Raw genomic sequence first — 100,586 nt, 5'->3', positions numbered from 1 at the left:
TTTTTTAGCTACTCTTTGACCTAGTGGGTTTAGGATGTATTCTATGGTATTTGTTGGAGTTACTACTTTTGTAAGTGTACCTTGAGAATTATAAGAGTATGTAGTTATACCTTCATTTGTAATCTTTTGGTTTAGTTGTCCGTCTGTGTCGTAAGTATAAGTATTATCTCCGTAAGTATCAATTGCATCTTCTTGATCGTAAGTGGCTTGTGTAGTTACTCCGTTTATTGTTGCACTTATTCTGTTTGAGTTTTTATCGTAAGTGTAGCTTTCAACTATTTGGTTGTTTTTCTCTACAGTTATCAATCTTGAATTTTCATCGTAGGTGTAGTTGTAAGTGTTTATAGTACCACCAACTGTTTCAATTTTTTGGATGATATTTCCCTCTAGGTTACGTTGGAGTGTATAGCTTAATGTGTTGTCACTATGTTGAGTGAGTTCTGCGTAGTTATTGTACTCTTTATCTATACTCAAAGTTCCATCAGTTACATTTGTAACATATCCATTATCTGGATCTCTTGTAAGGGTAAAATCTCCACTTTGAGTGAGTAAACCATCATTATCGTAAGAGTAAGTAGTTGTAACTCCTGCATAGCTTGTACTTGTAACTGCAAAGTCATTGTTGTAAGTGTAGTTGATGCTTTGATCAAGGGTTCCATTTTGGGTAAGGGAGGTTAATAGATCTCCATCATAGCTATACTCTATACTCTCAGATCCCATTGAGATAGAGCTTAATTGATCTGCAAATAGATAGTTATAGTTTATAGTTCCTTCTGGTGTAACAGTTGAACTTAGTCTATCGTTTGTGTAGTTGTTTGTAATGGTAGCTCCACTTGGTCTTGTGATAGATGTCAATTTTCTGTTTTTATTGTAAGTGTATGAGGTTGTATAGTTTGATGGACTTATAAGTGATGTACGTTTATCTACACCGTTGTATGTAAATGTAAAATCTGTTGGGGTTGGTGTGCTAAGGCGTGTCATGTTGCCGTTTGCGTCGTAAGCGTAGAGTTCTGTATTTCCATTTGGATAGGTGATCTTAGTTACTTTATCCATTACATCGTACTCGTAGTTTGTTGTTTCGTTGTTTGGGGTTGTGATAGTGGCTATGTTGCCTCTTTGATCGTAAGTATACGATACTACTCTATCTCCTGTTGTTTCACTTACAACTCTTCCTTTAGTGTCATACTCATACGTTGTTGGTGTGAGTGTTCCACTTTGGATAGATGTCGTTAAACGGTTCTCTTTATTGTAAAGAGTTGTGAGTACTCTTGACTCTGGAGTTGTGAAAGTGATCTCTCCTGTTGTGTAGTCTGTTTTTGATATAGTTGTTTTACCATTGCTTGTGACTTTTTTTGTTTTTACATTTGTTTGGGTTGTGTTGCCATCATACTTAGTTACATACGTTGTAGTTTGAGACAATCCACTTGGTTGCGTTGTTGTGCTTGAAGATAGTATCTTATCTTGTGTGAAACTATCTGCTGTGTAGTTTACAGTTGTAGTTATACCATTGCTTTGTGTAGTTTGTGTTTTTTCATCGGCTGAAGTAGTGATGGTTAATGTATCTCCAGTTGGGAGTGTTCTTGTCGCTATGATCGAACCATCATCTTGTTTTTCATTTACCCCTGATGTTACACTACCCTCTGGTTTTGTCATGGAGTATACAGGTGCTTTTGGAGTACCTGATTTTGCAAACTGCCATGTTCCACCTGCTGCATCTGTCTCTTGTGTGATACGACCATTTTCATCGTAAATGTGAAGGATTTTGTTACCATTTCTGTCTGTCATAGTATCCATCAATGAACCATCAAAGTAAGTAAAGTTATACCCTGAGTTATCTTCATACCATACATCGATTAAGTCACCATTATCATCCACTTGGAGGTAAGCTTTTTGACCATTTGGTGCAGTTATCTCAGTAGGGTAACCGTTTGCATCTCTAGTGATGCTTAAAGTGTTTCCAAATTGGTCTGTTATGGTACTAAGATAACCATTGGAATCATAGGTATACTCTTTTAAAGTTTTTTCTGTTTCAAGATCAAATGTTTTTAAGTGTTTACCAGTAGAGTCATATATCTCTATAGTGTTATCTGGGTTTTTGTAGATGTATTTTGAGGTATCTAAGTTGTATTTTTGATGTATTTTTGATGGTATAAGTTTTCTAATGCGATCGTTAATAGTATCAGCTATAAAAAGTTCTCCTGCTTGATTTATGGCAATTCCTTGAGGAAAAAACAATGATGTATTTGTTGCATCTCCATTATCCCCTGAAAATCCTCGAGCACCATTTCCAGCTACTGTTGTTATGATGCCATTTGTATCTACTTTTCTTATACGATTATTATAAGTATCAGCTATAAAAAGTTCTCCTACTTGATTTATGGCAATTGCTCTAGGTTCTAACAATGATGCATTTGTTGCATCCCCTCCATCTCCTGAAAATCCTCGAGCACCATTTCCAGCTACTGTTGTTATAATCCCATTTGTATCTACTTTTCGTATACGACTATTAGAACTAGCTATAAAAAGTTCTCCTGCTTGATTTATGGCAATTCCATGAGGATAATATAATGATGCATTTGTTGCATCTCCACCATCTCCTGAAAATCCTTGAGTACCATTTCCTGCTACTGTAGTTATAATCCCATTTGTATCTACTTTTCTTATACGATTATTATCAGTATCAGCTATAAAAAGTTCTCCTGCTTGATTTACGGCAATTCCTTGAGGAAAAAACAATGCTGCATTTGTTGCATATCTATAATCACCTGAAAATCCTCGAGCACCATTTCCAGTTACTGTTGAGATAGTGTAAGTAAATTCTTTGTTTTTTAATTTATCTAATTGATAAAAATCATCAGAGAACATCCAACCATTTGCTAAATGACCACTATAACTATTTGTATTCTCTACATTTATAATAACTGTTTTTTTTGTTTGTAAGTCAATAGTAGAACGTCCACGAATAGCTGTTACTGTACTCCCTACTTTTGCCCAAGCTTGGCTAAAAGTAGTGTTAGAAGCATAATAAACAGGTTGATATTGATAAGCTATAGTTATTATAGCCTTCACATCTCCACTCATTTTATGTCCACTAACATCATACCCATCCCACTTAAACTTTAAAGTGTTTAGTTGGTTTAATGAAACCTGTTTTACAAATGTACGCCCACCAACTTTAAGCGTTGCTGTAGCACCTATAGCAGAGCTTGGAGCTGTTGTGGTATCTACAGATGCATCTATAACATATGTGTACCCATCTACGCTTTTAGAAGAGTAGTGCAGTGTTTCATTTGTTCCAGCTATTGGTATATCTTCATGAAAGATTCTTTTTTTCGGTTCTACATATGAGCTAAGTGAAACTTTACACGGATCATCTGGATTATCATCGTCTATATCTGGATCATCTGGCTTATCTGCATCATCAGGTGGACCATACGGCCAGTTATGATCCCAAGGTGTAAAGTGAGTGATCGCAGCTCTCCAGTATGTAAGCCCTGCTTGGTAGTTTGAATTGTCTTGAAGTCCAACTACTTCATCACTGTATAATCCATCTCCATCTAAGTCATTTGGTTGATCATCGCCTGTGCTATCTACGGCATCTACTTTACCATCGCCATCAGTATCAAGTAGTTTTACAACTGCTCCATTTTCTGAGCCTATCCACTTGCCTTTGTTTCTATCGTAGTATCCAACTGGAACTATCTCCCCTACATCAAACCCTAAAAAGTTCTCTACATACATGATAACTGGTGCATTAAAAGTTACATTTTCATCATCACTCACTCCATCTACAGTTAAATCTGAACAGTATGTATAAGCAGATGTAGATGGTAAATCTGATGGCATAGAAGTAGGTGTTTTAAACTCAGTTGCACGGACATCTATACTTTGTAGTTCTCTTGTAGTTCCATCTTTTGCAGTTATGATCGCTTGTGTTACTCCATTAAATACTAATGTAGTACTTCTTGTACCTCTGTCATCTGTTATAGGAGTAGATACATGCAATTGTGGTGTTAAAGACTCTAGGTTTATGGTTGTTACTTTGCTATCTATTGGAAGCATAGTAACTTCTGGAGCGATTCCCCATTCTTGTATGGGAGCCTCAACCTTTCTATCTATAGTTGTGTAACCATCTTTTTGGTAGCGCATAGTAAGTGTAACTCCACCCTTAGTAGCAAATACATAACTACCATTTGCATCTGTTACTTGTGAACCGTACTCTGGATGATTAAGAACGGTTACTTTTACCCCAGCTAACCCTGTGCCATCTTCTACAAGTATCTTTCCTGTGAGCATACAAAAAAGGTCTTCATCATACTTTGTAACTGTTGCATCTTTTGGGATGTATTGTAAGTATTGGCTTCCAAAGTATGTAGCATTGAAGTTTGTTGTATCGATCGGTTCTATCACAGAGATAGTTATGCTATTTGAACTTACTCCTGCATAATTTACACTTAAAGTTGTTGTACCTACATTTAGGGCTTCAAAGATGTTTTCATTCATAATGCCTATAGTTGTATCTGCAACATTATAGTTTACAGTTTGTGTTAAGTCTTTAGTAAAGCCATCTTCGTAAGTTCCACTTACACTAAGTGTTGAAGTATCTCCAATATGTAAAGTTGTTACTTCACTTGAAAGTGTTAAAGAGTTTAAAAGCGGGAGTACTTCTACACTTCTTGTTGCTGTTGCTTCATTTCCTGCACTATCTTTTGCGCTGTATATAACTTGGTATGTACCTGTTGTATTTGTATCTACATTATTTGTGATAGATACAGATAGATTTCCATCAACATCATCTGTTGCAGTTGCACCGTACTCTATGTATGACTGTTTACGATTGAGAGTTATGGTATCACTTCCATTTAAAGTGATAGTTGGTGGGGTTGTATCTTGTATAGCTGAGACACTAAAAGTATAACGGATAGGTTTATGACCTATACCATCTATAGAAACTTCATACTCCCCCTCTTGAAGTTCATGGTGAGGTAAAAAGATCAGAGCATTTTCAGCTCTGGAAAAATAACTTTGCCCTTTTATAGGTTTTATTTTTTTGTGTTTTGCTTTTTTATGATGTTTTTCTACATATTTTAAAACAATATGACTGTGCTTAAGAGTTTTTCTCTCAACTTTCTCATCAAAGATCACTTTTATCTTTGTGTCTGCTGCTACATTTGTAGCATTTGGTAGTGGAGAGAGTGTATAACCTATCTCTTTTTTATGATGAAACTCTTTGTGCTCACTTTTATGCTCTTTTGCGAATGCTAAGCTCCCTAAACTTAGCAATAACAATATAGCCAATATCTTTTTCATTATATCACCTTAATAAACAAAATTAATCGATGATAAAATAAAGTAGATTACAAAATCAGAACATTTTAGTTTTTTACTGTTAATTAAAAAGTTGTGTTACATTTTTTCACATATATGAACTAAAATTGAAAATTATAAAACCAACATCGCATCGCCATAAGAGTAAAAACGATATTTATCTCTAATTGCCTCTTCATAGAGTTCAAGGGTTTTTTCAAGTCCAACAAATGAAGCAACAAGCATGATAAGTGTTGATTTTGGTAAGTGAAAGTTTGTAAGAAGATGATTTACACGCAAAGGCTTGTTATTTGGGTGTAAAAAGAGATTTGCTTCTCCACTTGTTTGATCTTTATGACGAGCATAAAACTCTACAGTTCTTGTTGATGTCGTTCCAACACTTAGTATCTTTTGTTTTGAATCTAAAAGTGCTTTTGCTTTTGGGGAGATTTCATAAAACTCTGAATGCATTGGATGCTCGGTTATTACATCTGTTTCAACAGGTTTAAAAGTACCGCTACCAACATGAAGTGTAACATAGGCATGTTTATAGTTCTCACTTACTCGTTGGTGTTGCTCAGGTGTAAAATGCAGTGATGCAGTTGGTGCTGCGACTGCACCCTCGATTTTAGCAAAAACACTTTGGTACTCTTTTGCATCCTCTTCGTTATCTTCTCTTTGGATATAAGGAGGGAGTGGAATATGCCCAATGGTATCCAGAATAGGTAGCAGTTCTTCAAAACGTAAAAGATGGTTATCTTGAAAAAAGTTGACTACACGAGTGCCATCTTCGTAAAGTTCTTTTACGACTGCTTTTAAATTTTGTTCAAAAAATATCTCTTGATCTATTTTTACACGTCCACGGATATATACATGAACATCATTTGCATTTAAAGCTCTATTTATAAGCAGTTCAATTTTACCACCACTTTGTTTTTGCCCATACAAACGTGCTTTTATAACCTTTGTATCATTAAAAATAAGTGCACAATCTTTTGGAATAAACTTTTCTAAATCATAAAAATATGTATGTGTGATTGTATCTGTAGCTCTATCATATACAAGAAGTTTTGCATGATCTCGAGGAGAGGCAGGGTGCGTAGCTATGAGTTCATCTGGAAGATGAAAATCATAACTTGAGGTCAGGAGTTCCTTAGTTTGCACTAGCTTCCTCTGAGCCCTCTTCATCGTTATCTTCTTCAATCGCTTCAGCAGGATTTACAAGTTTCACTATAAGGATAGAAAATCCATAAAGAATTATAAGTGGACCAGCCATAAGAAGTTGTGTTAATACATCTGGTGGAGTCAGCAATGCTGCCACGATAAAGATGATAACGATGGCATATTTAAAAAATGAGGTCATTGCACGATCATCAACTAAACCTAAAAGTGCTAAAAAGTATGCAAAAACTGGGAGCTCAAAAGCAATACCAAAACCAAAGAGTATCTTTGTAAAAAAGCCTACATAATCTTCTATGTTTATAAGTGGTGTAAATTTAAACGATCCAAAGGTGATTAAAAAGTCAAATCCAAAAGGGGTGACAACATAGTAGGCAAAAAGAACCCCTATACCAAACATCACAGTTCCACCAACAATGAAAGGGATAAGCATTTTTTTCTCATTTGCGTATAAGCCAGGTGCTATAAACATCCAAATTTGTGCTAAAATTACTGGTAATGCCCCTAAAATTGCTGCAAAAAATGAAACTTTTAATGCTACAAAAAAAGCTCCACCGACTTGTTGTGTTGTTATTTTACCCTCTGCTGCATTGAGAGATACTTTTCCAACTTCTGTAAGTGCATCATTCAGTGGTGTCACCATCCAATCTAAAATTGCTTCATGAAAATAAAACATCGCGAAAAACATCACAATTAAACTTGCAACTGAAATAGCAAGTCTTTTTCTAAGCTCTATTAAATGGGGTCTAATCTCTTCAAACATCTATATTTTCTTCTTCTTGAGGTTTTGTTTTTTTCTTTTTCTTTAAAGTCACTTCTTCTGGTTGTGCTGCTGCTTTCTTTGTCTCAGGTTGTTCTTGTGTATCATCTAAAAGGTTGTCAATATGTGCATTTACATTTGTAGCATTTGAAATGCTGTTGGAAGCTTTTTCTAACTCGCGTTTATACGCAAGTGCTTCTTGTTTGATATCAGCTACATGCATCTCTTCTTCGATAGTGTCTTTCATAGTTCCAAGTGTAGTTTTCATACTTCTAAAAGCTTTTGCAATTTGAACCATTGTACTTGGAAGCTTATCTGGTCCTAAAAATAAAATAGCAATAACAGCAATAACAAGAATCTCGGTAAAACCCATTCCAAACATAACGTAAACGCCTTAAGAAAATTTATAATTTTGTGATTTTATCGAAAGATTGGTTAAATAATCTTCAATTATAAAAAATAATAAAAAAATGTGTAGATTTTAAGAGGTTATATAGAGTGTAATCTCATCACTTAAAAGGTAGTCGTGATTATAGTATCGCCCTTGTTGCAAAGTCAGTTTTTTCTCTTGTACAAGTGCATCTGCTTTTATCTTCTCTTCATTATTTAAAATTGTTTGTTCAAAACCTACAATCGATCGAAGACCTAAAAATATTTTTTCAATTTTTATATCATCACTTGAGAGTTTTTCAGTTGTAATCTTTAGAGGGTTTTGTATATATTTTTCTATCTCTGTATGTGGATAGTAGCGCTCGTTTTTTAGTTTGCCAACTGCTCCAGCACCAATGCCAATGTAATCTTTATATTGCCAGTAGCCTAAATTATGGACTGAATTATACAATCCAAAATTACTGATTTCATACTGTTTAAATCCATGTTCTTCGATTTTTTTAAAAAGCCATTTTGTATCTTCTAACTGCTCTTTTGACATTTGTGGTTTTGATGCAAATGCAGTTCCCTCTTCAATAGTAAGAGCATAAAGACTTAGATGATTAATTGGAAGTGAAAATGCGGTTTTTAAATCATTTTGTAAAAGCTCTTGAGTGTCGCCTAAAGTTGCATAAATCAGATCAAGTGAGATATTGTCAAAACCAATTTTATTTGCATTGTGTACAGCTTCAACAGCTTGGTTTGAATTATGAGCACGATTGAGAAGTTTAAGTTTGTTGTTATCAAAGCTTTGAACACCAAAACTTACTCTAGTTACACCTAGATTTTTCATCCCCTCTAGCCACTCATATGTTGCACTATTGGGATTTGCTTCGGTTGTAATTTCTACATTGTCTTGTAAGTAATGGGAGATGATTGTAAAAATGTTTTTATAAAGCGCTGGGGATACTGTAGAAGGTGTCCCACCACCTATAAAAACAGACTCTATACTTTTTTCTTGTACATCAAAATGTTTGAGCTCATAAAGAAGTTGTTGTTCAAGTGCGGACATATACTCACGTTTGAGATGAAATTTATCTACATAAGAGTTAAAAGCACAGTAAGAACATTTTGAATCGCAAAAAGGTATATGGATATAAAGTAACATTTTGGAAGTATAACGAAAAAGGGGGAAGAAGACTTAAAAAGTCTTCTTAAAAAGTTAGATGTTAGTTAGAACCAACATTTTTGGTTTTTTACATAAATTCTATCGAATTCTTCATCAGATTTTATTAGATAAAGGATAAACTCGATAAACGCAATAATACCGATAATCATACTAGGGATACCTAAAAGAATAATCCCTCCAAGAAAAACAACAAGCATGATAATTCCTGCTGTTGTACAACCTAAATAAAACTTATGGATACCAAATCCACCTAAGAAAAATGCTAGAAGTGCTGCAACAATCTTATTTTTTTCACTACTCATAAACTACCCTTTATTTTTGAATTACACTAAAAATTCTATATTTAAAAATATTAAATTACGATTAATATTGATAGCATGTCTGCAATTTTAACAATATAAGTGAAAATCAATTTTTGATTTAAACTATTTTAAATTACTCTTTTTGTATAATCACGATTATTTTATTAGGGTTCATATATGAGTTTAAGAGAGAGTTATCGTCCAAATGTTGCTATGATTATTGTATCGCATGAATATCCAAAGAAAAAGGATATTTTTATAGCACAAAGAAACGATTTAGCTGATATTTGGCAATTTCCCCAAGGTGGAATTGATGAGGGTGAAGAGGTTATCGATGCACTTTTCCGTGAAATGGAAGAGGAGATTGGAACAAATGCAGCCGAAATCATTGCTGAATATCCAGAGTGGATCTCTTATGACTTTCCTCCTAAAATAGCTAAAAGTATGAGGCCGTATAAAGGGCAGACACAAAGATACTTTTTAGTAAAGTTAGACAAAGGTGCAGATATCAATTTAGATACAAAACACCCAGAGTTTTCTGCGTACAAATATGCTTCAGTAGATGAGGTTTTAGAAATTACAGCTCATTTTAAAAAAAATGTATATGAAACTGTAATAAATTATTTTAAAGAAGAGGGACATCTTTAATGTTAATTGTTCAAAAGTTTGGTGGTACGAGTGTAGGCGATCTAGAGCGTATCCAAAATGTTGCGTCTCGTGTAGCAAAAACAAAAGATGCTGGTAATGATGTAGTGGTTGTCGTCTCAGCTATGAGTGGAGAGACAAACAAGTTGGTGGAGTATGCAGAGCATTTTTCAAAAAATCCTGCACGTGCAGAAATGGATATGCTATTGAGTTCTGGTGAGCGTGTAACAGCATCACTTCTTTCAATCGCTTTACAAGAGATGGGGTATGGGGCAACTGCTATGAGTGGTAGAAAAGCTGGAATCGTCACAGATAAAATTCATACAAAAGCACGTATTGAAGATATTGACCCATCTGCTATGCAAGAGTCGCTTAAAGAGGGAAAAATAGTCGTAGTTGCTGGTTTTCAAGGTGTAAACGAACATGGTGATGTAACTACACTTGGTCGTGGTGGAAGTGATTTAAGTGCTGTAGCTATTGCTGGTGCACTTAAAGCTGATCTTTGTGAGATATATACAGATGTAACAGGGATTTTTACAACTGATCCAAGAATCACATCAAAAGCTCGTAAATTAGGAAAAATCTCTTATGATGAGATGTTAGAACTTGCATCATTAGGGGCTAAAGTACTTCAAAACCGTTCAGTTGAGATGGCAAAAAAATTAAACGTAAATCTAGTAACACGCTCTAGTTTTTCAGACGAAGAGGGGACATTAATAACAAAAGAGGAAAACATTATGGAAAAACCATTAGTAAGTGGGATTGCATTAGATAAAAACCAAGCTCGTATATCACTTTTAGGTGTAAAAGACAGACCAGGGATCGCAAGTGAAATTTTCAACAAACTTGCAAGTGCTGAAGTAAACGTTGATATGATCGTACAAAATAAAGCGGCATCAGATACAACTAGCATTGACTTTACAGTTGCAAAGGGTGATCTTCATGATGCAAAAGCTGTAGTTGATGAGTTTGTAAAAAATGGTGAGATTGCAGATGATACTTACAACGAAGCAATCTGTAAAGTTTCCGTTGTTGGTGTTGGAATGAAATCACATGCTGGTGTAGCTGCAAAAGCATTTACTACGATGGCAGAAAATAAAATCAATATTAATATGATCTCAACATCAGAGATTAAAATCTCTATGGTTATAGATGAACAATATGCAGAATTGGCTGTAAGAAGTCTACATGATGCATACGAGTTAGAAAAATAAAGAGAAACGATGTCTGATTTTGCACAGTGGAGTCTTGATGCAATCCGCCAAGAGGGTGGGGCTCTTAGCTGGCTAGAAGAACAACGTTTTGAATGGTCAAAAACTACTGCTTTAGCACTAGAACAGATACTGAGTGGAAAAACTATAGTGCTTATAACAGATAAAAAAAGGAAGTGGTTAGAGCGTTATATTATTGATTCATTAAATAGTATCGGTTTTGAACGCCCACTTATCCCTATAGTGACAATCGATGCAGTATATCCTCACTTTAATAATATAAGTGGTGGTGAGATGATTGATATGGTTGATGACCTTGTCTCATTATCGTATAAAAACGAGCACTTTTACTGGTATATCGGTAAAGGTGATGATAAACGAAGCGATATTGCAAAAAGAAAAGATAATAGCTACTTTTGGATTTTCGATGAAGATTTTAATAATGCTTTTACCCTAAAGTCTTATGACACAATGTTGGATATGAAATTATTACAACTTTATAGACTCTTTGATGCTTCATTAAACGCAGCAATGTTTGGAGAGGTTGATGCAAGTTAATAGTGCGATAAAAGGTCATATAATCATCTCAAAAGAGTTAGAGCGAGAGATAGAAAGACTTGAAGCATTATTAGCTGGATTTAGAGTTGTTAAGTTTGTTGAAGAGACTTTTAAAATTGAACACGCGAAAGAGGTGACTGCACAAGCGTATATAAGTGAGTCCTCTACAAAATATATCATCTTAGCTGCAATAGATTTTACAGACGTAGCACAAAATTCTCTTTTAAAACTTTTAGAAGAACCTCCTACAAATATCGAGTTTATCATTTTAACACCAACAAAATCAACACTTTTACCAACAATTCGTTCACGACTCCCAATCTTAAAAGTAGATACTTCACACGAGATGAAAGAGCTTGATATTTCACTTGCACGGCTTGACTATTCGGCTATATTTGATTTTCTAAAAACATATGCAAGAGTTTCAAAAAATGAGGCGAAACAACTTGTTGAATCACTTTTTTATAAAGCAACAGTGTTAGAAAAGTTGATTCTCTCTGAAAAACAGCTTGAAAATTTCGATATGGCATACCGTTTGTTAGAGTTAAACTCTCGTCCGCAAAGTATATTTGCCCTTGTTCTAATGAGTTTTATACAGGAGCGATAATGCAGATCAAGAAGTTATCCAACGAAATAGATATTCAAAAATACCTTCTTGAACTAGGTGTTGATAGCGGAGGTTTGAAAATACTTTCCTCTAAAGCAAAAACACATCTCTTTTATATTCAAAATTTAAATGTTGGCGGAGCCAATATTTTAAAACAAGATGCACTTTCAATAGGGGCTGATCTTGCAGTTCCACGTGGTACTGTTCTAGCAAAAACTCCTTATGTAGATTGCATTTTAATCGCTACAACAAAACAGTTGCAAACACTCTCTAAAAAAGAGTTGGCACAACCTTTTGGACTTAAAGAATTAGCACTACAACTGCAACAATATCTTGCATTAAAGCCTATAGAAAAAGTTGAGATTATGGGTGTAATCAATGCTAATGATGACAGCTTTTTTAGTGGTTCACGATTTGTAAATGATAGTGCAGTAAAAAAAATCAAAGAGATGATCGAAGATGGTGCAGATATTATCGACCTTGGTGGTGTCTCTTCAAGACCAAATGCAACAGTTGTATCACCACAAGAAGAGATGCAAAGACTCAAACCCATTTTGGATGCAATTAAAGAGCATAAACTCTATGAAAAAGTAAAATTTAGTATAGATTCATACACTCCTGAAGTTGTGAAGTATGCACTTGAATGTGGTTTTACAATTATCAATGATATTACTGGATTTGAAAATGATGAGTTATGTAGCTTGTGTGCCGAGTTTAATGCTACAGCAGTTGTGATGCATATGCAAGGAACTCCACAAACAATGCAACAAAATCCCCATTATGACAATGTAGTTTTGGATATTTATAACTATTTAGAAAAACAAGTACAAAAATTAGAAAGTTTTGGGGTTAGAGATATTATTTTAGATGTTGGAATAGGATTTGGAAAATCGCTAGAAGATAATATAACACTCATTAAACATTTAGAACATTTTAGAGTATTAGGAAAAGAGTTACTTGTTGGTGCTTCAAGAAAATCTATGATTGATAAAATTACTTCATCAAGTATTGAACAACGATTGGCCGGGACATTAACACTTCATTTAGAAGCCATAAAAAATGGTGCATCAATTATTAGGGTACATGATGTCTATGAGCATAAACAAGCTTTAGAAGTGTATATAGCCTTACGAAAAGGATAATAATGAAATTTCCAAATGCTCAAGATATTGCAAGTACAAATGTTGTTTATACTTATATGCAAGATACAATAGAATATGCTATAGAAAAGATGCTTGAGGGTGAGCATCGTGATATTATTGTTATTGACGGTGAGAATTATTATGTCCTTACTGCCATGGAAGTTTTAAAACTGAAAGAGGATCATATAAAACTCTCTGATCAAATTTCACATTTGAATTTAAGAAAAATTCCTGCAGTTGTAAAAGAAACAAATGTTCTAAATCTTTTAAAATATCTTGATGAATTAAGTGAATATATCTGTGTAGTAAATGATGATAAAACAATTTACGGGATTATTACACATACAGATATTACAAGCAATATAGACCCAGAAGTTATTTTAGATAACTACACAATTGAAGATTTTTTAAAATTATCTCGCCGTGTACGATGGATCAACAAAGAGGTCAAAACTTTAGATGTTTTAACACATATGCATACAAGTGGAAATGATAGTGTGATTGTAGTTGAAGATCAAACTCCAATTGGAATATTGACTACTAAAGATGTAGTGCAACTTATCAAGCATCAATCAGACCTTACCTTACCAATCAAAGAGTATATGAACTCTCCTGTTGATGTAGTATACAAAAGAACAAGTGTGAGAGAAGCTTTAGAGTTTGTAAAAAAGAAACATTATAAACGTTTAATTGTAGTGGATGAACACGATAAACTTGTAGGGATTATTTCACAAAAAGAGCTTATTTTACTGACATATAATAGATGGTCACTAGTTATGAAAGAGCACCAAGCAGAACTTCAAGAGATTAATACTCTTTTAATAGAGCAAAATAGAGAGTATGAACTTATGGCATCACTAGATTCTTTAACGGGTTTGTACAATAGACATAAATTTAAACAACTTTATAACTCCTCTTTAGAGACTATGTTACAGCGTTTAGAAGTACTCTCATTAATCATTTTAGATATAGACCATTTTAAAAAAGTAAATGATACATATGGTCATATTGCAGGAGATGAAGTTTTAAAAACTGTTGCACAAATCTTACAAGATGAAACTAGAAGAATAGATATGATCTGTAGATGGGGTGGAGAAGAGTTTGTTGTTTTATTGCCAACGGTCTCTTTGGAACAAGCGGGGCAGATTGCTGAAAAGTTAAGAGTGAAAATTGCACAGACCTCTATAGAACAAGTTGGAGATATTAGTGCTAGTTTTGGTGTTTGTGAAGTAAAAGAGAGAAAAAGATTAGAAGAGGTTATCGCCAAAGCTGATGAACTCCTTTACAAAGCTAAGAAATCAGGTAGAAATCGTGTTGAGCTTTGTGAAGGAAGAGGATACTAAATCATAATACCTTTGATAGCATAAAAGAGAATTGCTGCTACAATAGCTGCTGCTGGAACAGTAATGATCCATGCTGCGATAATTTTCTTGACACTGTCACGTTTTACATACTGAACTTTTTCAATCTGTTTAATGTGTTTTTTTGTAGACTTTAAAAGTTCTTCCTCTTTAGCTATAAGTTTAAAGAGTTCAACTTCCCTCTCGTATTCACTTTTTGATTTATCATCTTTTGCTTCAAGTACTTTGAGTTGTGCTTTGTAAGCATTAAGCGTTGCTTGTTCATCTTCGATGATTTGTAGATCATTTTCCATTTTTTGAGCATCTTTTGAAACAACATGGAGATACTCTCTTAAAAAACCAACTCCAAATACACCACCAATTGCAATATGAGTTGAGCTTACAGGCAGCCCAAGTTGTGAAGCAATAATAACAGTAATAGCAGCAGCCATGGCAATAGAAAAAGCTCTGACTTGATTTAACTCTGTAATCTCAGCTCCAACAGTTTTAATCAGTTTTGGACCATAGAGCATAAGCCCTAAAGCAATACCTAATGCACCAACAGCCATAACCCATAAAGGGATAGAAGCTTTTGAAGAGACACCACCATTTACAACAGCGTCACTAATAGCAGCTAATGGTCCAACAGCGTTAGCAACATCGTTTGCACCGTGAGCAAAACTAAGTAGTGCTGCGGAGAAAATCAGTGGAATTGTAAAAAGTTTATTTACAGAATCAATATCTTCATCTAAATTTTTTGTAGCCATTCTTTTGACCATAAATAGATATACAAGAATTGCAGCAAGAGCACCAAAAATTAAAGCAGTTGTAAACGTTGGTTTATCTGTTATTTCTATAGTGATAAAAGGAAGTTTGTTTAAGAAACTAACAACACTAGGCCAGATATGTTTTAAGCCTTTTAAAGTAAGATAAGTTACAAAAGCCCAAGCCATAATAGCAACATAGATAGGGACATATTTTTTTGCTGATGCAACTTTTTTGCTTTTAAAGATAATCGTTTTTTTGATTGAGTATAAAAATGCTGCTGCTATTAATCCACCAAGTACAGGTGAGATTACCCATGAAGCAGCAATTTTTCCCATAGTTGGCCATGAAACGATGCTAAAACCAGCTGCTGCAATTCCAGCACCCATAACACCACCAACAATAGAATGCGTAGTGGAAACAGGAGCTTTTAATGCTGTTGCAAGGTTAAGCCACAGTGCAGCTGCTAGAAGGGCTGCCATCATTGCCCAGATAAAAGGATCGGCATTCCCACCAAAAGCAGAGATATCAATAATCCCTTTTTTAATAGTTTTGACAACATCACCACCAGCGATAAGTGCACCACTTGCTTCAAATATAGCTGCAATTATAATAGCCATTGTCATTGTCATTGCACGTGAACCAACCGCAGGACCTACGTTATTAGCTACATCGTTAGCACCTATGTTCATAGCCATATAAGCACCAATAAGTGCTGCAATTGCTAGAAACATATTGTTTGGAATACCACCATTTGAGAGAAAACTAAAAGTAAGTACACCAACTATAAAAAAGAGAGAAATTCCTAAACGATTAAAATCCATTCCACTTTTTTTGAGAGCTTTTTTCTCAAGCTTATTGAGTGTTTCTATATCCATGGTAGCCCTTTTATTTTATATATGCTTTTTTGATTGTTTGTGCTTCTATAGGTTTATCTCCACCATATCTGCCATTTGTTTTGACATTGCTCATCTTAAGTACTACATCCATCGAAGTTTTGTCTACTACTTTACCAAAGATTGTATATCCACCATTTAGCCAAGAGGTAGGGGAAACTGTGATAAAGAACTGACTGCCATTTGTATTTGGACCAGCATTTGCCATTGCTAAGATTCCAGCTTTATCGAAAACTACATTTGGAGCATATTCATTTTTAAACTCTTTACCCCAGATCGATTCTCCCCCACGACCAGTGCCAGTTGGATCACCACCTTGAATCATAAAGTTTTTGATGATTCTGTGAAAAGTGAGATTATTGTAGTAACCATTTTTTACATGTGTTGTAAAGTTTTCTACTGCAAGTGGAGCTACATCAGGAAAAAGTTCAAGTTCAATATTTCCTTGATTTGTTTCTAAAATTACATGTGGGTTTTGAGCACTGAGTATTGTAGAAAATACCAGTAGCAGTGATATGATTATATGGCGCATATTATTCCTCTTCTAAATTTAAACAAATTGAATTGATACAATATCTCATTCCAGTTGGTTCTGGACCATCCTCAAATAGATGTCCTAGGTGAGCATCGCATGAGGCACATCGTACTTCAATGCGGATCATCCCATGACTCATATCTTTATATTCAGTGATAGCATTTTCAATGGGTTCAAAGTAGCTTGGCCAACCAGTTCCAGAGTCAAATTTTGTAGTGGATTCAAAGAGTGGAGCATCGCAACAAACACATTTGTAAATACCATCATCTTTACAATCGTAATATTTTCCAGAAAAAGGGGCTTCTGTTCCATGTTGTCGGCAAACATAGAATTCATCAGGAGAGAGTTGCTCTTTCCACTCCTGTTCAGTTTTTGTTACTTTCATACTTTTCCTTCAATATATCGATCGTCTCACAAGAATGATCGTAAAGAACATACACACAGTTCGTTGCTAAATTGAAAGCGTATTCTATCTGATTTTCATTATAATCACATAAATCAAGTAATATAATATATTTTGCATAGAGTTCAAAAATATCATCATAAGTCGCAAGTTTTAAATCTTTTAAATTGTGTTCTAAAAGTGTTTTTGAAGCTTCAACCTCTGTTGTGTTTTCTGCAAGAAAATATTTTAGATCATCTTGTAATTTCTCTTTATTTTCTTTATTTGAAACTACTAAAATATCTTCAGGGGCATTCTCTTTTAAAAGTTTTTGTAACAGCTGCATTGTTTTTGCAAGAGGGATAGTTTCTAAAAACTCTACTGTTGAGTTTGTTGAATACTCTAAGGCGTATTGCGTATCTGAGAGATTTACAAAAAGTGATTTTTTACTTTTTTGGATATTTTGGATATATTGAATAAAGGACTCAGGGAGTAAATTTGCATCATCGCATATAATTAACTCTGCTACATCAAACGATTTTTTTAAAAGTTTTGGATCAAGTGATCTTATATCATGAATCATTGGTTTTTTAAGTTTTTGTAGATGCTTGTTTATAAGTTCTAAAGGAGTTAAGAGCTCTATAGCATTCATATCAAACTCTATAATTCCATGTTCAATAATATCTAAAAGTTTTTTATACGCTATATCTCTTGCAAGGATAGAGGGTTTAACAATAATAACTTTTTTTGAATCTTGTTTAAATACTTGGATAATCGCTTTAAGTAACAGAAGGGATGTTTTTGTGTCTTGAGCGTTGATTGAGAGGTGTGTTATAGTTTTGAGTGGAGAGTTTAAAAAATCAATCTCTTGATTGTTACAAAGTTCAAGTCTACCATCTTCTTGAATTTTGGTGTATTGTGTAAAGAGTGTTTCTAAACTATTTTTTGGTTTATTTATTCTTATTCTAGGCTCATCTTCTATTTTTTTGAAAATATCTGATGTTGAAGAGTTGCTAAAAATAATTTTCTTTTTTGGTAGAAGTTCTTTAAATGAATCATCTAAATGCTCATACTCATCAGCACTTAAATTTTCCATTAAAAGATAGTTGTATATCTTTGGACCATCTGTGTGTATAACTTCATTGAATTTTCTTTTTATAATCTCTTGAGTTCTGTCGTATGCAAGTGTATTATTGGAGTGCTCTTGATTTTGCGCTTTTTCGATAGTAGCATTTTTTAAATCATCAAAAGACCACTTTTTAATCTCAAATATATAGATACCGCGCATATCATCATAAAGCATAAGTTCAATATTGTAGCTTTGTTTGTGCAAATATACTTCAACATTAGAAAAGATTTCTAAGTTACTGTTTCTTGCTAGAGATTTGATACGTTTGACTAAGATACTGTCGGGGACAACAAGATCTGATTTTTCTTTTTGAAATATTGAGAAAGGATTAAAATTCATTTATTCACATAGTATATCGCCAAAAAAGGCGATATATTAGAGATTATTTACCAGCTGCAACGCGGTCTTTAAGACCTTTACCAGCTTTAAATTTAGGAACCATTTTATCTTGAGTAGTATAAGTTTTACTAGTACCTGGAACTGTACCACTTTTACCTTTTTGTAGTGCTGACGCAAAACTACCAAATCCTACAAGAGAAACATCTTCTTTTTTAACTAAAGCTTCAGTTACTGCTTCAGTGAAAGCTTTAATAGCTGCTTCTGCCTCTACTTTAGTTTTGTAGTTACCACACTCTTGTACTAATTCAACAAATTGTGCCTTATTCATAAATTTACCCTTGGATTAAAATTTTTCCGAATCTCTGCCTACCCTCGTAATAAAGGGAATAGACAAAACAATTCAGCTAAAAGTACTTTATAGTTTATTTCCTTAAAATTTTCTTCTTTTTCCCTTTTTTTAGGAAAAAGTATAGATTTTTTGTTTCAAATAGTTCATTTTCTGTAAAACCTCACTAAATACTCACTACCTGCTTAAACTTTTAATATAGAGTAAAAGTAGTCCTTTTTTAATTTTTTTGCTATAGGATTTTATAACTCTAGAAGTTTTATGTATGAGATTTTGTAGTAATGTTTGAAACTGTTCAAACCTACTTTTAGCATGGATAGAGATAAAGACATCCTCTAAAGCTTCTCTCTCTTTTTTTGTTAATGCTCCCATTAAGCATCCTTTAAATTGTTGATTTTTCTAACAGCACGGATAATCTCATCATCCTCTAACATACCTAACATCTTAATTACAGTAGCAGCAGCTTGAGGTTTTGCACGTCCAAGTTTCCAGTCTTGATATGTACGCATAGATAGCCCTAAAGATTTAGCCATATCTTTTAGAGATATCTTGCGACCATTTTTTTGTGATTCTACTGAGTTATGAAGTATGTTAAACAAGTCATCGATTTGCATGGAAAAGATTATACGGATTAAATACTTAAATATACATTTAATGATAGATAAAATAAATAAAAATGTATAATATATATTTTAATATGTATTTAATATTGTTTAAAAATTATAAAAAGATATATAAAAATTATAATAAATACGGAAATCCGTATAACATTTTCATAAAAAAAGCCTCTAAAGCTAAAATTGCTTTAGAGGCTTAAAAAATAAGTTTTTAGTTTAAAAGATCAGAGTAGTCGTATTTTGAAAGGTTTAGATAGATTTTTCCATTTTGTTTAATAACTCTTATATCACTTCCATAGGCATTGAGAAACCTTTTTTTGATCATTTTTCTGTGCCCCGATTCAATTTCAAGATTTCTAAGATATTCTTTTAATTCTATGATTTTATTTTCCTGTTTTGGCTGTTGCGTGATAGCCTCTACATCATGGATCAAAGCATTCTCTTTTTCAAGAGTGAGTTTAGTGTTTATAAGTTCAAGTATATTTTTTAGATGCTCATCTTTTTTGCTGTATACTTGTTCTATACGAGCCATCTCATCTCGAAGCATCTGCTCTTTATCATCTATAAGTTTATCAATCTTCTCTTCAAGTTGCATAATCTTTTGTTTGAGTTGAAGATTTTCTTTTTGATATAAAGATATTACCATTGAAACTGTAGTTTTTGGCTTTGCAGGAGCATTTATTGTTTGAGTTTTTGTCTTTTGTTGCACTTGCTGCTCTTTTTTCTCTTTATGAATCGTTTCCCTTTTTTCTGGCTCAAGGGAACTACGTGTTACTATGATATATGTAACTCCATTTTCGATTATATAGTTTAGTTTTTTAGCTCTAAGTTTAGAGTTGATCATCTCTTTAGACATTTTAAAATGTTTTGCATATTCATCTAAGGTGAGTCTCATGTTTTTCCTTTTTATTATAAAAAGTCGAATTTTGGAGGGTTAATTATACCTGATTTTCGAAGCCAAACTAAATAACCCCTTTTTTCATTTTGATGTTTATCATAAAATTTATATACTTTAGAACGTTTAAACTCTCTTTCAAACAAAATTTTCTCAAAATCTGGGTGATAACGCAAAAATTTTTTTAACTCTTTATAAGCTTCCTCTGAGATCATAACCGTGGAGATTGAAAAGTTTTTAAACTCTATAAATCTTGAACAATCATTTAATCCATCACCAATAAAATTGTCATTGCCTAATATATCTGTAAAACGAGAAATACAACCAGTATGCACCGCTACTTTAATACCTTGAAAGTAAGGGTATTTATGTGGTATTTGTTCTGAAAAGTGATTAAAACTAAGTCCTAAAAAAGTTCCATACCCTTTGAGTTTTGGATCGAGTATACAGTAAAATCCATCACCAGTCGATACAAAGCTGAGTATAAGTGTTGAAAGAGGCATTTTTGAACTCTCTAACATCCTCTCAATAACCTTTTTATAGCTTTTTGTTAAAAAAGTTATAATCTCTAGTTGTTGCTTAGATGTTAACTTAGAGAAGTTAATAATATCTACCAAAATAATGTCTGTTTTTATCTCTTGTTCCATAAAGATGATATTAACATAAAGTTGTTTTAAAAGTACAGTGTTATATAATTGCACAATTAAATTTTTGGGGATATTTATGAGTAAAGGTATTTTAGATTTGGTTCAACCTGGTGTGTTATTTGGTGAAGATGTAACAAAAGTTTACGCGCATGCAAAAGAGATAGGATTTGCAATTCCAGCAGTAAATGTTGTAAATACAGACTCGATTAATGGTGTTTTGGAAGCTGCAAAAAAAGCTTCTTCACCTATTATTATCCAATTTAGTAACGGTGGTGCATCGTATTTTGCAGGTAAAGGGCTTAGTAATGAGAACGAATCAGCTGCAATCGCAGGGGCAATCAGCGGAGCAATGCATGTACACATGATGGCAGAAGCTTATGGAGTACCTGTTATTTTACATACAGATCATGCTGCAAAAAAATTATTACCTTGGATTGATGCACTGTTAGGTGCTGGTGAAGTTCATTTTCAAGCATATGGGAAACCTTTGTTTTCATCTCATATGTTAGACCTTTCAGAAGAACCAATAGAAGAAAATATAGCTATTTCAAAAAAATACTTAGAAAAAATGGCAAAAATCGGTATGCATATTGAGATTGAACTCGGTGTGACTGGTGGTGAAGAGGATGGTGTAGATAACACAAATGTTGATAATGCACTTTTATACACACAACCAGAAGAAGTTGCTTATGCTTATGAAGAGTTAAGCAAAGTATCTCCAAACTTCACAATCGCAGCTTCATTTGGAAATGTACATGGTGTATATAAACCAGGCAATGTTGTACTTACTCCAAAAATTTTAGACAACTCTCAAAAATATATCCAAGAAAAATTTGCAACTGCTGAAAAACCAGTAAACTTTGTATTTCATGGTGGATCGGGTTCACTTCCAGAAGAGATCAGTGAGGCTATCTCTTATGGTGTTGTCAAAATGAACATTGATACAGATACACAGTGGGCTACATGGAATGGTGTAAGAGAATATGTTGCAAAACATCATGATTACCTTCAAGGACAGATTGGAAATCCTGATGGGGAAGATAAACCAAATAAAAATTACTACGATCCAAGAAAATGGCTTCGTGCAGGGCAAGAGGGCTTAGTTGATCGTGTGATCGAAGCGTTTAAAGATCTAAATGCTCTTAATAGAAACTAAAAAGATATGAACGATCAAGTATTTACAAAACCGATAAAAAAGCAGTTTGAATTCGATGAAGAGGTTGCTGCTGTTTTTGATGATATGCTTGAGCGCAGTGTCCCTTTTTATAAAGAATCACAAAAAATTACAAAGTTTTTTGCATTAAAAAATTTACAAGAAGATGGCATACTTTATGATTTAGGGTGTTCAACTGCAAGTTTACTTTTAAATATTCATAGAGACTTGGAAGTAAAAGCAGATTTAATTGGACTTGATAACTCTGAAGCAATGTTACAACGTGCAAAAAGAAAGATTGAAGCATATGGCGCTAATGTAACAGTCGAGTTCGCAGATATTTTAGAATATAACTATAATCAAGCTGATGTTTTTGTAAGTAACTATACCTTGCAATTTATAAGACCACTTGTACGTGAAAAACTGATTAAAAAAATAGCTGATTCACTTAAAAAAGAGGGTGTATTTATCTTTAGTGAAAAAGTTATCTCCCATCATTCAAAACTTAACAAAGACCTTATAGAGTGTTATTATGATTTTAAAAAAGAGCAAGGGTATAGCGAATACGAGATCATGCAAAAACGTGAAGCATTAGAGAATGTACTTGTCCCATATAGTGAAGCAGAAAATATAAAAATGGCTTTAGAGAATGGTTTTTCTCATTGTGAAGTAGTATTTCGCTGGGCTAATTTTGCTACATTTATAGCTATAAAATAATTTTACCAGACATTTCCTTGTGGAGCTTCCTCTTTTTTCTTGATTACATCTTTCATTTGTTCGTAGGTAACTAAGTCATCATCACCACACTCTTTGTGATAATACCCTTGTAGATCATAATACTCTTTACAATCACTGTAGTATTTGAGTGAGATACCATGTTTATTTACACAGCCAGAGAATGTTACTAATAAAAGGATAAATAATAGGCTAATTTTTTTCATGCTTGAAGATAAGCAAAGAGTATTCCCCATTATTTAGTTTATACTTTGAAAGTCTCTTTAGTTTTACAAAACTCAGTTAAAAAACACTCATCACACTTTGGATTTTTGGCTTTACAGATATATCTTCCAAAGAGTACCATCCCCTGATGTAAGGCATGAAGATCATTTTTGAATTTTTTAACAAGAGTAGCTTCTGTTGCAATCGGTGTTTTGTCATCACTCAAACCTAATCTATGAGATACACGAAAAACATGTGTATCAACTGCCATTAGATTTGCACCAGTATATTCAATCATTACAACATTTGCTGTTTTTTGTCCAACACCTGCTAATGTTTGTAACTCTTTTTCATTCATAGGAATTTCACCGTTATACACTTCTACTACACGTTTTGCCATCTCTATAATGTTTTTTGCTTTATTGTTAAAAAATGAACAAGTGTTAATAAGTGCTTTTACTTCTGTAATATCTGCAGTAGCCAACTCTTTTGGTGATGGATATTTTTCAAACAAAGCAGGAGTGATTACATTGACACGTTTATCTGTACATTGTGCTGAGAGAGCAACTGCAATGACTAGTTCATAAGCATTTTTATAAGCAAGTTCTGTAACTGCATCACTGTATCTTTCGACAAAACGTTTGTGAATCTCTGCGATCTCTTTTTTTGTTGCTTTTTTCATAAAACCTCACTAATCTTCTGTGGCATTGTATCTAACTTGTATTAATATTAATTTATATGGTATAATCGATCCCTTGCAAAAAAAATAGTTAAAAAAGGGGAATTTATGGGCTTTTTTTCTATGTTCTCATCAAATAAAAATAATGACGAACAAAAAGATGATGTAAAAAATACAAAAGAGGTAGTTCCAAGTGTTAATTTTCAAAATAATTTAGGAAGAGAATTTTTTCTAGAGTTAGCAGATGACAGTGAAGATATGTTACTTTATTTCTTACAAGGAAAAGGTTGGATAGGTGCGAATAAAACATTTTTAAAAACAATGAACTATCATGATATTGCTGATTTTAATAGAGAAAACGAGAGCATTCGAGATATTTTTTTAAATGAAAGTGAAGAAATTTTTACAGAATCAGATAGATCATGGTTAGATTATATTAGAAAATATAAAGAGGATGGGTATAGAGTTTCTCTTTTAGATAAAAATAGTTCAAAAGTTGTCACGATAGACGCTAGGGTTTCTCAATCGCATAATAATTCACAACTCTATATACTTTCGCTTAAAGATGTTACAAAACTTTATAAAGCTGAAGAAAAAACAAAAGAGATAGAAAAATTAAAAACAAAATTTTTAGCAAATATTGGGCATGAATTCCGCACACCTATGAATGGTATTCTTGGATTTTTAGACCTTTTAGAACATACACAACTTGATTCAAAACAGAGTGAATATGCAAGTATGATCCAAAGGTCATCGAAAAGTTTAATGACAAACATTGAAACACTTCTTGATTTAGCACAATTACAAGGTGGAAGGTTAGAGTTGTCACCTGAACCATTTAATCTACTTCCACTTGTGGAAAGTCTTGCAACAGGATTTTTTAAACAAGGGATGGAAAAAGGGGTAAAAGTGATGAGTTTCATCGACCCTAAACTTCCAAATGAGGTTAATGGTGATGCTAAGAAAATTATGCAAATTCTCAATGCATTGGCATCAAATGCAGTAAAGTTTACACCTCGTGGTGGAAAAGTTATTATAGAGGTAAAACTTTTAAAACGCCAACAAAATGGTGATTGTAGTATAGGTTTTAGTGTACGAGATACTGGACAAGGAATCTCTGAAGAGCAGATTGCACTTATCAATGAACCGTTTACTGCTGGAAATCACGCGGATGAAAGATTGGGTGTGGGACTTAGCTTATCTTCAGGACTTGTAAAACTTTTAGGTTCAGAGTTACGCATAACTAGTGATACACAAGGAACATATGTTAATTTTGTACTTAACTTTAAAAATTCTCAAGGGCAAAACTATAAAATGATGCCGAAGAAAAAAGTAAAAGTACTTCTACTTGATCAGAGTAAGATCGATGAAGCAAATTTCTTAACTATCTATCTTCGTGCATTTGCTTTAGATGTGATTAAATCAAATCAATTAGATGAACATGTATATGATGATATAGATGCTCTTTATATCATTGCAAATCAAAATGATTCTTCATGGATGCTTGAACTTGGAACGTACTTTAAAAAAGCTCCTGTAACTATCTTACTTGAAGAACATGAAAAACTACAAACAAAATTAACACATTTAGTAAATGAACAGCTAAGAAGACCACTTTTACCAAGTGGTGTAGCAAAACATCTAAACTCATTAAATAAAATTGAACTGCAAACAAAACCTAAAGAAGAGTTTTCAATTGAGGAAAAAGATCATGTTTGTGCATTGGTTGTAGAAGACAATATGATTAACCAAAGACTTATCAAAATTTTACTCCAAGAATACAATATTGAAGTACAAACAGCAACAAACGGTTTAGAAGCGATTCAGCAGTATAAACAAAAAAGTTTTGATATTGTTTTTATGGATATTGATATGCCGCAAATGAATGGTATTGTAGCAACAAAAGAGATCAAAGCTATTATGAATTTAGGGATGAAAAGAATACCTGTAATTGCGCTAACAGCACTCTCTATGGATGGGGATAAAGAGATGATTCTCTCAGAAGGATTAGATGATTATATTCCTAAACCTTTGACTCGTGATAAGTTAGAACATGTTTTAAATAAACATTTAAAAGTGAACGTATAGTTTGTTTAATATTTGTTATCTAATTAACATTAAACTTTCTCATATACAAATGTAATAAGGATACATAATGATGAACAAGGCAAAGATTTTACTTTCAGTAGCTCTTTTTACGGGGACATTGGCTTTTGCAGAAACTCTTGTGAGTGTAAATGGTAAGGCTATTTCACAAGAGGATGTAGATAGTGAGCTAATGAGAGCGACACAAGGTAGATTTAACCAAGTACCACCAGAGCGTCAAGCAGAATTTAGACAACAAGTTTTACAACAGCTTATCGGTAAAGAGTTAATCTATGAAGATGCAGTAAAAAAAGGTGTTTTAAAATCAAAAGAGTACAAAGAGGAATACGTTAAGCTTGAAGAGCGTATGAAAGAAGAACTTGCTATTCAAGTATGGCAAAAAAAACTGCTTGATGAGATTCAAATTTCTGATAAAGAATTAAAAGATTATTACAACCAAAACAAAGAGGAATTTAATCAACCTGAAAGTGTTCATGCACGTCATATCTTAGTAGAAAAAGAGGATGAGGCGAAAAAAATTATTGCTGGATTAAAATCTTTAAGCGGTGAAAAACTCAAAGAGAAATTTATCGAAGAAGCAAAATCAAAATCAACAGGACCTAGTGGACCAAAAGGTGGAGACCTTGGTTACTTTACGCAAGGGCAAATGGTTCCTGAATTTAATGATAAAGTATTTTCTATGAAAGAGGGTACTGTAACGCTAGAGCCTGTAAAAACACAATTTGGTTACCATGTAATCTATTTAGAAGATAAAAAATCAGCTACTACAAGAAAATTTGATGAAGTGAAAGGTTTTATAGAACAACGTCTTAAAATGGAAAAATTTAAAGATGCTATGAAAACTAAAATGGACGATCTTCAGAAAAAAGCAGTTATCAAGTAATTAGCTTATGCAAAACTCCTCTATCTCTTCCATCATTCTTGATGGGAGAGAGTTTTTAATAAAACGCGATGATCTTATAGATAGATATCTCGCTGGTAATAAATACAGAAAACTCTATACTCTCCTGCAAACTCCCTCGCAAAATTTTAAAAAGATTATCTCTTATGGTGGTACACAATCAAATGCAATGTTAGCTATTGCTGCAATGTGTAAACAAAAATCATGGGAGTTTATCTACTATACAAAACCATTAAGTGACACACAAAAAGAGCAAAAAAACGGAAATTTTTATGAAGCTTTATCTTTAGGAATGCAACACCAAGAGATAGCAGATGAGTTGTATAAAGATTTTATAGCATCACTGAGAGTAAACCTTGACGAAAAAACTTTTATCATTGATCAAGGTGGGGCTGTTGTAGAAGCAGAGATTGGTTTAAGAGTTTTGGCACGAGAGATACAAGAGCAAAAAGAGATTTTAAATCAACATAATATTACAGCACTTGCAACACCTTCTGGTACGGGGACTACAGCACTTTTTTTAGCACTATCTTTGCCAGAATATACAGTCTATACAACACCTTGTGTGGGAGATGTAGAGTATCTAAAAACACAAATGTTAGCACTAGTTGACGAGCTTCCTCAAAACTTAAAAATCTTAGCACCCAAAAAAAAGTACCATTTTGCAAAACCATATAAGGAGTTTTATGAGCTATACGAAAAAACAAAAGATGCAGGAATAGAGTTCGATCTGCTTTATGCACCACAAATGTGGCAAACATTATTAGAGCAAACAAAAGAGAATGTTTTGTATATTCATAGTGGTGGTGTGACTGGTAATAGTTCTATGTTGTCAAGATATGAAAAAAAGTTCAATGTTACTTAAGTAGCATATAGGTTTTTAAAAAGATAGTAAACTGTTACTCGATATAAATTAATAAGGATGACAGAGTAAATCCTAATCTGTTCCGGCTCAACATTTACAATGTTGGCTCGTCACAGGGATTTACACTACAAGAGGATTATAAAATGAGTAATAATATTTTTGAAAAACTAACACACAATATGACACAAGCTATAGAGAGTGCAGTATCACTTGCACTTCACAATAAAAACCAAGAGGTAGCAAGTGAGCATTTTTTATGGGCACTTTTGACAAATCATGATTCAGTACTCAATCAGATGTTCAATAAAATGGGGATCGATAAAGTTGCTCTTGAATTAGATGTAAAATCATTGGCAGAGAAATTGCCAAAATCATCATCTGTTTCAAAAGAGAACATTAAACTCTCACGCGCATTTGTTCAGACACTAGAAAACGGTGTTGGACTTATGACAAAAAATGGGGATAGTTACCTTGCAGTTGATACATACATATTAGCAAATTTAAAAACTGAACCTTATGGGAGCCTCTTTAAAAAATATATAGATGTTATGAGTTTAGAAAAAGAGCTAGAGGCTTCACGTGGTGGAGCAAAGATAGACTCACAAAGTGCAGATGAAAACTTAGAATCACTTTCAAAATATGGAGTTGATCTAACAAAAGAAGCAGCAGAAGGAAAACTCTCTCCTGTGATTGGACGTGATGAAGAGATCACACGTATGATGCAGATTTTAATTCGTAAAACGAAAAATAATCCTATGCTTTTAGGTGAGCCTGGGGTTGGTAAAACTGCTCTTGTGGAAGGTTTAGCACAAAGAATTTATAACAATGAAGTGCCAACATCTCTGCAAAACAAACGTGTAATAGCTCTTGATATGAGTTCACTCGTTGCGGGTGCAAAATACCGTGGGGAGTTTGAGGATCGATTAAAAGCGGTTATAGATGAGGTAAAAAGCTCTGGAAATATCATCCTTTTCATTGATGAGATTCACACTATTGTTGGTGCAGGTGCTAGTGAAGGAAGTATGGATGCGGCAAACATCTTAAAACCTGCTCTTGCTCGTGGTGAGTTACACACAATTGGTGCGACAACACTCAAAGAGTATAGAAAATACTTTGAAAAAGATGCAGCATTACAACGCCGTTTCTTACCGATTCAACTTGATGAGCCAACTGTAAATCAGTCACTTCAAATTTTACGTGGGATTAAAGAACGCTTAGAAGCACACCACAATGTAAGTATCACAGATAGTGCACTTGTAGCTGCTGCGCGTCTGAGTGATCGTTATATCGCAGATAGATTTTTACCAGATAAAGCGATCGATTTGATCGATGAAGCAGCAGCTGAGCTAAAAATGCAGATTGAGTCTGAACCAACAGAGCTGAGTATCGCAAAACGTAAAGTTAGTGAGCTTATGGTTGAAAAAGAAGCGTTAAAGATGGAGAAAACTCCATCAAATGAAAAACGTTTGGGTGAGATCGAAAAAGAGTTAGCTGATCTAAAAGAGGAGCTTCGTAAATTAGAGTCTCAGTTTGAAAGTGAAAAACAAGTATTTGAGAGAATTTCACAAATTAAAGGTGATATTGAATCAAAACGTCGTGAAGCAGATCATGCAAAAGCACAAAGTGATTTTAACAAAGCTGCCGAGATTGAGTATGGGACAATTCCAAAGCTGATTGAAGAGGAAAAAGCGTTAAATGCACAATGGGATCAGATGCAAGAATCGGGAACATTACTTAAAAATTCAGTTGATGAAGAATCGATCGCTTCAGTAGTTTCACGCTGGACACATATACCAGTTACTAAAATGCTTCAAGGGGAACAAGAGAAAATCTTACATGTTGAAGATGAGTTAAATAAAGATGTTGTAGGACAAAGTAAAGCAACTCACGCAGTAGCTCGTGCGATCAAGAGAAATAAAGCAGGTCTTTCTTCTGCAAACTCTCCAATTGGTAGTTTTTTATTTTTAGGACCAACGGGTGTAGGGAAAACACAAACTGCTAAAACATTAGCGAAGTTTTTATTTGACTCACAAGAAGCGATGATACGTATAGATATGAGTGAATATATGGAGAAACATGCAGTATCTCGTTTAGTAGGAGCTGCACCTGGATATGTTGGGTATGAGGAGGGTGGACAGCTTACAGAAGCAGTGCGTCGTAAACCATACTCAGTAGTACTTTTTGATGAGGTCGAAAAAGCGCATCCAGATGTATTTAACGTACTGCTTCAAGTACTCGATGATGGTCGTTTAACTGATAACAAAGGTGTAACGGTTGATTTTAGTAATACAATCATTATCCTTACATCAAATATTGCATCGGATAAGATTATAAACAATCCAAATTCACCAGAACTAAATGAGATGGTAATGGGCGAACTCCGACAGGCTTTTAAACCAGAGTTTTTAAATCGTCTTGATGATGTTGTTATTTTTAACGCTCTTGGAAGTGAACAAATTCGTGGTATTGTTGATCTATTCTTTGCTGAAATCCAAGCAAAAGTAAAAGATAGAGATATAGAGTTAAGTTTAAGTGATGAAGCTAAAGCGTATATAGCTGAGGCTGGATTTGACCCAGTATATGGAGCACGTCCACTTAAACGTGCACTTTATGAGATAGTTGAAGATAAACTAGCTGATCTTATCTTAGAGGGTAAAGTAAAAGAGGGTAGTAAAGTAGAGTTTATAGTAGAAGATCAAAATATAAATGTAGTTTTAAAATGATCTTCTATAGGTAAAGGCTTTCCAATGTGAAAGCCCTGCACATAGTCTACTCGAAGTGATTTAACCATCTCTAAAATATCTTCGGAAGAGACAAACTCAGCAATCGTTTCAATATTGAGTTTTCGAGCAAGAGTAACGATTGTTTCAACCATAATTTGTGAACTAATATCGCGATCAATATTTGAAATCAGTGATGAATCGATCTTTATGTAATCGACTGGAAGGTTAAGAATATGAGAAAAATTGGAGTACCCACTACCAAAATCATCTAAAGCTATTTTAATCCCATAAGCTCTGATCTTCATACAAAATGAATACACTTCTGCATAGTTATCAAAATCTTCTGTCTCAAGTAATTCTATAGTCAAAAGATTATTATGCTCAAACTCATCAAATATCGAATAGAGATATTTAGTAGTTCTTTCATTTTTTATATCTGTCAATGAAAGGTTTAAAGAGCAAGGAACTTGGTAATCTATGATTGTTTGTAAAGTATTTTGAACAACTTGTTTTGTGATCTTGTAATAAACTCTATTTTGTTTTGCTATTTCTAAAAACTTTAGAGGTGGGATCACTTTAAAATCTTTGTCTATGAGTCTTACAAGTGATTCATATTTGACCTTTTTTGTTACATCTCTAATAGGAACTATAGGTTGATAGTATGAGGCAAGTCCATCATGTTCAAGTGCATAAAGAAGTTTTTTCTGTATCTCAATATCTTCTTTGTGTATATGTTCTAACTTTTTATCATTTTCAAATACACAAACAGATAGATTTTTCTTTTTTGCATCTTTAAGTGCCATATCTGCATAGGCTAACATTTTAGCTTCTCCAGAAAATGTAATCCCTGCACTCATGATAAACTGATATGATTTGTTTTCATAAACAAAGTGTGTTTTTTTAAATTTTTTGAGGACCATTTCGATAAAATCTATAAAAAGAGCATTTGAAAAATATTGACTTGTGGATGCTATAACAAATTCATCTCCACTTAAATGGTATAAAGAGTAATCCTCTGTATTTATATGCTCAACTAACCATTTTGCTGTTTGTTGCAGTGCTATATTTCCGACATTTTCACCATATACATCATTAAAAGATTGAAATTTATCTATATTGAGTAGTGCCATTTTTACATAGTTTTGGTTACAAGTATCCTCTAATAGTTGATGTCTATTTGGCAAACCACTTAAAAAGTTTGTATATATTTTTTTTCGAATCTCTTTTGTTTTTTTATTGACTTCATCTTCTAGATTTTCATTGTATTGTTGCAGTTGTTTTTTTGCATCTTTAAGATGGCGTTGAGCTTTCACTTTGAGTTGTAGTTGCTTTGATATCTTGATATTTGCTGCATAAAACTTCATTAAACTCATAATGATTAGTAAAACAGATAAAATAGTGGAAAAAATTAAAATTGATGAGTTTTGATCGTTTGTTTTTTTTAGTGTTTCTATTTGTTCGTCCAAAGACTTACGTACTTGTTCCATAAGTTTTGAAATATCTTGCGAAAACTGAAAACTTACCATGTCAAAACCAACTAATGCGTCTTGTATATCTTCTGTATCTTGCGATTTTACAGCCGTTATAAGTGACTGTTGTACAAGATTATAACCAACAGCTCTTCTTTCAATAAGCTCTAAAGTTTCATTGAGTTCTTTTGAAAAGTTTTTATTTGACCCTAGCGAATCTTTTAATTCTGTGATATGTTGAAATATTTTTTTTTGGGATGTTTGTACATCTGAGAGGTCTAAATCATGATAGAGTGCTAATGATTGAAGTGTATCGGACTGATTTTTTTTCACAGAGTAGTTTAAATTGTTTGCATAGTGACTCAGGGCTATTTGATCATCTGAAAGTTGTTTTAATACTTCACTATTTCTATGAAGATTAGCATAACTCAGTATAAGTGAATAAATAAGTAAAATAAAACTAATAATTAGCGTAAAATAGACCCATTTTTGCGATAATTTCATAAACATAACCATTGTATAAACACTATTATACTCCTGGGACTATAGGTTGTTTAGAATCAGCAGCATGTTGGATGAGATAGTGTTGCAATTGCTCTTTTGTATTATGATCAAGATGTTCAAGATGATAACGTTTGAGATGTCTTTGTGAGGAAAAAATTTTCTCCCATTGCACAGAGGCTTTAGTCCCTCCAAACAATTTAAGACTTTTGGCAAGTTGTTCAATAGTTTGATAATTTGAACTAGAAAATAAACTTGATGAGCATAGAAAATAGATAATAATTGTGGAAATTTTTTTCAAAATGTCTACATTCCTCAGAGTCGTTTTATTAATTCTAGCGACATTATATCACAGAAAATATATAGATATATCACATTTTTAACACATTGATGAGTAGTATGCTTAAATGGCAACCTTAAAGAGTGTTTAAGCAATATTTTTGTAAAATTGCGCTCTTAAATTAAATAAGGATATGTCCCATGAAAAGAACATACCAACCACATAATACGCCTAGAAAAAGAACACATGGTTTTAGAGCTAGAATGGCTACTAAAAATGGTCGTAACATCATTAACCGCCGTCGTGCTAAAGGTCGTAAAAAATTATCAGTATAAGCGGGTTTAACACGCTGAAGCAACATAGAGAGTTTCAGTTTGTTTACAACAAGGGTAAAAACCAACACTCTTCAAGTGTAGTTGTTTTTTATCTTCCACAAGATGGAATTCGCAAAGTTGGTTTTACTGCAACTAAGAAATTAGGTAATGCAGTAAAACGAAATCGTGCAAAACGTAGAATGCGTGCACTTTTTTGTGAAATGGCTCCAGCTCTTAAAGATGGAAGTTATGTATTTGTTGCCAAAGCAGCACTAATAACCGCTCCATTCCTTACCATTCAAAATGATTTCAAAAATATCCTCTCTCGTGCGAAAACTCTTACTTAAGCTTTTATGGCTTTATCAGAAGTTTTTTACACTCATTGGTTATGGTTCGTGTCGATACTACCCAACATGTAGTGAATATGCACGGATAAATTTTGAAAATAATTCACTTTTAAGTGCTTTTTATAACTCTTTTATTAGAATACTACGTTGCAATCAACTTTTTGATGGTGGAATCGATTATCCATTGTTGGATAAATTGGAATTAAAACCATCAAAACTCGAACTTGATTCTATAAAATATTGGTTGGTTCCCAATGAAAAGAACCGTTATCACATTATTAAAAATTTTTCATACAAAGGGTAATTTGTGTTTGACAAAATGACACCAAATCAAAGATTATTGGTCGCAGTACTAGTATCCGTAATTTTTTTCGTGGGCTATACTGCTATTTTCCCACCAAAAGAGCCGCAACAAGATCAACAAGTTGCACAAACAAAAGTACAAAAGGTAAAAGAAACTTCTGTAGAAGAAGTAAGTGGGCATGAGATTTCTGAAGCAGAAAAAATTGATGAGAGTGCTTCAAGTGATATAGTTGTAATTAAAAATGATAAATTTGTACTCAAAATAGATTCACTAGGGCGTATCTCTTCAAAAGAGCTTTTAGAAGATAAATTTAGAGATGCAGAAGATTTACATGCACAAGTTGTGCCTGAAAATGGAACAAAACCTCTTTATGTTAGATTTTTAGATAAAACGATCAATGAAAGTGCTTTAAAAACTCCATATTCAGCAAATATCACAAATGCAGTTGTAACGCCAGAGACACCAGTAGAAGTAATTTTAACACAAAAACTTCCCCAAGTTACAGTTATAAAAGCTTTGAGATTTTATGCAGATGGGCATTATGATGTAAAGATAACTACATCAAAACCTTTAAGATATTATGTATATATCGGAGATAGACCACAAGTTGCACAACAACTTATGGCAGTAGCTGGGAGTATGATCTATACAAATGATGATGTTGCGCATATCACAGAGGATGGTGAAGCTGAAGGTCGTCAAGTTTTTCAAGGGGTAGAGTTAGCTTCTTCATTTGACCAATATACAGCAACAATTATGTATGGATTTAATGCAGATACAAATGTAATCGTTGAGCGTGGTTTTGAGAGTAATCCAGTTGTTTACTTTGAAGCTGAGAACAACAATGAATTTCATGGTTACATTGGACCAAAAGAGCATAAAGTTTTAGAGGCAATTAACCCTGTACTTGTAAATGCTATTGAGTATGGTTGGTTTACATTTGCTGCAAAACCACTTTTTGCATTGCTTTCGTGGTTACATGGTATTTTTGGTAACTGGGGTTGGGCTATTATCGCTCTTACTGCAATAGTTAGAGCTGTGTTATATCCACTTACATACAAAGGTATGGTAAGTATGCAAAAGATCAAAGAACTTGCCCCTCAACTTAAAGAGATTAAAGAGAAGTATGGTAAAGATCCACAACGTATGAATGCAGCAACAATGGAGATGTATAAAAAACATGGTGCTAACCCATTAGGTGGTTGTTTACCTATGATATTACAAATCCCTGTATTTTTTGCAATCTATCGTGTACTTTTAAATGCAGTTGAACTCCAAGGTGCTCCTTGGTTACTATGGATTGATGATCTTTCACGTATGGACCCATATTATATTTTACCGATTTTAATGGGTGCTTCAATGTTCTTACAACAACATATGACACCAAATAATTTCACAGACCCATTACAAGAGAAGATGTTTAAATATCTTCCAATTATTTTTACATTCTTCTTTGTTACATTTCCATCAGGACTTGTGCTATACTGGTTTGTAAATAACTTATTTTCTATTGCACAACAGTTTATTGTAAATCAACAATTTAAAAATGCAAAAGATGTAAAAGTAGCAGTAGAGAAAAAAAGCGGGAAATAACTATGATCAAGATAGAATCGATCACATTAGAACAGGCATATCAAGATGCTGCTGCATCTCTTGATTGTTCTGTTACAGAGTTAGCTGTAGAGGTTGTTCAAGCACCAAGTAATGGTATATTTGGTCTTTTTAAGAAAAAAGCTATTATTGTAGCAACTGTACAGCAGAAAAAAAGTTCAAAAAAACAAACAACACAGAAACAAGTGCAAAATGATGAACCAAAAATTATTAATGATACTATTTTACCAACATCGTTTGTAAGTGATCAAGATGAAGAGCTTGAAGAAGATATCGGAAGTGGACTTGATTATACAGCAGATTATGATGACTCTTATGATGAGCAAGAAGAGGCACAAACAATTTTTAATCATGATATGAATGAGGTTGTGCAAGAGGTTCAAAAAGATATAAATAAACTTTTTGCAAATGTTTGTTTTGATCTTGATGAAGTGAATGTGAGTGCCTATGATGCTGAAACTCTGCTTATTGAATTTAAAGGGGAAGATGCAGCGCTTCTTATTGGTAAAGAAGGATACAGATACAAAGCACTTTCATATATGCTTTTTAATTGGATAAATGCAAAATATAATTTACAACTTCGTTTAGAGATAGCAGAATTTTTGAAAAATCAAGAGGAAGCTGTTGCAAAATATCTTGAAAATGTGTATGAAATTATACAACGTGATGGTCGTGCACAAACAAAAATACTGGATGGTGTTTTGGTACAAATTGCTCTTAAAGAATTAAGAGATAAATATCCAGATAAGTATGTTGTTATCCGCTCTACAAAAGAGGGATTAAAATACATTATAGTGAATGATTATCACAACTAAGTTATGGATAACGACACTATAGTAGCCATTGCCACTGCTCATGGCATAGGCTCGATTGCAATTATAAGATTGAGTGGAGATAAAGCACTCAGTATTGCAAAAAAACTCTCACGTAAACAAGATTTTTCTCCAAGATATGCTACTTTAACTACAGTTTTCGATAAAGAAGAGCAACTTATAGATGAGACAATAATCATCTACTTTAAAAATCCCCATTCTTTTACAGGTGAAGATGTTGTTGAGATACAATGTCATGGTGGATATATTGTTGCACAATCTATCCTACAAACTTGTTTAGATGCAGGGGCACGTGTAGCTAATGCTGGAGAGTTTTCTAAACGAGCATTTTTTAATGGTCGAATTGACCTTAGTGAAGCGGAAGCTATCTCGCAACTAATCGAAGCAAAAAGTGAAGATGCTGCAAAAATTTTGGCAAAACAAATCAAAGGTTCACTCAAAGAGTTTATCGAAGAAGTTCGTGATGAGATTATTCATATCTTGGCATACTCTGAGGTGAGTATAGATTATGCAGAAGAGGATTTGCCAGAAGATTTAATCGAGCAGATTAAAGAGAAGTTGAAAAGATTACGAGCACAACTTGAAAAAACATTACAAGCTTCAAAATCGCGTGCAGGTCTTATGCAAGGTTTTCGTGTAGCGATAGTTGGAAAGCCAAATGTTGGTAAGAGTTCTTTGTTAAATGCCCTTTTAAATTATAACCGTGCCATTGTAAGTGATATAGCTGGTACTACGCGTGATACGATCGAGGAGCAGGTGAAAATAGGTACGCACCTGATTCGTATAGTAGATACTGCTGGTATACGAGAAGCGAGTGATGAGATCGAAAAAATTGGTATCGAGCGAAGTTTAGAAGCGATAGAACAGAGTGATATAGTAGTGTCAGTATTTGATAATTCTCGTGAACTGGATAATGAAGATAAACAGATACTTTCTCTTTTAGAGAAAACTCCAAAACAGCAAATATCTATAAAAAATAAGATTGATCTTGAAACAAAGCTGGAGTTAGATCGTGAGTTTGATCTTGAACTCAATTCAAAAGATGATGTGACACCATTAATTCAAAAACTTGAAACAATTATGGATAGGTCAAATAGCAGTGATGAAATAATGCTGATTTCACAGCGTCAGATCGCAGCAGTTGAAGAGACAATCAAAGATATAGATGAGGCATTCGCACCACTAGAAGATCAAGAGTTAGAGATATTTTCATTTCATCTAAATGAAGCAGTAAAAGCAATGGCTAGTATTACACGTCCATTTGAAAATGATGAGATGCTTGATAAGATGTTTGGCTCTTTTTGCTTAGGGAAATAGTTGAAGTATATTGCTATTGATTTAGGGTTAAAACGTATCGGTCTTGCATACTCTGCACATAAGGATATAGTCACACCACTTCCAGCAATCATACGAAAAAATAGAGATCAAGCTGCAAATGATCTAAAAAAAGTACTTGATGAATGGGAAGTAGATACGCTTGTTGTAGGTATACCATTAGGTGGTAGTAGTGAAGATGAGATGCGTAGACGTATAGAGCATTTTTTAAAACTTGTAGAGTTTCAAGGTGAGGTTTTCTTTCAAGATGAGGCAAATAGTTCTTTAGAAGCAGAAAATTTACTCAAAGGAGAAATCCGTTACATCAGAGATGGACGAGTAGACTCTGTAGCTGCAATGGTGATTTTACAGCGTTTTTTTAGAGAGTCATAAACCATAAAAGTCGTGTAATGGTCTCTTATCGGAATAACTAATGCAACTTAATTGTATAAACACTTAGTGTACAATTGGTCAAGCAGCTGGTATGTATATAATTTTATTGCAATATCACTCATAGGGATAGATATGACAGGTAAACCACAGCAGACAACTCTTCAACAACAAATAGAACAACTTACAGATGAATTGCAAGAAGCGCGAAGACAATTGCAAATCAGTTCAGAAAAAAGTGATTATTATGAAAGTTTATTAAACAATTCTGGTGATATCATCTATCTTGTGGAAGTAACAAAACAGAACAAGTTTTTTCTCAAAGATGTGAATAAAGCTTTTTTAGAAAGTAGTGGGTTACCAAGACAAGCTATCATTAATCGATGTGTAGACGATATAAAAGATACTAACTTTAGAAAACTTCTTATTGATAAATTTAATACATGTTTACAAGCAAGAAAGAAAATTGACTATATAAATGAATACAGATTTTTAAATAAAAAACAAACATGTCATTCTGTGTTATCACCTGTTTTTAATAAAGAGGGAAATATATCTCAAATTGTAGGTATTTCAAGAGATATAACACAGATGACATTTATTCAGGAAAAACTTGAAGAAACAACTTTACAATTACAATCCATAATTTCTACGATACCTGATATGTTATGGATGAAAGATAAAAATGGTATTTATATTACATGTAATAAAGCCTATGAAGATTTTTTATGTACGGATGTGGAAAATATAGTAGGTAAAACAGACTACGATTTTTATAAGGTTCATGAAGCTAATAATTGTAAACTCTCTGATGAAGAAGCAATGAATAATAAAATGATTAGCTTTTCTGAAGAAGCAATAACCTACAAAGATAGTGGGAAAGATGGTATTTTAGAAGTAAGAAAAGTACCTGTGTATAAAAAGGACGGAAGTTTAGTTGGTATTTTAGGTATTGCTAGAGATATTATCAAGCAAAAGACGCATGAAGAACAAATTAAAGAAAAAGAGCAAAAGTATAGAACATTAATTCAAAATGCGGATATCCCAATTTATAGATATGATAAGAATTATAAAAGAACTTTTATCAATCATGCAGTAGAAAAACTTATAGGAAAAGAAGCGTCAGATTTTATTGGTAAAACACCATTAGAAGTTAGGATGATCCATCCAGATTATGACGAAGCACTTATAAATAGTTTAGAAAAAGTATTTACAACTGGAGAACCTGATTCTGTAGAATTGTTATTTATTTTACCAGATGGGTCAAAAAAGTATTTTATACATAATCATGCACCTGAGTTTACAAGTAACGGGGTAATTGAGAGTATTTTAGCTGTTGGACATGATATCACATTTCAAAAAGAGTTATTTGCAAGGGAAGAACAGTATAGAACTCTTGCAGAAAATTCACCAAATATTATCATGCGTTATGATAGAAATTCTAAAAGAACATATGCAAATCTTGCTTTTTCAAATCAAACAGGAATCCCGTATGAATTAGTTTCGAATCATAAACCTGAAGTACAATGGGGTGTTTATTTAACTATGTTAAATATGAGTGCACAGGAGTATCAAGCAAAAGTTCAGCAAGTAATTCAAACAGGCAAATCAGAAAATATTACAACTGAATGGATTAGAACGAATGATGGTGTACGAGTAGCTCATGATATCCATTTAGTTGCTGAGAGAAATGATGTTGGAGAGATCGTAGGAGCACTTGCAATAGGACATGATATTAGTAAAATTAAAGAGTTTGAAACAGAAGTATTAAAACAAAGAGATTTTCAAAAAATAGTACTTCAAAGTGTCGCTGAAGCAGATATTGGTGTACATGTTTTGGAGAATGGAAAGTTTATTTATACAAATAACGAAAATCTTGTAAAAAAATATTATGGTGATATTACACATAAAGATAAACCAAATTTTTTAGATATTATTCATGAAGATGATAAGGAAAAAGTTGCACGAACATATAAAAAACGTTTAGCAGGTGAAGACGCACCAAGTACATATAATATAAGTTTAGTTACCACTACTAATGAGATAAGGGAACACGAGGTTTCTGTGGTTGTTATTCCAAATACAAGTCCGATACAAGCTATATTGGTTACAAAGGATATAACTGAACGTAAAAATATAGAAAAACGTATAGAGTTTATGGCACATCATGATGTACTCACGGGACTACCAAATAGAATGCTTGCAAAAGATAGGGCAGAACAGGCGTTAACTAGAGCAATACGTCTTAAAAAAAAGATAGCTATTTTATTTATAGATCTTGATGGATTTAAAACAATTAACGATTCTTTAGGACATTATGTCGGAGATGAAATTATCAAAATGGTATCAAGTAGACTCAAAAAATGTATACGAGCGAGTGATACTTTAAGTAGGCAGGGTGGAGATGAATTTATTATCATCCTTTCAGATGTTGAAAAACAAAAGGATGTAATAAGTATAAGTAAAAAATTGCTCTTTGAATTAAAAAGTCCCTTTACAATTGGAAACCATGTTTTGTCTATATCTGCTTCTATTGGTGTTTCATTATACCCAGAACATGGAGATTCTTTTGATATTTTACTCCAAAATGCTGATGCTGCAATGTATAAAGCAAAAGAGAATGGAAAAAATGATTATTGTGTCTTTACACAACAGATGAAACATAATCTAATTGGATTATTTAAGATGCAAAATGATCTCAAAAATGCAGTTGAAAATCAAGAGTTTGTACTTTATTATCAACCCCAAATAGATATTGTTGAAAACAGAATTATTGGAGTTGAAGCACTGATTAGATGGCAGCATCCAAATTTGGGAGTAGTCTTTCCAAATGACTTTATCTCCATTGCAGAAACAGCTGGTGTAATAGTTCCTATAGGGGAATGGGTTTTAAAACAAGCAACTAAACAGGCAAGTGTTTGGAACCAACAAGGATTTAATATTTCAGTAGCAGTCAATATCTCAGCAATTCAGTTTCAAAGAGGAAATCTTGTGGAAGTTATTCAAAATGCTTTACAACACTCTTCATTAGACCCAACATGTTTAGAGCTAGAGTTTACAGAATCAGTTTTAATAGAAGATACCCAAAGAATTTTACAAATTGTAGAAAAGATTAAAGCACTTGGAGTGAAACTCTCTATTGATGATTTTGGAACAGGGTATTCAAGTCTTGCATATTTAAAACATTTTGCAGTGGATAAATTAAAAATAGACCGTTCGTTTGTCAAAGATATTTTAATTGATAAAGGGGATGAAAGTATTGTAAAAACAATCATCCAAATGGCAAAAAGCTTCAATCTTAAATCTATTGCAGAGGGTGTAGAAGATAAAGAAGTCCTTGATTTAGTTCAAAAATATGGTTGTGATGAAGTACAAGGATACTATTTTGCAAAACCTTTACAAGCGCATGAGTTTGAAGAGTTTTATAAAAACTGGAAAAATTAAAAATTGTTTTATATTATATGTAGGTTTTTTGCTATATAATCAAGCAAAAAAATTGAAGAGATTAAATGAAAAAAATTTTTTTGTTCTTGTTTTTTTCTTTGTTTGTTGGGTCTTTACAAGCACAAGAGAATATTGACCCTTATAAAAATATAAAATATTTACAATTAGATAATGGTTTACAAGTATACCTTTTAGCAGACAAAGAGGCGGTGAACACTCAAATAAGTGTAGATGTTAAAGTGGGAATGTCTATTGAAGATGAAGAGACTGCTGGTATTTCACATCTTTTAGAACATCTGATTTTTAGAGATCAAAGAGTCCCCCATAACGATTTTTTAGATTATTTAAAAGATGCGGGTGCAACGTATGTAAATGGGTATACGAGAGAAGATTCTACTCAATATGTTGCAACAATTCAAAGTGAAAAATCAGAATTTTTAGTAAAAACTTTTGCACAGATGTTATTTGATAAAAATGTAAGTATTGATGATTTAGAGATAGAAAGAGGTGCTTTACAAACAGAGATAGGAGATGCAAAGTGGCATGATCATCTTTTGTATCCTTTATTTTTAGGTTATAGAGCAATAAAAAACTCTTTTCCTGATGACGTAAATATATTTACAGATTCTTTTGGTTTACAAAAACAAAAAGAGAGACCACCACACTATATCTATAAACTCAATAATCATAAATTTACATTAGATGCAGTAATGCAACACTACAAAGAGTATTACTATCCAGCAAATATGACTTTAAAAATTGCAGGAAACTTTGATCTTGAAAATATGATACAACTTATTCAAAAAGAGTATGGCACTATTAAATTTCAAGGAGTAAAGCATACACAAGAGTTGGCTTATGATGCAAAACTTGAACCAAAAGAATACAAACTGTTTTGGATTGCAAATAGTAGTAAAAATAGAGCATATATAGGAAGTAGATATATACTAGATGATTATAAAAAATATCTTATTTTAAATAGCTATAGTGAATTTTTAGCACAAAAGATGCAGCAACTCCTTAGAAATAAACTAGGGCAAACATATAGTGTATCTGCTTATGATACAAACCTTCGTAATGCTGCACTAGTCGGTGTGTCTTTTGACTCGCTACATGATAATTTTGAGGAAAACTTACAAACGATACAAAAACAGATACAAAATGATGTTGTCAAAATGGATGAAAAAGATATCGTAAAAGCATTAGAACAATCAAAATTATACTATACGTCCATAGAACACGATAGTAACTCTTTGATGGATTTAATAGATACGACAGAGTATATTAGAGTGTATCAACATATAGAAGATAAAACACCCTATGAGGTATTTAATTCTATAGATATAAACAGTTTTCAAAAAGTAATCAGTGATAGTTTTATCAAACAGTATGGGTATTTGTATACATATCAAGATTATTATTTTTTCCCATATGATCTTTCTCTTTTATACTTGATAATAGTCATACTTTTGATTGTAGGGATGAACATTTTTTATAGAGTTAAAAGAGCAAAAGAAAAAAAAGTATATTCTCAAAGAGATATTATTTTTACACGACGTTTAGGGACAAGATTTGTATCGGTAGTTTGGATGTTTGTTGTAGTAATAATTGCTAACTTTATAGCTTCATGGATTGAGTATTATCTATTTTTAGTATTGTTTGATAACCCATATTTTGGTTATACACTTTCTGCTGGAGGGTTTTTTCTTTATTTCATTTTTTCTACTGTACTCTTTTTTATAGTTTTAGTATTTTTGTTTAGTACAGTGTATAGAAATTTTGCAATAAGATTGGATGTTACAAAAGAGAGATTAAATATCATTGGTGCAAATTATAATTCGATTGACAAAGAAGATATTGAAGAGATAAAGATAGTTCCATATAGTATAAAAAATTACTTTCAAATTAGAGGCAATGCATTTTTCTTTTTAAAACCTCTTGTAATGGTAAAAGAAAAAGGTAAAAAAGAGATATATCTTCGTTGTAAAAATGCACAGGAATTATATGAAGATATTGTGCAGTGGCGGGAGAGTTAACTAAGCAACTCCAAAAAACTCCGCCGCTTCTCTTTCATCATCTGTTAGCTTATCAACTGTGTACAGTTCATCTTCTTCAAGCAATCTTCTGATTTTTTCTTGACAGTAGCGAAAGAGTACAGATTTGGCATCTTCATCATTTTGTATAAATCCTAAACCACTAAATTGATAGTGTGGAGATTCTTGCTCTATACAGAGCAAAACTCCATCACATTTTTCTTCAATCACTTCAATTAATTCTCTATAAGTGATATCAAATTCTGTCACTTGCCAACCAATCTTTTCAAGCTCTTTGTTTGAAAATTCACTTACGCCATCACCTGTAGTATCATCGTACGAAGCTCGTAACACATTCGCCTTTATAAGTTCTTGCCAATTTGAAAATGCTTTTATAAGTACACGATCCTCATCTTCAACTATTTGATAATTTTTTCCAAGTATCTCTGAAAGTGTTATATATTTTGAAGGCATTAAAGGGTTTGTTGGTTTTGGAACGTGTTGCCCTAGATAGATGATAGCTTCTTTGTCTGGAAGGGGAGTGTAAAGGATTTCTCCTTTTATGTTGATAGCAAACTCTTTATGGGAATTTATAGCATTGAAAAGTTTTTGTTTATCAACAATGATAATCTCGTTAAAAAGGTTAAATTTTTTCATGATAAACCTCATATTTTTTTTCAAATTATACACATTTAGATATTAAGCTGATAAATATAAAATGAAAACTAAGATTACTCTAATAAAAGTTTTACAAAAGTTTTTGTATAATGCCACAAATTTTTTAAGAGAGAACTCTTAAAGTCAAGGAAAAATATAATGGCATTAAACGTTTATTATGACAAAGATTGTGATATCAACATCATTAAAGGTAAAACTGTTGCGATGATTGGGTTTGGTTCTCAAGGTCACGCTCACGCTGAAAACTTAAGAGATAGTGGTGTTAACGTTATCGTTGGTTTAAGAAAAGGTGGAAGCTCTTGGGATAAAGCTGCTGCGAAAAACTTTGAAGTTTTTACAGTTGCAGAAGCTACTGCAAAAGCAGATGTTGTAATGATCCTTTTACCAGATGAAAACCAAGCTGAAATCTATGCTGCTGAGATCGCTCCAAACCTAAAATCTGGTGCAACTATTGCATTTGGTCATGGTTTTTCTATCCACTATGGAAGAATTAAACCAGCTGCAGATATCAATGTAATGATGGTAGCTCCAAAAGCTCCTGGGCATACTGTAAGAAGCGAATTTACTAAAGGTGGTGGTATCCCTGACCTTATCGCTATTGGTTCAAACCCAAGTGGAACTACTAAAGAGTTAGCACTTTCATATGCTTCTGCAATTGGTGGTGGACGTACAGGTATCATTGAGACAACTTTTAAAGATGAAACTGAAACTGACCTTTTTGGTGAGCAAGCAGTTCTTTGTGGTGGTGTTTCTGCACTTATCCAAGCTGGTTTTGAGACTTTAACTGAAGCTGGTTATCCAGAAGAGATGGCTTACTTCGAGTGTTTACACGAGATGAAACTTATCGTTGATTTAATCTTTGAAGGTGGTATTGCCGATATGAGATACTCAATTTCAAATACTGCTGAGTATGGTGATATGGTATCAGGACCACGTGTTATCAATGCTGAGTCTAAAGCTGCTATGAAACAAGTTCTAAAAGAGATTCAAAACGGACAATTTGCTAAAGATTTCGTACTTGAAGGTCAAGCTGGATACCCAAGAATGAATGCTGAAAGAAATAACCTAAAAGCTCACCCAATCGAGCAAACTGGTGCGCGTCTTCGTGAAATGATGCCGTGGATCAAAGCCAACAAAATAGTAGACACATCTAAAAACTAAAATAGCGACGCATCTACTGCGTTGCTAACTTCGTCGCCTACTTAGTGTAGGCTTCCTCATCTAGCGCCTTGTAGCTCCATCACTCTTTTTCTCTATTTTGTAAATAAAATTTCGTTATAATTGTTAAAATTTATTTATGAAGTGATTATTGTGGCAAAAAGAATCTTTATAACAGCAACAAATACAGATATTGGTAAGACATATACTACTAAACTTTTGATGCAGGAGTTGGCAAAAAAAGGGTATAGAGTTGGTGTGATTAAGGCGATTGAGACTGGAGTTGTGGATGGGGTGTATCCAGATGGCGATGCACTTTTAGCACTTCTAAAACAGCTCAATCCTCATGCATGGTCATTATCGGTTGAGGATATTGTCCCTATCTCATATGAGCTTCCAGCAGCACCTTGTGTAGCTTCAAATTTTTCAGAGATAAATTATCAAAAAATCCAGAGCGCTGTTGAGCGTCAAGATAGTTTGTGTGATGTATTATTTATTGAGGGAGCTGGTGGATTATTTGTTCCAATTGATGAGCATTTTATGATGATAGATTTGATTAAAGAGCTTAAAGCTAAGACAATTTTAGTAACACACTGCTCACTTGGATGCATTAATGATACCCTTATTCACCAAAAAGCTTTAATCGATTTTGGAATTGTAAATGAAGTGTTCTTTAATTGTAGAGAGGGTGAACAAGAAAATTTTCAAAAAGTTTCGCTGCCATATTTTCAAAAAATATTTCCAGAGGTGCTTACAACTGCAAACTTAGAAAAACTTGTGACCAAAATAATGCTATAATATCACTACTTTATAAGCCAAAAGGGAGTGCATGTCTCACTTAATTAGAACAGATGACTTTAGTACAGATGAGATTAAAGAGCTTTTAGCAGATGCGAAAAAATTTAGTGATGGAAGATTTGAACGAATCTTACAAGATAAAATAATCATTACACTTTTTTTTGAAAACTCTACTCGTACAAAAAGTTCTTTTGAGATCGCTGCAAAACGTTTGGGTGCAGAGGTTGTGCATCTTGATGTGGCAAAAAGTTCTACAAAAAAAGGGGAGACTCTAGTAGACACTGCAATGAATTTAGACTCAATGGGACCTCATGCTATCATTGTTCGTCATCAAAATGCAGGTGTACCAAAAATTCTCTCAAAACATACAAAAGCTTCGATTGTAAATGCGGGGGATGGTGCTCATGCACATCCATCCCAAGCATTACTTGATCTTTATACTTTAATGGATCATTTTAGTGATGTAAATGGTAAAAAAATTGCCATAGTAGGAGATATCAAAAATTCTCGTGTGGCAAACTCAAATATTGAGCTTTTAACTCGTTTTGGGATGGAAGTTATTTTAGTAGCACCTCCTCACTTTTTACCAAAAACAGATTTACGTGCAACACATCATATAAAAGAGATTATCGATGAGGTAGATGTAATTATGTCACTTCGTACACAAACTGAACGTCACTCATCGCAAAATTATGCATCACTCAAAGATTATGCGAGTGATTTTTGTATCACTGAAGAGTTAGTAAGGGATCGCGATATTATCCTTTTACATCCAGGACCTGTGCATAGAAATATAGATATCTCAGATGCACTTTTAGATGATCCAAGATGTAAAGTACTCAAACAAGTAAGTAACGGTGTAAATATCCGTATGGCAATCCTTAAAAAACTAATCGCTAACGTTTAAAAAGTCTTATGGGATTTGAGACGATCAATGCATATGCAAAAGCAAAAATCCCTTTTTTATTTGTTACTGATTTTAAAGGGGAAAATATCGACGTTTTTCCCTTGGAAAATTTAGCTAAGCATGATATTGAATTTGAAATAGACCATAACCACATATATAAACAACATCCCCATTTTTTGAAAAAAAAACCTACAAATTATGAAGATTATCTTTCAAAGTTTGACAAAGTTATTCAAAATATAGAAGCTGGAAATACCTATATTTTTAATCTTACACAACCAACATCTATAGAAACACAACTCTCTTTAAAAGAGATATATACACTTGCAAATGCAGACTATAAACTTCGTTTTAAAGATCATTTTGTGTGTTTTTCTCCTGAAAAATTCATTCAAATTAAAAACAATACTATAGCAACTTTTCCAATGAAAGGTACCATCGATGCAGCGATTGTAAATGCACAAGAAAAGATACTTTCAAATGAAAAAGAGATGGCTGAGCATATCATGATTGTGGACTTACTTCGCAATGATCTCTCAATAGTTGCCAAAGATGTAAAAGTTGAAAAATTTCGTTATATAGATGAGATTAACGCGGGGGATAAAAAACTTCTACAGGTAAGTTCACATATAAGTGGAAAACTAGAAGAGAATTGGAATGAATGTTTGGGGGATATTTTAAAAGCACTTTTACCAGCTGGAAGTATAAGTGGCACACCTAAAAAAAGTACAGTTGATTTGATTGAGAAAATTGAAGGCTATGAGAGAGGTTTTTTTAGTGGTGTATTTGGTGTATTTGATGGAGAAAGTTTAGATAGTGGTGTTATGATCCGCTTTATCGAAAAAACAGACTCTGGATATATATATAAAAGTGGTGGAGGGATCACAATAGAGAGTGATCCAAAAGCAGAATATAAGGAGATGTGTGACAAAATCTATCTACCTTAAAATTAATTGGAGTTTTTATGTATATTGAGGATTTGAAGTTTTCACTTTGGGCTGATTTTATTGAAAGAGACTATTTAGATAATGAGTTTCGAGAGTTAATTGATGCAAAAATTATTAATGGAGCTACATCAAACCCTGCTATATTTAAAAATGCAATTTTAAATTCACCTGCATATCTTGAACAATTAAAATCTTTAGATGACCATTTAGATGCAAAACAAAAGTATGAAGCAGTGGCTATTTTTGATATTCAAAAAGCTGCAGATGTTTTAAGACCACTGTTTGATGCAGGTGATGATGGCTATGTAAGTATTGAAGTTGATCCATATCTGTGTGATGATGCAGAGGCTACAATTGCTGAGGGTAAACGTCTTTTTGCAACAATTGATCGACCAAATGTGATGATTAAAGTTCCAGCTACTGAAGCTGGATATAAAGCGATGGAGGCTTTAACCTCTGAAGGTATACCAGTAAACGCTACATTGATATTTAAAAAAGCACAAGCAATAGAGTGTGCACAAGCTTTTGCTAAAGGGTGTGAAAAACACGGTGAAAAAGTAGATACGGTCATTAGTATTTTTGTATCACGCGTTGATCGAGCTATCGATAAATATTTAGTAGAGCATGATATTGAAGTAGCACTGGGTGGTATTTATAATTCAGCAAGTATCTATAGTGAGATAGAATCGATGAAAGTTGAAGGATGTAGGGCATTGTTTGCTAGTACTGGTGTCAAAGATGATTCCCTTCCTGCACATTACTATGTTGAAAAACTTTTAGCATATCATAGCGTAAATACAGCGCCAATTGATACAATTAAAGCCTATAATGAAAATGGAAGTAAAATCAAAGCACTTCCAATTGACCCACAAACAATACAAGAATATTTTGATAAAATAGCTGCAATAGGTTTAGATTTAGAGACGGTTTTAGATCAACAGATTGAAGATGGATTAGTAGCATTTAAAGATGCATTTACAGATATTTTGGAGGCATTATGAATACGGATATAGATGTAAGTCAATTAACATTTGAACAACTAAAAAAAGTGAGAGTGCATCTCAAAAAAATGATCGATGTTGGTGGTAGTGACCTTCATATTAAAGCAAATGCTGTTATACGTGCAAGAATTAATGGTGAGATTAAACAGTTTTCAGGTGGGATTTTTTCTAAAGAGGATGCTTTAACATTTGCAAAAGAGCTTCTAAAAGGGCGGTTTGGAGAATTTGTTGAGAAAAAAGAGCTTGACTTAGTATACCCTTTTGATGAAAATAATCGTTTTCGTGTCAATATCTTTTTTCAAATGGATGGAGTTTCAGCTGTTTTTCGTGTTATTCCTGTGCGTATCCCTACCATTGAAGAGTTATATCTGCCAAGTGTTATTCATAACTTTACAAAAAAAGAGCGTGGATTGGTTTTAGTTACTGGTGTTACAGGTTCAGGAAAATCAACAACACTTGCCGCCCTTATAAATGAGCTTAACTTAACAAAGAAAAAGCATATTATTACAATTGAAGACCCAATTGAATTTGTTCATAAAGATAGAGGCTGTATTATTAATCAACGTTCAGTTGGACAAGATACACTCTCTTTTTCAAATGCTTTACGTGCAGCACTTCGTGAAGATCCAGATATTATTTTGGTTGGGGAGATGCGGGATCGTGAAACGATTAACTTGGCGCTTCATGCAGCAGATACTGGGCATTTGGTTTTTTCAACTTTACACACACTCGATGCAAAAGAGACCATCAATCGTATCATTGCGCAGTTCCCAACTGAAGAGCAAAACCGTGTACGTATCTCTCTTGCTGGGGTACTTCAAGGTGTTATATCTCAACGTTTAATCCCTGCAAAAGATGGTAGTCGTCGTGCAGCGTTAGAGATTCTTGTACGTACACCATATATAGAAAAACTTATTATGGAAAGTCGTGATGTAGAGATTCGTGATGCTATTGAGGCTGGTAAAGAACATTATAGTTCACAAAGTTTCGATCAGGCTATTTTTGATCTGTATACGGAAGGCGTAATCTCTAAAGATGCTGCAATGGAATATGCAACAAGTTCATCAGATTTAGAGCTTAGAATTTCAGGACTCACAAGTGGAAAAATTTCTGCTCAAGCAACGACTAACACAGAAAAAGAAACACGTGAATATGATGATGTGTTTGATTTAAAGTAAAATTTAATTCAAGATAAGATATAATTTCGCCCATTTTAAACAATAAGGACTTCGTATGTTAGAAGGTATCGTTAGAGAGAGTACTGGTAAGAAGAGCGTTAAAGCACTTCGCCGTGATGGTTATCTAATTGCAAATATTTACGGAAAAGGGCTTGAGAATATCAATGCTGCATTCAAAGAGAATGAATATATCCGTACTGTACGCAATAAAGATTCAATTGCATTTGCTGTAAAAGTAGATGGTAAAGAGATGAATGTTGTAGTACAAGCATATGAGTCTCATCCAACAACTGGTAAATTACTTCATGTTGATCTTATGGTTGCACAACCTGGTGTTTTAACACATTATATGGTTCCAGTTGTAGCACAAGGTGATGCAGTTGGTCTTAAAAACAAAGGTATGGTTTTCATCTCAAAACCACGTCTTCGTGTAAAAGCTAAAATCGAAGATTTACCAAAAGAGATCGTTGTAGACGTAACTCCTATGGATGTTGGTGATGCAAGACTTATCCGTGACCTTCCAGCTATTGAGAATGTTACATACACTGACGCTGACCGTGTAGCAGTTTTAAGTGTGATCAAAGCTAAGTAAGGAATTACTTATGCTCATAGTCGGTCTAGGGAATCCTGGAGCGAACTATGAAAAAACTCGCCATAATATAGGATTTATGGTAATTGATGAACTTATCTCTAGGTTCAATGCTTCAAAACAATCCTCTTCAAACTTCAAAGGGGACCTTTTCAAATTTGAAAATCATTTTTTATTGAAACCACTCACATTTATGAATCTTTCTGGAGAATCAGTTGTAAAGGTAAAAAACTTTTATAAAATAGATGAAGTTGTTGTAATACATGATGATTTAGACCTTGATTTTGGAACTTTGCGTTTTAAATTTGGTGGTGGGCATGGTGGACATAATGGGTTAAAATCACTTGATACTCATATATCTAAAGAGTATGTACGTGTACGAATGGGCATAGGAAAGCCAGAACATAAAGGTGAAGTGGTTTCGTATGTGTTAAGTGATTTTTCTGTTTTGGAAAATGAATGTTTAGAAAAATGGATTTCACATACGTGTGATGCAATTGAGTTTATGCTAAGTAATTCTCTTGAAGATACAAGTTCAAAATACTCTAAAAAAGGCTCGATATGTTAGCCTATAGGTATATCACTTGGCACTATTTAAAATATGTTGTAGTGATTCTCTTTGCACTTATACTGTTTATGGTAGGATTTGATTATATGAGTAATGCTGATGCACTTTCAAAATCAGCGAACTTAGCACTTATTTATCTAACATATAAAACTTTTTTTGCAATTGATATGTTGCTACCTATCTCATTAGTTTTTGGAATGATTGCAACAAAAATCTATCTGATACGTTCTAACGCTCTTGTCTCTTTTTACTCTTTGGGGTATTCACGTGTAGATGTATTAAAACCATTTGTAGTTGTCGCTTCACTGATAATATTTGTATTTATATCTCTACACTCTTTTACGAAGTTTTCTCGTGCCCAAGAATACGCAAAAAACATTCGTGTACATGGAACATATTTAAATCCTAGTCGAGATTTGTTTTTCATCTATAAAGGACAATATATCTATTTTTCAAAACTGCTTCCTATTCAAGAAAAAGCACTTGATATTAGAGTTTTTAACCTTCAAAACAACTCTTTAAAATCTGTTTTAATTGCAAAAGAGGCACATTACGAAAACGATTATTGGCGCATTAAAAATGCAGATATTATCACAAAACCAGATGATTTGAGTTTTGCATCTAAGGGGATTCAAGTTACAGAGGAAAAAGATCTCAAAATTCTCGATGGATTTAGACCAAAAATGCTTGACCAAGTCTATTTAGGACAAGTTGATTTTACTATAAAAGATGCGTATGATGCTTATAATTTGTTAAGTTCTCAAGGGCTTGAAACAAGTAATATTCGTGGGGCTTTGTATAGAATTTTAGTATACCCATTTTTTGCACCTACATTGATAGTTATTATCTTCTTTTTAGTCCCTATCAGTGTACGTTTTTTAAATGTCTCACTTTTTTCATTTGCAGCCATAGTTTCGACACTTTTGGTATGGGGTGGTATGTTTATGTTAATAGAACTTTCAAACCATAAAACAATATCAAGTGAAGTGGGAATTTTAGGTCCAATTACAACGCTCTTTATCATTGCTTTGGGGCTATGGAGAAAACATCGCCTATCAACTTAGGCACTTATAAGCACATTTTGGATAAAATCGTCAAAAATTTAATGGAAAATTTATGATCGATTTTAAATCTTTAGCACAAGAGTATAAAACACCTTTATATGTGTATGATTTTGATTATATGCAAACGCAGTTTGAGCAACTTAAAGAGGCTTTTCGTGGTAGAAAATCTATAATTGCATATGCTGTAAAAGCAAACTCAAATTTAAGTGTAGTGCAACATTTCGCAAAAATGGGTAGTGGAGCTGATTGTGTATCTATCGGTGAAGTACGCCGTGCATTTTTAGCAGGTATCCCCGCTTATAAAATTATCTTTTCTGGTGTTGGAAAAACAGATGATGAGATTCGCGAAGCTATTGAAAAAGATATCCTTTACATCAATGTAGAAAGTGAAGCAGAACTTGGACGTGTAGCACTGATGGCTCAAGAGTTAGGCAAACAAGCGCGTATCAGTATTCGTGTCAATCCAAATATTGATCCAAAAACACACCCGTACATCTCAACAGGTTTACATGACAATAAATTTGGAGTAGATTTAAACACGGCAAAAAGGATGTATATCCAAGCAAAAAATTCTGAGAGTTTAGACCCAGTTGGAATTCATTTCCATATTGGTTCACAACTTACAGAACTTGATCCTATCCGAGAAGCGGCAGAGATTGTAGCAGACTTAGTACGTTCACTTCAAGTGCTCGATATTGAGTTGAAGTTCTTTGATATTGGTGGTGGTTTAGGTATCAAATACAATGATGAAGTTACAATTAAACCATACGACTATGCACAAGCAATTCTTGGAACACTCACGGCACTTGATATGACAATCATTTGCGAACCAGGACGTTTTTTAACTGCAAATGCTGGATACTTTTTAACAAAAGTTTTATACGAAAAACAAAATGGTGAGAAAAAATTTGTAGTAGTAGATGGTGCGATGAATGATCTAATCCGTCCTTCACTTTATAGTGCCTACCATGAGATTGAAGCAATTTCAGATAATGAGGCTGAGCTAAGAGAAGTTGATATAGTTGGACCAGTATGTGAGAGTGGTGACTTTTTTGCAAAAAATTATTTATTGCCACCACTGAACCACAATGATTTACTTGTGATTAAATCAGCTGGAGCATACGGCTTTGGTATGGGGAGTAATTACAATACTCGTGGTAGAAGCGCTGAGATAGCACTACAAGATGGAAAATCAAGAGTAATTCGCGCTCGTGAGAATTTTGAAGATTTAATAAAGCTAGAACAAGAGTTTTTAGCAAAGTAAAATAAGAGGGTTACATTGTATTTCATAGATGTTCAAGGGACTTTAATCAGTGATGTTGATAAATCTCCAATAGCAGGTAGCTGTGAGTTTTTGGAACATTTAAATAAAGAGAATATCCCTTTTATGGTAATTACAAATAATACAAAAAATAGCTCAAAAAAATTTTATAATTTTTTACACTCTATTGGATTAGAGTTTAGTTTTGACAAGTACCTTGATCCGTTGATGGTACTAGAGGACAGAGTTGAAAAAGATGCAGTAGCTGCATACGGTGCACCAGAATTTTTGGATAATCTTCAATCTATGGGATATGAATTGAACTATACGAGTCCAAAAACTGTTTTAGTTGCCATTAAAGCAGATTTTACTTCTGAAGAGTTTGCTCAGATGATAGAGTTTATACTTGCAGGTGCAAAATTAGTAGGGATGCATGAGACTTCAATCTATGCAAAAAACTCTAAAAGATATCCTGGGGTTGGAGCAATTTTAAAAATGTTAGAGTTTGCGACAAGTTCATCGTATGAAGTTATTGGGAAGCCAAGTACGGCTTTTTATGAAGAATCACTCCAAAAGCTACAACAGCAAGTACAAGATGCACATTTTGCAGATGTGACAATTATTAGTGATGATGTAAAGGGTGACCTAGGTGGTGCTAAAGAGCTTGGTATGCAAACTGTTTTTGTAACAAGTGGAAAATATAAAACAGCAGATGAGATAGTTCCATTTTTGGATGAAAAATTAAGACCTGATTTTGTGTATAAAGATATGTTAGATATCTTAATGCACCACAATAGGAAGATGTAATGAAAACTTTAGAAGAGTGTAGAGAAGCCATAGATAACATAGATACAGAACTTTTAGAGCTGTTAAATAAGCGTATGAAAGTGGTTGAGCGTGTTGGAGAAATTAAAGCCAATACAGGTGGAACTATTTACAGACCAGAACGTGAAAAAGCGATAATTGAGCGCTTAAGTGAGCTTAGTTTTAAAGAAAATGGAATTTTAAATAAAGCAGCAATTGAAGCTATATTTTTAGAAATCTTTGCAGTATCTCGTAACCTTGAACTCCCAGAGCGTATAGCTTACCTTGGACCTGAAGGAAGTTTTACACATCAAGCTGCTGAGAGTCGTTTTGGTGCTATGAGTGAGTATCTCTCTTTGAACTCAATTGAGTCTGTTTTTAAAACACTAGAAGCTGGTCGTGCAAAATTTGGTGTAGTGCCAATTGAGAACTCTCGTGATGGAATTGTAGGTGAAACGCTTGATTTACTCTCAAAATCATCTATGAAAATAGTTTCAGAACTCTATATGCCAATCCATGTCGCTTTTGCGACGAAAGCACATAAACTTGAACATATAAAAAGAATCTATTCAAAAGATAAAGGTTTTGGACAGTGTCGTGAATTTTTAAGTGAACATGGATTTAATGATATTGAACTTATTCCTGTTGAATCAACTGCAAAAGCGGCAATCCTTGCAGCTGATGATGAGAGTGCCGCCGCTATTTGCTCACACATTGCAGCAAAACTTTATGGTGTGCCAATACTATTTGAGAACATTGAAGATGAAGCTGAAAATTCAACTCGCTTTGTCATTTTAAGTGATTTTAAAAATGGAATTAGCGGGGATGATAAAACATCCATTTTAGTACGTTTAAAAGATGCAGTTGAAGCGGGTGCCCTAGTACACTTTTTACAAGATTTCGATCAGGAGAAGATAAACTTAAGTAAAATAGAATCTCGCCCATCAAAAGATAAAGATGGTGGTTTTGGATATTGGTTTTATATAGACTTTTATGGTCATATAGATGAGAAACGAATTAAAAAAGTTATAGAAAAACACGCTAGCGAAGTTACATGGCTAGGATCGTATACAAAGGGTGAAAATTGAAATTTAATAAACATCTTGAGAGCATCAAGACATACGAAGCTGGAAAACCTATAGAGTTGGTTGTACGTGAGTTTGGCATCGAGCCAAAAGATATTGTAAAACTTGCATCAAATGAAAATCCACTTGGATGTTCACCAAAAGTGCAAGAAGCAGTAAGCGATATTGTAAAAAATATGGCTTTATATCCAGATGATTCCATGATTAAGTTAAAAGCAGGTCTAGCTAAACGTTTTGATGTAGAACAAAAAAACATCATCATTGGAAGTGGAAGCGATCAAGTGATCGAGTTTATAGTACATGCAAAAGCAGATGAAAATACTACTATTCTTGTAAATAGTGTAACATTTGCAATGTATGAGATTTATGCAAAGCATGTAGGTGCTCAAGTAGTAAAAACTGCTTCTCAAGAGCACAACTTAGATGAATTTTATGAATTATACAAAAAAGCAAATCCTTCGATTATTTTTTTATGTACACCAAATAATCCAACGGGTGATGCTATAGATGCCACTGCAATGATGGAATTTTTAGAAAAAATTGATGAAGATACTTTAGTAGTTGTAGATGGTGCCTATATGGAGTATGCAAAATATGCAGATGCTAAAAAAGAGGTTGACCCCAAAGAGTTAATAGCAAAATTTAAAAATGTGATTTATTTAGGAACTTTTTCAAAGGCCTATGGACTTGGTGGGATGCGTACTGGATATGGAGTTGCAGATGAGATGATTATCAATGAACTTTATAAACTTCGACCACCTTTTAATATCACTACTCTCTCACTAGAAGCTGCTTCAATTGCATTAGAAGATGAAGAATTTGTTAATAAAAGTATCGCTTTAAACTTTGAACAGATGAAACGTTACAAAGAGTTTGCAAATGAGCAAAAAATAGATATAATTGAGAGCTATACAAACTTTGTTACTTTATGTCTAAATGAGAACCAAAATTCAACAAAGTTAGCAGATGAACTACTCAGACGTGGAATGATTGTAAGAAATTTAGCTAGTTACGGTATGAACGCTATACGGGTTACAGTTGGAACAAGTGTACAAAATGATAAATTTTTTGAACTTGCAAAGCAATATTTATAGGTGATTTGATAATTAATGGACTTTAAGGCACTTTTTTCACAGTTATCGGTTGTATATGCAAAGCTAACAAAACAGCAAAAAGCGATTATAGCTTTTGCAGTTTTTGGTATAGTTGCATTTTTGATATTTTTAGTGACATATACATCTCGAAACTCAACGCTTAGTTCTTACGAAGTTCTTTTTGATTCACTCAGTTCAACTGATGCTGCAAAAGTTGTTGAACAACTTGAAAAAGATAAAATCCCTTATAAACTTGAAGAAAACAATATCATAAAAGTACCTCGTGATGTTGTTTACAAAGAGCGTATCTCTATTGCTTCACTAGGAATCCCAAAAGATAATGTTGTAGGGTTTGAGCTTTTTGATAACCAAGAGTTTGGTGCTACAAAGTTTGACCAAGATGTAAAATATCTTCGTGCGTTAGAGGGGGAACTCTCACGTACAATCAGCGCACTTGCACCTATAAAAAGTGCAAGTGTTTCTTTAGCGCTTCCAAAAGACACTCTTTTTGTTTCAAAACAAGCTGAACCAACAGCTTCAGTTATGATTGAGTTTTCAGATGGAAGATCACTCTCACACAAACAAATTAGAGGTATAAAAAACCTTGTAGCTGCAGCTGTACCAAAACTAGATGCAAAAAATGTTATGGTAATTAGTAATGATGGAGTTACTCTAGGTGATGACGATGAAATGGGAGCTATGGATGAGCTTTCAGTTGTACAGCAAAAATACAAAACAAAAGAAGAAGCAAAACTCAGAAGTAAAATTATTGAGGTTATAGCACCTTTTGTTGGTGGAAAAGATAAGGTTGTCGCACAAGTGACAATTGATTATGATTTTTCAATACAAAGCTCAACGAGTGAAAAGTATGATCCAGAAAATGTTGTAAGAAGTGAACAAGTAAGTGAAGAAAAACGTGAGGGTTCTACTCCAGACCAAACAGGTGGAGTTCCAGGTACAGTGAGCAATATTGCCCCAGTTGAAGGGCTTAAATCAAATAAAACATCAGAAAAATATTCAAAAAATACAGGGACAACAAATTACGAGGTTGGTAAAACTGTAAGTACAACAAAAGCACAGTTTGCACGTATTAAAAGAGTTACAGCTGCAGTTTTAGTCGATGGAAAATACAAATATAAAGTTGATGAAAATGGAAACTTTTTAGATGAAACAGAGTATACACCGTTAGATGAAGCAGATATTAATGCTTTAACTTCACTTGCTAGTCGCTCTATTGGGATTAGTGCTGAGCGTGGAGATCAAATTAGTGTACAAAATCTACAGTTTGAAAGAGAAGCACAGGACCCATCTGCTACGCAAATGTCGCAATTAATGAGTTATTCTCAAACTTACTTATCACCTTTTGCTGATTTGTTTAAATATATTTTTGTTCTTTTATTACTTTTTATTGTATACAAAAAAGCGATTATTCCATTTGCAGACAGAATGTTAGAAGTTTCTAAAGAGGATGAATCATTTGAGAGACCATCACTTGATTTGGATGAAGATGAAGGTGATGATTTAGTTGAGAAAGTGCAAACTATGCGTAAAAAAGTGGAAGATCAACTTGGAATTAGTGGGACACTCAATGAAGATGAACTTAAGCATGAAGTATTGTTAGAAAAAGTACGTGTAATGGCTGAAGATGAGCCTGAGAATGTAGCTGCATTACTTCAAGCCCTATTGTCGGAAGAAGCTGATCTTCCACATCATAAACAAAGGTTAGATTAAAATGGCAACCTTAACACAACAACAACAGGCTTTTTTTGATGAGATGAGTATGGCTGAGAAAATTGCCATATTATTATTACAACTTGGAGAAGAGACGACATCAGCTATTTTTACAGCTATGGATGTTGAAGCTATTACAGAGATATCAAAATATATTGCAGCAAATAAAAGTATAGATAGAGCTATAGCCACATCAGTGCTTGAAGAGTTTCATGCTATTTTTCAATCAGGTCAATACCTTACAACTGGTGGTATGGAGTATGCTCGTGAACTTCTTTACAAAACACTAGGTCCTGAAGAAGCGAAAAAAGTACTTGATAAATTAAGTAAATCTATGCAAAGTACACAAAACTTCTCTTATCTTTCAAAAATTAAACCACAACAGCTTTCAGACTTTATTTTAAATGAGCATCCACAAACGATTGCACTGATTTTAGCGCATATGGATGCAACTGAAGCTGCAGATACCCTGCAATATTTCCCAGATGATTTACGTAGTGAAGTTGCAATGAGAATGGCAAAACTTGGGGATATTTCACCATCAGTTATCAAACGTGTTTCTGCTGTGCTTGAATCTAAACTTGAATCTCTTGCATCATACAAAGTTGAAGTTGGGGGAACTCGTGCGGTTGCTGATATCTTTAACCGTTTAGGTGCGAAATCTTCTAAAGCTACGTTAGCTACAATTGAGCAAGTTGATGAAGAGTTAGCGACACTCATTAAAGAGATGATGTTTACTTTTGAAGATATTGTAACGTTAGATAAAAATGCAATTGCAGAGATATTAAAAGCAATCGACAAAGCAGATTTAATGCTTGCAATGAAATCTGCACCAGAAGAGTTAAAAGAGAAATTCTTCTCTGCTATGAGTACAAGAGCACAAGAGGCATTTGAAGAAGAGATGCAATTTATGGGTGCTGTTAAAATGAAAGATGTTGAAGCAGCTCAGCGTAAAATTGTTGAAGTTGTTAATCAATTAGCTGAAGCTGGAACTATCCAAATGGGTTCAACTGAAGAGATGGTAGAGTAGTGTTATGGCAACTGTAATTTCTAGTGATTTAATTGAAAAACATAATGTTAACAAATACAATTTTAAAGTGATTGCTTTTGGTACAAAAGATGAAAATCATGAGGAAGAACCTACAGTAAGTGTTGAACCACAATTAGCAGATGAGAAGATAGATTCAAGTGCGTTAAGCTCAGGAACTAAAGATTCTTTGATTGAATCTTTAATGAAAAAAACTGATGAGATGTCTTCTAACTTTATCAAGTTACAGATGAAACTTGAAGAAAAAGAGGAAGAGTTTGCTGCACAACTTCAAAAAGCAAAAGAGGATGCATTTGCCGAAGGATTAGAGACTGGTGTAAAACAGACACAAGAACACATTCAAGAAGAGTTGCAAAACACTAAAACACTTTATGAAGATTCCATCAAAAAACTTGAGAGTGCAGCAGATGAATTTAAAAGTTCAGTAGAGTCTTTAAAGAGTGAACTTGTTCTAGCAGCTATTGATGTTGCTCAAGAAGTTATAAAAGTTGAAGTTTCTCAAAATTCAAATGATATAGCCAAAGCACTCAGTGATGAGCTTATAAAAGATTTACAAGGTGCAGCTAAAATAACTTTAAAGGTGCATCCAAAAGATCATAGTGTAGTATCACAACATCTAGGTGCTTTGCAAAACGTTACAGTAATTTCTGATGGCGCTATTAGTGAAGGTGGTGTTGTTGTACTTAGTGATGCTGGAAATGTTGATTCGCAAATACAAAAAAGATTTGAGAAAGTAAAAAAAGCAGCTTTAAGTGAGTAACATGAATGTTAAAGACAAAAGTATTGAAGAGCTTGAAGCTCTTTGTGCTGATATAAGAGAAGAGATTTTAAAAGTTGTTAGTAAAAATGGTGGACATTTAAGCTCAACACTTGGTGCAACAGAGTTAATTGTTGCAATGCATAAAGTATTTGATAGTAAAAAAGATCCTTTTATTTTTGATGTATCTCACCAATCTTACGCCCATAAACTTTTAACAGGTAGATGGGAAGAATTTCATACACTTAGAACTTTTGGTGGTATAAGTGGCTATACAAAACCAAGTGAAAGCGCGGATGATTATTTTGTTGCAGGGCATAGTTCTACTTCGATCTCTTTAGGTGTTGGTGCTGCAAAAGCTATAGCTCTTAAAAATGAGCAAGATAAACGTGTACCAGTTATTATGATTGGTGATGGTTCAATGACAGCTGGTATGGTGTATGAAGCCTTAAATGAACTCGGTGATCGTAAATATCCAATGGTTATCATTTTAAATGATAATGAGATGTCGATCGCTAAACCGATAGGGGCAGTCAGTAGAATGCTCTCTTCTGCTATGGCTAGTCCTTTTTATCAAAGATTTAAAAAACATACTGAAAATTTTGTAGATAATTTTGGAGATGGTGCTCGCTATATCGCTAAACGTATGGAGGAATCTTTAAAGTTAGTTACTCCTGGAATTATGTTTGAGGAGATGGGGATCGATTATATTGGTCCAGTTGATGGGCATAATTTAGCACAACTTATAGATATCTTTCAAACTGCAAAAAACTTGAAAAAACCTGTTATTATTCATGCGCAAACCCTTAAAGGAAAAGGGTATGAAATAGCTGAGGGACAAGAGGAAAAATGGCATGGGGTTGGTCCTTTTGATATCGATAGTGGAAATAGTGCAAAAAAATCCTCTGCAAAATCAGCAACACAAATTTATACAGAAGCTTTAATGAATCTTGCTGATAAAGATGAAAAAGTAGTGGGTATGACGGCTGCAATGCCAAGTGGGACAGGGCTGAGCCCACTTATGGAGAAATATCCAGAGCGTTTTTGGGATGTCGCAATTGCTGAACAACATGCAGTAACTTCCGCATCAGCATTAGCAAAAGAGGGTTTTAAGCCGTTTTGTACAATTTATTCTACATTTTTACAACGTGCATATGACCAAGTAATTCATGATACTTGTTTAATGGATTTGCCAGTAGTATTTGCACTTGATCGTGCTGGTATAGTAGGTGAAGATGGAGAAACGCACCAAGGAGTTTTTGACGTATCGTATTTAAGAGCTATTCCAAATATGACACTTTTAGCTCCAAGAGATGAAAAAAGTTTTCATCAAGCAATGGGATTTGCACACGAGTATCGCCACCCTTGTACCATTCGTTACCCTAGGGGCTCTTTTATGTTATGTGATACATTGGCGGAGTCACAACCGTTTGAGTTAGGGAAGTCACAATTGGTACAATCAAGTAATTCAGATGTTCTCTTCATAGGCTATGGAAATGGAGTAGGACGTGCAGCACAAACAGCAGCTCTTTTACAAGAAGATGTAGCCGTCTTAGACCTTCGTTTTGTAAAACCACTTGATGAAGAGATGTTACGTACACTTGCACAAAAGCACAAAAAATGGTTTGTATTTTCTGAGAGTGCAAAAATGGGTGGTGTAGGTAGTGCTATACAAGAGTTTTTAGCACAAGAATCGCTTGATGATGTAAAAGTAGTGAGTTTTGAGTATGAAGATAAGTTCATTACACATGGAAATACAAAACTTGTTGAGGAGTCTTTAGGACTACTCCCAGAACAATTAGTTAAAAAAGTAAATAGACTTCTTTCATAACCATACAAAGATATGAGAAGTCTAAAGCTTAACGTAACTCTACAATCGCACAAAACCTTCCTGTTTTTCCCTCAGCTCTATAAGAGTAGTACTTGTCTGTATTACAGCATGTACACTCCCCAGAGATTTGATAGTTTGTAACCCCTAGCTCTTTGAGTTGTTTTTCTAAGATAGTGGGAATGTTTAAGTAGTAACTTTCATCTTTTTGCGTGATAGCATAAGAAAAACCTAACTTATTTGCTTCCTCTACGATCTCTAAACCCACTTCATAGCAACATTCTCCAATAGCAGCTCCAATTGTTACCTCAATATCGCTGACATCACTTTTATATAAAGTTGTAAATCGATCAATAACATTTTTTGTAATATTTGCGAATGTTCCAGCACGTCCAGAGTGAGCTACCGCAATAACTTCTTTAATAGGGTCATAAAAAACTACAGGGCTACAATCTGCAACCATCACCATTAAAGGTATATGTTTTTTATCTGTGATAAGTGCATCACAAGTAGGTGGGTTTTCAAAATCATCACCATCCTCGACCACATGAACAACACTAGAGTGAATCTGTTTCATATGTACTAGTTTTGAGAGGTCATAGTTGTGTCTAAGCGCCAAGACTTCATGATTTGACAATACACAATTAAGATCATCTTCAACATGGAATGCAACATTACCATCAAGTTTATCTGTAAAGAGTATTAAAGATTTTTGTTCTATTTGCATAAAGATAATTATAGCAGAATGTTTTTATCTAAAAATATTGCTTTGTTGTCATTTTGTAACTGCATGTAATGGTTTTGTATTTGATATGTAGACATTTAGTAACAAATAATAAATAAGATTCCATTGAAAACTCAAAAAAGGAATAAAAATGAAAAAGTGGTTAAGTTTAGCGGCAGCTTTACTATTGATTGGAACATTAACTGGTTGCGGTACTGATGGTACTAATGGAACAAATGGGACGAATGGAACAGCAGGTGTTGATGGTAGCGATGGTACTGATGGAACGGATGGAACTGATGCTGGAACTGTTACACTAAAGTTTGATGAGTTAAGTGTACCTACAACAACAACTCAGAAGATGAGTATCCGTACATCTACAAGTGTTGAGTATGAAAATGGAAATACTGACACTATAGGTTTTACAAAACTTATCTCTGCGAGTACTACAAACAATGGTGAAACTTTTGGTCTTTTAAAAGATTCAACAGATACTGCAATTACATATTCTGATGCTAGTCCATTTATTTGTGATGGTGCCAATGGTAATGCTCTTGGTTCTGGACTTGATCACTCTTCTATTATTCAACAAAGTGGACGTATCTTTATGGTAAGTCAATTTGAGTGTGAAGTGGGTGCTATGTATGGTATGGAGCTTAGTCAAGACAGTACTACTGGTGAGTTAGCAGTTCTTGATGATTCATTAACTTATATCAGTCAAAAAGATGGTTTTGGTGGTTGGGTTCACTGTGCTGGTGTAACAACTCCATGGGAGTCACACTTAGGAAGTGAGGAGTATGAACCAGATGCAAGAACTGTTGAAGAAGATTTAAATACTACAACAATGCTTACAGGTAACTCGTATTATGATGAAGTTACTAAATACTACTGGAATGATGAAAATAATTCAAATGCAGATGCCAATAATAACCCTTACTACTATGGATATATTCCAGAGGTAAGTATTGATGCTTCAGCAGATACTCCAGTATATAGTTATACAAAACACTTCTCTATGGGACGTGCTGCATGGGAACTTGCATATGTTATGCCTGATGAGAGAACTGTATATATGTCAGATGATGGTACAAATGTTGGCTTTTTTATGTATGTAGCTGATACGACACAAGACTTAAGTGCAGGTACACTTTACGCTGCTAAATGGGTACAAACATCAGCAGTTGGTACTGATGGTGGTAGTGCAGATATTGAGTGGATAAGACTTGGTCACTCTGATGATGCAACAATCAAAGCACTTGTAGCAGCCCAGCCAGTATTTAGCGATATTTTTGATACAGAAGATATGAATTCCTCTTATGAGTGTCCTACAGAAGGTTTTACAGCGGTAAATACTGCAATGGGTGCAGAATGTTTAAAAGTTAAAACTGGTCAAGAAACAGCAGCAGCATTCTTAGAAACAAGAAGATATGCAGCAGTTTTAGGTGCTACAACTGAGTTTAGAAAAGAAGAGGGTATCACTTATAACGCGCAAGATGGAATCCTTTATGTAGCAATGAGTGAAGTGAAAAAAGGGATGGAAGATGGTTCATCACAAGATAACGGTGGGAATAATGATATTAGACTTGCTAAAAACAGTTGTGGTGTAGTATACGCATTAGAAGTTGCAGGAGCAAGTGAAACACCTGTAGATACTGATGATACAGAGATCGATAGTTCATACGTTGTAAAAAATACTCAAGCAGAGATAATTGGAAAAGCATCTAGTTATGCAGAGGGAAGTGATTATGAAGCGTATACTTGTTCAATCAACAGTATTGCTAATCCAGATAACCTTACTTTCTTAGATGGAAAAAATACTCTTATCATTGGTGAAGATACAGGTAAACATCCAAATGACTTTGTATGGTCATATGATGTAAAAACTAAAAACTTAACTCGTATTGTTTCAACTCCATATGGTTCTGAAACTACATCACCATTTTGGTATGAAGATATCAATGGATTTGGATACTTAAGTCTAGTTACACAGCACCCATTTGGTGAGGTTAGTTCAAGTGATGTTGATTATTCATTATCTACTGAAGCAAGTGCTACACAAAAACAATCCTCTGTTGGTGTAGTTGGACCATTTATCAACTGGTAAAACTTAAAGGGGCATTTGCCCCTTTCTCTTTTTTCAAGAGTAAAGGGCACCTCTAAAGGGTTACTTTTGAACAAGGAGAAAAGATGAGATATTTTATATTCTTAATATTAAGTGCTTTAACACTTTGTTTGATTAGTTGTGGTGAAAGTACAAATACTACAGAGCAGAATTCAACACAAGAAGAAAACACAACTCAAGAACAAAATTCGACACAAACTCTTGCAACATATGAGACAAACCAGTCACTTTATAACACACGAAATATAACTCCAATTGAAGTTGATTTCAATAGAACTACATCTTTAAATAATAAAGGGGCATATGTAACAAGTCAATGTTATACAAAAACTGTTGATGCAAATGGCACAGTACATAATCCATGTTTTACATGCCATATTAACTCAAATGAACCAAACTATATAGATGATTGGGATTTACAAGAGACAAGATCTTTTGGGGAGTATACAGCTACAAATCGTTTTACAAATCTTTTTAAAGATAGGACTTCTTTAGTGAGTCAAATAAGTGATGAAGAGATTTTAAGTTATGTACGTGAAAATAATTATATGCAAAAAGGGCAGATTCTTTTAGCAAATAAACTCAAATATAACTTGCCAGATGCGTGGGACTATACAGGTAATGGCGTATGGAATGGGTATGTGCCAGATTGTTATTTTAACTTTGATGATGAGGGGTTTGATAAAAACTCTAGTGGAGATTATACTGGTTGGCGTGCTTTTGCATATTATCCATTTTTAGGAACTTTTTGGCCGACAAATGGAAGCACTGATGATGTGCTTATCCGTTTAGCAGATGTGTTTCAAGAGGATGAAAATGGAACTTTTAATAAAGAGGTATATAAACTGAACCTTTCGATTGTCGAGGCATTAATAAAGAAGAAAGATGTTTCTATTGATAGTGTAGATGAAAATGTATATGGAGTTGATCTTAATCAAAATGGTACTCTTGATACAGCAAATACAATCGTGTTTAAATGGGTAAAACCTACATACAATTCAGGAACTGGGAAAATTGAGAACTTTTCTATGAGTTATGTTGGGGCTGCAAAAGCACTTTTAGTGACAAATGAGTATTTAATAGCTCCAGGGTTATATCCAAAAAATACAGAATTTTTACACTCAGTTCGTTATATAGATATAAGCGATGATAATCAAAGTGTAACAATGGCTCCAAGAATGAAAGAGCTACGATATGCTAAAAAATTGTATTGGTTAACGTATGCAAATTTAAGAAATGCAAGTTTGGCAGAGATCAAAGAGAAAGATGACTTTCCAGATAGATTACGAACAATCATAGGTAATAGTGAGTATGGAGCGTCAAATAATTTAGGTTGGGTATATCAAGGATTTATCGAAGATGAGATTGGTGAACTTCGTCCACAAAATTATGAAGAGACACAGTACTGTATAGGGTGTCATAGTGGTATAGGGGCTATTGCAGATAGTACATTTGTATTCCAGCGTAAGTTTGATCATAATGCGACGATGCAAGGGTGGTATCACTGGAGTCAAGATGCAAATGGTTTAAGTGGTATAGCAGAGCCACTTACAAAAGATGGACGCCAAGAGTATCAACTCTATTTAGAGCAAAACCATGCAGGGGATGAGTTTAGATCAAACGATGAGGTGATGGAGAAGTTTTTTGATGCAAATGGAAGTGTAAATACAACTGAATCACAAAAAATTGCTACAGATATCTCATACCTACTTTTACCATCTGTACAAAGAGCACTACAGCTTGATAAAGCATATAAAGTTATCGTAGAGGAGCAAAGTTACATCTACGGACGCGATGCTCATATAGCTCCTGTAACCAATGTGTATGAAGAGATAACCATTGATGAAGATACACAAATAGAGGCGCTTAAGTATTAAATTTGCATATACTCTTTAAAATGATAAAATAAACTTTATCAAAATAAAGGGTAATGTGTGAGTAAGTTAAGTCTATTCCCTCCAAGGTTAGATGGGACTGATGTTGAGGCAAAACGTCAAGAGATTAAAAAGTACTTCAATAACAGTTACGATCTTTTTGAAAAACTTTTTGAAATACTAAAAGATGATGAGGTATTTTATAAAAAGTCTGAGTCAACACGTCATCCTATGATCTTTTATTTTGGGCATACAGCAACTTTTTTTATAAATAAACTTATTTTAATGAAGATCATTACTCAGCGAATCAATCCTGAATATGAATCGCTCTTTGCTATTGGTGTAGATGAGATGACTTGGGATGATATGCGTGAATCGAACTATGTCTGGCCAAAAGTGAATGAGGTTCGCGAGTATAGAGATCAAGTAAGAAAGCTTATAAATTCTTTGATCGATACATTGGACTTTACACTGCCAATCACGCAAGATTCTGCCATGTGGATTATACTCATGGGGATTGAGCATGAGCGTATACATATAGAGACATCATCTGTACTGCATCGTCAAATGCCGATCGAATTTATTTGTGAAAATGATGATTTTATACTTTGTCAAAATAGTGCACCTGCACCACAAAATATAATGATAAAGATTGATGGTGCAAAAGTAAAACTAGGCAAGTCAAAACAGCATCCTCTTTATGGCTGGGATAACGAGTATGGAGATTATGAAGAGGATATAGAGTCGTTTCAGGTGTCAAAATATTTAGTAAGTAATGAAGAGTTTTTAGAGTTTGTTGAAGTTGGTGGATATGAAAGTAAAGAGTATTGGAGTGATGAGGGTAAAGAGTTTTTACAAAGAAGTGGTGCGAAACATCCCCATTTTTGGATCAAAACAAAGGGTGGTTACAACTACAGAGCTTTTACAAATATCATCCCTCTGCCACTAAATTGGCCTGTTGATGTAAACGCTTTAGAGGCGGAAGCTTTTTGTAACTACAAGTCTAAAAAAGATGGGAAAAATTACATACTTCCAAGTGAAGCAGAGTATATGGCTATGTATGAGCAATCAAATTTGCAAGATGTGCCAGAGTTACACGAAAGCTCAGCAAATATAAATTTTTACCATTATAGTTCTAGTTGTCCAGTGGATCAGTTCAGTTTTGCTTTGAAAAATGGGAGTGTTATTTATGATTTGATCGGCAATGTATGGCAATGGAGCCGCACCCCTATTCGTGGCTTTGATGGATTTGAGCCACATGAGGCATATGATGATTTTTCAACCCCAACTTTTGATGAAAAACACGCTTTAATTCTTGGCTCATCATTTGCAAGTACGGGAAACTTGATTATGAAGTACTCTCGCTATGCATTTAGACGACATTTTTTTCAACACGCTGGTTTTCGCTATGTTTTGAGTGAAAATGAACAGAATAATGACAATATCTATGAAACAGATGAACTAGTCGCTCACTACTGTGAATTTCAGTATGGAGAAACTTATTTTGGAGTGAAAAATTTTGCACTTAGTTGTGCCAAGATTGCAAAAAAATACACTATTAACACTACAAAAGCACTTGATCTTGGATGTGCAACAGGTAGGGCTAGTTTTGAATTGGCTCATACTTTTGATAAGGTTGAGGGGATAGATTTTTCAGTTCGTTTTATCGGTATTGGTGTAAAACTTCAAGAGAGTAGAAAAATCGCTTATAAGGTAAAACAAGAAGGTGATATCACAGAAAAAAGAACTGTTTCACTCAAAGCGTTAGGGTATGAAGATGTAAAATATAAAGTGAGTTTTTGGCAGGGAGATGCATGCAATTTAAAACCACATTTTAAAAACTATGACCTTATTTTAGCGACAAATTTGATAGATAGACTATATAATCCAAAGCTCTTTTTAGAGGATGTTGCAAGTAGATTAAATAAAGATGGGATTTTGATGATTACATCTCCATATACTTGGCAAGAAGAATCAACGCAAAAAGAGTTTTGGTTAGGTGGCTATTATGATAAAAATGGTGATGAAGTCACTACACTACAGAGCTTGAAACAAATTTTAGCGAGTTCATTTGAGCTTATAGCTATTGAAGATTTAGAGTTTATAATTCCAGAGACAAAAAGAAAATATCAACACAATATCGCAGAGGTAAGTGTTTGGAGAAAAAAGTGAAATACGATTTTACAAAAAGTGCAGATCGAAATAATACAAATGCAGAGAAATATACACTAAGAGAAGAGCTGTTTGGCACAGAAGATGTGTTACCAGTATGGGTGGCAGATATGGATATAGATACACCTGATTTTGTCTTAGAAAGTGTAAAAAAACGCTTAGAACATCCAATTATCGGGTATGAAGAGTTCCCAGATTCGGCAAAAATAGCTCAGATTGAGTGGATGAAAAAACATCATGGTGTAGTGTATGAAGTGGATGATATTTTTTACTCTCACTCTGTTGTGGCTTCTATGCAGGTTGTGATTGAAGCTTTGAGTGAAGTTGGGGATGAGGTGATTGTTCAAACTCCTATCTATCCACCTTTTTTTCATGCACCTACACATATGCAAAGGGGTGTAATTATAAATCCTCTGAAACAATTGGAAGATAAAACATATACATTTGATTTTGATGATTTACGCTCAAAAATAACACCAAAAACAAAATTACTTTTGCTCTCATCTCCGCACAATCCAGTTGGACGTGTATGGAGGAAGGAAGAACTAGAAGCACTTTTAGCTATATGTATAGAGCATAATATCTTAATATTTTCAGATGAGATACATTGTGATTTAGTATATGGAGAAAATAAACATATCCCATTTAGCTCTTTAAAGGGTGCAAAAAACAGAACTATTACAGCTATAGGAGTTGGAAAAACGTTTAATATGGCTGGTTTTGCAATAAGTACGATAGTTGTACCAAAAAACTTACAAGAGCCATTTCAAAAAGCGTATGACAACGTCCATTTTGCACAAGGAAATGTTTTGAGTCATGTAGCATTTGAAAGTGCTTATAAAAATGGCTCTCAGTGGTTGGAAGAGTTAAAAATACATCTGTATCAAAACTACAAAATGTTAGATGAATTATGTCAAAAATATAGTGAATTGATTTCAGTTACACCAATAGAGGGAACTTACCTTGCATGGTTAGATTGCAATGGTATGCAAAAAAACAATAAAGCTCTTCGTGAGTGGTTTGTAAATGAAGCAAAACTGGGATTGAGTGCAGGACTTAGTTTTGGTAAAGCTGGAAGAGGGTTTATGCGCTTGAATTTTGCAGTGTCATCTGCTAAAATGATGCAAATAATTTCACAATTGCAAATTGCCTTAAAAAAGGAAATAAAAAATGGTTATTGACTGGGATGCGTTTAAAGAGCATAAACAACACAGTGTGAGAAATGATAACTTTGAGATTACACTGGAGTTTTTAAAAAGTTACTATAATATGACAAACCCTCATGATATTTACGATGCTTTAAGAGAAGATGACATAGGGCAGATGATGCTTGATAAACGTAATATTACAGATGCAGAAGGATTGGAAAATATCCTTTATAAGATTTAATGGCTGACGATCTAGAAAAAATCGATAGTTTCATTTATGAGCATCATGTGCTTACACTTGCTACACATGATGATGAAGTTATAAGTGCATGTAGTCTATTTTATGCTTACGAGCCTAAGAGTCGAGTTTTTGTAGTTGCTAGTAGTGATGATACTCTACATATTGGGCAGATTAAAAAAAATAATAAGATTGCTGGAAATATACTTCTTGAAACAAAAGAGATTGGTAAAATTCAAGGTTTACAATTTCGAGGGATAATTTCTGAAAATGAAAATAAAGAGTTCTCAAAACTCTACTTTAAAACTTTTCCCTACGCACTTGCAATGCAACCAAAACTGTGGGTTATAGAGGTAAATTTTTTTAAGTTGACTGATAATAGACTTGGATTTGGAAAAAAGGTTATTTGGCCATAAATAAAGAACAATCATTACCGCTGCTAGAGCGAACTACTTGTGAGGGTAATTGTTTTGATTTAAAACCGTATGCTTTGCATCCGTGGGGTTGACTAGCTTCCCAAGTAACAAAATAGTATTTACATCTTTTACAGTTAATTCTTTTCATACTTATACTTTCTTTTATGAACGCTATTGTACAATAAAACTCTTACTTCTTATAACATTATAGACTCAATGGCAAATCCTCCTGTTGGTCTAGGCATTTCGCCTATAATGTTATAAGAAGTTTAATCAAGAAAGACGAGAGAAAATATGAACAGTAAAATTCTTTTAATGCTACAACTGCAAAACCAACTCAACGATGCTACAAATGGTGAAGAGTGGACAAAAGGTACTACAAAAAATGATAAAGAGATCAACTGGAGACGCTGTATATATATGGAATGTGCAGAGATGATTGACAGTTTTTCATGGAAACATTGGAAAAATATCTATCAAGAACCAGATTGGGCAAATCTTCAGATAGAAGTAGTTGATGTTTGGCATTTTATAATGTCACTTGCTATTGAAAACTATAGCCAAGAGCTCAAAGGTGGCATAGAAGATATCGCTATGATGATCTCAGATTTTGATGCACTTTCAATGATTGAGCATAGTGATGTAGACAATTTTGCAATAGACAAAGAGATAATGACAAAAGTAGAAACTATTATGAGTTTATCTTTATCTAAAGAGACACTAGATTTGAATGCATTACTTGTTGCTTTCTTTGAACTTGTAAAAATGAGTGGATTAAATTTAGACACACTCTATCGTTTGTATGTTGGAAAAAATATTCTCAATCAATTCCGTCAAGACAATGGTTACAAAGATGGCTCTTATGTTAAGGTATGGGATGGGGAAGAAGATAATGTAGTTATGAAGCGTATTTGGGAGGAAAACCCAGATGTAAAACCAGATGCTCTTTATAAAGAACTTACAAAACTTTACCATGCATTAGTAAAATAGGTGCGATGGAAACAATTTTAGAGTTAAAAGATTTAGAGTTTGGATACTCAAAAGATAAAATTCTTTTTAGTGATCTCAATCTCTCTTTAAAAAAGGGTGAATTAAAATCAATTACAGGTGAGAGCGGAGCTGGAAAAAGTACAATATTTGAGCTTATTTTAGGGAATTTAAAACCACTTCAAGGGAGTGTAAAAACTACTAAAATCTCTCAAGTATTTCAAGACCCTTACAGCTCTTTTCATCCAAGTTATACGATACTTAATCAGATAAAAGATGTAGCATCACTCACTGAGTTAGAACACTATTTAGAGGTGCTTAATTTAGAAAAAGAGCTTTTAGAAAAGTTGCCCCATCAACTCTCAGGTGGACAATTGCAACGTGCTTCAATACTGCGCGCAATTTTAATGAAACCAGATTTACTTCTTTTAGATGAACCAACTTCTGCACTTGATAATGTTATTCAACTTGATGTGATGAAAATGTTGATGAAACATTTAGATAAAATGGGGATGTTACTTATCACTCATGATTTGGATTTAGCGTCGTGGTGTAGCGATGAAATTATTGCTATTTAGCAAGAAGTGAGTTGAACAAATAGTATCCACTTCCTGCCATTAAAATAGTTCCAAAAAGATTGAGTGCCATATTTGCAAAAGCTAGAGCAAAACTTCCACCCTGAATGAGTAAAAAACTTTCCATTGCAAAAGTGGAATAGGTTGTAAGTGCACCAAGTATTCCAGTTGAGAGAAATGATTTAAACTGTACAGGAAGTGAAGCGTGTGCAAAATAAGCTACCAAACATCCCATTATAAAACTTCCAAGAAGATTAACTCCTAGTGTTCCAAAAGGGAGTTCGTGAGGGAGTCTATGTGAAATTACACCATTTAGATAGGCACGTAAAACTGCTCCTATAAAACCACCACTACCGATTGCTAGAAGCGTTTGCCAACTCATCATCATAAACCTTTTGCATAGTATCTCGTAAGTTATTTAACCAATCTGGATTGCCTTTATCAGCTATAAAAGACTCTAAGTAGATTACTGTGATATTTTTTGGCATATAAAAAAATGTTTTAATATCGTAACAACCTGCAGTATCTACAAGCACTATTGGTTGTACTTTTAGTTGATATTTATCTGCGATTACTTTTGCTCCAGCTTTAAATGGTAACATTCTTTTAGAACGTGAGCGAGTTCCCTCTGGGAACATTGTAATAACTCTCTTTTTTGAGAGTCTGTCTTTTGTAGCTTTCAGTAATTTGACAAGTGATGTTTTACTTTCACGTTCTATCTCTATATCTTCAGGAAGTCTCATTGCAAGACCAAAAAAAGGAACTTGAAAAAGTGCTTTTTTTGCAACCCAAGTGAGATCTTTTTTTGTAATAGTTTCCATCACACCTATGTCTAAATCACTTTGGTGATTGATAAGAAACATCTGTGCATCTTCTGCTTCTTCACCTTTAATAGTTGTTGTGAAAAAAGTAGTAAGGCGAATAAACCAAGAGGATATTTTTCTTGGATATGGTCTTGGTAAAACAAAGTGCAAAAGTATAGAGAGTGCAAGTGCGCTAAAGATGATTAGTGTGGCAAAAAACCAATTAATTCGAGCAAGTATCTTCATTCTTTACCCAACCTATTTTTTCATTTTCAAGTCTTACTTTAACATATCGTTCAACACTTCCCTCTTGTGGAAGATAAATTTGACTCTGAGTAACTTCAAAAATTGTTCCATTATCTACAGGAAGCAGATGGATAGAAACACCTTGTTTAATACATATATTTTGTTGCGGTGTAGCACTAAGATAGATATATCCAACTGGAACTATAGAAAAAATTATATAAATATATTTTTTTCTCCAAATACTGATAATAAAGAGCAATATACTTACAGCAGCAGCTATATACATCTTTATTTTTTCATGTGATTGATTTGTTGGTTTGAGATCAGTTTGAGTAGTAACACTGTCATCTTCAACAACTATAGGGATATCAAGAGTCACAAATTGATTGCGTAAAATATTAAAATAAGAAAAAGAGAACTTATCATATTTTTTATTTATTACTACAAAATAAGTAATCTCCGAATCGCCAAGAGTTTGCTCAATAGACTCTATCCCTTGTTTAAAAACATTTTTAAAGTGCATAGCTTCTAACATAGAGTTTGTTGCTATTGCAGAGAAGATAACAATGTTATGTTTATTATCATAACTGATTGTTTTATAGTTTTTCAAAGCAAAATTATTTGCTACGATATTTGAGAAGTTTTTTTGAGGATTTAAAGTGATAACATTAAGTTTATCTCCGACGATTGTAGTTGTATCAAATGACACATCAGCTACAAGAGAAGCTTCAATATCTGGAAGTTTAGCATCGCTGGATTTTAAATAGAGCTTAAAAGTGTCGTAATAAAACTTCCCTTTTTGCACTCTATTGGGAGTTGTGTCTAATATCTCAATTCCAGGATGGTTAGAGAAAGTATACTCTATATCTTGAAAATCTCTAACTGTTGAAAGTGTCTTGAGTGTGACTTCAAAAATTTGTCCTTTTATTACTCTCTGAGGTACTTGATCGTAACTCGTGTAAATCACTTTGTTGGCAAACAAAGCATTAGCAATGAGAGAGAGAATAAAAAGAACTCTTAGAATCACGACTCTAAAAATCCTTGTAACATTTTAACGCCATCATCACTGCCAAGAACAGCTTCCATAGCACGCTCAGGATGTGGCATAAGTCCAAATACATTTTTTTCTTTATTACAAACACCAGCAATAGAAGCTACACTTCCATTAGGGTTTGAGATCTCACCATTTGCATCGCTATAACGTAAGAGGATTTGTCCATTTTCTTCAAGCTCTGCTAGACCTGCTTCATCAATGTAGTAGTTACCATCATGGTGAGCGATTGGAATATTTACAATATCACCATTTTGAAGTTTTTCTAAAAATACATTGTCGTTATTTTCAACTTTTAAATGGTGGTGTTTAGAGATGAAATGTAAGTTTTCATTTCTTTTGAGTGCACCTGGAAGTAAACGAGATTCTGTTAAAACTTGAAAACCATTACAGATGCCTAATACTTTTCCACCATTATCTGCGTATGTTTTTACAGCTTTCATAACAGGTGAAAACTTTGCAATTGCACCACTTCTAAGATAATCACCATAAGAAAATCCACCAGCAACGACTAAAAGGTCAGTATCATTCGGAATAGATTCAGATTTGTGCCATACGATCTCAGTTTGTGCGCCTAACTTTTCAAATGCATACTGTGTATCGTATTCACAGTTTGTACCTGGAAATTGTAAAATTGAAACTTTCATTATACTAGCTCGATCTCGTAATCTTCAATAACAGTATTTGCTAAAAGCTCTTCACACATTTTTGTTACTTCGCTAAAAGCTTTTTCTTTGTCAGATTCATTCAGTTGTAATACAATTTGTTTACCAACACGTACATCTTCTACACCGTTAAAATGAAGAGAGTCGAGTGCGTGGTGAACAGCTTTTCCTTGAGAATCTAGTACACCTTGTTTTAAAGATACGTTTACAATTGCTTTCATTATTTTGTCTTTTCCTTGAATTTATTTGTTTAAGATACGGTTGAGCACTTCTTCGTAAGCCATTTTTAACCCACCAAGACCTTGACGGAATCTGTCTTTATCCATTTTTTCACCAGTTGTTGCATCCCAGAAACGGCAGTTGTCAGGTGAGATCTCATCGATTAAGATGATGTTCCCATCTTTGTCTTTTCCAAACTCCAATTTAAAATCTACTAAATTAAGACCTTTTGCTGCAAAGTAAGGTTTTAAGATATCGTTGATCTGTCTTGCCATTCTACGAATTTTGTCAAGTTCATCTTGGTACTCAACTAAACCTAAAATAAGTGCATGTTGATCGTTTAGTTTTGGATCACCTAAAGCATCATTTTTATAATCAAACTCTACAAGTGTAAATGGAAGCACTTTCCCATCTTCAATACCAAGGTTTTTTGAGAGTGATCCAGTAGCTATATTTCTTACAATTACCTCAATTAGAATAACATTGGCTTTTTTATGAAGCATATGGTTGTCATCTAACATCTTTTCAAAGTGTGTAGGGATCCCTTTCTCACTTAAAAGTTTAAATAACTCTGTTGAGATTTTGTTATTGAGTGCACCTTTACCAGCTTCACTAGATTTTTTTTCACCATTAAACGCTGTTAAATCATCTTTAAATTCAGAGATAACAAGATTTGCATCTTCAGTAGACCAAATTTTTTTAGCCTTGCCTTCATACAGAAGTTCTTTTTTTTCCATTAGGGTAATTATCCTTTCGTAATAATAAGTGCTCTTAAGATATCAACACCAGTTTTGAGTTGATTATCTTTATTTAAAATTTCTGGCGTAATTATATCTTCTTTATCTTTTTGATTTGCTTTGTCGTCAGATTTTTTTCCATCAACTTTTTGAAGTTCTTGTTCGAGGTGTTTTTTCAAATCTGCTTCTTTAATTGCAAACTCATTTTCATGTGTTTTTAATTCACCTGGAAGTACTGTGATATCTGGTTTTACACCAACAGCTTGGATAGTTCTTCCACTTGGTAAATAGTATCTTGCAATGGTAAGTTTGATAGCTTCTTCATCTGTAATAGGAAGCACTACTTGAACACTCCCTTTTCCAAAAGTATTTTGTCCAACTAATACTGCACGTTTGTGATCTTGAAGAGCACCACTTACGATCTCACTGGCACTAGCACTTCCACCATTAACTAATACAACCATTGGAACATCTGTAATAGTAGCCCCACTAGTAGCACTATAAACTTTGTTTTCAGACTCATTTCTTCCTTTTTGAGAAACCACTTTGCCACTATTTACAAATAGATCAACTAAACCAACAGCTTGATCTAGTAAACCACCAGGGTTGTTTCTTAAATCCAAAACAATCCCTTTTGTTGTAGATTTTCTTTTTTTGATCTCTTTTGCAACATCATCTGCTACTTTTTTATCAAAACTTGAAACTCTTACATATAAAATGTCATCATTAACTACTTTAGCATGTACAGAATCGATTGTTATTTTTCCACGAACTATATGAACTATGAGAGGTTTTGTTTCTCCCTCACGCACTATAGTGATATCAATAGGATCACCAACTTTTCCACGCATCAATGAAACTGCTTCATCGATAGTCATACCAAGTGTAGATTTATCATCAATTTTTAAGATAATATCTCCAGCTTTGAGTCCTGCTTTATCTGCTGGTGTGTCATCTAGTGGTGCAATAACTGTAAGTGCACCATCTTTCATCCCAACAGTGATTCCAAGTCCACCAAACTCACCATCAGTTTGTACTTTTAATCTTTTATAATCTTTTTGTGTCAAATAGTTTGAATGAGCATCTAGGTTTTTCATCATCCCATCAAGTGATTTGTCAATTAACTCTTCAATTGTAATATCATCAACATTGTATTGTTCTACTATTGAGATGACTTTTGTAAATTTTGCCAATGCTTCAAGTCTTGAAGTCTCAGAATCTTTTTGTATAGCCTCTGCAAAAAGAGAGCTTGAAAGTAAAAGAGAGAGTGAGATAGCAACCGAACTAAAACCCAGTGTAAAAAGTTTTTTATTTTTCATACATACATACCTATTTGTTATAGTTGAATTTAGAGTGGATATTATAGCAAGTGTTATTAAATGCTAGTTTAAAAATAATTATATATAATGTCGTACATAAAAGGCTTATAATGAAAAACATTGTACTTATTGGTTTTATGGGTGTTGGTAAAGGGAGCGTTGCGCGAGAAGTGATTAAACACTCTGATTATATTGCAATCGATACTGATGACCTTATTGAAAGTATGGAAAATAGAAAAATAAAGTCTATTTTTGAGCTAGAGGGTGAAGAGTATTTCAGAAAATTGGAAAAAAAAGTCGCACATTGGTTAGAGCAGAGTGTTAAAGATACATTAATTTCTACAGGTGGCGGTTTTTATAAACAAAAAAATATAAAAAAAATAGGTACAATAGTTTTATTGGACTCCCCTTTTGATGAGATTATCAAAAGAATTAAAGAACATCCAAATGCACTTAAAAAGTTAAAAAAACGACCTTTGTTGCAAGATTTGCAAAAAGCTAAAGAGATTTACGATGTACGTCGTCCAGATTATTTAAAATTAGCAGATGTTGTAATTGATGTAACGAACAAACCAGCACTGGAGTGTGCAAGAGAACTATTAAAAAAGGTAAAAAAACTATGAAAAAAATTATACTAACAATAATGTTACTAGGCGCGTCTATATTCGCTAATGAAATTCATTGGGCAAAAGATTTTCAAAGTGGTGCAGAAGAAGCAAAAAAAGAGAATAAGCCTATTTTATTTGTTTATTCAAGCCATGGATGTAAATACTGTACTCTTTTAGAAAAAACAACATTTTCAAATAAAACAGTGATAGATGCACTCAACAAAGACTATGTTTCTATAATTGCATATGCTGATGAAAGAGACCCATTCCCTCAAATGTTATGGAGACCAGGAACTCCAACATTATGGTTTTTAGGTGCTGATGCACAACCAATGTATCAACCACTTGTGGGTGCTGTAGGGGAAGACTATTTTATAGAAGCACTCAAAGTTGTAAAAAAAGAGTTTGACTCAAAGAAAAAGTAAGGTAAAAAAATGATTTTTGTAACTACAAAAGACCCAAGTTTTGAAGCGAATTTTGGGGAGCTTTTAGGTCGTGGGAAGATGGATATTGCAACTGTAAGCAATATAGTTGTAAATATTATAAATGAGATAAAAACAGATAAAAATAAAGCACTCAAAGAGCATATCTCTAAATTTGACAAATGGATACCTGCGAGTGATGCAGATTTACAAATTTCTACAGAATCTATGGAAAAAGCGTATGCAAATTTAGATGAGACATTAAAAAAATCTCTACATTTGGCATATGATAGAATCAAAGCATACCACCAAAAACAAAAACCAAAATCTTGGTTTGATACAGAAGAAAATGGAACTATTTTAGGACAAAAAGTAACTCCAGTGGATAGTGCAGGACTGTATATCCCTGGTGGAAAAGCTGCATATCCATCTTCGCTTCTGATGAATGTTATTCCAGCACAAGTTGCAGGTGTTGAAGAGATTGTAGTATGTACACCAACACCAGATAATGAACCAAACGAACTTTTACTAGCAGCGTGTCATTTATGTGGTGTAACTAAAGTCTTTAAAGTTGGTGGGGCAAGTGCAATTGCAGCTATGGCATATGGAACTGAAAATATCCCAAAAGTAGATGTAATTACAGGTCCAGGAAATATCTTTGTTGCAACTGCTAAAAAGATGGTTTTTGGAGATGTACATATAGATATGATCGCAGGTCCAAGTGAAATAGGAATACTTGCAGATGAGAGTGCAAATCCTAACCATTTAGCAATTGATTTACTCTCTCAAGCAGAACATGATGAGATGGCAAGTTCAATTTTAATCACACCTTCACAAAAATTAGCTGATGAGGTGGCTGTTGAAGTTGAAAACTGGTTAGCTAAACTTCCTCGTGAGGAGATCGCAAGAAAGTCTATTGAAGAGCGTGGAGCGATTATAGTTACACAAGATATGGATGAAGCAATTAAACTAATGAATGAGATTGCACCTGAACACTTAGAGGTAGCGACAACGTCACCGTTTGAGTTGTTGCCATATATAAAACATGCTGGTGCTATTTTCTTAGGTCACAATACTCCTGAAGCAATTGGTGATTATGTGGCTGGACCTAATCATACACTGCCAACGGGTGGAACTGCGAAGTTCTACTCACCGCTAAGTGTTGAGAATTTTATGAAAAAATCTTCTATTATCTCTTTTAGTCAAAATGCTATTAATGAAGTTGGAGAAGAGTGTGCACTTATAGCAAATACAGAGGGTTTAACTGCACATGAACAATCTGTCAGAGTAAGATTAAAAAAATAGGATAAGATTTGCCACAATTTACATCATTATCATTAAGCGAAGCACAACAAAAAGTTATAGATATAATAACTCCAAAAACTGATTCACAATTTATCTCTACAATGGAAGCAGAGCAATCAGTATTAGCTAATGATATTATTGTAAAGAAAAATTTACCCTCATTTGATAACTCTGCAATGGATGGATTTGCTTTTAAACACAGTGATAAAGGAAAACGACTCAAAGTTGTTGCTACTGTTTTTGCTGGAGATAAACAAACTTGTGAGATCCAAGAGGGTGAGTGTTGTAAAATTATGACTGGGGCAAAAGTACCCAAGAGTGTTGATACAATTGCACCCATTGAAAACTGTAGTGATGTAACAAGCCAGAGTGTTGTAGTCCCCCAAAAGATTTCTTTAGGGGACAATTTAAGAAAAAAGGGTGAAGAGCTACGAGTTGGTGAAGTACTTTTTCAAAAAGGTGAAATATTAACTTCAGCACATATTGCACTTTTAGCTGCACAAGGAATCACAGTAGTTGAAGTATTTGCACCTTTAAATATAGCAGTGGTTTCAACAGGTGATGAGATAAGAGAGCCTTGGGAAGAAGCTGATGAAGATGAGATATATAATGCAAACGCTTTTGGGATTAAATCATTACTTAAACAGTTTGGATTTCATGCTTCTTATGTTGGTGCTATACCTGATGATTTAGAAGAAACGATATCATTTATCTCAAAACTAAACTCTTATGATGTTGTTATTACTACAGGTGGTATCAGTATGGGCGATGCAGACTTTTTATACCAAGCTTTTGTTGCAAATGGTCTAAAATCTATTTTTCATGGTGTCAATGTAAAACCAGGACGTCCAACTATGATGGGTAAAATGGGAACAACCTTAGTGATGGCAATGCCAGGAAATCCACTCACGACTATGTTAAATGTATTTACACTCTCTATACCTGCTATATTTAAAAAGCAAGGAGCTAAAAACTGTTACCATAATGCACTTAGAGTTCAAATGGGACAAGATTTACATCTTCGCGCAGGACGTGATAATATGGTTCTTGGGCTTTTAGAAGATGGTTGTTTTTACCCAACACGTAACAATAAGATAGGCTCAGGAATGATTTCCCCACTTGTTGAGAGTAGTGTGATCGCATATTTCGCTGATAATATTGAAAATATCAAAAAAGGGGAGATAATAAAAGTAGTATCTCTTCTTGATATAACCAGAAGTTATACGATAAATTCAATAAACTTTTAATGATTTTGCTTAAAATTTTTTTTTAAGTTTAAAATTACCCATTCTCCAATTTATCTCAAAAAAATCACACAAATTTATATTTTATTTAAGGATACTTAGCTAGTATGTTTACTAGTAAAAAAAGCCATTTTCCCTAGTATAAGGGCTTCTTTTAATACAAATTAGTCTTAGTTATAACAAAAAAAACTAAACCATTTAATTCGGTCAAAGGAGAATATATGCAATTAGGTTTCCTAGTTGATTTACATCTTTGTATGGGATGTAAAGGATGTGAAATCGCATGTAAAGTGGAAAATGAAGTTCCACTAAGTACATGGAGACTTCGTGTTAAATATGTGGATGTGGGGACGTTCCCAGAAACGAAAAGAACTTTTACACCACTTAGATGTAATCACTGTGAGAATGCTCCATGTGAGAGAATTTGTCCTGTAAGTGCACTACATTACATCGAAAATGGAATTGTAAATGTGGATAAAGAGAGATGTATTGGTTGTGCAGGTTGTGTAATGGCTTGTCCATATGGTGCGATTTACATCGATCCTGAAACACAAACAGCAGACAAATGTACATATTGTGCGCACCGTATCGCTTCTTCTATGATGCCAGCGTGTGTAGTTGCTTGTCCAGTTCAAGCGAACATTTTTGGTGACCTTGATGATCCAACATCAAATATCTCAAAATATATTCAAGAAAATCAAGGAAATGTTGCTGTTCGTAAACCAGAAAAAGGTACAAACCCTCACCATTTCTATGTAGGTGGTGGTAATGTAAACCTTAATCCTTTAGCTTCAAAAAGAGAAGAGGGTTACAACTTATTTAACAATATTACACATCTTCCACTAGGAGGGCATCACTAATGGTACATGAAACTTTAGCAGCTACAAATGCTGTAGTAACTTTGGATGTAGCTTTACCAGACGTATTTTGGGGTTGGTTTGTTACAATGAATATGTGGGCGAAAAGTATCGGTACTGGTCTGATTTTTATGCTTTTCTTACTTATGAAGAAAAATTCAAGTGAGATGAGTGGATTAAGAACTTCTACTCTTATTGTTTCTTTCGTATTTATGAATATTTTCTTACTTTTTACATTAGCAGATTTACATCAACCATTTAGAATGTGGCATATTTTCTTCTATCCACACTTAACATCTGCTATCACGATTGGTGCTTGGATGGCAACAGTGTTTGTTGGTTTAGAGTCTCTTATGATTGCTGTTATGATTCTAAAGAAAAATACAGAACTGTTTGACAAAATGTTATTCTGGGTAACTTTACTCGCTATCCCTGTTACACTTTACACTGCAGGAATTATGGCAGAAGCTACAGCTCGTGAGTTATGGCAAATGCCAACTGAAGCAGTTCAAATGATTTTAGCAGCAACACTTTCTGGTGCGGCAGCTATTATCTTAATGGGTGGTTCAAAACTAAGTGATGAAACTAAAAGATTTTTTGGTGCAATTTTAGGACTTAGTGCTTTAATGGCATTTATTATCTATATGTCAGAGTATGTATTTGGTGCTATGAAAGCTGAAGAGGTTGCTGCAATTTTACACTATGTTAAAGGTGATGGTGAATATGCAACAATGTTCTGGATTGGACAATGGGTAGCATATATTTTACCTATGTTGCTTGTTGCATTAAGTAGAGTAAGTAACTCTTCTGCTATATTAAATTTAGCAGCTGTTTTAGCGATCATTGGTTTATGGATTGTTAAACATGTATGGTTAGTAATACCACAATTATTACCGTTAAGTTAGAAAGAGGATTATAAATGTATTTAGAAAGTAGAAGAACATTTTTAAAAGGCGCTGCATTTTCTGTTGCAGGTGCTGCTATTGCTAGAGATGTATTTGTAACTGATGCTACTGCTGAATCAATTGAGCAGAGTAAGTTTACAAATACGCCAGATTCAATCTCATTTTATCCTGATCAAAAAGAGTGGGATAAATTTGCTGAGCTTGATGGAACTGATTGGAAACGTGGTGGTATTGAACGCCATGGTGTAAAAAGTGACTCAAATCCAGATGGTATCCAAGTAAATAACTACACAATTGTTCCAACAGTTTGTTCAAACTGTGAAGCTGGTTGTGGTCTTACTGCATGGGTTAATCAAGAAACTATGACAGTTAGAAAATATATGGGTAACCCATTGCACACTGGTTCTCGTGGACGTAACTGTGCAAAAGGTTATGCAACAACTTCTCAAATGTACGATCCAGATCGTATCCCATTCCCTCTAAAAAGAGCTCCTGGTTCTAAACGTGGTGAAGGGAAATGGGTTCGTGTAACTTGGGATGAAGCAATGACTGCTATTGGTAAAAAAATGCATGATACGCTTAAAGTTGGCGATGAGATGTCAAGAAAAACTATTATGTATCATGTTGGTCGTCCAAATGAAAATGGTTTCACAGGTCGTGTTCCACACACTATGGGAGTTGATTCATTTAACTCACATACAAACATCTGTTCAGCAGGTGCTCGTCAAGGTACAATTCAGTGGGCAAATGATGATAGAAACTCACCAGATTGGGCAAATGCCGATCTGATTTTCTTACAATCATCTCATGCTGCAGATGCAGGTCACTACTTCCAACAATCAGCTGGTCTTATTGCTGATGCTCGTAAACGTGGTGCAAAAATGGTTGTAATTGATCCTCGTATGTCAAACTCTGCTGGTATAGCTGATCTTTGGATTCCTGCATGGCCAGGTACTGAAGCTGCACTTTACCTTTATCTTGTAAATCGTGTATTACACGAAAAAGATAAAAATGGTGATGATTTAGTAGCACATGATTTTGTTAAAGAGTGGATCAACTGGGATCGCTTAATGGACAATACAGACTATCTAAAGAAAATGGTAGGGTATAGATATATCTCTAAAATGCCAAAAGGGAAAAGCTACGCAGATTTCATTGAACTAGCAAAAGAGCTTTACTCTCCGTATACTAAAGAGTATGTCATTAAAGAGTGTAAACTTGAAGGTATGGAAGATAAGTTAGATGCTCTTTGGGAGATGTACATCGATGCGGGTTCTAAAATAGCAACTTATCTATGGCGTGCAGGACCAATCGGTCACCGTGGTGGTTGGATGAACGTACGTGCTGGTTTCTTATCTTTAGCACTTCGTGGAGCACTTCGTGGTGACATTGGTGGGACAAGTTTCCACCACTGGCATGAAATTTCTGTTGCTGGTAAAGGTGACAAAGCTACTGTTGCGGGTGAGAGACCTCCTAAAGTAGATGTATGGAATGAGATTTCATGGCCACCAGAATATCCACTATCAACTTATGAGATGAGTCATATTATGCCTCACCTTCTAATGGATGAAGAGTGGCAACAAAAATGGATCAAAAAAGGTCTTAATGTTCCGACTAAACTTGCTGTTTGGATGCCTCGTATGTATAACCCAGTATGGATTAACCCAGATGGTTTTAGATGGATCGAAGCACTTAAAGATGAGAGCAAAATTGAGTTATCATTTAACTTATCTCCAACATGGTCTGAGACAAACTGGTATTGTGACTATGTTTTACCAACAGGTCTTGCAGGTGAGAGAAATGATCAACAATCAACACCTTCTAAACCAGAACAACGTATTGAGTTCCGTCAATCAGTTCTTCGTGTTGCTGCTGAAAAAATGGGTTGGAAAGCAAAAAATCCAGCACGTGCAACTCTTGAAGCACACATGAAATATGGTCTTGGTGAGATTTGGGAAGAGACAGAATTCTTTGCAAACTTAATGGTGCATCATGTTGACCCTGATGGAAGTTTAGGTATTAGAAAATACTGGGCATCTAAAAATGATCCTTCACGTGCTGTTACAGTACCTGAGTATTTTGATGCAGCACTTAGTCTTCTTCCAAGACTTAAAGAAACTGCTCAAAAAATGTATAAAGATGAGCCATTTCCAGTGTATAGCTATATGAGAGATCATGGAGCTTGGACTGAGAAAACTAATGTATATAAACCACAAGAAGAGGTTTTAGAATTTGATGGGCACAACTATGTTGCACATGGTAAAAAATACCCTAAACACGAAGTTAAAAAAGATAAATTTGGAACTTTATGGGTAGAACATGATGGTCGTAAACAATCTATCGGTTTAGAGCAAAATGGTAAATTATATGAAGGTTTCCATACATTAAGTAAAAAACTAGAGTTCTTCTCTGAGTGGTTTGCTGAATGGAAATGGCCAGAGTACGCTGTTCCAGTTTATCCACGTAATGAGGGTGAGCTTAAAAAAATGGAGCATGTTGTAACACACGTTCACCATAGTATGATGAAAGGCGATAACGAGTTTGCATTAAATACAGTATTCCGTTTACCATATAACATCCATACTCGTTCAGTTAACTCTAAACACCTTATGGAGATATCTCAAAATCATAATCCAGTTTGGATTTATACTAAAGATGCTGAGAAACTTGGTATCAAGCGAGGAGATGCTATCCGTGTAAAAATCACAGATACAGTATCTGGACTTGATAGTGGTTACTTTGTAGCTATGGCAGTTCCAACTGAAGCTACTCGTCCAGGTGTACTTGCTTGTTCACACCATGCTGGTCGTTGGAGATTAAAAGATTCTGTTGAAGTTCCAGGATTTGATCATGCACTAGGTATTATGGGTGTTGGTGCTCCTAAATACGACATGACAAATGATGGAAAAATTGGTACGATGAAACCATCTGCTGGAATTGCTAAGCGTCATGATGTATGGCAATTTAAAGAGTACAACAAAGACCTTGATAACATTTGGTGGGATGGTTTAAGTGGTTCATGGCAAAATGCTGTAGCTCCTGCGCATCCAGATCCAATTGCAGGAAACCATGCATGGCATCAAAAAGTTTCTCTTGAGAAAGCTCAAGCTGATGACAAAATTGGTGATATTTATGTAAACTATGAAAATAACTTTAAAGTTTATCAAGCATGGAGAGAGCAACTTACTCGTCCACTTCAAGCTGGAGATAAGTTACGTCGTCCACAACACATTAAACGTCCAATTGTTCCACTCTCTAACAAAGCTTACGCAGTAGAGATTAAAGACGTATAATCAACATATTAAAGCCCACTTAAAGTGGTGCTTTAATATACTTCCATAGATACACAATCAAAGGTATAATTATCAATGCAAGAAAATTTGAAAACGCATCAATCAGCACGTATAAATATTTATGCACTTATCTCTAGAATTTTAATGAATGAAGTTGATGAGGATTTACTAAAACTCATAACAGAAGACCAAAATGTTTTATCTTTTTTCCCAGAGTTTGAAAAATGGGAAAAAAGAAAAAACATGAGTAGCAAAGATTTGATTGAGAAGTATCTCAATGTAGACTTTGCGAATCTTTTTTTACTCCATCTTATTCCATACGAGTCATTTTATCGTAGAGAAGATCAGATGATGGAAACAGGTGGTGACAATCCTGTTCAAGCTTTATATAATGAGTATGATTTTAGAGTTGAACTCGATCAAGCTCGTGTTATGAGTGCTGATCATATAGGTGTTGAGTTAGAGTTTATGTATAAACTATGTGATGCTGAATATAAAGCATTAGAAAATGATGATACTGAAGCAGCATCTAAGATCGCACAAATTCAGTATGAGTTTTTAAAAGATCATCTTGTAGAGTGGGCACCAATGTTTTTACTCAATGTAAAATCTGAAGCTGGAACAGCTTTGTATTTTGATGCTGCAGAACTTGCATTAGAGTTTATACTTAGTGATTTTCAATACCTCTCAGATTTAAAAGAGAAAGAGTTTACTTATGTTGGGGGAGATGCATAATGGATATGAAAGATTTTAACGAACTTAGAAGTGAGTTTGAACAACTACAAAGAAATATGCAACTTAACTGTGATGATGAAAGTTGTCTTACAGATGAAGAGAGTCGTGAAGACTATCCAGACTATCTGGTAGCAATGTATAAAGAAGTTATGCCACCTGTTAAAAGTGGTATATATTTTTCACGTTGGGATTTAAAAGCTATGGCAGCTGAGCTTGATGAGCATTTTGCTTTGGATGTGCGTGAGCGTATGTTTAAAAAGTTTATGCAATGGGTTGCAACACCTGATGATATGAAACAAGTGATGAATCAGTTCCGTAAAAATATCGATATAAAATGTGAACTCTATCAAGAGTATGCTGATAAGTACCCAGCTTCAAAAGAGATATTTGAGAAAAAAATTAAAAAAGCCCATAGTACTAAAAAATACCTAGATACTGTTTTTGAAGAGTTTTTTACTTAATAGCCACCCATGACATCTTCGCTGAGTTTATACTTTTTGTTTGAACTTTGTTTATAAGTGGATAAAAAGTTAGTTATATCATCTAGCTCTTTATCACTTAATCCTTGTGCAAAACCAATCATTATCTGCTGATTTTGATTGGTAGCTATTCCTGCTTGAAAACCTTTGAGTTTTGAAACTAAGAATTTTTTTGATTTATTTGCAAGTCTTGGAACTTCATTGCTCCCTTCTGCATTTGTACCATGACAGTTACTGCACCCTTTTGCATTATATAAAAAATGTCCATTTTCATAAGATGATCCAAAAAGTGTAAGAGTAAAAACAAGAAGGATAAGCAATTTTTTCATTGTAGTTGCTCCAAGATTTTTTGTTTGAGCTTATCAAACTGTTTTGCATCATCTGTTTTCATTAAAAGTTCGAGTTGATCTATAAATTCTTTCGGTAGAGCTGGATTGTATTTATCGAGTAAAAGCAATAAAAGTTTATGTGGAGTTTTGGCATCTTTTATATCTTCAAATTGTCGTTTTGCCTTTTTTACACGTTTTGGAAGCAGTTTTGCACTTATAAATCCACTTAAAAATATAACCATATAGATGAGCCAATCAAATAGTTTTTCAAAATGAAGCTCTGTTTTTGGATACTCTTCATCATCTAAAAGTTCAGATTTATCTGCTTGTTGCACAGAGATATTAAACTTTTGTGTGTGAAGCGAATAATATTTTTGTTTACTTGGAGAAAAACATTTTATCTCTCGTGATGGAATGGTTATATCATTTTGTGAAATGAGTGCATAGTTAAACTTCTGCACAATCGTATAGCCATCATTATTTGCTTGATTAAGAACATTTTGAACATGCTCAAAAATTTTTACCTGATCGATATTTTGTATAGGATGTATATCTATTTGGTTAAACCCTTTACCTTGTAAAGTATATATGATGTTTGCATTATCGTAAGCATCTACATGATCCCCTTTAAGCTCTGATGTAAGGTTAAAATCACCTACAAGTTGTATCTCATTTTCAAGTACAATAACATCTATACTTAAAGGTTTAAGAGGTATATTTGTATCTATAGTCTCCATCCATTTTTGGTTATCACGTGAGCCTTCATAGATTTGTGCAACAGCATCATCACTTGCTTGTTTCGCTATAAAATCAAAATTGACAGATATTTTCCCACTCTTGAGTGGGAAAAGTAAAAAAGTAAAAGAGGCTTCTTTATTATGATACGATACTTCAACCTCTTTTTTTTGTAAAAGTGTTATTTGATAATCGGGCGATTTTTTCGCTTCTAAAAAGAAAAACATATTTTCAGAGTGGTTACGTTGTTTTGCTTTAAAGGTGATCAAAACTGCTTCTTTGAGATACACTTTTGTTTTATCTGCTTTGATCGAATACTCTGCTAGATTAGAGTTTGCAAAAAGATGCACTCCAAATAGAAACAATAAAAGAAACTTACCAAGGATGTGTTTCATCTGTGTATCCTTTATTGATAAGTTCATACGCTTTATAGCCTATTTTGTAGTTAGCATTGCTTGATGTTTGTGTGCTATTAGTATCGCTCTTTTTTTTCGCTTTTTTTTGTTTTGATTCTTGTGTATTTTGCTTAGTGTTTTGACGAGGTAATAGTGATGTTAGGTCTTTTTTATCTTGTAAATTGTATTTGTATATAAGCATTAAATTTTCATAACTCTCTTGATCAAAACCAAGTGATAAAGCCTTTTTATAGTAAATTTTTGCACGTGAATATTTTTCTAGTTTAAAAGCGCAATTTCCCATATTATAGTATATATTTTGTTTGAGAGTAGGGTTGGAAGTTTTTATTTTTGAAAAATATTGCAGAGCTTTTTTATACTGTTTATTTTTGTAGTAGATCACACCTAGATTATAGTAGCTTGAAACACTAGGAGATACTTTTAGTAACTCTTGTGAGGCTAGAATAAACTCCCCTTGTTCGTAAAATATTTGTGCCTTATCAAAGTGATAAAAGTCAAATATTTGTGCTTGGAGTTTTGGAGTATCTACAAAAAGCAACAAAGAAGCAAGTGCAAAATAGGTATGAAACTTAGTCACACGAATGAAAAATAAAATGATTGCACCAAGTAAAGCAATCCAAAAGAGTTCGATATAACTGAGTACTTCAACTTCACTATTTTCCAAGTTTTTATCATTAGCACTTAAATCAGATAAAATTTGAGAAACCACATCTGCATCACTACTCTCTAAAGTGTAATATTTTCCACCACTTTGGTATGCAAAATCTTTAAGCATTGGATTGATACGAGAGATCACTAAGTTGTTATGCTCATCTTTTAAAATCTTTCCATCTTTTTGCAAAGTTGCACCCTCAGATGTTCCAACAGCTACAACATAGGGGATGATTCTGTTATGTTTTGCAAGGGTTACTAATTTCTGAAGCTTATGTTCCTCCCCACCATCTGTAAAAATGATCAAATGTTTTGTTTCAAATGATGTTTTTGATACAGTTGTGAGTAATGATTTTAGTGAAGTTGCTTTTGTTAAAATGTAATCGGGATTTAAAATATCTAAAGCATTTATGCTCAGGCGAGAATCTGTTGTAGGCGGTGAGATTAACATCGCATTTGAGGTAAAAGCAAAGAGTGTAAATCTATCATGCAAAGAGTTTTGTAAAAGAGTTTTTATCGCTTGTTTTGCTACAACATAACGAGATGGTTTGAGATCATCTCCTTGCATAGAATAAGATACATCAATAGCCACTATATAATCTTGTGCATCAAATTTTTCATGTGTTGGAACATGAGTAAGCACTGGACGAGAGAGTGCAATGATGATAAAAAAAAGTGAAAATATAAGAAGTTTTTCCTGTTTAGTTTTTTTATAGTAGAGTGCTAATGGGATAAGAAAAAATAAAATCCAAGGAGAAAGAAAACTCAAAACTCTCTCCTTTGATTGGCTGTATATACAAGATAGCCTATCAAAAATGAAGCTAAAATCAAAGGGTAGATGTAAAGCATCTTTTTATTAAGGTAGTGTTGTGAGGGAAGGTCACTTGGCTCTAAAGTATCCAGCTCATCATATATAGTTGCTAACTCCTCTATGTTTGCTGATTGGTAACTTTTTGCTCGTGTCTTTTTGGCTATTTTTTTGAGTAACTCAGCATCAAATTCTGAACTTTTACCAATTCCTATTGTATAGATAAGTATATGTTTGTTTTTTGCTATTGTTACAACATCTTTGATAGAAAACGAACCGCTATTATTCAATCCATCTGTAACTAAAACAATCACTTTTCTCTTTGCATCCCCTTGATCTAAAATAGCTATAGCGCTATACAATCCATCTCCAATGGCTGTACTATCTCCAGCAATCCCAACGTCAAAAAAATCGAGTAAAAAGTTTATACTTTGCATATCATAAGTGAGTGGGATTGCACTAAAAGCATATGAACCAAAAACACTAACACCAACATTGTCATCAAACCTTTTAGATATAAAATCTCTGATAACATCTTTTAAAACTCCAAGCTTGTTATTTTCCGCCATTGAACCACTTGTATCCAAAGCAAAAACGATATCTCTACCTTTTTTATAGTGTGAAGTGTTCTGTTTATAGCTAATAGGTGAGGAAAGAGCAGTTATTAGCAGGGCTAAAATGAAGGAGTAAAATAGTTTCTCTTTACTCAGCCAACTTGTATGGGAGGTAAATAAATTGAGATGAGGAAAGATGATTTTTTTTACACTAGCTGGACACTTATAGATGCAGATGATAAGTAACAATAAAACCAGTGCAAAAGGGTACTCAAAAGTAAAACTAGACATAAAAATATTTTATCATTTTACGTTAAAGATTAGATAAAAAACATCCTTATAAAAAGCCCTAATGTTGAGGTGTATCCAACCTCACTAAAACGAAGATTTTGCTTAGCATCATAGATAAAAGTTGTTGGATACGCTTGGATTTTAAAAAGTTTTGAAAGCTGGGAATTTTTGTCATTTACAACTTTAAAATGAAGATCATGTTCTTGCAAATAGTTGTGTATCTCATAATCACTTCCAGAGTTTACTGCTATTGTTATGACATTATAATACTGTGAAAGATATTCTATATTTGAAGCTTCGAGTTTACAAGTTGGGCACCATGTAGCCCAAAAATGAATAATAATTGGTTTTGTTGGATCAGGAATATATGTAGAGTTATCAATAAGTTTGAATTCTTTGAGTTGTAAAGGTTCTTGATTTAATGTTTGACTTTTATAAATACTGAGTAGATTTGCAACAACGCTCATAAAAATCACGATAAATACGAGTTCTTTTAAATAGTGAAAAATTTTCTTTTTTAGCACATGAAACCTTTTTTATAACCTTGGATAAACTTATTAATCTAATTGTAATAATTTATAGTTACAATTATATTGAAATTGTGAAGAGATAGATAGTGAAGAAGGAAAAAAAATGTTCAAAAAAATTATTCTAGCAGCAATCTTGGTACTAGCCTTTGTAGGGTGTAATCAAAAAACCTTAACAGTTGAAGAAACACCGACACATGAGCATACTCAAGAGCATATGCATCAAAAACCACCTGTAATGTTCCAAACAGTAGATGAAAAAGATGCTGTATTAGTTCAAGAGGGCAAAGAGAAGTATCATTGTCATCAATGTGGTATGAACTTGGTGAAATTTTACAAAACAAGTTATATCGCGGAAGATCAAACACGTAAATATCAATACTGTTCAATCCATTGTTTGGCAGAACATTTAAATCAAGGTGTAGAACTTAAAAATCCTAAAGTGGTTGAGATTACATCACTTAAACCTATTCCTGTGTTGGAAGCATATTATGTTGTTGGCAGTGACGTAAGAGGTACAATGACTCGTGTGAGTAAATATGCTTTTAAATCTTTAGAAGCAGCACAAGCATTTCAAAAAAAACATGGTGGAGAGATCATGGACTTTAATGGGGCTTTAAAAGAAGCACAAAAAGATTTTGAATAGAGGACTGTAGATGGGGTTTTTACCTGAGTATGGGGAAAAAGTTGCTGGATATGAAGTTCGAGTTTTAAATGAACGTGAAGCCCGTGCAGCAGCAGCCATTTTATTTGTTGGTGCTTTTATAGGACTTACAAATGGAGTGATGCTTCAAACTGCTGTTTTTTCAAAATATTTTGTCTCTTTTTTTACTTTAGATTTTTTGATAAGGATGCTTAATCCTAGATATGCACCAAGTTTAATGCTTGGTCGTTTTTTTGTTCAAAATCAAGTTCCCGAATACGTAGGTGCTGCGCAAAAAAGATTTGCGTGGGGACTAGGATTTATCATTGCAGTTCCTATGTTTTACTATCTCGTTATTGCTTTTGAACCTAATCCACTAAAAGTTTTAGTGTGTCTTATCTGTATGTTTCTACTCTTTTTTGAAGCTGCTTTTTCAATCTGTTTAGGGTGTAAAATTTTTAATTTTGTGATGAAAGAAAAAGCTACACATTGTCCAGGTGGTGTGTGTGAGGTTCATATAAAAGAGAATGTACAGAAGTTTAATCCAATTCAAAAAATTATTTTAATTGTTACAGTTGTAGCGATGTTGTATGGAACTTATTCTTATTTTGTAGACTTAAAAGATCGTACTATTTTTGTGAAAAAGATGAAAGAGTTGTTTTTGTCAGATGAAACATTAGAACAGATGCAGTATGAAAAAGATGCAGCGGAGTTTGAAAACGACGATTTTTAGATCACTCCCAAATTGGGAGTGAAAATTTCCAGAACTTGATTCCTTGGATCATCCCCCTTTATCATCAAGCCATAAATTAATTTTCACCATTTTTAAAAATCTTATATTTTGGTTCACTGTAGGATTGTGGGCACTCAAAAGGGCAACTTCAGCATAAACATGGTTCATGACAGATCCTTAGTATTGATTTTTGCAAACGTAAAACAATATAAGTAAAGCAAATAGTGTTCACAAATTATTTTTGAACATTTGCGTATGTTTGATGTCCAGCTTGAGTGTTTTGTTCCTCTTGGAGTTGTTTGACAAGCTCTTGTTGTGCACTCATTTCCATCATTCTAGCACTTGCTGCAACAGCATAGTCCTGTGGACTAGGATTTGCAGGAGCCATTGCAGCAGCTACAACTTGTCGTGCATTTGCGATAGTCTCTTGAGGCGTTGAGCCCTCTTTGAAAGAGATAGAAACTTCACCACCAATAGCATACATTTTTCCATCTGGTCCTTTTTGATATGAAAAAGAAGCACTCCCCGCCAAGCCTCCACCAGTAGCTTTGTGTGCAGCTTCATGTGCTCTTACTTCAGTGTCACGAGCTTGAAGTTGATTGACTTGTTGTTGCTCAGCGGGTTCAAGTTTTTGAGAAGATTGTAAAGAGTTGTCTTTTTCCTCTTCTGTAGATGATTCTTTATCATCTACCTTATCAGCCTTTTTTGAGCTTGGGTAAACAGTTGAGTCGATAGTGTAACTTGTATTAGAACCTATCTGCATAATAAAAATTGTAACACTACAAATTTTAAAATACACTTTGATATTATTTTACATATTTTTTAGGAGTTTTATTATCTGTTTTGTATTAGCAATAGTTTTTCTCATCACTACAGTTATATTTTATATGCAAGAGTTGTATCAGCAGAGTTTGTTGAGTGGTATAGTAACCATTATAATGTTAAGTATATTTTTTATCAGAATTTATAAAAATAGAAAGTGTATATTTGGAGATAAAAACGATTGCCACAAGGACAACCGTTTAAAAATTAAGAAGAGAGACTGAACTTATTCAATCTCAGCATCGATAACATCATCGTCATCTTTTTTCTTAGAAGTATCAGCTCCACCTTGAGCACCTTCTTGCTCTTGTTTGTACATTTGCTCTGCCATTTTATGTGAAGCTTCTGCAAGTGCTTTTACTTTTTCTTCAATCTGCTCTTTTGTTGCATTTTCATCTTTAAGAGTCTCTTTGAGTGCATCGATTGCTGCTACAATTTTAGCTTTTTCATCATCTTCAAGTTTATCAGCCATCTCACTCATTGTTTTTTCTGTTTGAGCGATAAGAGCATCTGCTTGGTTTTTAGTCTCTACTAACTCTTTTCTTTTACCATCTTCAGCTTTGTGAGCTTCTGCATCTTGAACCATTTTTTCGATCTCTTCTTCACTTAGTCCAGATGAACCAGAGATTGTGATCGATTGAGATTTACCAGTACCTTTGTCAGTTGAGCTAACAGTTAAGATACCATTTGCATCGATATCAAATGTTACTTCAATTTGTGGCACACCACGAGGTGCTGCAGGAATGTCACCAAGTTCAAATAAACCTAAAGATTTATTGTCTTTTGCAAACTCACGCTCACCTTGAACTACGTTAATAGATACTGCTGGTTGGTTGTCTTCTGCAGTTGAGAATACTTGCGATTTTTTAACAGGAATCGTAGTACCTTTCTCAATTACTTTAGTAGCAACACCACCAAGAGTTTCAATACCAAGTGATAACGGAGTAACATCTAGTAAAAGAACATCTTTAACATCACCGCGTAATACACCACCTTGGATAGCAGCACCAGCCGCAACAACTTCATCAGGGTTTACACCTTTGTTCAGCGTTTTACCACCAAAGTACTCACTTACTTTTTGTTGTGCTAAAGGTACACGAGTTGAACCACCAACCATGATGATCTCTTTGATGTCACCTTTATCTAAATCTGCATCTTTCATAGCAGTTGCGATGTGATCCATAGTCTCTTTTACAAGTCCATCAATCATACCTTCAAATTTCGCACGAGTTAGTTTTACAACTAAGTGTTGTGGTCCAGCTTCAGTCATAGTGATAAATGGTAAGTTGATCTCTGTTTCAGTTGATGAAGACAACTCTTTTTTAGCATTTTCAGCAGCATCTTTTAGACGTTGTAGAGCCATTTTATCATTTTTAAGCTCGATTCCGTGAGAGTTTTTGAACTCATCATTTAAGAAATCAACGATTTTATTATCGAAGTCATCCCCACCTAAGAACGCGTTACCATCAGTTGAAAGAACTTCAAAAGTTCCATCAGAAATTTCTAGTGTTGTAACATCAAACGTACCACCACCAAGGTCATATACTAAAACATTTTCATCGTTTTTACTATCTAGTCCATAAGCTAGTGCAGACGCAGTAGGCTCATTGATGATACGAAGAACGTTTAGTCCTGCAATTGTACCAGCATCTTTAGTAGCTTTACGTTGTGCATCATTAAAGTATGCTGGAACTGTAATAACAGCATCAGTAACTTTACTTCCTAAATACGCTTCAGCATCCTCTTTTAATTTTGTAAGGATTTTTGCTGAAATCTCTTGAGGCGTGTAGATCTTACCTGCAACATCAACAGCAGCCATACCATCTTTGTCTACAATCTTATATGTAACTTTGTCATGCGCTTTTTTAGCATTTTCTTCGTTCATCATAAGACCCATAATTCTTTTAACAGAAGAGATAGTTTTTTCAGGGTTTGTAATCGCTTGACGTTTTGCAGGATCACCTACTAAAACTTCACCTTTATCAGTAAATGCTACAACTGATGGAGTTGTATTTTTACCTTCTGCATTTGGGATAACTTTCGCTTCACCACCTTCATAAACAGCTACACAAGAGTTTGTAGTTCCTAAATCTATACCAATTACCTTAGACATAATATTTCCTTTTCATTTTTAAATTTATTTACTTTTTTAACACCGTCATTGTACGATGTTTTAAAAATTTGTTTTGCAACTTTTGTTGCATTAGGCGAAAAACCTACGAAAAAGCTGAAAGCTTTTTAGTTGGCAACTACTACCATAGCTTCACGAAGTGGACGCTCTTTATATTTGTAACCTGTTTGGAAAGTTTGAACGATTTGTCCACTTTCAACATCCTCACTATCTACACTTTGAATAGCATTATGAATATTTGGATCAAATGGCTCTTCGTGAGATACCATAGTAACCCCATGTTTTTCAAGTGACGTTAAAAATTGCTTATATGTAAGCTCGATACCCTCTTTGAGTTTATCAAATAGCTCTGCTTTATCACCCTCAGTGGCAACTGATTTTAAAGCACCCTCAAGTGAATCGATAACAGGGATCATATCTTTTGCAAATTTTTCATTTGCATACTCTACTGCTGTATATTTTTCACGCTCAAGACGTTTTTTAATATTTTCAAAATCTGCATGAACACGTGCATATTTATCTTTTAAAGTAGTTAGTTCATTTTGTAAAAGATCAAACTCATTTTCTACCGCTTCAGCGTCTGCTTGTGCTTCGTCATTTGTTACTTCTTGCGAATTTTCTAACTCTTCATTTAATGTTTCGTTTGTTTCATTCGACATAATAATTTATATTCTCCTTTATTAAAAGATGACATTATTATACATATTGAGTGTAACAATGTCAAGTATATATTTATGTATATATTATCAATAAACTTTAGTCTATTTATATCAAGTATATTTGCTCACCAATTTGTTATTTTTTTGATGTATGATTATGCATTAAGAATAATGGAGTGGTTATGAAGATATTGAAATGGATTGTAGCAATAGTTATCGTACTAATTTTAAGTGTATATGTTTTAGCATTCACAGGCATAGGAAATTCAATTGTAGCTCCTATAGTAGAAGGAAAGATCAATGAAGCAACAGGTTTAGATAGTAAACTAGAAATTTTTAAACTTGATATGAGTAGTATCGATATTTTATTGCAACTAGATAGTGATAACTCTATAGCTATAAAGGGAAGTTATTCTCTTTTTTCACAATCATTTGATCTAAATTATAATGTTATGCTCAATAAATTAGTCTCCCTAGAAAAGTTAGTACAGATGAAACTTAATGGTGCTTTTTTAACAGATGGAAAAGTTGTAGGGGATATGCAACTTTTCAACATTGATGGGAAAAGTGATGTTGCTGCAAGTGCTACTTCGTATCATGTAGAGCTTCAAGAGTTAAATCCAACTTCTATTATCGCAAAAATAGATGATGCAGACTTAGCATCACTTTTATATATACTGAATCAAAAAAAATATGCAGATGCAAAACTTAATCTTGATGTAAATTTGAAAAATATCAAACCACATCAACTTGAAGGTGATCTAAAACTAGTAACGACTGATGGAAAACTCAATGTTGCTGTGATGAAAAAAGACTTTAATATTACCATTCCAAAAACTGATTTTAAAATGAAACTAGATGCAAAGCTCAAAGGAGATGATGTAATATATAGTTATCTACTCAATTCTAACTTAGCAAAAATAGGCTCAAGTGGAACGGTAGTTCCAGACCCACTTCAAGTTAATAGTACCTATGCACTCAATGTTCAAGAACTTGCAGTTTTAAAACCTATCACAAATGCAGATATCAGAGGTGTTTTAAATCTCAGTGGAAATGTAAAAGGTTCACAAGAGAAGATGGTAGTTGATGGTATTAGTGATATAGCAGCTTCCAAAACTACATTTGAAGCAATTTTAAAAGAGTTTAAACCAAGTTCGCTCCAAGCTAAAATTGAACATTTACAACTTCAAAAACTGCTCTATATGATAAAACAACCACACTATGCAGATGCAGTGCTAAATATGGATGTAAAACTTAGCAGTTTAGATATGAATAATCTCAAAGGGGATGTAAAAACAGCCATCAAAGATGGAGTCTTAGACAGTAAATATTTAACAAAAACATATGAGTTTAAATCTCCAATGCCAAAAACTACATTTAATATGACAGAAGTCACAAAACTAGCGGGAACTTTGGCAGACACTCAAGTGGATTTCAATTCAAATCTAGCTGATTTAGATATAAAAAGTGCAAAGTTTGATCTCAAGGATAGCTCAATAGTAAGTGACTATAAAGTAAAAGTTCATGATCTAAATAGACTTTATTTTGCAACGCAGAGAAAGTTAAAAGGTTCTATTGTAGCGACTGGAGAGCTTAAAAAAGCAAAAGATTTAGACTTGACAATGCTTAGTAGTATTGCAGGTGGAAAGCTTGATGCAAAACTGCATAATGATGATCTAAAAGCAAACATTTCAAATATGCAGACATTAGATGTTTTAGATATACTTATCTATCCAAAAATCTTTAAATCAAAAGTTGATGGAGTTTTAAAATACAATCTAGCACAAGCTAAAGGAACTTTTGACGCAAAGCTAAAAGATGGTGAATTTACAAAAAATCAAGTACTTGATCTTACAAAAAAGTATGCAAAAGTTGATATGTATAAACAGATATTTGTAGGGGATGCAAATGCAAAAATCGATAAAGAAAATATAGTTGCATTATTAGACCTAAAATCCAACACGTCAGCAATCTATACAAAAGATACAAAATTGAACTCAAAAACGCAACGAATAGATTCAAATATAAAAATTATAGGAAACAATAATCCACCGCTCTATGTACAACTACAAGGAGATGTAAATAGTCCAAAAGTTACAGTTGATGCAAGTGCAATCTTAAAAGACGAGGCAAAAAAAGCGGTTGATAAGCAAGTAAATAAATTGTTTAAAAAACTTTTTTAAACTAACTATATTTTAGTAGAAACTTAGCAAGGTGGACAATTAGATTCCACCTTTATACTTTAACTTTTCTGGGATAATTTTTGAGTTTAGTTGGGCTTCGTAGCCTTGTTTTATGCTTTTCTCATCTGCATGATACTTTACTTTAAAGAATTTCATCACTTTTTCTTTTGAGTATCTTTTATCTATAAGTGGGATGAAGTATTCTACCGCTTTTGTGGTGTCGTGAAGTTTTTTATAGTAAAGTAGTGAGAGGTTTTTCAGCCCATCTAAACTCTCTCTATAGCTTTTTTATAGTATTTAATCGCTTCAAAATAGTTTTCTTGCGCTGAGTACAGTAATCCAAGATTAATAGAAGCTTGAGTGTCATTTAACTGGACGGCTTTTTTATATAAATTAATCGCCTTATCATATTCTTTTCTATCTTCGTAAATTATACATAAATTAAAAATTGCATTTATATTTTTATCATTTAAGTTGAGAGCATACTCATACCAGAATTCAGCAGTTTTGTATTCTTTCAAGTTTTGTTGGTAATAAACCCCTAAGTTATAAGCAAAGTCACTATTTGTATCAGCATAGTCATACCAAAGTTTACCATCTACTTTTAGATCAAGTCTTTTATCGTATGGTGGTTTTTTAAATTCTTCTGCAAACAAAGTTGCAGAAGTAAAAAGTAAAGTGATTAAAAGTAGTTTTATTAGATGTTTCATATCTTAACTCGCTTGTTGATTTTGTTGTTGGGCTAGTTCTTGTTCTCTCACTTTTTTTGCATAGACTATGTTATCTAACATATTTCTCTCTTTTGTTTCTAGTGGAGTAAGTTTGATCTCATCTATTTTTAAAGAGAGGGATTGGTTTGCTGTATATGTCTCTTTTGGCATATACTCTGCTTTATCATAATCACTATCTATTTTTAACATCACTTGTATGTTGTTTTGCAATACCTCTTTTGGTATGGTTACTCTTGTTTGAAGTGTTTGAGGCATTCCGTAGTAGTCTTTATCTATAGGTTCTAGGATTTTTATCTCATATCCAAATGCTATAGCTTTGAGTGGAAGAGCGGACAATTAGATTCCGCCTTTATATTTTAGTTTCTCTGGAATTATTTTTGAGTTAAGTTGGGCTTCGTAGCCTTGTTTTATGGTTTCATCTGAGAGATTCCATTTGTCTTTTAGATATCCTAAAATTCGTCCTTTTGAGTATTTTTTTCCAATAAGGGCTATAAAATATGTGGTTGCTTTTACATCATCGTGAAGTTTGTAATGGTAGAGGCGCCCTAGGTTTTTTATTGCACTTAAACTCTCTCTCTCTATAGCTTTTAAATACCATTCTTTAGCTTTTGTGTGATTGTTTTGATGTTCATATAATAGACCTAGATTATTGGAAGCTTCTTTGCTACCTAATTGAAAAGATTTTTCATAATATTTTATAGCGAGTTTTGGATTATTTAATTTAGCTTCATATAAAAGTGCTAAATTAAATAATCCATTTGAATTATTTGGTTCAATTTCTATAATTTTTTTGTACCAAAATTCAGCTTTTTTTGGCTCATTTAACTCTCTATCACAAAGTATTCCTAAGTTCATAATAGTTTGGATATTTTTAGGATCAACATTTAAAGCCTGTTTATACCAAAGTTCAGCAAGTTTATAGTCTTTGATTTTTAAGTCATAAAGAAGACCGATGTTAAAAGCAGAAGCACTATCATTATCAGCATGGTTCCACCATTCTAAAGAGCCTTGCTCTATACTTAGTCTTGGATCAAAGTCTGGTTTGTGAAATACCTCTGCAAACAAAGTTGCAGAAGTAAAAAGTAAAGTGATTAAAAGTAATCTTATTAAATATTTCATATCTTAACTCGCTTGTTGATTTTGTTGTTGGGCTAGTTCTTGTTCTCTCACTTTTTTTGCATAGACTATGTTATCTAACATATTTCTCTCTTTTGTTTCTAGTGGAATAAGTTTGATCTCATCTATGGTTAAAGAGAGAGATTGGTTTGCTGTATATGTCTCTTTTGGCATATACTCTGCTTTATCATAATCACAATCAAGTTTTATCTTATACTTAAGTGCTATATCTCTGTTTACTATAAAAAGAG

97 protein-coding genes and 1 pseudogene are annotated in these 100,586 nt (G+C 33.7%); 58 read left to right on the top strand and 40 right to left on the bottom strand.

The features are described 5' to 3' along the window. The 6 genes from ACQY56_RS03040 to ACQY56_RS03015 all read right to left on the bottom strand — a co-directional run. The coding region (locus ACQY56_RS03040; protein WP_428743716.1) for an immunoglobulin-like domain-containing protein at positions 1–5,310 on the bottom strand (5,310 nt) is incomplete at its 3' end. Positions 5,311–5,442: 132 nt separating this feature from the next. After that, positions 5,443–6,471, bottom strand: a complete 1,029-nt coding sequence (gene queA / locus ACQY56_RS03035; protein ID WP_428737716.1) for a tRNA preQ1(34) S-adenosylmethionine ribosyltransferase-isomerase QueA — start codon at positions 6,469–6,471, stop codon at positions 5,443–5,445. Then, positions 6,461–7,249: a twin-arginine translocase subunit TatC gene (gene tatC, locus ACQY56_RS03030; RefSeq protein WP_428737717.1), complete on the bottom strand. Its 789-nt coding sequence runs from the start codon at positions 7,247–7,249 to the stop codon at positions 6,461–6,463. Before tatC ends, queA begins: the two co-directional genes overlap by 11 nt. Further along, positions 7,242–7,628 (bottom strand): Sec-independent protein translocase protein TatB, encoded by a 387-nt coding sequence (gene tatB / locus ACQY56_RS03025; RefSeq protein ID WP_428737718.1) that lies wholly within the window; start codon positions 7,626–7,628, stop codon positions 7,242–7,244. The genes tatC and tatB overlap by 8 nt, the downstream gene beginning before the upstream one ends. Before the next feature lie 99 nt (positions 7,629–7,727). Continuing rightward, complete coding sequence (gene hemW, locus ACQY56_RS03020) at positions 7,728–8,783, bottom strand: radical SAM family heme chaperone HemW (RefSeq protein WP_428737719.1); 1,056 nt, start codon at positions 8,781–8,783, stop codon at positions 7,728–7,730. A gap of 65 nt (positions 8,784–8,848) precedes the next feature. Beyond that, positions 8,849–9,106, bottom strand: a complete 258-nt coding sequence (locus ACQY56_RS03015; protein ID WP_428737720.1) for a TM2 domain-containing protein — start codon at positions 9,104–9,106, stop codon at positions 8,849–8,851. A 177-nt stretch (positions 9,107–9,283) separates the two neighbouring features. On the opposite strand from ACQY56_RS03015, the gene ACQY56_RS03010 reads away from it, so the two are divergent. The 6 genes from ACQY56_RS03010 to ACQY56_RS02985 are packed head-to-tail and all read left to right on the top strand — an operon-like array spanning position 9,284 to position 14,612. Further along, a complete protein-coding gene (locus ACQY56_RS03010; protein ID WP_428737721.1) occupies positions 9,284–9,754 on the top strand; it encodes an RNA pyrophosphohydrolase in 471 nt (156 codons plus the stop codon). Further along, positions 9,754–10,965: an aspartate kinase gene (locus ACQY56_RS03005; RefSeq protein WP_428737722.1), complete on the top strand. Its 1,212-nt coding sequence runs from the start codon at positions 9,754–9,756 to the stop codon at positions 10,963–10,965. Before ACQY56_RS03010 ends, ACQY56_RS03005 begins: the two co-directional genes overlap by 1 nt. A gap of 9 nt (positions 10,966–10,974) precedes the next feature. After that, positions 10,975–11,520, top strand: coding sequence for a HobA family DNA replication regulator (locus tag ACQY56_RS03000; protein ID WP_428737723.1), 546 nt, complete (start codon positions 10,975–10,977; stop codon positions 11,518–11,520). Then, on the top strand, positions 11,510–12,127 hold the full coding sequence (locus tag ACQY56_RS02995; RefSeq protein ID WP_428737724.1) for a DNA polymerase III subunit delta': 618 nt from the start codon (positions 11,510–11,512) through the stop codon (positions 12,125–12,127). The genes ACQY56_RS03000 and ACQY56_RS02995 overlap by 11 nt, the downstream gene beginning before the upstream one ends. Continuing rightward, positions 12,127–13,269 carry a dihydropteroate synthase gene (gene folP, locus ACQY56_RS02990; RefSeq protein ID WP_428737725.1) on the top strand — a complete coding sequence of 381 codons (1,143 nt, stop codon included), beginning with the start codon at positions 12,127–12,129 and terminating at the stop codon, positions 13,267–13,269. Before ACQY56_RS02995 ends, folP begins: the two co-directional genes overlap by 1 nt. A 2-nt stretch (positions 13,270–13,271) precedes the next feature. Then, entirely contained in the window at positions 13,272–14,612 is a 1,341-nt protein-coding gene (locus ACQY56_RS02985) for a diguanylate cyclase (protein WP_428737726.1), read from the top strand. On the opposite strand, the gene ACQY56_RS02980 is transcribed toward ACQY56_RS02985, so the two are convergent. From ACQY56_RS02980 to ACQY56_RS02940, 9 genes are all read right to left on the bottom strand, one after another. Next, positions 14,609–16,252, bottom strand: coding sequence for an inorganic phosphate transporter (locus ACQY56_RS02980; RefSeq protein ID WP_428737727.1), 1,644 nt, complete (start codon positions 16,250–16,252; stop codon positions 14,609–14,611). The genes ACQY56_RS02985 and ACQY56_RS02980 overlap by 4 nt on opposite strands. A 10-nt stretch (positions 16,253–16,262) precedes the next feature. Next, the gene (locus ACQY56_RS02975; RefSeq protein WP_428737728.1) at positions 16,263–16,802 is read right to left on the bottom strand and encodes a peptidylprolyl isomerase; all 540 of its coding nucleotides are present in this window, start codon (positions 16,800–16,802) and stop codon (positions 16,263–16,265) included. 1 nt (position 16,803) lies between these two features. Beyond that, positions 16,804–17,190, bottom strand: coding sequence for a peptide-methionine (R)-S-oxide reductase MsrB (gene msrB, locus ACQY56_RS02970; protein ID WP_428737729.1), 387 nt, complete (start codon positions 17,188–17,190; stop codon positions 16,804–16,806). Further along, positions 17,171–18,655, bottom strand: a complete 1,485-nt coding sequence (locus tag ACQY56_RS02965; protein WP_428737730.1) for a hypothetical protein — start codon at positions 18,653–18,655, stop codon at positions 17,171–17,173. Before ACQY56_RS02965 ends, msrB begins: the two co-directional genes overlap by 20 nt. A gap of 43 nt (positions 18,656–18,698) precedes the next feature. Further along, positions 18,699–18,983 carry an HU family DNA-binding protein gene (locus ACQY56_RS02960; protein ID WP_428737731.1) on the bottom strand — a complete coding sequence of 95 codons (285 nt, stop codon included), beginning with the start codon at positions 18,981–18,983 and terminating at the stop codon, positions 18,699–18,701. A gap of 195 nt (positions 18,984–19,178) precedes the next feature. Continuing rightward, the gene (locus ACQY56_RS02955; protein WP_428737732.1) at positions 19,179–19,373 is read right to left on the bottom strand and encodes a hypothetical protein; all 195 of its coding nucleotides are present in this window, start codon (positions 19,371–19,373) and stop codon (positions 19,179–19,181) included. Next, positions 19,373–19,615, bottom strand: coding sequence for an XRE family transcriptional regulator (locus tag ACQY56_RS02950; protein ID WP_428737733.1), 243 nt, complete (start codon positions 19,613–19,615; stop codon positions 19,373–19,375). The genes ACQY56_RS02955 and ACQY56_RS02950 overlap by 1 nt, the downstream gene beginning before the upstream one ends. 214 nt (positions 19,616–19,829) lie before the next feature. Then, positions 19,830–20,513: a hypothetical protein gene (locus tag ACQY56_RS02945; RefSeq protein ID WP_428737734.1), complete on the bottom strand. Its 684-nt coding sequence runs from the start codon at positions 20,511–20,513 to the stop codon at positions 19,830–19,832. Positions 20,514–20,527: 14 nt separating this feature from the next. Continuing rightward, positions 20,528–21,214 carry a hypothetical protein gene (locus ACQY56_RS02940; protein ID WP_428737735.1) on the bottom strand — a complete coding sequence of 229 codons (687 nt, stop codon included), beginning with the start codon at positions 21,212–21,214 and terminating at the stop codon, positions 20,528–20,530. Between the two features lie 22 nt (positions 21,215–21,236). Here ACQY56_RS02940 and fbaA point away from each other — a divergent pair, with 22 nt between their 5' ends. Both fbaA and cmoA read left to right on the top strand, forming a co-directional pair. Further along, entirely contained in the window at positions 21,237–22,316 is a 1,080-nt protein-coding gene (fbaA, locus tag ACQY56_RS02935; protein WP_428737736.1) for a class II fructose-bisphosphate aldolase, read from the top strand. A 6-nt stretch (positions 22,317–22,322) separates the two neighbouring features. Further along, positions 22,323–23,030 carry a carboxy-S-adenosyl-L-methionine synthase CmoA gene (gene cmoA, locus ACQY56_RS02930; protein WP_428737737.1) on the top strand — a complete coding sequence of 236 codons (708 nt, stop codon included), beginning with the start codon at positions 22,323–22,325 and terminating at the stop codon, positions 23,028–23,030. A gap of 2 nt (positions 23,031–23,032) precedes the next feature. Here cmoA and ACQY56_RS02925 read toward each other — a convergent pair whose 3' ends face one another. Together ACQY56_RS02925 and nth are read right to left on the bottom strand one after the other, a co-directional pair. After that, positions 23,033–23,254 (bottom strand): hypothetical protein, encoded by a 222-nt coding sequence (locus tag ACQY56_RS02925; protein ID WP_428737738.1) that lies wholly within the window; start codon positions 23,252–23,254, stop codon positions 23,033–23,035. A 38-nt stretch (positions 23,255–23,292) separates the two neighbouring features. Then, positions 23,293–23,934 (bottom strand): endonuclease III, encoded by a 642-nt coding sequence (gene nth, locus ACQY56_RS02920; protein WP_428737739.1) that lies wholly within the window; start codon positions 23,932–23,934, stop codon positions 23,293–23,295. Between the two features lie 105 nt (positions 23,935–24,039). On the opposite strand from nth, the gene ACQY56_RS02915 reads away from it, so the two are divergent. The 4 genes from ACQY56_RS02915 to ACQY56_RS02900 all read left to right on the top strand — a co-directional run bounded on the left by ACQY56_RS02915 (position 24,040) and on the right by ACQY56_RS02900 (position 30,526). Next, positions 24,040–26,019: a response regulator gene (locus ACQY56_RS02915; RefSeq protein ID WP_428737740.1), complete on the top strand. Its 1,980-nt coding sequence runs from the start codon at positions 24,040–24,042 to the stop codon at positions 26,017–26,019. A gap of 67 nt (positions 26,020–26,086) precedes the next feature. Further along, positions 26,087–26,920, top strand: a complete 834-nt coding sequence (locus ACQY56_RS02910; protein WP_428737741.1) for a peptidylprolyl isomerase — start codon at positions 26,087–26,089, stop codon at positions 26,918–26,920. Between the two features lie 7 nt (positions 26,921–26,927). Beyond that, a complete protein-coding gene (locus ACQY56_RS02905) occupies positions 26,928–27,803 on the top strand; it encodes a 1-aminocyclopropane-1-carboxylate deaminase (protein ID WP_428737742.1) in 876 nt (291 codons plus the stop codon). A gap of 143 nt (positions 27,804–27,946) precedes the next feature. Then, complete coding sequence (locus tag ACQY56_RS02900) at positions 27,947–30,526, top strand: ATP-dependent Clp protease ATP-binding subunit (protein ID WP_428737743.1); 2,580 nt, start codon at positions 27,947–27,949, stop codon at positions 30,524–30,526. On the opposite strand, the gene ACQY56_RS02895 is transcribed toward ACQY56_RS02900, so the two are convergent. Together ACQY56_RS02895 and ACQY56_RS02890 are read right to left on the bottom strand one after the other, a co-directional pair. After that, positions 30,499–32,499 carry an EAL domain-containing protein gene (locus ACQY56_RS02895; protein WP_428737744.1) on the bottom strand — a complete coding sequence of 667 codons (2,001 nt, stop codon included), beginning with the start codon at positions 32,497–32,499 and terminating at the stop codon, positions 30,499–30,501. The genes ACQY56_RS02900 and ACQY56_RS02895 overlap by 28 nt on opposite strands. A gap of 25 nt (positions 32,500–32,524) precedes the next feature. After that, positions 32,525–32,797 carry a hypothetical protein gene (locus tag ACQY56_RS02890; RefSeq protein ID WP_428737745.1) on the bottom strand — a complete coding sequence of 91 codons (273 nt, stop codon included), beginning with the start codon at positions 32,795–32,797 and terminating at the stop codon, positions 32,525–32,527. A 179-nt stretch (positions 32,798–32,976) separates the two neighbouring features. On the opposite strand from ACQY56_RS02890, the gene rpmH reads away from it, so the two are divergent. From rpmH to ACQY56_RS02845, 9 genes are all read left to right on the top strand, one after another. Next, positions 32,977–33,111, top strand: a complete 135-nt coding sequence (rpmH, locus tag ACQY56_RS02885) for a 50S ribosomal protein L34 (protein ID WP_280332161.1) — start codon at positions 32,977–32,979, stop codon at positions 33,109–33,111. Beyond that, positions 33,099–33,437, top strand: a complete 339-nt coding sequence (gene rnpA, locus ACQY56_RS02880) for a ribonuclease P protein component (protein ID WP_428743717.1) — start codon at positions 33,099–33,101, stop codon at positions 33,435–33,437. Before rpmH ends, rnpA begins: the two co-directional genes overlap by 13 nt. Then, on the top strand, positions 33,418–33,741 hold the full coding sequence (gene yidD, locus ACQY56_RS02875; RefSeq protein ID WP_428737746.1) for a membrane protein insertion efficiency factor YidD: 324 nt from the start codon (positions 33,418–33,420) through the stop codon (positions 33,739–33,741). Before rnpA ends, yidD begins: the two co-directional genes overlap by 20 nt. A gap of 3 nt (positions 33,742–33,744) precedes the next feature. Then, a complete protein-coding gene (gene yidC / locus ACQY56_RS02870; protein ID WP_428737747.1) occupies positions 33,745–35,334 on the top strand; it encodes a membrane protein insertase YidC in 1,590 nt (529 codons plus the stop codon). A gap of 2 nt (positions 35,335–35,336) precedes the next feature. Next, entirely contained in the window at positions 35,337–36,167 is an 831-nt protein-coding gene (locus tag ACQY56_RS02865; RefSeq protein WP_428737748.1) for a Jag N-terminal domain-containing protein, read from the top strand. A 3-nt stretch (positions 36,168–36,170) separates the two neighbouring features. Next, positions 36,171–37,502: a tRNA uridine-5-carboxymethylaminomethyl(34) synthesis GTPase MnmE gene (gene mnmE / locus ACQY56_RS02860; RefSeq protein ID WP_428737749.1), complete on the top strand. Its 1,332-nt coding sequence runs from the start codon at positions 36,171–36,173 to the stop codon at positions 37,500–37,502. Next, entirely contained in the window at positions 37,503–37,892 is a 390-nt protein-coding gene (gene ruvX / locus ACQY56_RS02855; RefSeq protein ID WP_428737750.1) for a Holliday junction resolvase RuvX, read from the top strand. A gap of 132 nt (positions 37,893–38,024) precedes the next feature. After that, positions 38,025–41,333, top strand: coding sequence for an EAL domain-containing protein (locus ACQY56_RS02850; RefSeq protein ID WP_428737751.1), 3,309 nt, complete (start codon positions 38,025–38,027; stop codon positions 41,331–41,333). A 65-nt stretch (positions 41,334–41,398) separates the two neighbouring features. Then, positions 41,399–43,369, top strand: a complete 1,971-nt coding sequence (locus tag ACQY56_RS02845; protein ID WP_428737752.1) for a M16 family metallopeptidase — start codon at positions 41,399–41,401, stop codon at positions 43,367–43,369. On the opposite strand, the gene ACQY56_RS02840 is transcribed toward ACQY56_RS02845, so the two are convergent. Continuing rightward, positions 43,370–44,023: a hypothetical protein gene (locus ACQY56_RS02840; RefSeq protein WP_428737753.1), complete on the bottom strand. Its 654-nt coding sequence runs from the start codon at positions 44,021–44,023 to the stop codon at positions 43,370–43,372. A gap of 144 nt (positions 44,024–44,167) precedes the next feature. Here ACQY56_RS02840 and ilvC point away from each other — a divergent pair. From ilvC to dxs, 17 genes and pseudogenes are all read left to right on the top strand, one after another. After that, positions 44,168–45,205, top strand: a pseudogene (ilvC, locus tag ACQY56_RS02835) (ketol-acid reductoisomerase); the annotation flags it as partial. 150 nt (positions 45,206–45,355) lie between these two features. Further along, a complete protein-coding gene (gene bioD, locus ACQY56_RS02830; protein ID WP_428743715.1) occupies positions 45,356–46,000 on the top strand; it encodes a dethiobiotin synthase in 645 nt (214 codons plus the stop codon). Between the two features lie 31 nt (positions 46,001–46,031). Further along, entirely contained in the window at positions 46,032–46,907 is an 876-nt protein-coding gene (locus tag ACQY56_RS02825; RefSeq protein WP_428737755.1) for an aspartate carbamoyltransferase catalytic subunit, read from the top strand. A gap of 8 nt (positions 46,908–46,915) precedes the next feature. Continuing rightward, complete coding sequence (locus ACQY56_RS02820) at positions 46,916–47,854, top strand: aminodeoxychorismate synthase component I (protein WP_428737756.1); 939 nt, start codon at positions 46,916–46,918, stop codon at positions 47,852–47,854. 17 nt (positions 47,855–47,871) lie between these two features. Next, on the top strand, positions 47,872–48,855 hold the full coding sequence (locus ACQY56_RS02815; RefSeq protein WP_428737757.1) for a transaldolase: 984 nt from the start codon (positions 47,872–47,874) through the stop codon (positions 48,853–48,855). After that, on the top strand, positions 48,852–50,033 hold the full coding sequence (locus tag ACQY56_RS02810; protein ID WP_428737758.1) for a type IV pilus twitching motility protein PilT: 1,182 nt from the start codon (positions 48,852–48,854) through the stop codon (positions 50,031–50,033). Before ACQY56_RS02815 ends, ACQY56_RS02810 begins: the two co-directional genes overlap by 4 nt. Positions 50,034–50,088: 55 nt before the next feature. After that, the gene (locus tag ACQY56_RS02805) at positions 50,089–50,625 is read left to right on the top strand and encodes a 50S ribosomal protein L25/general stress protein Ctc (protein ID WP_428737759.1); all 537 of its coding nucleotides are present in this window, start codon (positions 50,089–50,091) and stop codon (positions 50,623–50,625) included. Positions 50,626–50,635: 10 nt separating this feature from the next. Then, complete coding sequence (gene pth / locus ACQY56_RS02800; RefSeq protein ID WP_428737760.1) at positions 50,636–51,190, top strand: aminoacyl-tRNA hydrolase; 555 nt, start codon at positions 50,636–50,638, stop codon at positions 51,188–51,190. Continuing rightward, a complete protein-coding gene (locus ACQY56_RS02795) occupies positions 51,184–52,254 on the top strand; it encodes an LptF/LptG family permease (RefSeq protein WP_428737761.1) in 1,071 nt (356 codons plus the stop codon). The genes pth and ACQY56_RS02795 overlap by 7 nt, the downstream gene beginning before the upstream one ends. 52 nt (positions 52,255–52,306) lie before the next feature. Further along, the gene (gene lysA, locus ACQY56_RS02790; RefSeq protein WP_428737762.1) at positions 52,307–53,518 is read left to right on the top strand and encodes a diaminopimelate decarboxylase; all 1,212 of its coding nucleotides are present in this window, start codon (positions 52,307–52,309) and stop codon (positions 53,516–53,518) included. 15 nt (positions 53,519–53,533) lie between these two features. Further along, positions 53,534–54,322: an HAD-IIA family hydrolase gene (locus ACQY56_RS02785; protein WP_428737763.1), complete on the top strand. Its 789-nt coding sequence runs from the start codon at positions 53,534–53,536 to the stop codon at positions 54,320–54,322. Beyond that, positions 54,322–55,407 carry a prephenate dehydratase gene (gene pheA, locus ACQY56_RS02780; RefSeq protein ID WP_428737764.1) on the top strand — a complete coding sequence of 362 codons (1,086 nt, stop codon included), beginning with the start codon at positions 54,322–54,324 and terminating at the stop codon, positions 55,405–55,407. Before ACQY56_RS02785 ends, pheA begins: the two co-directional genes overlap by 1 nt. Continuing rightward, entirely contained in the window at positions 55,404–56,498 is a 1,095-nt protein-coding gene (hisC, locus tag ACQY56_RS02775) for a histidinol-phosphate transaminase (protein WP_428737765.1), read from the top strand. The genes pheA and hisC overlap by 4 nt, the downstream gene beginning before the upstream one ends. Before the next feature lie 15 nt (positions 56,499–56,513). Beyond that, on the top strand, positions 56,514–58,229 hold the full coding sequence (gene fliF / locus ACQY56_RS02770) for a flagellar basal-body MS-ring/collar protein FliF (RefSeq protein WP_428737766.1): 1,716 nt from the start codon (positions 56,514–56,516) through the stop codon (positions 58,227–58,229). A gap of 1 nt (position 58,230) precedes the next feature. Beyond that, positions 58,231–59,259 (top strand): flagellar motor switch protein FliG, encoded by a 1,029-nt coding sequence (gene fliG / locus ACQY56_RS02765; protein ID WP_428737767.1) that lies wholly within the window; start codon positions 58,231–58,233, stop codon positions 59,257–59,259. Positions 59,260–59,263: 4 nt separating this feature from the next. Then, positions 59,264–60,037, top strand: coding sequence for a flagellar assembly protein FliH (fliH, locus tag ACQY56_RS02760; RefSeq protein WP_428739898.1), 774 nt, complete (start codon positions 59,264–59,266; stop codon positions 60,035–60,037). Between the two features lies 1 nt (position 60,038). Continuing rightward, positions 60,039–61,865, top strand: coding sequence for a 1-deoxy-D-xylulose-5-phosphate synthase (gene dxs, locus ACQY56_RS02755; protein WP_428738979.1), 1,827 nt, complete (start codon positions 60,039–60,041; stop codon positions 61,863–61,865). Positions 61,866–61,893: 28 nt separating this feature from the next. Here the strand turns inward: dxs and pgeF are convergent, their stop codons facing one another. Then, entirely contained in the window at positions 61,894–62,589 is a 696-nt protein-coding gene (gene pgeF / locus ACQY56_RS02750; RefSeq protein ID WP_428738978.1) for a peptidoglycan editing factor PgeF, read from the bottom strand. 148 nt (positions 62,590–62,737) lie between these two features. Here pgeF and ACQY56_RS02745 point away from each other — a divergent pair, with 148 nt between their 5' ends. The 8 genes from ACQY56_RS02745 (at position 62,738) to ACQY56_RS02710 (ending at position 72,121) form a co-directional block, all read left to right on the top strand. Further along, positions 62,738–64,690 carry a PhoX family protein gene (locus ACQY56_RS02745; protein WP_428738977.1) on the top strand — a complete coding sequence of 651 codons (1,953 nt, stop codon included), beginning with the start codon at positions 62,738–62,740 and terminating at the stop codon, positions 64,688–64,690. Positions 64,691–64,773: 83 nt separating this feature from the next. Continuing rightward, positions 64,774–66,585, top strand: coding sequence for a hypothetical protein (locus tag ACQY56_RS02740; protein WP_428738976.1), 1,812 nt, complete (start codon positions 64,774–64,776; stop codon positions 66,583–66,585). 57 nt (positions 66,586–66,642) lie between these two features. Continuing rightward, positions 66,643–68,754, top strand: coding sequence for a 5-histidylcysteine sulfoxide synthase (gene ovoA / locus ACQY56_RS02735; RefSeq protein ID WP_428738975.1), 2,112 nt, complete (start codon positions 66,643–66,645; stop codon positions 68,752–68,754). Next, positions 68,751–69,935 carry a PatB family C-S lyase gene (locus ACQY56_RS02730; protein ID WP_428739899.1) on the top strand — a complete coding sequence of 395 codons (1,185 nt, stop codon included), beginning with the start codon at positions 68,751–68,753 and terminating at the stop codon, positions 69,933–69,935. Before ovoA ends, ACQY56_RS02730 begins: the two co-directional genes overlap by 4 nt. Further along, positions 69,925–70,143 (top strand): hypothetical protein, encoded by a 219-nt coding sequence (locus tag ACQY56_RS02725; RefSeq protein ID WP_428738973.1) that lies wholly within the window; start codon positions 69,925–69,927, stop codon positions 70,141–70,143. The genes ACQY56_RS02730 and ACQY56_RS02725 overlap by 11 nt, the downstream gene beginning before the upstream one ends. Continuing rightward, on the top strand, positions 70,143–70,556 hold the full coding sequence (locus ACQY56_RS02720) for a pyridoxamine 5'-phosphate oxidase family protein (RefSeq protein ID WP_428738972.1): 414 nt from the start codon (positions 70,143–70,145) through the stop codon (positions 70,554–70,556). The genes ACQY56_RS02725 and ACQY56_RS02720 overlap by 1 nt, the downstream gene beginning before the upstream one ends. A 294-nt stretch (positions 70,557–70,850) precedes the next feature. After that, positions 70,851–71,546, top strand: a complete 696-nt coding sequence (locus ACQY56_RS02715; protein WP_428738971.1) for a dUTP diphosphatase — start codon at positions 70,851–70,853, stop codon at positions 71,544–71,546. Positions 71,547–71,551: 5 nt separating this feature from the next. Continuing rightward, positions 71,552–72,121, top strand: a complete 570-nt coding sequence (locus ACQY56_RS02710) for an ATP-binding cassette domain-containing protein (RefSeq protein WP_428738970.1) — start codon at positions 71,552–71,554, stop codon at positions 72,119–72,121. Here ACQY56_RS02710 and crcB read toward each other — a convergent pair. Genes crcB through ACQY56_RS02675 form a run of 7 tightly spaced genes read right to left on the bottom strand, consistent with a single transcriptional unit; the run spans position 72,114 to position 77,158 of the window. Further along, a complete protein-coding gene (gene crcB / locus ACQY56_RS02705) occupies positions 72,114–72,500 on the bottom strand; it encodes a fluoride efflux transporter CrcB (RefSeq protein ID WP_428738969.1) in 387 nt (128 codons plus the stop codon). The two genes, ACQY56_RS02710 and crcB, sit on opposite strands and share 8 nt — an antisense overlap. Beyond that, positions 72,469–73,167: a lysophospholipid acyltransferase family protein gene (locus tag ACQY56_RS02700; protein ID WP_428738968.1), complete on the bottom strand. Its 699-nt coding sequence runs from the start codon at positions 73,165–73,167 to the stop codon at positions 72,469–72,471. The genes crcB and ACQY56_RS02700 overlap by 32 nt, the downstream gene beginning before the upstream one ends. Next, a complete protein-coding gene (locus tag ACQY56_RS02695; RefSeq protein WP_428738967.1) occupies positions 73,145–74,194 on the bottom strand; it encodes a hypothetical protein in 1,050 nt (349 codons plus the stop codon). The genes ACQY56_RS02700 and ACQY56_RS02695 overlap by 23 nt, the downstream gene beginning before the upstream one ends. Beyond that, positions 74,191–74,865 (bottom strand): phosphoribosylformylglycinamidine synthase subunit PurQ, encoded by a 675-nt coding sequence (gene purQ, locus ACQY56_RS02690; protein WP_428738966.1) that lies wholly within the window; start codon positions 74,863–74,865, stop codon positions 74,191–74,193. The genes ACQY56_RS02695 and purQ overlap by 4 nt, the downstream gene beginning before the upstream one ends. After that, positions 74,865–75,104, bottom strand: coding sequence for a phosphoribosylformylglycinamidine synthase subunit PurS (gene purS / locus ACQY56_RS02685; RefSeq protein ID WP_428738965.1), 240 nt, complete (start codon positions 75,102–75,104; stop codon positions 74,865–74,867). Before purS ends, purQ begins: the two co-directional genes overlap by 1 nt. Positions 75,105–75,125: 21 nt before the next feature. Next, positions 75,126–75,839 (bottom strand): phosphoribosylaminoimidazolesuccinocarboxamide synthase, encoded by a 714-nt coding sequence (gene purC, locus ACQY56_RS02680; RefSeq protein WP_428738964.1) that lies wholly within the window; start codon positions 75,837–75,839, stop codon positions 75,126–75,128. An 8-nt stretch (positions 75,840–75,847) separates the two neighbouring features. Continuing rightward, the gene (locus tag ACQY56_RS02675; RefSeq protein WP_428738963.1) at positions 75,848–77,158 is read right to left on the bottom strand and encodes a S41 family peptidase; all 1,311 of its coding nucleotides are present in this window, start codon (positions 77,156–77,158) and stop codon (positions 75,848–75,850) included. A gap of 110 nt (positions 77,159–77,268) precedes the next feature. On the opposite strand from ACQY56_RS02675, the gene ACQY56_RS02670 reads away from it, so the two are divergent. The 9 genes from ACQY56_RS02670 (at position 77,269) to ACQY56_RS02630 (ending at position 86,988) form a co-directional block, all read left to right on the top strand. Then, on the top strand, positions 77,269–77,781 hold the full coding sequence (locus tag ACQY56_RS02670; protein ID WP_428738962.1) for a shikimate kinase: 513 nt from the start codon (positions 77,269–77,271) through the stop codon (positions 77,779–77,781). Then, entirely contained in the window at positions 77,778–78,191 is a 414-nt protein-coding gene (locus ACQY56_RS02665; protein WP_428738961.1) for a thioredoxin family protein, read from the top strand. The genes ACQY56_RS02670 and ACQY56_RS02665 overlap by 4 nt, the downstream gene beginning before the upstream one ends. Before the next feature lie 9 nt (positions 78,192–78,200). After that, entirely contained in the window at positions 78,201–79,493 is a 1,293-nt protein-coding gene (gene hisD, locus ACQY56_RS02660; protein WP_428738960.1) for a histidinol dehydrogenase, read from the top strand. Positions 79,494–79,501: 8 nt separating this feature from the next. After that, complete coding sequence (locus ACQY56_RS02655) at positions 79,502–80,740, top strand: molybdopterin molybdotransferase MoeA (protein WP_428738959.1); 1,239 nt, start codon at positions 79,502–79,504, stop codon at positions 80,738–80,740. Positions 80,741–80,958: 218 nt separating this feature from the next. Then, positions 80,959–81,597, top strand: a complete 639-nt coding sequence (locus tag ACQY56_RS02650) for a 4Fe-4S dicluster domain-containing protein (protein WP_428738958.1) — start codon at positions 80,959–80,961, stop codon at positions 81,595–81,597. Further along, positions 81,597–82,499: an NrfD/PsrC family molybdoenzyme membrane anchor subunit gene (gene nrfD / locus ACQY56_RS02645; RefSeq protein ID WP_428738957.1), complete on the top strand. Its 903-nt coding sequence runs from the start codon at positions 81,597–81,599 to the stop codon at positions 82,497–82,499. Before ACQY56_RS02650 ends, nrfD begins: the two co-directional genes overlap by 1 nt. A gap of 14 nt (positions 82,500–82,513) precedes the next feature. Then, entirely contained in the window at positions 82,514–85,792 is a 3,279-nt protein-coding gene (locus tag ACQY56_RS02640) for a molybdopterin-dependent oxidoreductase (RefSeq protein ID WP_428738956.1), read from the top strand. A 75-nt stretch (positions 85,793–85,867) separates the two neighbouring features. After that, positions 85,868–86,527, top strand: coding sequence for a TorD/DmsD family molecular chaperone (locus ACQY56_RS02635; protein ID WP_428738955.1), 660 nt, complete (start codon positions 85,868–85,870; stop codon positions 86,525–86,527). Further along, a complete protein-coding gene (locus tag ACQY56_RS02630) occupies positions 86,527–86,988 on the top strand; it encodes a hypothetical protein (protein ID WP_428738954.1) in 462 nt (153 codons plus the stop codon). The genes ACQY56_RS02635 and ACQY56_RS02630 overlap by 1 nt, the downstream gene beginning before the upstream one ends. On the opposite strand, the gene ACQY56_RS02625 is transcribed toward ACQY56_RS02630, so the two are convergent. Genes ACQY56_RS02625 through ACQY56_RS02605 form a run of 5 tightly spaced genes read right to left on the bottom strand, consistent with a single transcriptional unit; the run spans position 86,985 to position 91,257 of the window. Next, positions 86,985–87,335: a c-type cytochrome gene (locus tag ACQY56_RS02625; protein ID WP_428738953.1), complete on the bottom strand. Its 351-nt coding sequence runs from the start codon at positions 87,333–87,335 to the stop codon at positions 86,985–86,987. The genes ACQY56_RS02630 and ACQY56_RS02625 overlap by 4 nt on opposite strands. Next, positions 87,332–88,465, bottom strand: coding sequence for a hypothetical protein (locus ACQY56_RS02620; protein WP_428738952.1), 1,134 nt, complete (start codon positions 88,463–88,465; stop codon positions 87,332–87,334). The genes ACQY56_RS02625 and ACQY56_RS02620 overlap by 4 nt, the downstream gene beginning before the upstream one ends. Then, a complete protein-coding gene (locus ACQY56_RS02615; RefSeq protein ID WP_428738951.1) occupies positions 88,446–89,906 on the bottom strand; it encodes a vWA domain-containing protein in 1,461 nt (486 codons plus the stop codon). The genes ACQY56_RS02620 and ACQY56_RS02615 overlap by 20 nt, the downstream gene beginning before the upstream one ends. Then, complete coding sequence (locus ACQY56_RS02610; protein ID WP_428738950.1) at positions 89,903–90,790, bottom strand: vWA domain-containing protein; 888 nt, start codon at positions 90,788–90,790, stop codon at positions 89,903–89,905. Before ACQY56_RS02610 ends, ACQY56_RS02615 begins: the two co-directional genes overlap by 4 nt. 29 nt (positions 90,791–90,819) lie before the next feature. Next, positions 90,820–91,257 (bottom strand): redoxin domain-containing protein, encoded by a 438-nt coding sequence (locus tag ACQY56_RS02605; RefSeq protein ID WP_428743714.1) that lies wholly within the window; start codon positions 91,255–91,257, stop codon positions 90,820–90,822. 166 nt (positions 91,258–91,423) lie between these two features. Here ACQY56_RS02605 and ACQY56_RS02600 point away from each other — a divergent pair, with 166 nt between their 5' ends. Then, positions 91,424–91,963, top strand: a complete 540-nt coding sequence (locus ACQY56_RS02600) for a nitrous oxide reductase accessory protein NosL (protein WP_428738948.1) — start codon at positions 91,424–91,426, stop codon at positions 91,961–91,963. 10 nt (positions 91,964–91,973) lie between these two features. Beyond that, positions 91,974–92,693, top strand: a complete 720-nt coding sequence (locus ACQY56_RS02595) for a DUF4395 domain-containing protein (protein ID WP_428738947.1) — start codon at positions 91,974–91,976, stop codon at positions 92,691–92,693. A 235-nt stretch (positions 92,694–92,928) separates the two neighbouring features. Here the strand turns inward: ACQY56_RS02595 and ACQY56_RS02590 are convergent, their stop codons facing one another. From ACQY56_RS02590 to grpE, 3 genes are all read right to left on the bottom strand, one after another. Beyond that, positions 92,929–93,456 carry a putative metalloprotease CJM1_0395 family protein gene (locus ACQY56_RS02590; protein WP_428738946.1) on the bottom strand — a complete coding sequence of 176 codons (528 nt, stop codon included), beginning with the start codon at positions 93,454–93,456 and terminating at the stop codon, positions 92,929–92,931. A 285-nt stretch (positions 93,457–93,741) separates the two neighbouring features. Beyond that, positions 93,742–95,628, bottom strand: coding sequence for a molecular chaperone DnaK (gene dnaK / locus ACQY56_RS02585; protein ID WP_428738945.1), 1,887 nt, complete (start codon positions 95,626–95,628; stop codon positions 93,742–93,744). Positions 95,629–95,753: 125 nt separating this feature from the next. Beyond that, positions 95,754–96,305 carry a nucleotide exchange factor GrpE gene (gene grpE / locus ACQY56_RS02580; RefSeq protein WP_428738944.1) on the bottom strand — a complete coding sequence of 184 codons (552 nt, stop codon included), beginning with the start codon at positions 96,303–96,305 and terminating at the stop codon, positions 95,754–95,756. 182 nt (positions 96,306–96,487) lie between these two features. On the opposite strand from grpE, the gene ACQY56_RS02575 reads away from it, so the two are divergent. Next, complete coding sequence (locus ACQY56_RS02575; RefSeq protein WP_428739900.1) at positions 96,488–98,488, top strand: hypothetical protein; 2,001 nt, start codon at positions 96,488–96,490, stop codon at positions 98,486–98,488. 266 nt (positions 98,489–98,754) lie between these two features. Here the strand turns inward: ACQY56_RS02575 and ACQY56_RS02570 are convergent, their stop codons facing one another. From ACQY56_RS02570 to ACQY56_RS02555, 4 genes are all read right to left on the bottom strand, one after another. Next, entirely contained in the window at positions 98,755–99,198 is a 444-nt protein-coding gene (locus tag ACQY56_RS02570; RefSeq protein WP_428743713.1) for a tetratricopeptide repeat protein, read from the bottom strand. A 3-nt stretch (positions 99,199–99,201) separates the two neighbouring features. Beyond that, a complete protein-coding gene (locus tag ACQY56_RS02565; RefSeq protein ID WP_428739902.1) occupies positions 99,202–99,555 on the bottom strand; it encodes a hypothetical protein in 354 nt (117 codons plus the stop codon). Then, positions 99,556–100,338, bottom strand: coding sequence for a tetratricopeptide repeat protein (locus ACQY56_RS02560; protein WP_428743712.1), 783 nt, complete (start codon positions 100,336–100,338; stop codon positions 99,556–99,558). A 3-nt stretch (positions 100,339–100,341) separates the two neighbouring features. After that, positions 100,342–100,586 (bottom strand): hypothetical protein (locus tag ACQY56_RS02555; protein ID WP_428743711.1); only part of this gene is annotated, 245 nt, incomplete at its 5' end.

The sequence above is a fragment of the Sulfurimonas sp. genome (assembly GCF_050296975.1).
GTDB lineage: Bacteria > Campylobacterota > Campylobacteria > Campylobacterales > Sulfurimonadaceae > Sulfurimonas.
The sequence above is the reverse complement of the archived record's forward strand: the minus strand, read 5'-3'. Positions and strand labels throughout refer to the sequence as shown.

What these genes read in the sequence shown, in the direction of transcription:
- tatC (WP_428737717.1), bottom strand. Translation starts at nt 7,249, where the DNA reads ATGTTTGAAGAGATTAGACCCCATTTAATAGAGCTTAGAAAAAGACTT.
- tatB (WP_428737718.1), bottom strand. Translation starts at nt 7,628, where the DNA reads ATGTTTGGAATGGGTTTTACCGAGATTCTTGTTATTGCTGTTATTGCT.
- hemW (WP_428737719.1), bottom strand. Translation starts at nt 8,783, where the DNA reads ATGTTACTTTATATCCATATACCTTTTTGCGATTCAAAATGTTCTTAC.
- ACQY56_RS03015 (WP_428737720.1), bottom strand. Translation starts at nt 9,106, where the DNA reads ATGAGTAGTGAAAAAAATAAGATTGTTGCAGCACTTCTAGCATTTTTC.
- ACQY56_RS03010 (WP_428737721.1), top strand. Translation starts at nt 9,284, where the DNA reads ATGAGTTTAAGAGAGAGTTATCGTCCAAATGTTGCTATGATTATTGTA.
- ACQY56_RS03005 (WP_428737722.1), top strand. Translation starts at nt 9,754, where the DNA reads ATGTTAATTGTTCAAAAGTTTGGTGGTACGAGTGTAGGCGATCTAGAG.
- ACQY56_RS03000 (WP_428737723.1), top strand. Translation starts at nt 10,975, where the DNA reads ATGTCTGATTTTGCACAGTGGAGTCTTGATGCAATCCGCCAAGAGGGT.
- ACQY56_RS02995 (WP_428737724.1), top strand. Translation starts at nt 11,510, where the DNA reads ATGCAAGTTAATAGTGCGATAAAAGGTCATATAATCATCTCAAAAGAG.
- folP (WP_428737725.1), top strand. Translation starts at nt 12,127, where the DNA reads ATGCAGATCAAGAAGTTATCCAACGAAATAGATATTCAAAAATACCTT.
- ACQY56_RS02985 (WP_428737726.1), top strand. Translation starts at nt 13,272, where the DNA reads ATGAAATTTCCAAATGCTCAAGATATTGCAAGTACAAATGTTGTTTAT.
- ACQY56_RS02980 (WP_428737727.1), bottom strand. Translation starts at nt 16,252, where the DNA reads ATGGATATAGAAACACTCAATAAGCTTGAGAAAAAAGCTCTCAAAAAA.
- ACQY56_RS02975 (WP_428737728.1), bottom strand. Translation starts at nt 16,802, where the DNA reads ATGCGCCATATAATCATATCACTGCTACTGGTATTTTCTACAATACTC.
- msrB (WP_428737729.1), bottom strand. Translation starts at nt 17,190, where the DNA reads ATGAAAGTAACAAAAACTGAACAGGAGTGGAAAGAGCAACTCTCTCCT.
- ACQY56_RS02965 (WP_428737730.1), bottom strand. Translation starts at nt 18,655, where the DNA reads ATGAATTTTAATCCTTTCTCAATATTTCAAAAAGAAAAATCAGATCTT.
- ACQY56_RS02960 (WP_428737731.1), bottom strand. Translation starts at nt 18,983, where the DNA reads ATGAATAAGGCACAATTTGTTGAATTAGTACAAGAGTGTGGTAACTAC.
- ACQY56_RS02955 (WP_428737732.1), bottom strand. Translation starts at nt 19,373, where the DNA reads ATGGGAGCATTAACAAAAAAAGAGAGAGAAGCTTTAGAGGATGTCTTT.
- ACQY56_RS02950 (WP_428737733.1), bottom strand. Translation starts at nt 19,615, where the DNA reads ATGCAAATCGATGACTTGTTTAACATACTTCATAACTCAGTAGAATCA.
- ACQY56_RS02945 (WP_428737734.1), bottom strand. Translation starts at nt 20,513, where the DNA reads ATGAGACTCACCTTAGATGAATATGCAAAACATTTTAAAATGTCTAAA.
- fbaA (WP_428737736.1), top strand. Translation starts at nt 21,237, where the DNA reads ATGAGTAAAGGTATTTTAGATTTGGTTCAACCTGGTGTGTTATTTGGT.
- cmoA (WP_428737737.1), top strand. Translation starts at nt 22,323, where the DNA reads ATGAACGATCAAGTATTTACAAAACCGATAAAAAAGCAGTTTGAATTC.
- ACQY56_RS02925 (WP_428737738.1), bottom strand. Translation starts at nt 23,254, where the DNA reads ATGAAAAAAATTAGCCTATTATTTATCCTTTTATTAGTAACATTCTCT.
- nth (WP_428737739.1), bottom strand. Translation starts at nt 23,934, where the DNA reads ATGAAAAAAGCAACAAAAAAAGAGATCGCAGAGATTCACAAACGTTTT.
- ACQY56_RS02915 (WP_428737740.1), top strand. Translation starts at nt 24,040, where the DNA reads ATGGGCTTTTTTTCTATGTTCTCATCAAATAAAAATAATGACGAACAA.
- ACQY56_RS02910 (WP_428737741.1), top strand. Translation starts at nt 26,087, where the DNA reads ATGATGAACAAGGCAAAGATTTTACTTTCAGTAGCTCTTTTTACGGGG.
- ACQY56_RS02905 (WP_428737742.1), top strand. Translation starts at nt 26,928, where the DNA reads ATGCAAAACTCCTCTATCTCTTCCATCATTCTTGATGGGAGAGAGTTT.
- ACQY56_RS02900 (WP_428737743.1), top strand. Translation starts at nt 27,947, where the DNA reads ATGAGTAATAATATTTTTGAAAAACTAACACACAATATGACACAAGCT.
- ACQY56_RS02895 (WP_428737744.1), bottom strand. Translation starts at nt 32,499, where the DNA reads ATGAAATTATCGCAAAAATGGGTCTATTTTACGCTAATTATTAGTTTT.
- rpmH (WP_280332161.1), top strand. Translation starts at nt 32,977, where the DNA reads ATGAAAAGAACATACCAACCACATAATACGCCTAGAAAAAGAACACAT.
- ACQY56_RS02865 (WP_428737748.1), top strand. Translation starts at nt 35,337, where the DNA reads ATGATCAAGATAGAATCGATCACATTAGAACAGGCATATCAAGATGCT.
- mnmE (WP_428737749.1), top strand. Translation starts at nt 36,171, where the DNA reads ATGGATAACGACACTATAGTAGCCATTGCCACTGCTCATGGCATAGGC.
- ACQY56_RS02850 (WP_428737751.1), top strand. Translation starts at nt 38,025, where the DNA reads ATGACAGGTAAACCACAGCAGACAACTCTTCAACAACAAATAGAACAA.
- ACQY56_RS02845 (WP_428737752.1), top strand. Translation starts at nt 41,399, where the DNA reads ATGAAAAAAATTTTTTTGTTCTTGTTTTTTTCTTTGTTTGTTGGGTCT.
- ACQY56_RS02840 (WP_428737753.1), bottom strand. Translation starts at nt 44,023, where the DNA reads ATGAAAAAATTTAACCTTTTTAACGAGATTATCATTGTTGATAAACAA.
- ACQY56_RS02825 (WP_428737755.1), top strand. Translation starts at nt 46,032, where the DNA reads ATGTCTCACTTAATTAGAACAGATGACTTTAGTACAGATGAGATTAAA.
- ACQY56_RS02820 (WP_428737756.1), top strand. Translation starts at nt 46,916, where the DNA reads ATGGGATTTGAGACGATCAATGCATATGCAAAAGCAAAAATCCCTTTT.
- ACQY56_RS02815 (WP_428737757.1), top strand. Translation starts at nt 47,872, where the DNA reads ATGTATATTGAGGATTTGAAGTTTTCACTTTGGGCTGATTTTATTGAA.
- ACQY56_RS02810 (WP_428737758.1), top strand. Translation starts at nt 48,852, where the DNA reads ATGAATACGGATATAGATGTAAGTCAATTAACATTTGAACAACTAAAA.
- ACQY56_RS02805 (WP_428737759.1), top strand. Translation starts at nt 50,089, where the DNA reads ATGTTAGAAGGTATCGTTAGAGAGAGTACTGGTAAGAAGAGCGTTAAA.
- pth (WP_428737760.1), top strand. Translation starts at nt 50,636, where the DNA reads ATGCTCATAGTCGGTCTAGGGAATCCTGGAGCGAACTATGAAAAAACT.
- ACQY56_RS02795 (WP_428737761.1), top strand. Translation starts at nt 51,184, where the DNA reads ATGTTAGCCTATAGGTATATCACTTGGCACTATTTAAAATATGTTGTA.
- lysA (WP_428737762.1), top strand. Translation starts at nt 52,307, where the DNA reads ATGATCGATTTTAAATCTTTAGCACAAGAGTATAAAACACCTTTATAT.
- pheA (WP_428737764.1), top strand. Translation starts at nt 54,322, where the DNA reads ATGAAAACTTTAGAAGAGTGTAGAGAAGCCATAGATAACATAGATACA.
- fliF (WP_428737766.1), top strand. Translation starts at nt 56,514, where the DNA reads ATGGACTTTAAGGCACTTTTTTCACAGTTATCGGTTGTATATGCAAAG.
- fliG (WP_428737767.1), top strand. Translation starts at nt 58,231, where the DNA reads ATGGCAACCTTAACACAACAACAACAGGCTTTTTTTGATGAGATGAGT.
- fliH (WP_428739898.1), top strand. Translation starts at nt 59,264, where the DNA reads ATGGCAACTGTAATTTCTAGTGATTTAATTGAAAAACATAATGTTAAC.
- dxs (WP_428738979.1), top strand. Translation starts at nt 60,039, where the DNA reads ATGAATGTTAAAGACAAAAGTATTGAAGAGCTTGAAGCTCTTTGTGCT.
- pgeF (WP_428738978.1), bottom strand. Translation starts at nt 62,589, where the DNA reads ATGCAAATAGAACAAAAATCTTTAATACTCTTTACAGATAAACTTGAT.
- ACQY56_RS02745 (WP_428738977.1), top strand. Translation starts at nt 62,738, where the DNA reads ATGAAAAAGTGGTTAAGTTTAGCGGCAGCTTTACTATTGATTGGAACA.
- ACQY56_RS02740 (WP_428738976.1), top strand. Translation starts at nt 64,774, where the DNA reads ATGAGATATTTTATATTCTTAATATTAAGTGCTTTAACACTTTGTTTG.
- ACQY56_RS02725 (WP_428738973.1), top strand. Translation starts at nt 69,925, where the DNA reads ATGGTTATTGACTGGGATGCGTTTAAAGAGCATAAACAACACAGTGTG.
- ACQY56_RS02720 (WP_428738972.1), top strand. Translation starts at nt 70,143, where the DNA reads ATGGCTGACGATCTAGAAAAAATCGATAGTTTCATTTATGAGCATCAT.
- ACQY56_RS02715 (WP_428738971.1), top strand. Translation starts at nt 70,851, where the DNA reads ATGAACAGTAAAATTCTTTTAATGCTACAACTGCAAAACCAACTCAAC.
- ACQY56_RS02710 (WP_428738970.1), top strand. Translation starts at nt 71,552, where the DNA reads ATGGAAACAATTTTAGAGTTAAAAGATTTAGAGTTTGGATACTCAAAA.
- crcB (WP_428738969.1), bottom strand. Translation starts at nt 72,500, where the DNA reads ATGAGTTGGCAAACGCTTCTAGCAATCGGTAGTGGTGGTTTTATAGGA.
- ACQY56_RS02700 (WP_428738968.1), bottom strand. Translation starts at nt 73,167, where the DNA reads ATGAAGATACTTGCTCGAATTAATTGGTTTTTTGCCACACTAATCATC.
- purQ (WP_428738966.1), bottom strand. Translation starts at nt 74,865, where the DNA reads ATGAAAGTTTCAATTTTACAATTTCCAGGTACAAACTGTGAATACGAT.
- purS (WP_428738965.1), bottom strand. Translation starts at nt 75,104, where the DNA reads ATGAAAGCAATTGTAAACGTATCTTTAAAACAAGGTGTACTAGATTCT.
- purC (WP_428738964.1), bottom strand. Translation starts at nt 75,839, where the DNA reads ATGGAAAAAAAAGAACTTCTGTATGAAGGCAAGGCTAAAAAAATTTGG.
- ACQY56_RS02675 (WP_428738963.1), bottom strand. Translation starts at nt 77,158, where the DNA reads ATGAAAAATAAAAAACTTTTTACACTGGGTTTTAGTTCGGTTGCTATC.
- ACQY56_RS02670 (WP_428738962.1), top strand. Translation starts at nt 77,269, where the DNA reads ATGAAAAACATTGTACTTATTGGTTTTATGGGTGTTGGTAAAGGGAGC.
- ACQY56_RS02665 (WP_428738961.1), top strand. Translation starts at nt 77,778, where the DNA reads ATGAAAAAAATTATACTAACAATAATGTTACTAGGCGCGTCTATATTC.
- hisD (WP_428738960.1), top strand. Translation starts at nt 78,201, where the DNA reads ATGATTTTTGTAACTACAAAAGACCCAAGTTTTGAAGCGAATTTTGGG.
- ACQY56_RS02650 (WP_428738958.1), top strand. Translation starts at nt 80,959, where the DNA reads ATGCAATTAGGTTTCCTAGTTGATTTACATCTTTGTATGGGATGTAAA.
- nrfD (WP_428738957.1), top strand. Translation starts at nt 81,597, where the DNA reads ATGGTACATGAAACTTTAGCAGCTACAAATGCTGTAGTAACTTTGGAT.
- ACQY56_RS02640 (WP_428738956.1), top strand. Translation starts at nt 82,514, where the DNA reads ATGTATTTAGAAAGTAGAAGAACATTTTTAAAAGGCGCTGCATTTTCT.
- ACQY56_RS02635 (WP_428738955.1), top strand. Translation starts at nt 85,868, where the DNA reads ATGCAAGAAAATTTGAAAACGCATCAATCAGCACGTATAAATATTTAT.
- ACQY56_RS02630 (WP_428738954.1), top strand. Translation starts at nt 86,527, where the DNA reads ATGGATATGAAAGATTTTAACGAACTTAGAAGTGAGTTTGAACAACTA.
- ACQY56_RS02625 (WP_428738953.1), bottom strand. Translation starts at nt 87,335, where the DNA reads ATGAAAAAATTGCTTATCCTTCTTGTTTTTACTCTTACACTTTTTGGA.
- ACQY56_RS02620 (WP_428738952.1), bottom strand. Translation starts at nt 88,465, where the DNA reads ATGAAACACATCCTTGGTAAGTTTCTTTTATTGTTTCTATTTGGAGTG.
- ACQY56_RS02610 (WP_428738950.1), bottom strand. Translation starts at nt 90,790, where the DNA reads ATGTCTAGTTTTACTTTTGAGTACCCTTTTGCACTGGTTTTATTGTTA.
- ACQY56_RS02605 (WP_428743714.1), bottom strand. Translation starts at nt 91,257, where the DNA reads ATGAGCGTTGTTGCAAATCTACTCAGTATTTATAAAAGTCAAACATTA.
- ACQY56_RS02600 (WP_428738948.1), top strand. Translation starts at nt 91,424, where the DNA reads ATGTTCAAAAAAATTATTCTAGCAGCAATCTTGGTACTAGCCTTTGTA.
- ACQY56_RS02595 (WP_428738947.1), top strand. Translation starts at nt 91,974, where the DNA reads ATGGGGTTTTTACCTGAGTATGGGGAAAAAGTTGCTGGATATGAAGTT.
- ACQY56_RS02590 (WP_428738946.1), bottom strand. Translation starts at nt 93,456, where the DNA reads ATGCAGATAGGTTCTAATACAAGTTACACTATCGACTCAACTGTTTAC.
- dnaK (WP_428738945.1), bottom strand. Translation starts at nt 95,628, where the DNA reads ATGTCTAAGGTAATTGGTATAGATTTAGGAACTACAAACTCTTGTGTA.
- grpE (WP_428738944.1), bottom strand. Translation starts at nt 96,305, where the DNA reads ATGTCGAATGAAACAAACGAAACATTAAATGAAGAGTTAGAAAATTCG.
- ACQY56_RS02575 (WP_428739900.1), top strand. Translation starts at nt 96,488, where the DNA reads ATGAAGATATTGAAATGGATTGTAGCAATAGTTATCGTACTAATTTTA.
- ACQY56_RS02570 (WP_428743713.1), bottom strand. Translation starts at nt 99,198, where the DNA reads ATGAAACATCTAATAAAACTACTTTTAATCACTTTACTTTTTACTTCT.
- ACQY56_RS02560 (WP_428743712.1), bottom strand. Translation starts at nt 100,338, where the DNA reads ATGAAATATTTAATAAGATTACTTTTAATCACTTTACTTTTTACTTCT.